The organism is Methylolobus aquaticus (genome assembly GCF_054172105.1).
In genome coordinates, this window is sequence record NZ_JBSYXP010000003.1 from 57672 (window position 1) to 173014 (window position 115343).

A 115343-nucleotide genomic window follows, 5' to 3' on the forward strand; every position below is an offset into this window, starting at 1 on the left:
CTGCTCCTTCTTCTCCATCAGGCAGGCCTTGATCCGTCCACCGCCCGGTTGGACACCTGGGCACAGCCGTTCGATATCAGCCTTGCAGTAGGTGCGAATTGCTTTCATCTCTTCCGGGTTCATCCCGGCCATCTGGGAGAAGGCCAGCATCGGAAAGGCCGAAAGGAGCAGGAATACGAATGGTCGAATGGTCATGGATTGATCTCCTCTAATTCAGGACGGTTGGGCAGTTGAACACGCGGCGCGTCGAGAATGCCCGCCGTGGCGGGGGGTGTCAACGAGCGTGTGTGCCGGCGGTCTGTTGCGGTAATTTAGCGGTACAGCAGAGTTTCGCAGGGAACCGGTTGGCTCCCTGCGGGCCCGCGTAGATGTCCCTAAGGGTTGAGCTTGATCAGTTTCATGGTGATAGCGACTGGTTTCCCGCGCAGCGGGGTATTGCCCTTGAAGGCCTGATTGGCCGGGATCCAGATCTGGCAGCGGGTGCCTACCGGAACCAGTTTCATCACCTCGGCCCAACCGGGGATCAGCGTGCTGACCCGGACGGCCTTCGGATTGGGACCGGACTGGTCGAAGATCGGGCCATGCTGGATCTTTGCCACATAGCTTACCAATGCGATGTCGTCAGCATCGGGCAAAGGGCCCTTGCCGAGCTTCAGTACGCGGTAGCGCACACCGCTCGGCAAGCGTTGCATCGGATTTGGATTGGCTGCCGTCGGCGCCGCTGTCGATGCGGCGGCGGTGGCAGGGTCGGTCGGTGCACCGGCCATCCGGTCCGCGTCGGGGATGACTTCGATCGGGGCTGCCGCTGGATCGGCGGGTGCCAGGGCCGGGTCCACTGCCTGCGCCGTGGCGATGATCGGCACTGCAGCAAGGGCCAGCAGGATCCCGAAGAGCGTGGGACGTGAAGAGTTCATGATGTTTCTCCAAAATTCATTCGGTCAGGGCGAGGGCCTGCCGGATACCGGCACCCGATTGGGCGCCGGTACCGGGAGGCGGCCGGGTTCTCAGGAGCCGGGGACGACCGGGACCGCCGGGGCGCTGCCGCCCGGGCTGGTGCACTGGCCGCTCTTCGAAGCCTGACCGGTCGTGGCGTCGATGCAGTAGGACACCATCATCTCGTTGTCCTCGTGTTCCACGATGTGGCAATGCCAGACATACAGTCCCTGCGTATCGAAGAAGGCCTTGACCCGCGTGATCTCGCCGGGGTAGCTGATCACGGTGTCCTTGAAGCCGATCTCATTCGGCAGCGCGGGGCGGTTCTGCTTCCTGCCCGCGAGCGAGAGCGGACGGGCCCCGATGATCGTTCCATTGAACGGATCCAGGATCTGCTGGGCCGGCTCCCGGTCCACCACCTGGAAACGCACCAGATGCAGGTGGATCGGGTGGGCGTCCACGGTGTTGTTGTAGATCTCCCACGTCTCGACCGAACCGGTCTTAGGCGCCTGGCGGATCGCGTCCATCCATTTCTGCGAGCTGGGGCGATAGTAGCCCGCAGCTGGTCCCACTTTGGCTGGCGCGAGCATGGTGCCCAGTTCGGCCGCCCGCGGCAGGTAAGGAACGCCGAACAGCGGGTTGCCGTCCGCATCGATCATCATGTTGCACAGGGTATGGATGTCGCCAAAGGGCTTGATGCCATCCGGGTACAGTTCCAGATCGTTCGGGTCGAGCACGATGCTGATCGCTGCCGTCAGCGCGTTGACCACCACGCACACGTTATCCGACGTGGACTCGTTGAGGCTGACCTGCCGGGTCTTGATCACCTTCTTGCCCGTCAACTGCGGATCGGTCGGCATGGTCAACTGGTTCGGCGGCGTGTCACCCCCGACCAGCGGGATCGCATGATTTACCTGGAACACCATGACTTGGGCGGTTGATCCGTCATCGGTCGGGATCAGCGGCGGGAAGCCGCCGAACGGACCGTCCGCCGCCTTGTTGGTCATGCGGACGTAGGTGCCGTCCGGCAGGGCGCTGAAATCGATCACGACGTCGGCGCGTTCGGCCGGCCCGAGCAGCAGGGCCTGCTCACAGCCCGGGTCCATCGGGTTGGGAACCGCCGCCCGCGGATTGCACCAGCCGGCGGGTACCGGGTTGGGACGGTTGCGGGTGTTGCCCGGCAAGACGGTCACTGCCGGAATGGCCTGGCCCTTGTTCAGCGACAGCGCGTAGCCGGTGCTGATCATCGCTACCTTCGGCAGATAACCCTGTTCCGATCCGACCTGGAAGAACGGGATCTCCTGTACGCCACCGGTCTGGTTTCTGGCGAAGTTGAACAGTTCCAGATTGGTGACCGAATGCGGCTTGCCCGGTTGCGGCGGGTAAGCGAATAAGGCCAGGTTGAGGAAGCGCGCGTCGGTGCCGTTCAGGATGCGGAAACGATAGCGCTCCGGCGCCACTTGCATGATGGGCCAGGTCTTGCCGTTGACCACCATCGAGTTGCCGAAGAACTCCGGGTTCCAGATCGGTGCGATGTCCGACATCGAGGAGTTGGTGACGCCAGACACCGGATCTCCGATGAACGGAATCATTACGTTCGGATCGACGATGTCGAAAAAGGCGCGGCTGGTCGGATAGAACAGGCTGCCGTCGGTGTTGAACGACCGGTCCTGGATGGCCAGCGGGATGTCGCGGATCTGCTCGCGGCAGGCCGTGTCGAAGTTCGGATCGCAACCCGGCTGGGCCACGCCGTTGACGGTGTAGGTCTTGCTGGGGTGGGTGGGCCGACCGAACGGCGACTTACCGCCGGGCAATTGCGCCGAAATGTCGGTGATGGTCGCCTTGGAGACCGGATCGGTATAGTTGCCGCGCAGCATCCAGAAACCGGCGGGTCCGGCATAGACGTTGTTGTGGGTCATGCCCAGCGCGTGGTCGTGATACCAGACGATCGAAGCCGGCTGATTGTTCTCGTACTGATAGAACGCGGAGCCCGGCACCGCGTTGCTCTTGTCGAACTGGTCGTACTTGGAGCCACGCAGCGCGTAGGTCAGCGGATCGATGTCGGACGCATCCGGTAGCCACCAGGCTTCGGAGTAGCCGTCACTGATCGCGTTGACATGGGCGCCGTGCACGTGCACGACCATAGGGATCGGACCGGTGTAGGCTTCCTTGATCAGCGGATCGTTCAGGGCCGGGGTGCAGTCGACCGTGGCGCCGGCAAAATGCGCCGGATCGCAGGCGACATCCTGGTTCGGCTTGGCCCAGTGCAGGCTCTGGTCGACCGAGCCCTTCAGCACATGCGGCAGGAACTTGCGGTCACCATTTTTCACGACGCTGGGCTGCGTGCAATTCCAGACCAGATTGGTCAGGTCCGCGGTGCAACTGCCGGGCGTCACGATCTGGGCCGGGTAGGGCTTGCCCGTGTTCGGATCGATCTTCACCAGTTCATTGATCCAGCGCACACTGTGGACTTCGCCAGCGGTGTTCTCGATCGTGAAGGCCGGGTAGTTGTAAGAAGAGCCGGAGCTCAGCGGCTGCGGTGCCGGGCCATTCGGGATCGGATCCTCCGCGCGGCCGTAACTCCACACCGTGGTCGGGCGGAAGTTGCTCGGCAGGATCTGCTGCTGGAACTGGCGCTGGGCGATGTTGTAGTGCGCGTTTGGGACACCATTGGTGCCGCAGGTGTACGGTGCGGCCGGGATGTCCGCCGGCGGGTTGTTCGGGTCGATCGCCGGCAACTGCGTCATGTCGGTCACACACCCCGAGGGGTTTTCCGGCTGCACCGTGCTGTCCGGCATTTCCGGTGGGATGGGCAGGTCCGACACGTACTTCGGAATGCGGATCGGATTCAGCGACCCGCCTGGAATGGGAATCGCGCTGGCACCGCTGCTGCCGAGCAGCATCGCTATCGCCACCGATAGTGTGCTGACGGTCGCCGCATCGATGCGTGCGCACCGAGCCTCTGCCCCATCGTTCAGGGAGGGGGGAGAGGACAGTTCGTCGTGTTTGGTTTTCATATTGTTTTCACCTGATGATGCGATGAGCGCTCAAGGAGCGATCGATAAAGCTGTGCGGGGCGTCGGCGCTAGCCCGGGTGATGTCCGCTATGCGGGGCCTGCTCCTCCGTGCTCGGTTCCGCCGAACCCGGCTTGGCCGGACCTGCCGAAACCAGTTCCACCTCGAGCTTGATGGGGCGATCACGCAGCGGGGTATGTCCCTTGTAGCCCAGGCTCGCCGGGATGAAGACTTCCCACTTGGCACCCGGCTGCATCAGCAACATGGCTTCGCTCCAGCCCTTGATCAGCTTGTCGACCTCGTATTCCTTGGTCTTGTCGCCGGTCTGGTCGAACACGTAGCCGCCGAGAATCGACGCCTGATACTTCATCGTGACGACCTCGCCGGCCTTGGGCGGGGTGCCCTGACCGTCCTGAAGTACCCGGTATTGCACTCCGCTCGGCAGCTTCACGACGCTCGGGTCAGCCTTGTTCTTGGCGAACACTTCGTCTGCCGCCTGGAGGCGGGCCTTGGCTTCCTGTTTCTCGGTGAGGACCTGTGACTCCACCATCTTCTTTTTGAAGTCCGCCAGCACACGGGTCATTTCCACGCGGTTCGCCGTGGGCTGTTTACCGGACAATGCGTCCATCAAGCCTTGTGACAGGGCCTCGGGCTTGCCCGGCATACTCTGGCGTTTGAAGTCCTCGCCGATCTGATAGCCGACGCTGTAGTTGAGCAGTTCGTCATCGGCGGTGCGGGGTGCCGGGCTTTGGCCTGTTTCGGCTGCCAGGGGCGTCCCGGACAACACCATCAGAAGGGGCAACACGGTCTTGTTCATCTGAGTTCTCCGGTAATTTCTGTGATCCAGTGCAAACAATCGAAAAGATTGGGGAAAGACGGAGATTGGCCTGGGCTATTTCACTGTCTTTTGTAGGGCTTTTAGCAGTGGGCGTGCCAGCTGTTTTTGGCCTGTATTTTCAATGGCCTATTGTGAGTCATAAACCGAAGGAGCTAGTTCTGTAAGATCTCCTGACATGCTGGACGGCCGGGCGAGTGCTGGCTTCCGCTGACGTTTGGGGGAGTGAGCCGACGGTGCCGGCCTTGGTGTCGTCCACGGGCTACGGGTATGGCTCGTCGATTGCGATGGCGCCAGGGCCAGAACACGAGGAACCCGAGCGTGGAGAAGCCCGGAGAGACCTGTTTTATCGGGTCGTCCGGGTCGAGGGTTTAAACTTGGGAGAGAGATGCGCAATCGGATTGCCGACGCGTCTTACGGTCCGTGCCGGAACCGGACCGGATCGTCACGGGACCGCGTAACTGCAGGCGAAGTGCGGGTGGCGGGAGTTCGCTGCGTAACTGTTCACGCCCCCCTTTCGCGGGAGCGGGCCGGGAGTCCGAGACACGCCGTGAATCCGTCCCTGGAGGCTCGACTGCGGGTTCCCTCCCGCAGACGCTCTCTCCCTCACAGCCCGCTTCCACCGCCAAGCCAAGTTAGGGTGAATGGTTACGTTTGCTGCTGGGACGCGGCGGGGTTTGAATCCGGGTGGTCGCGTCGGAAAACGCCAAACTGCTGGTCGAGGGGAAAACCGTGAGGATGCAGTTTGCGATCCTGGCCCATGCGCACGCGGATGGGCGGGTCCCGCGGTTCAGCCGGAGGCGGACAACTCGAGTTCGATCGCCGCCATGGTGGGCACCGTGATACCAGAGCGCTGGGCGACCGCCAGTGCCCGCTGCAGCCGCTGGCGCGCCGTGCGGCCCGTACAGATATGGTCCGGGTCGCCGTCAAAGCCCTCGAGCATGCCTTGGAGCAGTCGGGGACGTGGCAGGGGGGCTCCGGCCAGCCGCTCCTGAATGTCGAGGGCTTCCGCAGCGACCGCCTCGGCCAGCGGACGATGATGCGCCCACAGTTGGCTGACGGTGCTGCCCGGTGGCAGCCGCAAGCCGGCGATGTTGATCGTCAGGATGTACAGATTCTTCCTGACCAGCTCAAATAGCAGTTCGGTGCGCGGGACCGGATAGCAGGGAATCTCCAACGCCTGCAGCGCCTCGAGTACCTGCTGCTTTTGCGGACCGCCGACAGCAGTCGGCAGTACCGCGACGAAAGGGCGGCCCTTCTTCTTGTCGAACCAGACCACGATGACGGTCGGGTCCACAATCCCGTGCCGCTCCCAGTCGCATGGCAGCAACTCGTTCTGCAACAGCGCCAGGCGCCCTTGCCAGTTCGGGGGGATCGACTCGAGCAGGGATGCGAGGTCATTCTCCCCGACGGTGGCGATGACAAGGCCCGGCTTCGGTACGCTCGCAGCCATATCCGTCAGGGAAGCACCTCTGAGCGCGGGGTATACGGGATGTCCGCGCTTCAGGAAACCGCGGGCGAACAGTTCGCCCATTTCACCCATACCGACAACGACAATCGGCTCTTGCATCTCCTGTTGTCCCCCTCACTCGACCCGCCAGCGGCCACGCCGAGCCGCATTTTCCCTCAGCCCGGCCACGCGAGTCGACCCATGACGGCCGTTCGCCGAGCGCATTGCCGATGGTCTGGGTCCGTCGATCCCGCTTCTCCCGACTCCGTTCGGTTTTCGGGTGGCATGAAGAGATCGGCGGCTCTGCGGCAAATGGTTCTCCGCAACGCGTGTCGATTGCGTTTCGCTTGACGCGCCTGTCGTCGCCGGATAAGTTTCCGAACAAGCGCCGGTAGCATTCAGCGCCTTTTCACCTAGGCTTCGAGAGCCCGGGAAACCGCCACCGGTCCGCCGCGTATCGTTTCAAATCGGCGCCTCCTTCCGCAGCGGACGCCCCGCTCCGAAAGCGCAGTGGAGAACTTAATGACCAAGACCCAGGTTTCGAAGTTTGGTGAACTGACCTATCCCGCGCCGCGCGGTACCGTGCTGCTGCTCAGTTGCATGGACCCGAGACTCTTGGACGATACGGTCACCTTCATGAATCACGACAATCTGCAGAATCGTTACGATCATGTGATTCTCGCGGGTGCAGCGCTGGGGGCCCTGGGCGGAGGCTCGAAGAAGTACAAGCATTGGAAGAAGGTGTTTTTCGATCATTTGGCTGCGGCCTGCAACCTGCACAGAATCGAAGACGTTTACATACTGGAGCACCGGCACTGCGGTGCTTATCACAGGGTTTTCAATGTTGCGCCGGAACTCGGCGATACCGAGGAAGAGATGGAACAGGAGGCTGCGTTGCACCGAAAGTATGCACGGCTGCTGGAAGGCGAAATCGCTGACTGGGCAGAGGAGCAGAAAGTGACTTTGCGAGTGACCTCTTTTCTGATGGGGATGCGCGGTGAGGTATCGTTGCTGTGACGATACCGGATACCGCTGAAGGCGCGCCCCGAAAGCCCTGCATGCTCCGGTTTCCTGGCCGTTTGGGAGATCAAGACCCGCATCGGGTCGCTTTTGTCGCTTGACGCACCGTTCTGTTTTCACCGCCACACGGCCGCGCGAGGGGTCGTGTCGACTGGTAATTGCCGAAGAGGCCTGTCTCGCCGCGAGACGGCGCTCGATCATTGACCTTATCGTTACCTGGGGGGGTAGCCGCCATGACCGAAAAAGACCACTCTGCACAAGAAGCGAAACTCGTCGAGGCTTATCGCGCCATTCGCGGGCGAGATCCATGGCTCGCCGACAGGGTTGTGGAAACGATTCTGGACGTTGCCGGGACATCTGTCGAAGGGGATGACGTTCGCCCCGCCGAGTCGGTCGCCCTGACGGCAGAATAGGCTCGCGAAGGAGTTCCAAACTGCCGCAGAACATTGTCGGTATCGGGTATCTCCGTTCGTCAGCAGGTCCACGAGTCTATCGGTTACCCGCCGGGCTTGGGCTCGCCAGCAGCCGGTATCAGGCAGGTTGCACGTTGACTTGCCGCGGTCAAAACCGCGCCTGATCCTTCTGAAACTCCGGATGGTAGGGCCCTGCCGGAATGCCGTTGGGCGGCAGGAATACCCGGGCGTTCGCCTGCTGCGCCAGGGGGCGGTAATCGGTCAGCAGCGCGTTGAGGGCCGCCGAGACGACCATCGCGATCGGATTGCCGCCGCCGGAGTTATAGACCACCGGTTGCCGCGATTCCCATAGCACCAGGCCGGTGCGGGTATCCTTCAGCACGTATGCCATGTCGACGACCACGGCGGACTGGACGACGAGATACTTGGTGCTCCAGTCCTTGATGGTGATCAGCAGCACGGCGTCGGCCCCGAACAGGTCGAGGAAGCGCTGCGGCGGCAGTTGATGCACATGACCGGCTTCGGTGAGCCCGAGATCCTGTAGCAGAATGCCCGTCAGGTAAACCGGGAACACATAATAGCCGCGCTCGGCCAGTGGTGCGGTGACGGTGCTCAGGAATACCGTCGGTGCGGAGATCTCGGTCGACTCGTTGACGACCGGCACCACCACGATGGAACGCGGACGGTGGGCGTAGAAGGCCGCCAGATCGTGCCGTTGAACGGCACAGCCGCACAGCGCTCCGAAAAGCGCCAGCAACACCGCCCGTGCCACCTGTTTCACGGGCCGCTTCCTCCCGCTGCGGGGGGCGTATTCAAGCTGATGCCCGATTTGCCTTCCGTTCTCTGCCGGACGCGATCGATCAGCCTGGTCATCAACAGCGAGGATTCCGGGTAGGTCGCCTTCTCCTTCTCGAAATACTGTATGGCGCGCGCGTAGTCGCCGCGCCGATACAGCAGAAATCCGTAGTCCGCGTACACGCCGGGCGGTACCCGCAACGGGTGCGCGGTGGTCGGCAAAGTGCCGGCAGCCTCGGTTTCGGCTTGAGTGAAGTCCTGAGCCGTGTACCGGAGATACAGGCTGTCCTCGTAGCCTCCCCAGTTGTAGAGCGTCTTCGGAGCGCAGCCGGTGTCGAACACGCTAGCGGCAAGCAGCCAGATGGCGCGCAAGGCCCGCTTCGCTCCGCGTTGCGCCGCAGGCCGATCCCGCTTGCTCATGTTCCCGGCCGTCTTCGCGCTGGCTAGCGGGTGGTGCGCCGCCGCGAATCCAGCGTCTGCACGACCTTGTTCATCATGTTCACGATGGCGGCGTCGATCGCCTTGCCTTCCAGGGTCGAGTCGAAGCCGCTCGTGCCGCCGAAACCCAGCGTGCTGGTCGAGGACAAGGTGGCATCGCCCGAGCCTTCCTGCGAATAGAAGACCTGCCCGGTTCTCGGATCGACCATCCGCAACACGACGCGTGCGCGGGCACGCTGGGTCCGTTCTTTGCCGATCACCCAGGATCCCCCGGTTTCATCCCTCCCCAACTCGGCGACCGAGCCCATGATCAGGGCGTCCACGCCCTGCAGGTGCTGTTTGAACTGGTCTTCCGAAAGCCCCATCAGCTCGGCTTCGGCTTTCAGCTTGCTGATGTCCTGACGCTCGACGACATTGAAGCGCTGCGTCTGCATCAGATGGCGTGCCAGCAGATCGGCGGCCTGCTTGCCGAGGCGATCGCCGGAGGCGTCCGTGAACAGGCCGCTGCCGTAGATCGACTCGTTGGTGAAGCGCGCGATCGTGATCGTCATGCGCTCCGAGGGGGGCAGCGGCCGACTGGCGTTGACTTGCGGTCCGCGGTCCGGAACGTTCTCCTGGATGTTGCGGCTGACGCAGGCGCTCAGTGCGAGTAGCGCGCAGGTCAGCGTGATCAGGTGTTGTGATTTCACCGGTAGACTCCATGCGGAAGAAGGCCGAGACCGCCAGGTTGGGAGGGATCGATAAGCCCTCCGGTACCTGTTTGCGAAGGTCATCATGATAATGAAGCCGCACTTCCGACACAGCCGCTTTATTGGAGAGTTCCGCAGGCAGCATCCTGGTCTGGAGTTCACTTGGCAATTCCAGCATCGCGGGAGTAGGCTCGACGACCGAACGATGACTCATGGGATTGCCGGATGACAAGCGCACGCGTCTTGGCCCTTTTGCTGGCGTCGACCTCCACCGATGTTCCTGGAGCCTGCCAGTGGCAGTGGATCTGCGATGGCAGTGGGCAATGCGAGCACGTGCCCCTGTGCGACTCCACGCTAAGCCTCCCGCCCCCCGAACCGCCCGCCATCGCGCCGATCGCGCCCCTGAGCATCCGGCCGATCCAGCCACCGACCATTCCGCCCATTGGCACCAGCCAGTGTCAGCCGTTCCAGGTAAAGAATGCCTCGGGAAAATGGAGTTGGGAGACGGTGTGCCGCTGAAACGGCGTCGGGATGCTTGTCAGCTCAAGGCCGGTCAGCGCGAGCCGGGCAGACCGTCAGCCGTTCTGCATCAAATAGGCCAGCTCCACCGCCCTGCGGCCGACCTGACTCGCCCAGCGGCTGTCGAGCATGTGTTTTGCGGCGGCGGAGTAATCGCCCTCCTGCGCCGCCGACAGCATGTCGTGAAAATCGAGCAGGCGCGACATGCCCAGATTGAAAACCATCGAGACCATGACTCGGCGTCGAGTCTCGGATAGGTCCCGCCACCAGGGCAGCTTTTCGTCCAGTTCGCGGGATGCGCGTTGGACGTCGTTATGCAGCAGATACAGTGCTTCCTGCTCGGTGATGCCGGTATCCGCGAGGTTTCGTCCGACGCCTATGGTCAGTTTGTTGGCCGAGTCGAGGTAGGGCTTAAGCCGTAAGCCCTCGTGGTGGATCAGCAGTTCTTCCAGGGAATAGGACTGCAGCACCGCAGGCGGAGGCGACGTGGGAGGCAGCGTGATCGGCGGTTGGCTGGCGCAGCCGACCAACCATGGCACGAGAACGACGAGCGAAATTCGGGCTCGCACCCGAAGGTAAGTGAGTGCCAAGAATGGATTCCGGAAACCAAGGGTCGATAGGGAGGCGTCTTCCCGGCTCGGCGCCGGCGGCTCCCTGGCCGTTCGGAGTATGCACCCGAGTACAGGCACAGGCCGAGGCCCTCTAGGTTAATGGTTCGACGGGCAATACCGCAACGGACGGGCCGTTTCTTCTGCTTTCGACGGGTTGACGGAGGCTACCGCGAATTCCGTATACTTCCGGCGGAATTCCCGCGGGACTGGTGCCCCGTACCAGTGGTTTACCGCAACGTGCGGACCGAGGCTCGCGATTCCTTCCGCCCCGCGTCTGTGCGGAGTCACCGGCGCGGCCAACGAGTCCCGTGCGATCGCACACCCCGGTTTGAGAACACTGACATGGAAGATTACTACGACCTCACCGCGAGCCTGTTTTCCGCGAAGGCCAACGAGGGGATGATCGCCTTCGCCGGTTTCCTGGCGGAGGACGGCCCGTTCGTCAGCGAGGGTGTGCTCAAGATCGCGGCGTTTCGGCGCCCTGATCACGACGGGTACCTGACCTTGACCTTCGTCATTGACCTGGAAACCGATTCAAGCCGCAAGGCGACTTGGGAGACGGCATTTTCCCGCGCCACGCAAAGCGCCCTGGCGGCGCGCCTGGGACCGGATTTCGAGATGCTGCTGGAGGTGCCCCTGAACCCGTTCGCCGAGTCCCCGCGTTTCTTCGTCGAGGAACTGAACCTGTATTTCCGAAGGCTGGTCGGGCGCGAGCGTCAGCTCCTGGAAGCGCACATCCTGCCGACATTGGCCGATCTGGTCGGTCTGCGCTTCGACGCGCTCGATTGGCTGGATGCCTCCGGCCAGGCCTCCCCGGAACCCGTTCAGCCGGGCAGCGCTTCCGGATCGCCCCTGCGGGAACACGTCAAGCGGCAACTCGACGAAGTCAGCCCGAGTTTGCCGGGCAACCAACACCGATACAAGGATCCTGAGTCATGAGCATCGTCACGAGCCGAGACGGCGGGGTGCTGATCGTGGTGCCGGGCCAGCGCCTGGACACGAACAGCGCGCCGGAAGCCGAGCAGCGAATCGCCAGTGAGATCGAGCAGGGCGAGACCCGGATCCTCGTGGATTTCGGGCTGACCGATTATGTGTCCAGTGCCGGTTTGCGGGTGCTGCTCAAGGCCACCAAACAACTCAAACATGTCGGCGGTGCCCTGGCGCTCTGCAACATCAACCCGCAGCTCCAGGAGATCCTGGACATCAGCGGCTTCGCCATGATCATGCCCTGCTACGCTACCGTCGAAGAGGGACTGCGGTCCTTGCGCGCCTGAAAGCTCGCAACTCCGTGAGAGTTCCGGGGCCGCGCCCGCTCGCGCTACACCCCCGGGGCCATGCACCGTCATTCCGGTGTATTCCGACGTCGAGCGCGTTTCTGCGCCGGGTCATCTGCCGCAGACGATGCGGTGTAGAGTCACTTAGGTATCGCGCGCGACTTGGTTCTCTCGGGCATAGGCCAACGGCCGCGCCGGCTACGGTGCCCTTTGTAATACGGCGGATCGCTCTCGCCTTCGTTTGCGAAAGCAGCGATCGTTCGGGGGCCACTGGGGCGTGCGGCAACGGATTGCGTCGCACCGTGGCAATGAGATTTTCAGACATCGCCATCCTTGGCGTAAGTCTTTGTTTGAATGGAGCCGATGATAGGATTTGAACCTACGACCCGCACATTACGAATGTGCTGCTCTACCAGCTGAGCTACATCGGCTTGGCCGCATATTATAAGGAAGTCGCTCCGTCCTGCACAAGCCGCGCATTCCGGCGAGGGGTTCAGTGAGCGGCATCGAGCGTATATGGGTCTGGGGGCAGCACCGTGGGCCGGTCGAGGAGCAGGTCGGCCAGCAGCTGGCACGAGGCGGGCGCCATCACGAAGCCGTTGCGAAAGTGTCCGGCGCACAGCACGAGATTGTGCAGTTGCGGATGGCGGCCGATGTAGGGAATGCCGCTGGGTGAGCCGGGGCGCAGCCCTGCCCAGTGGCGCAGGATTTTCGCATCGCGCAGCGGCGGCAGCAGGCGCTCGGCAAAACTGGTGAGTTGTTCGCGCGCGTCCTCGGTCGTCGTCTTGTCGAAGCCCACGGTTTCGACCGTGCTGCCGGCCAGGATCACGCCATCGCGACGCGGGATCAGGTAGCGGTCGCCGCTGACGACGATGCGTGACAGCAGGCCAGGTGCAGCGGCATAGGCCAGCATCTGGCCCTTGACCGGCGCGATCGGCAGAGTCGAGCCCAGTTCGGCCAACAGCTTCGCGGTCCACGCGCCCGCCGCGACGACGAAGCGCTCCGCCGCATGCCAACCTTTCTCGGTGCGAGCCGCCGTGACGCGGCCTTCGCTCGTCTCGAAACCGGTGACCTGTTGCAGCTCGACCAGGTCCACCTCCAGCTTGACCAGCGATGCGCGCAGGGCCTGCAAGAGACGCGGATTGCGAACCTGCGCGATGGCGGGCAGCCACAGTGACGCGGCGCCGGCCCGACTGAGGGCGGGCTCCAGGGCTTGCAGGTCATCCGGTGGCAGCAGGCGCGTCTCGACTGCCTGCTGCTCGCACCAGGCCAGGCCTTCGGCGATCTCGGCGGAGTCGACGAAAACGAGCCCGCTGCGCGTCCATTCCGGGTCGATGCGCGTCTCCTCGAACAGTTCCGCGGCCAACTGGGGGTACAGCGTCTGGCTCAGGCTGCACAGGGCCGTGACCGGTTCGGGGGCCCGCCATGGGCACAGCGGCGACAGAATCCCTCCGCCCGCCCACGAGGACTGGGTGCCGATGCTGCCGGCTTCGAGCAGTCTGACGCGCAGCCCCTGCAGTGCCAGAAGGCGTGCGCTCAGAAGTCCGATGATGCCGCCGCCGACGATGACAACGTCGGCAGGCCGGGAAGAGAAACTGTTCATGGGTCGTGAAGTAGAGATGCAGCGCGCCCGCGCCGTGGGTCGATCCCCGCGGCCGAGGTCGGCGCTGGAGGGGCGGCTGACTATCCGCCTCCGGTGGCTGCACTCTATGATACCTGTTGAGACGCCCCGTCGTGCGATGTCCGGGAGGCTATCGGGCGAAACAGTCCCGCTCCTGGGCGGGGTGCCCCCTGCTGCGAGCCGGGATGCGCGCCGCGTCGGTGACGGACCGCGACAGGCCGACACGACGTTGGTGTGGGTGTTCGATCTGCGCGCCGGATCCGCCTGTCAGGGGCAGGTCGTCAGGTTTTGCCCATCATCCCGCTTCTTTCCTTACGCCCTGCCAGCGATGCCTGAATTACCCGAAGTTGAGACCACACGGCGCGGGATCGCGCCTTTCGTGTTGCAGCAGACCGTCGCCGATCTGGTCGTCCGGCAGCCGGCCCTCCGCTGGCCGGTTCCGGCAGAGTTGCCCGCGCTGGTCCGGGGACAACGCGTGAACGCGCTGGAGCGGCGCGGAAAATATCTGTTGCTGCGACTGGAGACGGGGACGCTGATCGTGCACCTGGGCATGTCGGGCAGCTTGCGCGTCTGCGATCCGCGCCAGCCTCCGCGCAAACACGATCACTTCGACCTGATCCTTGCGCCTGCTCTCGCGCTGCGATTTCACGATCCGCGGCGCTTCGGGTGCCTGTTGTGGACGGACTCGGACCCGCACGATCACCCGCTGCTCGCGGAGCTCGGGGTCGAGCCGCTGGCGCCGGAGTTTACCGGGGCCTACCTGTACGCCGCGACGCGCGGTCGTGCTGCGGCGGTGAAGCTGTGCCTGATGGACCACAAGCTGGTCGTTGGCGTGGGCAACATCTACGCCAGCGAATCGCTGTTTCGGGCGGGGATCGATCCGCGGCGTGCTGCGCGTCGCGTCGGTGAGGCGCGATACGAACGGCTCGCCGGGGCGGTACGCGAGGTTTTGGAGCTGGCCCTTGCCGCGGGTGGCACGACCTTGCGGGATTTCGTCAACGAACGGGGTAACCCGGGCTATTTCAAGCAAACACTGGCGGTCTACGATCGTGCCGGTGAGCCCTGTCGGGTGTGCGGGACCGCGATTCGAACCGTCAGGACCGGCCAGCGCTCGACGTTTTTCTGTCCGCAGTGCCAGCATTGAGCACTCTGGCCCGGGTGTCGGCCAAGGCGTGCTGGCTCCGCACGTTTTTCAGTCCGCGACGCCAGGGGATGAGGTCGCGGAGCGTCCGCCGATCGGCGCCAGATTCCCCTGAAACTGGGCAGCGCAGTTTTCCCAACTGTAGCCTTGCGCATAGCGGCGACAGGCGGCCGGGTCCAATGTCAGCGCCGTCATGGCTGCCTCCTTCAAATCCTCGTTCAGGCAGCCGACGGCCGGGTCGGTGATTACGTCGTTCGGCCCCGTAACCGGATAGGCTGCCACCGGAACGCCACAAGCCAGCGCTTCGAGCAGCACCAGCCCGAAGGTGTCCGTGCGGCTGGGGAACACGAACACATCCGCTGCCGCGAAATGTGCGGCAAGTTCCTCGCCGTACTTGCAGCCGACGAACCGTGCCGCGGGATATCTCGCCTCCAGCATCTCCCGGTCCGGCCCATCGCCGACGATGACCTTCGTCCCCGGCAGATCGAGGTTCAAGAAGTCTTCGATGCTTTTCTCCACCGCGACACGCCCGCCATACAGAAAAATCGGGCGGGGGTCGGGCAGTAGGTGCTTGTCGCCGGGCTTGAACAGCGACGCGTCGACACCGCGCGACCACAGCACCAGGTTGCGGAAGCCCCGCCCGGCCAGTTCATCGCGCAGCGTGGGCGTCGCGACCATCACGCGCGTGCTGCCGCTGTGGAACCAGCGCAGCAAGGCGTAGCCCCAGGTCAGCGGAAACTTGAAACGCAGGTTCGCGTACTCGGCAAACCGCGTGTGAAACGACGTGGTGTATGGCAGCCTGCGGCGCAGGCAATAACGCCGCGCCGCCATGCCGAGCGGGCCTTCCGTTGCGATATGGATCGCGTCCGGCTGCATGGCATCGAGCCAGCGCGCGAGCTGGCGTCCGCAGCCCAGCGCGAGCCGGATTTCGGGATAGGTGGGACAGGGAACATTCCAGAACCGGTCGGGCGTGAAGGCCTCGACTTGGTGTCCGAGACGTTCCAGCGTCTCGCAGGTTTTCGTCAGCGTCGTGACGACGCCGTTAACCTGCGGTCGCCAGGCGTCGCTTATCAGCGCTAGTTTCAACATCCGGCTCCGTCAACAGGAATGCGCTCTCCTCGGCCCAGCGCAGGATCGACAGCTTGCCTTCGGGGCTTTCGACGAGCGCGGTGCAGCTTTCGACCCAGTCCCCGGTATTGCAATAGGTGATGCCGTCCACCTCGCGGATGGCTGCGTGATGGATGTGGCCGCAGATCACGCCGTCGACGCCGCGCTGTTCAGCCGCGTGCACCAGCGCCGCTTCGAAGCTGCTGATGAAGCTGACGGCGTTCTTAATGCTGTGCTTCAGATAGGCCGACAACGACCAGTACGGGAAGCCGAGGCGTCGCCGCAGCGCATTGAACCAGCGATTGAGCAGCAGCGAAAAGTCGTAGGCCTCGCTGCCCAACACGGCCAGCCAACGGCTGTTGCACACCACCGCATCGAACTCGTCGCCATGCATGACCAGGAAGCGGCGCCCATCAGCCGTCCGATGGATCAGCTCGTTGCGGATCTCGATCCCCGCCATGAGGCTATCGACATAGCCGCGGAACAATTCGTCATGGTTGCCGGGAACATAAATCACGCGCTTGCCTTGCTTCGCCAGCGCCATCAGGTGCTGAACGATTTCGGAATGCATGGGTGGCCAGTACCAACCGTTCTTCATCTTCCATAGGTCGATGATGTCCCCGACGAGTACGAGTTGCTCGCAGTCGATGTGCTTCAGGAAATCGAGCAGGAACTCGGCCTTGCAGCCGCGGGTTCCCAGATGCACATCCGATATCCAGACGGTTCGGTAATTCAGCTTCACCGGCACAACCTCTTTCTCGTTAGTGTTGTGGCGGCCAAGGTAGGCGGCAATTGTTACAGCAGCATCATCGCGGTGTGACAGTTTTGATGCGCAGATACAACTGTCATCGTTTTTTCACAACCCCGTAATCTGTCTGTCATACAACAACTTTATCGTTTGTGGCGAATAAGTCTTTCCGCGTAGTGGTGTTGGCAACAGCCCCGCCGGCGACTTTTAACCCTCCAACCGATAACAAGGGGTCTGTTCCATGAAAGCGAGCCGTGTCGCGATGGCGGTATCGGCGCTGATGGGTGGTGTGTGCGTCACACCGGCCGAGGCGCTGGACCTGTACGTCGATGTCAAAACGAACCAGGTGTACACGGTGCCAGGGCCGCACCGCGTAAAGCTCGGTGCCTTTAAGCAGGTCGACGAAGTGGCTGGCGAGATGGCCGCAGAAGCGCCGGCGCAAGTCGCCAGTGTCGATGACGTGAAAAAGGTCGAATCGAAGCTGAACCAGAAGATCGACGCGATCGCCAACAAGCCGAAGAAGCCTAACGAATCCAAAGGCACGATCGACGGCAAGGGCATCCGCTGGGAAACCAACGACGGCAAGTTCAAGTTCAGCATCAACGGACGTTTGCATACCGACGCCAACCTGAACTCGGGCGGCGACATTATCACCTACAACGATGTGAGCGGTACGGGTTCATTTCAGCCCGGTGATCCCATCACGACAAACAGACTGACCGACGGTACCGAAATCCGCCGCTTCCGTATGGAGTTCGCGGGTCAGTTCTACGACGACTTCATCTGGAAGATGCAGCCGGAAATCGCGAATGCGGGTGGCGACGGTACGATCGGTATCCGCGACGCCTTCATTCAGTACACCGGTTTCGATTGGGGCAAGTGGACATTGGGCCAGAGCAAGCAGCCGTTTAGCTACCAGCAGATGATGTCGTCGAACGACATGCCGTTCATGGAACGTTCGCTCGAATACGAATTCACGAACCGCTCGGTCAACCGAGCCGTTGGTATCCGCTACGACATCAGCGGCGAGCAATGGGGCTTCGCGGTCGGTTGGTACGGCGACACTGCCACCCGCCAGGCCTCGGGTACGACCGCCGCGGACGACGAAGGCTGGGGTGCGGCGGCGCGTCTGACCGCGGCACCAATTTATACGCCCGACACGCTGCTGCATGTCGGTACCTCCGTGGCCTATCGAGCGCCGCGCTCGGGTGACCCCAACATTCGCTATCGTATCGCGCCCAGTGCCATCGACCATGTGAACTACCTCGATACCGGCAACCTGAAGGGTTACGAGAACAGCCAGTTCTTCAATGCCGAAGCGACGGGTGCCTGGGGACCGCTGTCGTTCGAGGGCGAATACAACGCGACCTGGCTAAATCGTGACAGCGGGTACGATGACGGGTTCCTGAGCGGTTACCACTTCGACCTGATCTACAGCCTCACCGGAGAGTCGCGAGCAGCGTTCTACAACGCCGAGCAAGGCATCATCCGGAAGCTCCGACCGAACCAGAATTTCGATCTGGCGGGTGGCTGGGGTGCCTGGGAACTCAAGGGTCGTATCATGTACGTCGACATGAACAACGTCGGCGATCCCGGCAACACGGGTGGTCGCGAATTGGCCTCGACCTTCGGTGTCAACTGGCACTGGAACGACTGGGCCCGGTTGCTGGTCGACTGGACCCACGTCTGGGATCTCGACATCGGTGCTGCCGGCGCACGCCGCGCTCAGCTGTGCTGCGTCCCGGGTAACAACACGGGTGGGTGGGATCAGGTCTCGGCCCGCGTGTCGCTGGCGTACTAAAGGGCCAATCACGCCGGACCGTAGTCGGCTTCCCTCTGCGCAAAGCCCGCCTGTCGAAGGTGGGCTTTGGGCTCTGGCCTACGCGAATCCGGGTGTTGCTGGAGCGCGGGACGATGTCCGGACCGGCTTCCCCCAGCCACTGGAGGCCCCTATGATATGCGACGCTTCGCGATGCGTTGTGTCGGCGGACACCCAGGGGGCTGAGAGGCACGTCTGGTGGCCCAGTGATCTCAGGGTGAATTCAGTGACGATTGTCCGAAGCGTCGGGCGACGTTCCTCCGGAACCCGTAAGCAGTTCGGTGCCCCCGGGATGACTACCGCAAGAAACGTTAAAAGAAAGAGGAGTGTTTCGTGAATAAAGCTTTATTGATCGGCACTGCATTGGTTGCCACCGCGGCCGCGGGATCCACCTGGGCTGCCGGGCGCGATGCGCTCAGCATCGTCGGTTCATCGACGGTGTATCCGTTTTCCACCGTAGTTGCCGAGCAGTTCGGCAAAAGCGGGACCTTCAAGACGCCCAAAGTCGAGTCGACGGGAACCGGCGGCGGCATCAAGTTGTTTTGCGGAGGTGTGGGTGTGCAGTACCCCGATATCGCCAATGCATCCCGCAAAATGAAGCCGGCCGAATTCAAGAGTTGCCAAGCGGCGGGGGTCAAGGAAATCGTCGAAGTCAAGATCGGCTACGACGGCATCGTGATCGCCCAGTCGAAGAAGTCGGCATCGTTTCCGCTGACGCGCAAGGACATCTATCTGGCTCTGGCAAAGCAGGTGCCAGACCCGGAGTGCTCGGACTGCGGCAAGCTGATCGACAACCCCTACAAGACCTGGAGCGATGTCAACTCATCGCTTCCGAACCGCAAGATCGAAGTCATGGGTCCGCCGCCGACGTCGGGAACGCGGGATGCGTTCGTCGAACTGGCCATGGAAAAGGGTTGCGAGGAGTTCGAATGGATCAAGGACTGGAAGAAGAAGAAGGAGGCGGACTTCAAGAAGATGTGCCAGACGATGCGTGAGGACGGCGGGTTCATCGAGGCGGGAGAGAACGACAATCTGATTGTTCAAAAGCTGCTGTCGAACCCGAACTCGCTCGGCATTTTCGGCTACAGCTTCCTCGAAGAAAACACCGACAAGGTCGCAGCCCTGCCGGTGGAAGGCGTGACGCCGGACTACGACACCATCTCTTCCATGCAGTATTCGGTTTCCCGGCCGCTGTTCTTCTACGTCAAGAAGGCGCATGTCGGAACGGTGCCGGGCATACAGGAGTTTGTCACCGAGTTCACCAGCGAGAAGGCCTGGGGCGATGACGGCTACCTGACGAAGAAGGGCTTCATTCCGCTGCCGGAATACGAGCGGAAGTCTGTCGGCGAAGCGGCTCGCCAGATGAAGCCGTTTTCCCCGTAATCCGCTGTTCGGAAAGTTCTCCGCAGGCGTCGGGCTTCCGGCGCCTGCACGTCTTTACCAGCCTCCCAGCCTGCTCATCCCGCGCCCCGACCGTAAGCTGTCTCGGGGGCAAGGCCCGCAGGTACCGCGATTACCCTCCCGCCCCGCGGAAAGGAGGGCGTGCCACACCACTCCTTACCTCGCCGCCTTCCGGGTGCTGGTTGCACCGCGAGCACGGATTGGTCCGGGGCATTGACCGGCCGAGTCAGTAGCCGATCCAAAGCCCTCGAAAACTCTGCAGTTCCAAGGTCCGCCGAAGGCAGCGCGTACCATTGACCTCCTCGCCGCGGTCGTCGCTGAGCACCTGCTCCCGGTGTGCCAGATCGGGATAAAGTACCAGGGCCTCGGGATTGAGTCCCGCCAAGGGACCGGTGCTTACCGGTTTCGGTGGGTCGGCCGAGTGGCCGGTCCATTCGTATACCTGAAACGTTCCCTCGTCGTCGTGGGGACCGGCAACGATCAGGTATTGGCCGAGGGTGTCGGAGTAATCGATGCTGCGGATCCCGCGGCCACCCAAATCGAGCAGCAGCGGCGAGCCGAACCGCGCGGGCTGTGCCTGCATGACTTCCTCGGGGTTTTCGATTGGCACCAGCAGCGCTTTCCCGGACGGACGCGGGTTGCGAAATCCGATCATCAAGCCGCCCCGCGGGGTCTTGGACAGGCCCTCGATGTTCAGGCCGTCCGCACTTTCCGGCGGCAGGGTGGCCGCTTTGTCCAGGCCGAATTTCCCTAGTTCGGGATGCGCGGTGAGGTCCTCGATCAGAGTCCCGTAAGGCGTGCCGACGGCTTCGAGGTGGATGCTTTCCCCCTGGTAGTCCACACGCGTGGCGAAGAGCCGGCGCCGGGTTCCCGCATCACCGTTCGGATTCGCGGAGTGTGAAGTGATCCAGTAGATACGGTCGCCGATCCGGGCGGCGCCCTCGAGATCGGTTTCGGTGTCGGCCACGCCCAGGAATCCGGTGAAGTCCTCCTGGTAGAATGGCTGGCCGGGCTCGTCACGATCGTAGACCCGCAGCACGCTGTCCTTGTCGTTCGCGACGACGAAGTAGTGTTGCCCGATGGGTGCTGCAGCCGATGCATCGCACATGCCGCCATACCGCGAAAGCTCGGCGGAATGTGCGTTCGAAAGCGCTGCCATGGCAACGATGAGGCCGAACGAACAGGGTGACGTCGGGGGCTTCATGGGGACTCCGGAATTCGACACGTTCAGCCGTCCTGAAGCGCTGGATGGATCAATCCGTCCAGCCAAGCACGTTGTGGATGATCGACCAGCGCCGGGTATGTGACTTCGCTCCCTGGCCGAGAATCCAGAAATCGTAGGCTCGGTCGATGGTGCCGCGGGCCCGGTGGATCACGAGCCAGCTTTCGATGAACTCGAGCAGATCCTCATCCTCAGGGTGAACCATGTAACCCATGGGTATCTGTACTGAAGTCGGGCGCGGCACGACCACGGTGAAATGTGGATGGAGCAGGGTCCAGGCCGTGCCAACCTCGGCCGTTACCAGCATCGCGTCGACATTCGTCACTTTCTCCTCGAAGAAGTAACGCAAGGCCCGGACGAACTCGGTCTTGACCTCGACCGGGGCCAGATAATCGGTCAGAGCCGCCACGGGTAGCTGCAACTCGGTCGGAATGCCGATCGTCAGGTGATGTTGCTTGTGGATCGCCTCCAGGGTCGCAAACTTGGCGCGGTCCGGATCCCGCACGGCGAAGCCAAGCACGCCCTGGTAATAGGGGGTGGACAGACGCTTGGCCGGGATCAGCGAGGTGCTGTAGGGGACGCTCGGCACGACGTCGATCAGGCCGGCATCGATTTCCTGCGTCACGTTCTGCCAGGTGAACGGCACGAACTCGAGCTTAACGCCCAGTTCGTGCGCCAGGGCGCCGGCCAGGTCGACGTCGAAGCCCACCAGATCATGGTGGGCATTGAAAAATGTCAGGGGCAAGCGGTCGGCGTTGTAGCCCACGCGGAGGACGCCGTTCCGGCGAATGCGCTCCAGCGCACCGTTATGTTTCCGCGCGAGCGGTGCCCCGATCTCTTCCGGGGGTTCGTCGTCGACGATGATCTCGACCGGGCGTGTCGGCAGTTGCATGTTCATGAGCAACTGATCCTGATGATTCTCCGGATCGATGAACAGCGACAACAGGATCTTCGTGACGATGACCGCAGCTACGGTCACGCCTCCGGATATCGCCAGCGCCATCAGAATCCGGTGCCGGTCGAAACGCAGGTAGCCGGCCATGAAGCCGCCGGTGACCAGGCACGTCGCGAGCAGGCACATCGTGGCCAGCAGGCTGCTGAAGCGCCCCGTGACGAGGTCGCTGGCCAGATAGAGCTGGAAAAGATCCTGCGGGATGTCCAGCAGGTCCATCAGGAACGGGACGGCGGTGGAGGTCTTGGCGAAAAAGCTCAGCACGCCGGCACCGAACAGGACTGGATAATCGCTCCAGTCCAGCGCCTCGTCGGCCAGCCAGGCGGCGAACGGCAGGAACAGCAGCATCAGCAGCTTGCCCGCCATCGGGAAGTTGAATGCAATCGGGATGATCGCGTCGACGCTGTTCTCGGCCGCTTCACTGTGCAGGTCGTAGTCCTTGATCAACTCTTTCGCACGTTCGGCGAGCAGCGGCAGGACGATGAACAGGTTGTCGGCGACAAACGCCGTCAGCAGCGCGTCCTTCGCGACCGAGACCACGTGGCGGTAGCGGAACGGCGTCAGGGCCGTGACAAAGAATGGTACGACCAGGAACGTCAACAGCACGGCAGCCACGATGAACGTGACGAAATACACCTGCAGGCGTTCGAATTCGGTGATGCTCATGGTGCCGGCGGCGACCGCCCCGATCGCGAAAATTCCCAAAGGCGTCAACCCGGCGACGAACTTGGTGACACGTGATACCGCCTCGTTGAGCACCATGAAGGCGTCGAGCACGCGCTCCTTGTTGCGCGTCCCGATCAGCGCCAGACCCATGGCGACGCAAAACAGGACGACCGCCGGAACGGCGCTATTGGCCAGCGACGCGAACGGATTGTCAGGGATGAAAACTTCCGCGACATTGAACGGCCGCGGCGGCTGGACCAGGGCCGTACTGAAGAACGAGCCGCTTTGCAGGTCCGGAAAGGCCAGCGTCATCGCGACGATCAGCAGTGCCGTGACGACCCACATCGCGACGATGGATAGGCCCCCACCCTGCGCGAGGAGGCGCGCGTCGCTGCGTGACAGGCGTCCGAGCGAAGCCATCAGCCCAAGGACCAGGTAGGGGATGACGGTCATCTGCATCAGCCGGATATAGGCATCTACTGCCGTCTGCAGCACGGCGGCACCTTCGCCGAAGAACAAGCCGACCGCGACGCCCAGCACGAAGCCGACCACCACGCGGGTGCCGAAGCTCATGTCAGAGATGAACTTCAGTCGTTTGGGACGGACGACGTCGGGTTCACTGGGTGGCATAGCCTTGCTGCCTGTGGTCATCAATACTACTCCGGGACGTGAAGCATGCGGGGTGATAAGGGAGACGGATATGCCCTGTGAGCCCGCCCCGGTAACGACCAAGCTTATGCAGAGCCAGCCCGGCTCCGGCTGTGATGCTGCACCTCGGCCATGCCTCAGGGGCGCTCAAAGCAATGCCTCACGCAGCTACGGCCGCGTCGATGTGCCGACGCCGAGTGGCGAGAGGCTACCCCAAGGAAAATCTGAACAAAAGGCATGCTCGCTTCGTACGGAGTCGGTGACGCGAGAGGCGGTTTTGCCCTACCTGAAGAAATCAGAGTGTCCGTGACCCGGCGCGGGGCATTGATCCATCGGCATCGTCGTCGCGTGGTCAGGGTTCTCGGGGCGGCTCAGGCTTTCCTTGACGCCGCTGGGCCGCCCCTGAGTCAGTTCGAGCCCAGGCGCGTCAGTTTCGTGTGGGCAGCGTGTGAGCCCCGCTCCTTGCCGTGCGCCGGCTGCCCGGAGGCTACGCGGTTGAGGGGGGTGGAACAGGCGTGGTTCGGTCCGGCGCCTGCTCGGGGGAGCGGCTGATAACGGGGAAGATCACCCGGATCGACCGCAAAGGCCAGGAAGCGGCTGGCGCGCTCGCGCTCGAAGTCGTTGTCCGCGGAAGCGATCAGCAGATGGCGCCCGTCAGCGAGATCCGGCCCGAAGGTCAGTCCTTCGACCTTTTCGGGCATGTCCGGGATGCCGGCGCGCAACAGATCGACGAACAATGTTTTTGCGACCGGGGTAACCTGATTCGTACCGCCGCCGTCGCTCACCGTAGTGCCGGTCGACGGCAAGGCCGCGATGGACCGGACGTCGGTTGCGCCGTTGAGATCGACGCGAAAGATGCTCTTGAAGGTGGTCTCGGCCGCCGGCTTGGAGTCGTGTTCTATGATCAGGAACTCATGATCGTTGATCGCAAGGATCTCGCTGAGGCCGTTCGCGGGACGTTCCATCACGTACATGTACTCGCGCACGGCGCCGTTTTGCAGATCGACTTCCAAGATACGGCAGTTCACCCCGACAGGCTTACGGTCGGTGCCCAGAGCGCCGTCCTGCAGCAGCGGTTGTTGGATTACGGCCAGCAGGCGTGCTCCATCGGGCGTGATCGCGAGCCCCTCGAAGCCTCGGTTCGGCTGACGTCCCGTCAGGTTCTTGTTCTTCTCGTCGTCGGGGTTGGCGGAAGGAAAATCGACGAGGAATTTTCGTGGCACGGGAAGGTTGCGGATGCGCTTGCCGGACTTCAGGTCCACTTCGTAGATGTGCGGGCCGTATTCATCGCAGATCAGCGCGGTGTGGCCGCACCCGCTGACGCGCAGGCCTTCGGGGTCGAGGCGCAGACCGTCGGGCGAATTGATCGCATCGAACGTGCCGGCATGTCCGGTGAATTGCCTTCCGTCCTCGGTTCTGAGCAGCAAGGTGCTCGTCAGCACTGGCTCCACCGTATACCGGTTCTCGGCAACTTTGGCGAGCTTGATGTCGATCCGGTACAAGCGGTTGAAATACGATGTCTTACCGCCCGCCGGTCCGCGATCCGGCAACGCGAGATAGGAGTTTCCGTTACCGCTGTACGTGATCGCCGAACCCAGCCCCCCGACACGGTTGTGGGGTGACGCGCCGTCTTCCAGTGTGCGGTCGAGCTTCGACTGGTCGACTGCATCGCCGGGAATCGAGCCTTCGCCGATGAATGTGACCGCAGCTTGCGCGGACATGAGGGGCGTTACGGTGACTGCCGCAACAAGCAGCAGTGCCGATATCGTTTTCATCGATGGTTTATCCGAACTTCGTAAGAGCGCTATAAGGGAGGACCGATATCCATTTGGTGCTCACCCGGCTTAAGAGACCTCAATGTAGACGGGCGGCATATGCCCATGACGGGCATCCCAGCCACATCCTGTCAAGAATGTGTTACAGGATTGTGAATGCGGCGGGTCGAAGCCGATTGTTGCGGGGTTTTTCAGTGCTGCGAAGTCATGCGGTCGGGCCCGCACCGCGTGACGTCCCTAGGTGTCGCCGGCCGACGTCCAGTGTCGCGCGAAGTGGTGGGAAGCCTGGAGACGTTGCGACAGGAACAGAAAACTCATCGATATCGCGTAGCCGTAGGCGGCGCCGACCGCGCCGAGGTAATGGCCCAGTGTCGCCGTCAGCCCCAGGTTCATCACCAGCGCCACGGCGCTCGTGTAGAACACCTGACGCTCCCGCTTCATGAATTGCAGGTAATAAGGTGAGTCCGAGAACATCGCATTCACCGATGCCCCGACTGCCAGCACGCAGAGCGCAGGGTAACCGTCGCGAAATTTCGGGCCGAACCACGCGAGGATGTCCTCCCCGAGTAGGACGACCACCGACAGGAAGAGCAGCGACAATCCGGACATCACACCAATCCGGTGGGCCAGTAACCGCCGCATCGAGGCCTTGTCGCGCCGCTCTAGATAGAGCGACATCAGTGGCAGATAGAAGCGATTCGTCGTGTTTGCGAGCAGTACGATGAAGGTCCCCGTTTGTGCCGCGATCGCAAAGGTTCCAACCACGGATTCGGAGGTGAACAGGAGTTCCAGGATGATGACGCCCGAGCTGGCCATCAGGCTGAGCATTGAGCTGTTGATCAGGAACGGTGCGGCCCGCCGCAGCCATTTCCGGCGCAGGAAATGCGGTTGGGCGTGCCAGAAATCCTCAGGCATCGAGTGCTTGACCAGATAGTGGATGGCCATCAGGGCGATCAGCCAGGCCAGCCCGTAGCAGATGCCCACGCCGATTGCGGTCGTTCCCAGCTCAAAAAGATTGCCGAGACTGATGAGCACGAAGAAGCTGGCCGGCAGCAGGAAACGGTAGATCACGACGGCCTGGATCTGGGCGCCGGCTGCCGTCGCGACCTCGACCAGGAACAGGACCGCGGTGACCGCGGGCAGGAAGGCGACCAGTACCAGCATGGCCGCGTGCGAGTCCGCATGCCGGCTATAAAGGATCACCTCCAACGATGACGCGAGCAGCAATACCAGGCCGACACTCAGTCCGACGGTAGCCCCCAGTGAGAAACGCCAGAAACCCCTGGCATGACCCCAGTCGCCGCGCTCGCGGTAGACGGGGATGCAGCGCAAGGCGTACTTCTCGAGCCCGAGCGTCGCGAAGGTGCTCAATACCGTAACCAGAGACAGGGCCACGCTGTAGTCATCGAAATCGGCGGCGGAGAGCTGGCGGGCCAGGGCGATGTTGGCCACGTAAAGCAGGAGGTAATTGCCGATGGCCAGCGCGGCCAGGCTCAGCGGACGGGAATAGTTGCTCTTCGCGAGAAACCCGGTCGTCGTCAATTCGTTTTTGACGGCCGGGCGGATGTTCTCCGCGACGTGTGAGGGGCCAGGCTTGGGGCTACTCGATATCGTCAACTTGGGGGTGTCCCACGAAATCAGTTTAATCCGCTTTGCCATCGGAGTCGCTAAGCTGGCAACCTTTTGGCCAGTGACGCCGCAGCGACGCGGTTCTCAACGAATCCCCCCGATGGAACGACCATCGCGCATCGGTAGACGTTTGCGCCATCAACGGGCTCGTATGTTCCTATGGACCTGCAGCCCCATGAACGCGCGCTGCTGGCCGGGTCGCAGTTCGGTCCAGGCCCGGCTAGCGGCTCAGCCAGACCTCGACGCGTCGATTCTTCTCGCGGCCTTCCGGGGTGCTGTCCGCCGCAACCGGCAGGGCCGGGCCAAAGTCCGCGACCTTGACGTTTTGTAAGCCCTTCCTTTCCAACTCGGCCTTAAGTTCGGCGATCGCGGCGTCCTGCACATGGGCCTGGTCTGCACCGGGCACGGTGTCTCGATTGCGAAAGGCCGCTAGGACGACTTCCCGATTGCGGTACTGGGGGGTCAGCAGGACCTGAACGAGTCGGGGCAAGTCATTCCAGGCCTTGCTGTCGGGCTCGGTGCTGCCGGGTTTGAAGCGGATGGAAACCGGCAGTGGGTCGGCGGTCTGCGCCAATTCGGTGTACGCCTTCGGGGCCTGTTTCGGAAGCGGATGCGGGTCTTCTGCGCTATCCAGCGGTTCGAGCGTTCGACCGACGAAACCGGTGGCATCCACCAATTTCTGTCCGGCCGGCGACTGCGCAAACTCCAGAAACTCTCCCACGCGTCGATTGGACGGGTTTGGCGGCGCATACAGGTAAAGGCGGCGCGACAATGGATAGTCTTCGCGGTAAACCAGCGTCCGTGTTGCGGGAAAGCCTGGACCGGCCGTTGCGGCCACTCTGACGGCCTTGGCTTTGCCGATGTAGGGCAGGGCGATGAAACCGATGCCGTCGGGATCCCCCGCTACCGTGTCCGACACGTCACTGCTCTCGACGATGTAGGTGATGTCCGGTGACAGCGCGCTGCGGTCCAGGTTCACCATGCCGACGAAGGATGCGAAGGTGCCCGATTCACGGTTTCGGGAGTACCGGTGTATCGGACGTTTCGCACCGCCAAGCGTCGACCACTGCTTTATGCGCCCGTTGAAGATGCGCTTGATCTGGTCCAGGGTGAGCACCGTGACCGGGTTGGACGGATGGACCACGACCGCCAGGCCATCGAGACCCAGAACCTGTTCGGACTTGCGGTCCCGCATGTTGCCGAGCGATGCGAGTTGCTCTTCCTCGGCAGCGGTGATCGTTCGCGATGACATGCCGATGTCGGCGACGCCGTTCTTGAGTGCTTCGAACGCGAAGCCTGATCCGGTCGCGAGGATCTGAATCGAACTGGGCGCCGTTGCTCCGGGGAGGTAGCCCTCCACAACAGTCCTGTGCTCTTTCGGTTCGCGGCGCACTTCCACGCGCACGGCACCCAACACATCGTTCATGTAGGCTTTGGCGAGCGTCGGCGCCAGATCGCTACCGATGGTATTGGAGCCTACCAGACTCAGCAGCACAGGCTGTGCAGTCGCTGGATCCATAGAGGATCCGGTACTGGCTGACGGCGAGTCGTAGGGGGTCGGCGCCTGGACCAGTGCCACAGCGGCGGCCAGTCCGGCGAGCGCAAGCACAGCGGTGAACAACAGCGCGGGGTTGATGGCTCCGGTCTGTCGTGCTGCGCGCTGGACGGACCGCGGGGCGACACACCCGGTACCGTTGGTTGCCGTGCCCGGAAATGAAACTCGGTCTTTCGTGATCGATGGCCGGTCACGGAGTTTGCCGGAAGTTGACAGCCCGGATCGTTCGCAGGTCCGTGTAGTCATGTTCAAGTCTCGAAACGCCTTATGCGCTCGTCATCACAATGCGTTGGCGACACCCGCTTGTCAACCCGGACCCGGCGTGCAGTTGACGGCTCTGCCGATCAGGCGGCCGCGCCCCCATGCGGCGACGAGGTGATGCGGTTCACGAACATCCGGTAGGATGCAGGCGTGTCCGATGCCGTGCCTACCGCGCTCGCGGCTGCACTCGCAAGTCGCAGCAGGGCGTTATCGGCACGCTTGTGAAGACCTTCAACAGCCGGCGATGGTTCGAACGCTGACCCTGATTGCGCTGATTCTGACGCTCCTGACCATTGCGCTGGGAGCCTACGTCCGGAGTTGGGATACGGAGCCGGGTTGTTCGCAGTGGCCCGGTTGTTTCGGCCGTTCACTTACGCGCCCGGACGGAAATCTCCAGCCTCGCTTTGCCGACGACAGGCCGGTCGACATGGCACAGGTGCGGCTCGACATCAGGACACACCGGTATTTCGCGGGTGCGGTGGGCGTCACTGTGCTGATCCTGGCGGCGCTGGTCTGGACGCTACCGGAAAATCGCATGCGGGCCACGTTCTGGGTGATGGCTGCTCTTTGCATGGTGGTCATGCAGACGGCCCTGGGCCTATGGACACTCGAGCACCAACTGCTGCCCCTGTCAGTGACCGCTCATCTGCTGTTGGGCTACGCGATCCTCGTCGTCATCTTTCTGTCACACCTCGCAGCCAGTCCCGATGATGGCGGGCGGAGGCTGGTGCCTGCAGGAATGCCCATCCGGTGGCTGGCACGGATCTGTCTCATCATTCTGATCAGCCAACTGATGCTCGGAGGGTGGACCAGCACTCATCAGGCCGGCCTGTCCTGTCCGGATTTTCCGACGTGCCTGGGGCGGGCGTGGCCCGACGCCGACTATGCCCGAGCCTTCGGCCTGAGTCAGGGAGACTGGCTCGAGGGCGACAACGGCAGGCTACCCGAGGCCGCCCGTGCGGCAATCCACTGGGTCCACCGTGTTGGCGGTATCCTGCTGTATGTGGTCGTGACGGTCTTGGCGCTCGTCATTACGGGCAGTAATCGCTGCCAGAGCTTGCGGCCAGCTGGTATCGTGATGAGCATGCTGGTGCTTACGGGCACCGGGACCGGCATCGCCGCCGTCATGATGCGGCTACCGACCCTAATGGTGGTTGCGCATACCGTTTTGGCCGGTCTGCTGACCTTGAACGTCATTTACGTGAATTTGCGCCTGAGGGGGCGTTTCTAACGGTTCGTTCCGCCGTTGCCGCGACAGGAAATACGCCCCATATTCCGCTGAGTCGGGCGAAGCCGCATACCGAACTGTTTTCGTGGTGTTTCGGGAGGTAAATCTGAAAAGGATGGTCGCGATATCTGTTGTCCGACTTGTCGTCGGCGCTTGGTTGTGCGCTCTGGTCGTGGAACCCGGAGTGGCAGCGGAACGGAAGCTGCACCTGATGGGCTCCGGGGCGAGTTTCCCTGCCCCGCTTTACTACGAGTGGTTCAAGAGTTTCTCCAAGAGCCATAAAGGTGTCCTCATTGCCTATCATGCCAAGGGCAGTGGCGCAGGGATTCACGATTTCCTCGATAGGGTGGTCGATTTCGCCGCGAGCGATTCGGCGATGAAGCCCGAGGATATCGCCAAAGTGCCGGGTGGCGTCCAACTCCTGCCCATGACGGCGGGTGAGATCGTGCTGGCTTACAACCTGCCCGGCATGACAGCTGAACTGAAGTTGCCGCGCAGCGTGTACCCCGCATTCTTCCTGGGGGAAATCCGTCGCTGGAACGACGAGCGAATCGTTCGTGCCAACCCGGGGGTGACCCTGCCCGACCTGCCGATCACCGTGGTCCGGCGAGCCGACAGCAGCGGCACGACGTTCGTCTTTACCAATCATCTCAGCGCGGTCAGCCCGAAATGGAAGGACGGGCCCGGCGCCGGCAACACCGTTGAATGGCCACACTTCGACCATTTCGTGGCAGCACCGAAAAACGACGGCGTCATGGAAGTCATCAAGCGCACGCCAGGAGCGATCGGGTATGTGGATTACGTTCAGGCCAAGGGAGCGGGCGTGGCTGTAGCCACTTTGCAGAACAAAGCCGGCACTTACGTCAAGCCAGGCATCGACGGTGGCGAGGCGACACTGGCGGACGCGCGCCTTGCGGACGATCTGATCGCGTGGGTCCTCGATCCGGAAGCCGCGACCGCTTATCCCATCGCGACGTTCTCCTGGATGATTTTCTACAAGGACAACGGCGATGCCGACAAAGCCCGCGTGCTGCGAGAACTGGTCGAGTTCGGTCTGACCGAGGGACAGAAGCGGTCTGCGGAGATGGGATACCTTCCGCTCCCCGAGGCGGTCGTGCAGCGGGTGCGAAGCGCGGCCGGCAACATACGATGAAGCGATGGGACTAGCGGGCATCCCGGGATAGGACCGGCATAAGGTCCCGGTGACGGTGTGCGCGGACTCGCCGTGGCGCCCGATAGGTAGCGCTGCGCCCGTTGTCGCGACACTTCGAACTCTTTCGCGGAGAGGCAGTCATAGGGTTACGTGTCTGGAACGACGCAGACTACTCATCTCCTCCCTTATGAGTAGTTTCAATCCCGGCTTCCCCAAGTCGGGGATTTGCTCCGAGGCGCTGCCCCTTTGCGCTTCGGAGCCTTTTTATGCGGCGAGCCGCATGAGTGCTCCCAAACACTCACACCCTAGCCATACCCGAGTACATCGTCCAGGGCGGCGTGCGCCTGATCAAGGCCGGTGCGATCCAGCGACGAGAACAGTTGAACCGTCGTCCGCACATCGTTCCCTTCGCGCAGGGCACGCTCCGTCTGTAGCAGCGTGGCCTTGGCCGCCCCGCGTCCCAGTTTGTCCGCCTTCGTCAGCAAAATATGGGCGCGCAGACCGAGCTCCCCGCACCAGTTGATCATCAGGCAGTCGAAATCGGTGAGCGGATGGCGGATGTCCATCGCCAGGAAGATGCCCGCGAGGCTCTGGCGTTCGGCCAGATAGGCTTCCACGACGCGATGCCAGGTGCCACGTTGTTTGGCGCTGACCTTCGCGTAGCCATAGCCGGGAAGGTCGACGAGCCGATGTTCGGGATCGACCTCGAAGAAATTCAGCAATTGCGTGCGCCCGGGCGTCTTGCTGGTCCGCGCCAGATTCTTCTGCATCACGATCGTATTGATGGCGCTGGACTTTCCGGCGTTCGATCGTCCGGCGAAAGCCACTTCGGCGCCTTCGTCTGGCGGGGCGTCCTTGACGGCTGGAGCGCTGGTGAGGAAGTGACTGCGGTGATATCGGGATTGGGTCACGGCGGGGAGGGCGCGGCTGGGGTTGCGTTGGGCCTCAAAGTTTACCTATATTTCCGCAGCCATCGTAAAATCGCGACGCTCGGGAAGACAGACCTTCCCCGGGGCGTGGCTTTCACACCTCTGATCGACGAGGCATTCCATGACACGAATTCTCTGGGTCCTGCTCAGCGCGGCGGCCGCGTTAGCGGCACCGGTCGCACTCGGTGCCGGAGACCCGACCGAAGGCAAGCAAAAGGCAGAGAGCTGTGGCGGTTGCCACGGCCCTGACGGAAACGGGGCCGCGCCCATCTTTCCGAAGCTCGCCGGGCAGCACGCGAGCTACCTGACGAAACAGTTGCACGATTTCAAGACCGAGAAGCGCCCGGAACCGACCATGACCGCGATGGCCCTCGCCCTGAGCGATGACGACATGGCCGACATTGGCGCGTTTTATGCCGCTCAGGCCGTTCAGGTGGAGGCGGCCCAGGAGAATGAGTTGGGTCGGACGATCTACCGGGCCGGCGATCCCCAGCGCGGCGTACCGGCTTGCACCGGTTGTCACGGACCTGAAGCCAAGGGCAACGAGCCGGCCGGTTACCCGGCGCTGCGGGGGCAGTATGCGGCCTACCTCAGCAAGACCCTGCACGACTTCAAGGGCAAGGCCCGTTACAACGACACCAACGAGATGATGCGTGTGGTGGCGGCTCACTTGACCGACGAGGAAATCACGGGGCTTTCGGAATACATCGCGGGTTTGCGTTGAGTCGCCCCGAGGCGCCGCGCGGTGTCGTCCGCGAGGGCGGCGGTTTTGTTTGATCTACGAGGCTGCGAGACATCGACAACATCATGAAGACACACTTCCCAAGGACGTTCGCACGGACCGCTGTTTCGCTCTGGCTGGCGTTGGGCGCGCTGATTGCTTCACCGTCGCTGTACGCGACCGACCACAGCCCGCGGCCCGACCTCGGCTACGAGATGGTCGAGCCGCCACAGCCCACCGCCGACCCGTCGAAGGTCGAGGTGCTGGAGTTCTTCTGGTACGGATGTCCGCATTGCTACCATCTCGAGCCCGACCTGAATGCGTGGCTCAAGAAGAAGCCGGACAACGTCGAATTCATTCGTCAGCCGGCCATATTCAACGAGCGCTGGGGCGCTCACGCGAAGGCCTTCTTCACAGCCGAAGCGCTGGGCGTTCTCGACAAGATGCACTCCGACTTCTACGAGGCCATCCAGAACCAGAACCGCAAGCTCGAGACCGAGGACGAGTTGGCCCCGTTCTTCAAGGAGCACGGCATCGCGGAGGCGGACTTCCGAAAGGCCTACAAGTCGTTCGCGGTGGACACGAAAATGCGTCAGGCGGCGACCATGGCCCAGAGATACGGTATCACCGGCACGCCGGCAGTCGTGATCAATGGTAAGTACCGCACCAGCGGGTCGTTGGCCAAATCATTTCCGCGCATGATCGAGATCATGAATCAGCTGATCGCTCAGGAGAGCGCTGCGCTGAAGCCGGCAAAGAAGTGAGCGCCGCCACCACGAGCCCCCTACCCGTCGCTTTGCGCGGGCAGTGACCCTGAAGGAAGGGGATGCCTCGTTCCTGGTCGAGCCGCCGTCCAGTGGCTATCCCGGCTACGCGTCTCTGGCGCACGTGAGCGGCAGTTCCCGGCCGCGGGTGCTGCAGGTCGCCAGCTTCAATATCCAGACCGGCATCAGCACCAGCAGTTATCGCGATTACATCACGGGTAGCTGGCGCCACATCTGGCCGTCGACCAAGCGGCTGCCGAACCTGAACCGGATCGCCCAAATCCTGAAGCCTTTCGATATCGTTGGGCTGCAGGAAGTCGACGGGGGCGGTGCGCGCAGCCACCATATCGTCCAGACGCAGTACCTGGCCGAACATGGCGGGTTCGCGCACTGGCACAATCAGGTTAACCGCCGTTTCGGAAACATCGCGCTGCACAGCAATGGCCTGTTGAGCCGCCTGCGTCCCGACGAGGTCCACGACTACAAGCTGCCCGGGCTGCCGGGTCGCGGCGCCGTGGTCGCGCGCTTCGGCAAGCCTTCCAAGCAGGCGCTCTATGTCTGCGTGCTGCATCTCGCGCTGAGCCGTCGGGCGCGATTGCGGCAGGTCCGCTTCGTCAGTGAGCTGATCAGCCACTTTCCGAACGTGATCCTGATGGGCGATCTGAACTGCGAGCCCGGTTCGCCCGAACTGCGCCTGCTGGCCGAGTCCACGCATCTGTGCGATCCGATGTGTGACCTGAAAACCTTCCCGAGCTGGCATCCGGACAAGATGCTCGATCACATCCTGGTCACGCCGAGCCTGCGGACCGAACATGTCCGGGTGCTCAATTTCCCGTGTTCCGACCATCTTCCGATCGCGATGGACGTGCGGTTGCCCGATGGCCTAGCGCTCAACGTCTGAAGGCCGCCGCCGTCCGGCCGCGGATGACCTCTTTATGGTTCGGTGGGGGCGGATGGGTCTGGCCGGGCGGCTCGCGGAGCGGGCAGCGCCTCTGTTTCAAGGGTTCTCTCCCCTGGTGGAAGGCTTGCCGTGCGGGTTCTCGCGGTTCCGGGCGCGGCGGGGAATTCTTCCCGCCCGGGTTCCGGCGAAGCTCCCGAAGGTCCCGATTGTCGGCGCCGCGGATATATTCCTTTTACCAGAACGAGCCCTTATACTGCCCGCGGTGCCGGCCAGTACGGCCTATTGATGGGCTGTGCCCTAATCCAACTATTCCGACCGAGAGGGGAACGAAGTGCAAAACAAGAACTTAATAGCCAGTTTGCTTGCAGCCTCCGCTTTGGGGAGCACCATGGCGGGCGCCACGACCTATCCTCCTGGTTTCGAGCCGGAGGTGATCTATCAGGACAGCGACTACATCGAGAAGTCCGGAGGCGCCACGAAGGCAGCGCCGGCTCCCGCCCCGGCTGCAGCAGCACCGGCAGCGAAGGCAGACAGCACGAAGTATCCGGCTGGTTTCGAGCCGGAGGTGCTCTACCGTGATGCCGAGGCGATCAAGAAGGCGACGGGTCCGGCCACGGTTTCAAGCGCGTCCTCGTCCGCAAGCACCTCGTCTGCGGCGGCGGCAAAGTCGGCACCCGCGACTGAAAAGGCTGGCAATCCCCTGTCGGAGAACGCCCCTCTGATCGGTATCGGCGTGCTCGCGCTGGCCGGGCTGTTCTTCTGGAAAAAGCGCTCGGGCGCAGGGGAAGGTGCTCCGGCGGCGTCCGCCCCCGCGGCAGTGGCTCCCGCTGGACGACTGGCGGGTGAAACCGGCGTGGCAAGTTACTTGCGCAGCACCTTGGGTGTGACCGTTGAAACCGGTGTCAGCAAATACCTGAAGGGCATCCAGGGTGCCGCATCCGCCGCTGCGGAAACCGGCGTTGCCAAGTATCTGAAGAGCCTACCCGCGTCCTCGTCTTCCGCGGGCGCTGCGGAGACCGGAGTTGCGAAGTATCTGAAGAAGGTGGGATAGTTCGCTTCCCCAAGACGTTGCGCACGATGCCCGGCTCGATGCCGTTCAATGAGCTTGCGGCCACTTTGTTCGCAGTCGGCCGCTACGCTGAGCCGCCAGGTCTTCCTAAGGTGTGTTCCGCAGATCGAGCCGAGCGGCGTGCGTTGACAGCTTTGTTCTTTGTTCTGTACAGTTGAGAAACAGTGCATTTAGCCACTGCTTGCACTCGCAGCAACCGGCCACCCCATTAACCAACGATAAAACATCGGAGAAAATACAATGGCACGACCACTGATTCAATTGGCGCTGGATTCCCTGGATGTCAACCAAACGCTGAAGCTGGCTCAGCTCGCAGCCCCGTACGTTGACATCTTCGAAATCGGCACGCCTTGCATCAAGCACAATGGGGTCCCGCTCGTCAAGGAATTGAAGCGCCGCTTCCCGAACAAGCTGCTGCTGGTCGACCTCAAGACGATGGATGCCGGCGAATACGAAGCTACCCCGTTCTATGCCGCTGGCGCAGACATCTGCACCGTGCTGGGCGTCTCGGGTCTGCCGACGATCGCTGGTGTGATCAAGGCGGCCAACGCTCATGGCGCTGAAGTTCAGGTCGACCTGATCAATGTTCCCGACAAGGTTGGCTGCGCACGCGAGTCCGCCAAGATGGGCGCACAGATCATCGGCGTTCACACCGGTCTCGACGCTCAGGCTGCTGGCCAGACGCCGTTCGCCGATCTCCAGGCGATCACGAAGCTGGGTCTGCCGGTTCGCGTCTCGGTTGCCGGCGGCATCAAGCAGTCGACGGTTCAGCAGGTTGCCAAGGCGGGTGCCAACATCGTCGTGGTCGGTGCGGCCATCTACGGTGCGCCGTCCCCGGCCGACGCTGCCCGCGAGATCTTCGAACTCGCCAGCGCTGTTTAATCTCTACCAGGACTTCATATGCATCAGCAACTTATCATAGATAAGATTTCCGGTATCCTTGAGGCTACCGATTCGACCTATGATGAAAAGCTTACGGAACTGCTGGACAAAGCGTCCCGCATCTTCGTTGCCGGTGCCGGCCGGTCTGGGTTGATCGCGAAATTCTTTGCCATGCGACTGATGCATGGCGGGTACGACGTCTACGTCGTTGGGGAAATCGTGACGCCCAGCCTGCGCAAGGGTGATCTGCTGATCGTGATTTCGGGCTCGGGCGAGACCGAAACGATGATCGCCTTCACGAAGCGGGCCAAGGAACTGGGAGCCTACATCGGGCTGATCTCGACCAAGACCAGTTCGACGATCGGCGACATGGCCGACATGGTGATCCGCATCGGTTCGCCGGAGCAGTACGGGAAGGTTGTGGGCATGCCCATGGGCACGACGTTCGAACTGTCGACGTTGATGTTCCTGGAGGCGACCATCGCCCACATCATCCACGAGAAGGGCATTCCGGAAGAAGAGATGAGGACCCGTCACGCCAATCTGGAGTAATCGTATCCGGGGTATGCCCCGATCCAGTTGGTGGCGGCCGAGTTCGATACCCCAGGGTCTCGACTCGGCCGCCAGTGACCTAAGGCCCTTCCCGGGCGGTAACACGGTTGCCGACGGGAAGGGCCTTAGCCGTTCAAGTGTATGAAGGAAGTGGCTTTCTTTTGCGCGTCCATGGGCCAATACAGAGTCCGGTCGGAATCCCGCAGCGCCTCGCAGATTGCCCGACCTTATGATTCACCCAAGAAACACTGACTGTTCGACGCCCCCGTTTCCCGCTATAACGTTGCGCTCGCGGAGGGACGCTCAGTACGTCGGCCTCCCGGCCTCGGCAAGCGCGTGACTTTGGCTGTCGGGCTGATGATAATAAAGCGATTTTTGTTCATCAAACAACTAAGGAGAAGAACATGCCTTCGCGCCGAGAACTAGCCAACGCCATCCGCGCCCTGAGCATGGATGCGGTCCAGAAAGCGAACTCCGGTCATCCGGGCGCTCCGATGGGAATGGCGGACATCGCCGAGGTGTTGTGGAACGATTACCTGCGCCACAACCCCGCCAACCCGAAGTGGCCGGATCGCGACCGGTTCGTGCTGTCGAACGGCCATGGCTCGATGTTGCTGTACTCCTTGTTGCACCTGACCGGCTACGCCTTGCCGGTTGAAGAACTCGCCAACTTCCGTCAGCTGCATTCCAAGACTCCGGGTCATCCGGAGTACGGTTACGCGCCCGGCGTCGAGACCACCACCGGTCCGCTGGGTCAGGGCATCACGAATGCTGTCGGATTCGCCATCGCGGAGCGCACTCTGGCCGGGCAGTTCAACCGTCCCGGACACAAGATCGTCGACCATTACACCTATGCGTTCCTGGGTGATGGCTGCCTGATGGAAGGCATCTCCCATGAAGCGTGTTCGCTGGCCGGTTCGATGAAGCTCGGCAAGCTGATCGCCTTCTACGACGATAACAACATCTCGATCGACGGTGAGGTTCGTGGCCATGGCGGGACGCCGGGCTGGTTCATGGACGACACGCCGAAGCGCTTTGCGGCCTACGGCTGGCATGTGATTCCGAAGGTTGACGGTCACGATCCCGAAGCCGTCAAGAAGGCTATCGAAGAGGCTCGCTCGGTCACCGACCGCCCGTCGATCATCTGCTGCCAGACGATCATCGGCTGGGGTTCCCCGAACAAGCAGGGCAAGGAAGAATGCCACGGCGCGGCGCTGGGCAACGACGAAGTGGCGTTGGTCCGCGAAACCATCGGCTGGCCGCATGCCCCGTTCGTGATTCCGGAAGAAATCTACGAAGGCTGGGATGCGAAGGAGTGCGGTGCCAAGGCCGAAGGCGACTGGAACGACCGTTTCGAGAACTATCGCAGCGCGTTCCCGGAGCTGGCTGCCGAGTTCGAGCGCCGCATGGCCGGCGAATTGCCGAGCGACTGGGCCGAGAAGTCCGCTGCGTTCATCGCCAAGGTCAACGAAAAGGCCGAGACCATCGCCAGCCGCAAGGCCTCCCAGAACACCCTGAATGGCTATGGCCCGTTGTTGCCGGAATTGTTGGGCGGTTCGGCTGACCTGGCGGGTTCCAACCTTACCTTGTGGTCGGGATGCAAGGACGTGAACGCCGAAGGCCACAACGGCAACTACGTCTACTACGGCGTGCGTGAGTTCGGCATGTCGGCCATCATGAATGGCATTACGCTGCACGGCGGCTTCAAGCCGTATGGCGCGACCTTCCTGATGTTCTCCGAGTATGCCCGTAACGCCCTGCGCATGGCGGCCCTGATGAAGGCGCCGACGCTCTTCGTCTATACCCATGACTCGATCGGTCTGGGCGAAGACGGCCCGACGCATCAGCCGGTGGAACAGACCGCGACCCTGCGCATGATCCCCAACATGCACGTCTGGCGTCCGTGCGATGCGGTCGAGTCCGCCGTCTGCTGGAAGGAAGGCATCGAGCGCACTGAAGGTCCGTCGACGCTGATCTTCTCGCGGCAGAACCTGCCTCACATGAGCCGCACCCCCGAGCAGATCAAGGCAATCTCGCGCGGTGGCTACGTGCTCCGTGACTGCGCCGGCACGCCGGATGCGATCATCATCGCGACTGGTTCGGAAGTCGAAATCGCTGTCAAGGCGGCCGAGGAACTGAGCGGCAAAGGCAAGAAGATCCGCGTCGTTTCGATGCCGTCGACCAACGTCTTCGACGCTCAGGATCAGGCCTATCGCGATTCCGTGCTGCCGCCGTCCGTTACGAAGCGCGTGGCAGTCGAGGCGGGTGTCACCGACGGCTGGTGGAAGTATGTCGGCAGCGCCGGCAAGGTCCTCGGTCTGGACCGCTTCGGCGAGTCGGCGCCGGCGGGCCTGCTGTTCAAGGAGTTTGGGTTCACTGCGGAGAACGTGGTCAAGCACGTCGAAGCGGTACTCTAAGGAACTCCGAACACAAGCCGTACTGGCTTGGTTTTGGCGATATTTCCCTGCATCGCGGGAAGCCCTGAATAAACCAGGGCTTTCCTGAAGGGAGACTTCCCGGCTGGGGAACGGGGCTCCGTCTCGTCCCCTCGGCACCCCGGTCGCACATGGCCGGGTAATCGCGCGCGGCCCTGCACCTGCGGCCGCCACGAAGGAGTGGCCCGGTCCTCAGCCTGCCGCCTTGCGGCAGGGTTGAGCCCCGGTCCTCGTTTCGGTAATCGCTAACCTCAGCGAGGTGCAGTTCGACCGTTCCGTGCGAGCGCAGTCCCGCACGTTGCGATTTCTCCTCTGGCAACTTTGGGTGTGCGTTAGGCATGCCGCAACAGGATGAGTGATATGGCACAGAAAATCTCAGACATCGTTAAGCCTGGCGTCGTTACCGGTGAGGACGTACAGAAAGTCTTCGCAGCCTGCAAGGCCAACAAGATGGCCCTGCCGGCAGTTAACGTCATCAGCACCGATTCGATCAATGCGGTGCTGGAGGCGGCGGCGAAGGTCAAGTCGCCCGTCATCATCCAGTTTTCCAACGGCGGCGCGCAGTTCGTTGCCGGCAAGGGTCTGAAGCTCGACGGTCAGCAGTCCAACATCCTCGGCGCGATCTCGGGCGCACGTCACGTGCATCTGATGGCCGAGCACTATGGTGTGCCCGTCATCGTTCATACCGATCATGCCGCGAAGAAGCTGTTGCCGTGGATCGACGGCCTGCTGGATGCCGGCGAGGAGCACTATGAGCGCACTGGCAAGCCGCTGTTCAGCTCGCATATGCTCGATCTCTCGGAAGAGAGCCTGAAGGAAAACATCGAGATCTGCGGCAAGTACCTGGAGCGCATGTCGAAGATGGGCATGACGCTGGAGATCGAACTCGGTGTGACCGGCGGTGAGGAAGACGGTGTCGACAACAGCGGTCTGGACCACTCGATGCTGTACACCCAGCCGGAAGACGTGGCCTACGCCTACACCCACCTGAGCAAGATCAGCCACCGCTTCACGATCGCCGCGTCGTTCGGCAACGTGCACGGTGTCTACAAGCCGGGCAACGTGAAGCTGACCCCGACCATCCTGCGCGACTCCCAGGCCTATGTGTCCGAGAAGTTCAGCGTGCCGGCGAACACCCTGAACTTCGTGTTCCACGGCGGCTCCGGCTCCAGCCCTGAGGAAATCGCGGAGTCCATCAGCTACGGTGTCATCAAGATGAACATCGACACCGACACGCAGTGGGCGTACTGGGACGGCATCCGTCAGTTCTACATCAAGAACGAGGGCTATCTGCAGGGTCAGATCGGTAACCCGGAAGGGGACGACAAGCCGAACAAGAAATTCTACGACCCGCGCGTGTGGGTCCGCGCCGCCCAGGTCAGCATGGTCACCCGCCTGGAACAGGCCTTTGCCGATCTGAACGCGACGAACTCGCTCTAGGGCTGAGCTTTCGTCTCCGGAGAGGCCGATGCACTCGCATCGGCCTTTTCGTTTGCGCGGGCGGTCCGAACCCGTGTACGGCGCCATCGAAAGCGGAGTTATGGGGTGGTCCCCGGCTTCGCACTGCGCCGCAAGCCACTGTTTGGTGGTGCGGAATCAGTTTTGGCCGAGCGGTATTTGCAACGGCGCGGGGATCCCGTTCGGGCATCTCCCATCGGCGAAAAAGTTGCGGTAGAATCCCGAGGCTGCCAACCGATCGGCTCGCTGCGAGCCGGATCGAATCGGTCTACGACGACCATCCGCAGGATCATCATCCAATCGAGGTAACACACTATGGCGAACTTACTGGAACAACTGCGCAAGATGACGGTAGTGGTAGCCGATACCGGCGACCTGGCGTCCATTGAAAAATTCAAGCCCCAGGACACCACGACCAACCCCAGCCTGATCACCGCGGCGGCCCAGATGCCGGAATACCAGGTCATCGTCGACGAGACGCTGCTGCAGGCCAAGAAAGATGCCGGCGAGTCCGCTTCGAAGGCTGCGATCCTGTCACTGGCATTTGATCGTCTGGCCGTCTCCTTCGGCAAGAAGATCCTGGACATCGTCCCGGGCCGTGTCTCGACCGAAGTCGATGCGCGCCTGTCCTATGACACCGAAGGCACCGTCAAGAAGGCACACTTCCTGATCTCGGAGTACGAGAAGGCGGGGATTGACCGCAAGCGCGTCCTGATCAAGATCGCGGCCACCTGGGAAGGTATTCGTGCCGCCGAGATCCTCGAGAAGGAAGGCATCCATTGCAATCTGACGCTGCTGTTCGGTCTGCATCAGGCCATCGCCTGCGCCGAGGCCGGCATCACGCTGATCTCGCCGTTCGTCGGCCGCATCCTGGACTGGTACAAGAAGGACACCGGCAAGGACTACGCGCCGGCCGAAGATCCGGGCGTGCTGTCGGTGACGACCATTTACAACTACTACAAGAAGTTCGGCTACAAGACCGAAGTCATGGGCGCGAGCTTCCGTAACATCGGTGAAATCACCGAACTGGCCGGCAGCGACCTGCTGACCATTTCGCCGGGCCTGTTGAAGGAACTCGAAGCAACCGAGGGCACCTTGGTGCGCAAGCTCGATCCGGCCAATGCGGCAACGATGGACATCACGAAGATCACGGTCGACAAGGCAACCTTCGACGCGATGCACGCGGCCGACCGGATGGCGACCGACAAGCTCAGCGAAGGCATCGACGGTTTCGCGAAGGCCCTCGAAACACTCGAGGCGCTGCTGGCCAACCGTCTGGCTCAGCTCGAAAGCGGTGTAGCGGTCGGCGCGGCCGCCTGATAAGACCCGCCTAGCGCAGGACCGCTCGAAACAGGCTTCGTTCGCGAAGCCTGTTTCGTTTCCGGCGACGAGAAATTTCGCAGGTCGGTGGGTTCGTCCCCGACCCCGCCGTACAGATGTTCTGCCGTCGCCGCGACGGTCCTATTTTTCCGATTCGCCAAACTTCTCAAGGATAGCCAATATGACAGTCAAGTTTCCGATCGATCCCGCCGCATTCAAGCCCCTGGAACTGGATCCGGCCAACCCGAAGCTGAGCGCCGCGCAGCGCGAAACGCTCGCGAACAACATTCAGTTCTGCCGCGATGCGATCGTCTTCTTCACCGCAACCGGCGCCGCGCGCGGCGTGGGCGGACACACTGGCGGACCGTATGACACGGTGCCGGAAGTGATGATCATGGATGCCTTCTTCCGCGGTAGCCCGAACAAGTTCGTGCCGATCTTCTTCGACGAAGCCGGCCACCGCGTGGCGACGCAATACCTGATGTCTGCGCTCTACGGGCACATGCCGTTCGAGCATCTGACCAACTACCGCGCCGCGCACTCCAAACTGCCTGGCCATCCGGAACTCGGCCTGACGCCTGGCGTCATGTTCAGCTCGGGCCGGCTCGGCCACATGTGGCCGCACGTCAACGGCGTGGCCATGGCCAACCCGGACAAGATCGTGTTCTGCCTGGGTTCCGACGGCTCGCAGCAGGAGGGCAACGACGCCGAAGCCGCCCGTATCGCGGTCGCCCGTCGCCTGAACGTCAAGCTCATCATCGACGATAACGACGTCACGATCGCCGGCCATCCGTCGCATTATCTGCAAGGCTACAACGTAACCGCGACGCTGGCCGCTCACGGCCTGACGGTCACGGAAGGCGATGGCGAAGACCTCGAATCGCTTTACTGGCGGATGTGCGAAGCGGCAGTGGCCCCCGGCCCGTTCGCCGTCGTCAACAAGCGGAAGATGTGCGCCGGTATCGACGGACTCGAAGGCTCGACCCACGGTCACGACGTGATCTCGGTCGAAAAGGCCATCGCTTACCTCGAGAAGCGCGGACATACCGATGCCGTGAACTTCCTGAAGAACATCGAGAAGCCCAAGGACACCTACGTCTACCAGGGCTCCGGCAAGAATTCCGATGCCAACCGCAACGTCTTCGGCGACGCGGTCGTGTCGGTGCTGGGCAAGATGAGCGAAGCCGAGCGCAAGGAAAAGGTCGTCGTCATCGACAGCGACCTGGAAGGTTCCTGCGGTCTGAAGAAGATCCACGATGCCTATCCGGACATCTTCGTGCCGTCCGGCATCATGGAACGCGCCAATTTCGCCGCGGCCGCCGGCTTCGGCATGGAGCCGGGCAAGCAGGGCATCTTCGGCACCTTCAGCGCGTTCCTGGAGATGATCATCTCCGAGATCACGATGGCGCGCCTGAACAAGTGCAACGTGTTGTGCCACTTCTCGCATTCCGGCATCGACGACATGGCGGACAACACCTGCCATTTCGGGATCAACAACATGTTCGCCGACAATGGGCTGGAAGACGGCTACGACACCAAGCTGTACTTCCCGGCCGATGCCGCGCAGATGAAGGCCGTCGTCGAATCGGTGTTCCATAACCCGGGTCTGCGTTTCATCTTCTCGACCCGTTCGAAGACGCCGAACATCCTGGACGAAAAGGGCAACGACTTCTACGGCGCCGGCTACAAATTCGTGCCGGGGAAGGACGAGGTCATCCGCGAGGGCACGGCCGGCTACATCGTCAGCTATGGCGAGTCGCTATACCGTGCGCTGGATGCGGTCGAGCGCCTGAAGGCCGAAGGCATCGATGTCGGCCTGATCGCGAAGCCGACGCTGAATGTCATCGATGAGGATATGCTCGCGAAGGTCGGCAAGGCTCCGTTCGTGATGGTCGTCGAGGCCTTCAACCGCAAGACCGGCCTGGGCAGCCGTTTCGGTTCCTGGCTGCTGGAGCGCGGTTTGACGCCGAAGTTCGCCTACCTCGGCACGCATGAGGAAGGCTGCGGCGGTCTGTGGGAACAGTTCCCGCACCAGGGTATCGACCCTGTTGGCATCATGAAGAAAGTGAAGTCGCTGGTCGCTTAACGACCCTAGGCCGCGGGGCGCTTGCCAGCGTCTCGCGGCCCCTGTTTTCGGGGTGACGCCGAGTGCGGCGGGCCCCTTTCCCTCCGGTGCCGCTGCCGTGCGGCCAGCGCTCCGATTCACCGCGAACACGCCAGGAGCGAGCATGACCGATCAAGCCAAACTCCGTTGGGGCATCCTCGGCGCCGCGCGCGTCAACGAGCGCCTGTTACCGGCTATTGTCGAGGCATCCAACGCCGAACTCGTCGCGATCGCCAGCCGGCGTCCCGGCGCTTCAGCTGACACGCTTGCGAAATACGCACCGCAGCAGTCCGGTGTCGCGACCTACGATGCACTGGAGCCGCTGCTGGACGATGCACGGGTCCAGGCCGTCTACCTGCCGATGGCGAATCACGAGCATGCCGAATGGGCGTTGAAGGCCATCGCACGCGGGAAGCACGTATTGTGCGAGAAACCGATGGCGCTGACGGTCGCTGACATCGACGCGATCGAAGCGGCCGCGCAGAAGCAAAAGGTCACGGTCATGGAAGGCTTCATGTACCGTTTCCATCCGCAACATGCGCGGGTGCTGGAAATCCTGGCCTCCGGTCGGATCGGCGAGGTGCGAACGGTGCGGGCGACCTATTCGTTCACGATGCGGCCGGCACGTATGTACCGCCTCGTCGAGCCCGTGGCGCGCGGGGGCGGCGCGATGTGGGACATCGGTTGCTACGCGATCCACTCGGGTCGGCTGTTTTTCGACGGCGCTCCGAAGGCTGCGACGGCCATCGCCCGCTATGTCGAGAGCGGTGCTGACATCACGACCAGCGGTGTTCTGGATTACGGCCACGGCCGCCATCTGCTGTTCGATTTCAGCTTCGAACGGGCGCGCCGGTCGGAATACGAGGTGATCGGCACCAAGGGCGGCCTCAAATGCCACACGGTCTGGCAGCTCCCCGGCGATGTGCCGGTGATTTCCTGGTGGACCGAGGACGGTTGGGAGGTGACCGAGCAAATGCCGCCGGCGAATCATTTCCGGCTGGAGATCGAACACTTCAGCGACTGCGTGTTAAACGGTAAGCCGCCGGCGCTGTCGCTCGCCGATGCCAAGCTGAACTGTGCGGCGATCAATGCGGCGATGCGCTCCGCCGCCGAGAAGCGGACGGTCGAACTCGCCTGACCGGATTCGTGAGAACGTGAGAACGGGGCGGCGCCAGGCCGCCCCGGTCGATTCAGACTTGCGCCAACACGGTCTCGGCGTTCGAGACTTCGAACTTGCCGGGGGCTTCCACGCCGACGTAGGTGACGACACCGTCCTTGGCGACCAGCGCGAAACGCTGGCAGCGCATGCCCATGCCCTTTTCGGTCAGATCAAGCTCCACCCCGAGTGCCTTCGCGTAGTGGGCGCTGCCGTCAGCCATCATGCGTACCTTGCCGTCGGCCTTTTGCTCCCGTCCCCAGGACGCCATCACGAAGCCGTCGTTGACGGCCATGCACCAGATCTCATCGACGCCCTTGGCCTTGAACTGATCGGAAAGGGCGATGAAGCCCGGCAGGTGCTGGGCCGAGCACAGCGGTGTAAAGGCACCCGGCACGCCGAACAGCACGATGGTCTTACCCTTGACCAGATCCCCGACGGCGAGGGCCTGCGGTTTCATCGGGCAGTGGGTGGTCGAATCGAACTCGGTCGATTCGCTGAGGGTGCCTTCGGGCAGGTTGTCGCCAACTTTGATGGTCATGAGAACTCCTGTCGGTCGTTTAGGTGATCATCCGGCCGGGCTTGACCGGCAACTGGCCGATAACCATGCGTCGCGCTCAGGAAATTGTCAAGCGCTTGCGAACGCTGGTGGCCGCGCGACGGCACCGGGCCGCCGCGCGGGGATCCGGCGCTACGCTTCCTCTGTCGTTTCCTTTGGAGTTTCGGACGGGACTCCGGTCCACATCGTCGGCCACAGGTCTCGCGGTGCCCACATCTGCGCGAACGATGTGAAGATCATGATCGTCGAGGCCAGCGAGTAGCCGATACCGCCGAGCATCGTCAGCCAGGCGAAGACCGGGTGGTATTTCGTCAGCCACCACGACAGCACGTCGACGACCAGGAACGCGAACGGCGTCGAGATCAGCACGAGCTTCCACTTCAGCGGGAACTCGGCGAGCCCGAAGATCCAGCCGACGAACAGGAAGATGAAGGCGATACCGAACAGGTGGATGTGTGACACGCGGGTCAGTGAACCGATGCTGGCGCCCTCGTCGACCGCGGCCACTTTTTTGACTGCCGCCAGCTCGGTGAAGTTGGGTAGGCCGGACTCGGCGTTGTGGCAGGAGAGGCAGTGCTTCTGGAACAGAGGCTGAATCTTCGAGTTCCACTCGTCTGCTGGCGCTTCGTCACGGGCCCACTGGATAATCTCGAATCGGACTTCATCCGGCGCCATGGCCTTCATCTGCCCATTCAGCATGCTTTCGAGTTTCGATCCCGAGCGGTTGCCGTGATAGCTGTAGACGATATCGTTGAGCGACAGGCCCGGCTTGCCGTCCGCCATACCATGGGTCAGCATGATCTGCGCACCAGCCATCATTAGCCCCACGCCGATGACCAAAAGAAATCCGGTGAACAGCACCTTGTAGGCTTGCGGCAGTCTTGCCAGGGTCGTGACTTGTATCATGCGATCGAACTCCTGAGGCTAGTGAAGGTATTCGGTGGTTGAGTCATCCTCGCCGGATCCCTGCGGCAGGCGTGAAGTCGTGATGTTGTCCGACATCGTCTGCGGGCCAGCCCGTGCCCGTGCCCAATCGACGGGCGTGTTCAGTGCGGCTGTTGAACGACGCGGGTGCGCAGATGCTCGCCCAGACGCCGCATCGCCGGCGACGGATCGTCCGGCGCCAGACGCACGTTGATCACGCTCGGCCCGCTGCGGTCGGAGGCCGCGCTCATCAACGCGCTTTCGAATTCATCCTCGGACCCGGCATCATACCCATGCAGCGGCCCGAAAACTTCGCTCAGCCGATGGAAAGCCCACTCGGCGATGTCGTTGAACGGCCCGTCGAGGATATAGCGCTCGGTGCTGTAGCCGCGATTGTTGAAGACGATGATAATCGTGTCCTGTTTCAGCCGCGCGATCGTCGACAATTCCGTGCCGGTCATCTGGAAGGCGCCGTCGCCGACCAGCACCAGAACCCGCGATTCGGGCCGCGCCACTTTCGCGCCGAGTGCAGCCGGCATCGCATAACCCATGGTCGTGTAATAAGCCGAAGCGAGAAACGCCGCGCTGTCGTGCACGCGCAAGTCCAGCGCCGCGAACAGACAGTCGCCGGTATCCGAGACCACAGTGGTCTCCGGTGTCAGGAAATCGTTCAGCCGCGCGATCAGGCGCGCGACCGTCATGGCTGCGCCGGACTTGGGGAAATCCGGTAGCGGGCGGTCGCCCCGGTTCGCCAGCCTGGCCGGAGGACGCGGTGCCAGCCGATCCGCAAGTCCGGCGGCAAAGTCGCCGAGCGCGACGCCCGGGTAGCGATGGTGCCGGATCACGACCTCGTCCTGACTGGCGCGGATCATCCGCTGCGGGTCCAGCCGCGCACTGAAGATGCCGAGATCGATATCGTTCATCGTCATGCCGAGGATCAGTTGCACGTCGGCCTGCTCGACCGTCTGCCGTGTGGCTTCGGCACCCATCGCACCTTCGTAGACGCCCAGGTAGAGGGGATGACGCTCGCCGATCACGGATTTCCCGGTCAGCGTTGCCGCCACAGGCAATTGCGCCCGCTCGACTAGCCGCATCAGGATCGGCTGCAGCCCGCGGCGATGCAGCTCGACTCCGGCAATCAGCACGGGCGACCCGGCTGCCTCCAGCAACGTCACGGCCTCTTCAACCGCTTCGCGCAGGGAACCGGCATCGCCGGTCGTCTGTTCGGGCGTGTCGGACGCCGGCATCGGGTAACCCGGCGTGTCGACCCTGTCGCGAGGCAGTTCGATGTACACCGGCTGACAATAATGCAGGGCGGCCGCCAACGTGCGGTCGATCTGCCGGAACGCGATCATCGGATCGTCCAGCACCGCCGTGGCGCACGTGATGCGCTCAAAGATCTCACGCTGGAAGTTGAACGGACCGAAGCGGTGGTGGATCAGCGGGTCCTTCTGTTGCTCGACCACGCCGGGTGCACCGCTGATCACGACGACCGGCGACGACTCGGCATGTGCGCCGGCGATCGCATTGACGACACTCAGCGCTCCAACGCCATAGGTCACGGCCAGCGCGCCGGCCCCGCGGCAGCGCGCGTAGCCATCGGCGGCAAAGGCGGCGGTGTCCTCCCGCGTCGTCCCGACGAGCTCGAGCGGGCTTGCGTCGAGTTGCTGATAGAAGCGGAGGATGTAATCTCCCGGAACGCCGAACACATGGCGAATGCCTACGCGGAGCAAGCCCTGCAGCAGGTAGTCGCCTAGCGTGACGACTTCGGACATGACATGAGTGCCCCAGCGATCATGTTGTCCATTATCGCGTGCCGACGGGGTCAGGGCCAGCGGCCCGGCGCCCGGCTTGGGGAATGCGGTGTTCGCTGGGAGGCGATAGATGCGATGGGGTGCCGTGCTCGACGGGCTACGCAGTCAACGCGAGGCCATCCCCGACTTGGCTCGTGTATTCAGCGCCTACCGCATCGAACCGATTCCGAATCAGGCGCCGAACACCCGCCTGCGACAATATCCGTCGGCGGAGGTGGTCGATCTGTGGATAAACGCAGACGAGGGCTTGCGCGAGGCCCAATCGCTTCCAGGGGTCAACGCGCGGGCACTGCCGCGCGCGCTGGCTCAGACACCGTTCTTTTTCAGAAATACCCGGCAGGCGGAACTGACCGTGTAGTTCCCGGCCCAACGGCCCCTGATTTCCTGCACCACCTGAATGAACGGTTCGGGGTTGGCAGAGTACTGCAGGAAGTTGATCGCCAGCAGCACGAGGCTCCCGTTCGTGCTTCGCAGATAGTTCATCAAGGCGTCACGGGCAAGGTCGTTCTGGAAGTTGTGATAGCTGACCGCTGCCGCCGCAATAGCGGCCGGCGGATATGAGTCAGTCGACGCCTTCGACAACTGCGTCTGATAATTCGACAAATCGGCCGTTGATTGCGATCGCAGGCCTACAGCGGCCCAATAGCGAACGATCTTGTTGCTGCTCGACAGCCAGCCGATCTGCTGCTGTGTGTAACGGGCGCTCCGCCTGCCGGAAATCTTGGCCGCCGCCTGGATCGCGCCAATCGGGAACTTGGTGTTGTCGAGCCGATAATCGTAGGGAGCGGTCAGGCGCGCGATCTGTCCCAACTCATACTCCGGAAGCAACAGGACATCCCGCGAGCTGACGAGGTTGCTGTTGACCGCATCCCTCAGACGGGTCACGACTGCGGAGTGCGAACCACTGAATGCCAGATTGTTAAGTTCCCAGGGATCGTTCGCAAGATCGAACAGGAATTCCGCGGGACGGGTCTGCAGGGCGCGCGCCTGCACCGGTGTCAGCAGACCGCTCGCGAAGTCGCCCCTGATCAGTTTCATGATGTCGCTGTTTTCGACCGAATCCACGGTGTACCGGAGTTCGGGTATGAACGGCATGAAATTGCGCGAATAGAGGTAACGGCCATCGGTCGCGCTCCTGACGAAGTCGATGCCACTGTCCGCTCGGTCGCTCGAGAGGAACAGCACATCCTTCGGCGCAGTGCGGTCGGTGCCCAGGAACGGTCTTCCCTTCAGATGGCCGGGGCGGGGCACACCGGCCAGGCTCAGTACCGTCGGGGCGAGATCCTCGAAGCTGATCAGTTCGTTGGTAACGGCCGGAATCGGGCCCCAGGGCGATAGCGCCTGATACTGCGCTGGAAACCAGATGGCGAAGGGAACGCGATAGCCCAGGCCGATGCCGTTTGTCTTTCCCCTCGGCATCGCCTCGCCATGATCCGCGAAGAAAAAGATGATCGTGCTGTCGAGCAGATTATCGGTCCGAAGGCGCTCCAATAACTGACCGATGCGCTTGTCGACCAACGACAAGGCGTTGTAGACACGGGCGAAACTCCGACGCATCGCAGCGGAGTCACGATAGAAGGGCGGCATTGCGAAGCCACGGTCGTCGATGGTCTCGCCCGGACCAAGTTGCGCCAGGACATCCGAGACGTACTGATCGTACGGCCAGACCATCGTGCGGAATTGGTGGGAGTCCTCATAGTTGAAGACCGAGAAAAACGGCTGTCCCGGCCGACGTCCCCACCACCCGGCCTCGCTCGAATTCGCGTTCCAGGCCTCCTTGTTGAAGGCCGCTCCGTTCGCAATGTTGTAGTCGGTCTTGCTGTTGTTGCTGGTGTAATATCCGGCTTGGCGGAGATAGTAGGGAAACCCCTTGATATTCGCCGGGATCGGAAACTGGCTACGGTGATGCCCCGTACCGAGCTCATAGGTTCGGACACCCGTGATGATTGTCGAGCGGCTCGGGGAGCAAACGGTGCCAGTCGAGAACGCATTCGTAAACCGAACCCCTTCCTGAGCCAACCGATCGATATTCGGGGTATGGGCGTCGCTGTTCCCATAAGCTCCAATGAACTGTGGGGAGGTATCCTCTATTGTGATCCACAGAATGTTCGGCTGTGGAGCCGCTCTGACTAGCCCGAAATTGAGGGTGGCCAGTAGTATTAATATCAAGTAAAGGAGATGCGCACGGCGCATAGGGATCCTCCGATAAAAGCGGCATTACTACTTTCTTTAGGTCAAAAGATTAAGGTTGATGGGAGCTCTCAACAATAGGTATGAATACCTATTACGTATTTGATAGACGAGCTTTTATGTCAGAATATGTCTCGGTTGGCGGGCTACGGGAGAAGAGGGGTGATCGTCGGGCCTTATGCATCATCTGGAGGCGATGTTTGCAGCCGTTAGCGGGTGTGTCGGATATTTCGATTATCGTGTCGGAATGGTCCCCTTGATGCCCTTTCGGCATGAAGAAATTGCGCCGGCCCGAGTATTTTCCGGGTGTCGGCGCCAACGCCAAATGGTCGCGATACAGGTAGCAGGAAGCGAATGCTGGTCGAGCGGCATTCTTAGCTATAGAGAGTGCCACTCGACGTGATCAAGGCATTTACGCTGGGCGATTTATCCGGAAGTCACTTCAGCTCCGCGTCATCGAGGTATAAAGTGCCCCCCGCGCCGCTGTCCATCCAGACGTCCAAGCTGATCGTCTCACCCGTTTTCACTGGGATATCGGGGATTTCGGCTCGTGTCCAGGCACCGGTCGTGGGCATGCCTGCGGTCCGTGTGAGAGAGACGGTGCCGTTTGCCTGGTTCAGCACCCTGACGCGGAGACGAGCCCATCTGATGCCATCCTGCCGCTTGTACCAGATCGAGGCGGTGTAGCTACCTGCCTGCAAGCCGGTGGCCGTCTGCTGAATGGAGTTAGTGAAGGCGGCCGGGCTCGAGAACACCGCGGCCCTAGCGCCGCCATGGACTTCCGCGGTCGTGACCTCGCCCAAGCGCCAGCCTGTCCAGGCTGACAGGCCATTCTCGAACCCTCCATTGACGAGAAGACTGTACGAGTAGACGCGAATCCGGTCGTTGTGCGAATCCGCAACGAATACCTCATCTGTCGGGCTGACCGTGATCCCTGCCGGGTCGCGCAGATCCTGGATAGTGGCCGCCAGCGTGCCGCTGTCGTCCATGACCAGCACTTGGCTTCGGCGGCTGTCGGCTACATAGATATGCCCGTGGTGGTCGATTGCAAGGTCCCCGAATTCCCCATTCAATGACGATTGACTGATGGTGCGCAGCCACCGAAACGCGCCCCCTTCGAACTGCAGTTCGACGAGTCGCGCGTTGCCGCTGTCAGCGACCATCACCGTGCCCTTGACCGGATGAACCGTAATGCCTGATGGCAGCCGGAACTGATTGATGCCTCTGCCCACGGAGCCGAATGTGCTTAGTGGCTGACGGTTGGCGACATCGTAGGCGACGATCCGGTGGTTATCGCGGTCGGCAATGAAAGCTGTCCGATCCGTGGGACGTATTGCGATGGCGACGGGTCTGAAGGCTGTGAACCCGGGCGTCGCATCAAGTCTGATTGTGGCGAGCCTCCCGCAGTCGGGACGCAGGATGTCCACATGGTTGGAGTAGGCTTGCAGAAACCAGATTTCATCCGGCACCGTGTCGACCGCCAGACCCAGCGGGCGCGACGTCGGAGCTCGATGTGGGTCGGAGCAGGCGTTGATCACGCGTCCGTCCTGGGTGAAGTGCACGATACGGGCGTTCATATAGTCCGCCGCGTAGACCGTGCCGTCTGACCCAAAGGCAATACCGTTCACGGTATTGAACATCGCGTCATCAGCCAATGGTTTCGGTGCCAGCGAGGTCGGAGGCGAATCAGACGGTATCGTCTGCGCTTCGACCCAACCGCGCGCGGTGCGGTCGAAGCGCTTGACTCGATTGGCACTCTCATCCGCAACCCAGATATCCCCATCTGGCGCCACATCCATGAACCATGGTTCAACGAGGAATGCTGACGGGCTGATGCCGCCCACAGAGCTGCCGTCGAGTCGATAAACACGGACTAGCGGTGCCGAGGATGTGGACGCTTCGTACAACAACTCTTGCCTGAGTACGGGATCGTGTGCGACACGAAGCGAAATCGCTCGGTGGCCGTTGCTGCTTAGCCTCCGCATGCAGGTGCCGTCCGCACCCAGTATGAACACGCCATTCGCGGATTTGTCGGTGACATATATGTTTCCGGCCGCATCGGCATCGACGTCCGACAGACTGGCGCCGAATGTGCAAATGCCATTCGGCCGAACAAGCAGCTCCTGAGCCGAGAAGTCCTGGTTCCAGACTTGCACACTTCCTCGTTCCGGATCGGTTATATAGACCTTGCCGCCCTTTGCCGAGATCCCCATGGCATTGATGGGCAGCGATCCGAGCCAGGTGTAGTCGCGTCGCAACTTGACGACGCGCCTGTTTTTTCTGTCGGAGAAGTAGATGTTGCCGTCGTCGTCCATGGCGATATCTCGCGGGTAGGACAACTGTCCCACGCCGTGCCCGTAAGCTCCGAAGGTGCGAATCGGGGTTCCATCTGCCGAGTATTCCCTGAGGCGGTCGTTACCGGTGTCGGCCGCGATTAGGTTTCCGCCCTGCGGATCCACCGCGATCCCGGATGGGTACATCTCCATCAGGGCCGGGCCACCGATCGTGCGGATCAAGCGCAACTCCAGCGCGTTGACACCCGATCCGGCGGTGACGAAAGAAAGACACACAAGCCAGGGTAATAAAAGCTTCCGAAATGCGCTCATCTGAGTGTCCTGCCAAGTCCCATCATTGTCCTGGATGAACCAAACAGCCACTGGCCACAATCCCGTGCGTTCGTCTTAAGGTCGGAGGCTCTGGATACGTATCGATTGCATGATCTCTAATCCGGCCTCATCCCAAAATGTTGTACGCTCTAGGCCATAGAATGATGCTGGCGATCCTGCCGAATAATTGGCTCCGTCATCTGCACGGCAATTACGAAAAAGCGTTACAAAAGCATGGCAAAATTGCGGCTCTCACGGCAAACAGCTGTGCAACATATCGTTTCACAGGAGGCAACGACCAATCTCTACCTGTCCTCCAATTTAGCGTTGGCTCATCAGTCGTGACGCGCTGCGGATAGTCTTGCCCTGCAACCCTTGCAGGTGTCATTTGCAGACTGAGTGGCCACACGGAAGTGGGAGAGCCACTTAACCGTAGTTTCGGATCCACTTATGTCATCTATTCCTGCCTGACCGCGCCTTTGGTCTTCCGATGGATAAGCTTATACGCTGAACGATAGGGAAATCCTATACGTAGAAATACCCATATCTCGGTCCGAAATGTGGGTCGTCGCCGTTTAGAGAGACTCGAGAGCGGTGATCCAAGTGACCTGGGGCGGGCTGATCCGTTGCCGCACCATGATCCGGTTCAGCTTGCGGCGTCTTCGGAAGAGAGCGCATCGCCGGACAGGCGTCCCGATAAGGGAAGCAGTTCGCGCAGCCTCTTAAGCTGCGGCTCACGTGCTCCGCTACCTCGCCAGCGGGATGTTGATCGGTACTCGTTGCGTCAGTGACTTCAGGCGCGCACGGATCTGTTTAACGGCCTGACTCGACAGCGGGGTGTCGGGGTACCGCAGGCTCGTTTTCGTCTCCGACTAGACTGCAGCGCGAAACACAGAAAATCAGAACCCGCAACACTGGTATCCACGATCCGGGCCTTGGTCTCGTTGAGACTGAGGCCCAAGCGTGCCAGCCCGTCGCCGAGCACCTGCGGAGCCGATTCAACGAAAGGCGCCTGCTGCGTTGATTAGTTTCGACTGGCACTGGCTTCGAGAAGGCGTTGCGTCGCGGTGTCTGGTTGACCTTCGTAGAACACGTTCAGGGCAGTTCGGAAGCAGGGTTCATTCGGTGCCACCTCGATGAACAGCGTCAGGCAGGATCGAAACTTCATCGCGTCGATGTCGCCGAGGATGTCGACGGCGCTCCGGTCTGCATGGGTCAGGATTGCGTTGACGCATTCGACCAGCCTTGGACCGAGCACCGGATGGCGTGCGTAGGCAGTGGCCTCTTCTCGATTGGCAAGCCCGTAAACCTGTGCCATGTGGCTGTGGCCCAAACCGCGCAGCTGCGGCAGCACATACCAGATCCAATGCGTCCTCTTGAAGCCAGCTCGAAGTTCCCCGAGTGCGGTTGCGTAGGCCTGCGCCTGTGCGCGCACGAAGCGGTCGAGGGAGTCGGGTTCAGGGGTAGGCATGGTGGTAGCGGGCTGGCGCGTAGATCACGGCGATTAACGATCCGCTTCAAAGCCACGCGCACCCGAACCGAGTTCGAAAACCAGCACAAACCTTGTGGTGCTCGCTCTCATGAGGGCCATTTCGAGCATTCTTCACTCAAGCAGCAACGGTATCGTGTGGCCCTTCTTCGGAAATGCGCGATCCAATAGGCGGATGAAGTCGTCCCAGCAGGTGGATGCGCGCATAAAGCCGATGACCGCATGAATGTGTTGCGCCAAGGCCGGGTGCCCAATATCTTCGGAGAGCCATTGATGGTGCCTGGTACGCCGGTGTCCTCTGTCATTCTTTGGGTTGATTCTCTCCAATTCTTCGACAATGCCCGGAGCAAGCCTTTCATAGACAACATCCGTGGTATAGCGGCCAACTACGCCAGGACGCGCAACGGAAAGCGGGTTGTAACCCCATCCCTTCAGTCGGAACATTTCCTTGTAGAACTCGTCGGGAAACCTCTTTGCCCAGGCTGCAAATTCGGTGCGCAGGAATTTATCCAGGATTGCCTGGAGTGCCAGCCGGTCACGAACCTCTTGGTAGCCTGTAGCTTCGTCTACCAAGGCGACGATGCCGACGTGGGCCAAACCGCGCATCAGTAGGTCTGCTTGTTGGGCCTTTTCAATCTGTTGCGCTTGCAAGACCCCAGCATCTCTTGCTTTCAGCCAAATTTCGCAGGCCGCAGGAAGAACCGTCGCGTCATATCCCGTCACCGTTCTTGCCCCGTCAAGGTACTGAACAGGAGCTAGGGGTCCGGCCATTACTTCCTTAGAGATAAACGGCTTCAGCCTGTCAGGGGCCAAAAACAGAGGAACAGGTGCTCCTGCTTCAAGTTGTGATTTTTTCAGTCTTTTCGAGGCGCCGCTACGCGATCGAAGTAGCGCATTGGTAATGCCGTTTTCAGTCAAAACTCGGCTGCCGTTATCGAGCACAGCGCAGGGGATGCGGGTATCCCCGATCACGATTTCACCGCGGTGCGTCGCCCTTGGGATGCCCCAACGGGCCGCCGCCGCCGTCTGGGCGATCTGCGACCGTTCTTGGGGCGACAATTTCTCGGCGCGTGCAACGCCGCCGGCAGAGTTCGGGCTCTTTTCAGACATGCTTGCGGGCTCCTTGTTGAATGCTTGCGATTGCAAGCATACCACGAACGGTACGCAAGCATAGATGTTCGGTTTCGTGGTCCAGCGCTACGCATTACCGGCAGCGAAATCAGGTCCAGGAAGGCGGAGCGGTTTTTGCGGTCCTGGTTCATGCGATCGCCAGGCACGCGGGACCACATGACAAAAATTAGCTTCCCTTGCCGCCAGCGGCAGTACCGTTATGCAGGGCGAGAGCCCCATCGCCACGGGCTCATGAGTTAGCAGAGGCCGCCCGAACCTGAAGTGTCGCATTCGTTCGACACGGGGTGAAAGCACCCCGCTGCATTCGTTCCGGCAAGGAACTCGCTCGGCGTCGCATGGGGGAACGGTGGAGACAGGAATCTCCTTGTCGTCCCAGAGTTAAGCCGCTTCCCACGGGCTCGCAGGCTGTCCGTCCGGGCGCCGCCGCAAGAGCTCACCCCGCGCGCCCGGAGCGCCCGCCGACAACCGCACTGGTCCGTCATCCCGAGGTTTCGGGATAGAATCCCAACGTTTGAGCAATAAATAATACGGACGGGGGCGGAATGAAGCGGAGTTTTGGGTTTGCCGTTGCGGCGGTACTGCTGGCCGGTCTGGTCGGATGTACGGAACAGAAGCCGCTGCCGCTTGATGGCGCAGCGGAGTCGGCCAAGACGCAAGCGCTGGCCGAGGCCGACGCCAAGGAAAAGGCCGCGCTGGCGGCCGGCACTGAGGCGGTCGTCTACGGCCTGCCGCTGGTGATCATGGACCTCACGCAGCGGAAGTCGACCAATGTGTCGAGGCCGGAGGCCTTCTCAGCGCCGGTCAATCAGTTCGCCCACGTCCGCGTTTTTCCGGACGCCTCGTTCAAGGATGTGGTCCGCGCGAACGTCGACACCCTCTACTCCGTCGCCTGGCTCGATGTGTCCAGGGAACCGATGGTGCTTTCGGTTCCCGACACGAAGGGACGTTACTACCTGATGCCGATGCTCGATGCCTGGACGAACGTGTTCGCATCGCCTGGCAAGCGCACGACGGGCACCAAGCCCGGCCGGTTCGCCATCACCGGTCCCGGATGGGCCGGACCCCTGCCCAAGGGCGTGCAGCAGATCAAGGCGCCGACCGCGATGGTCTGGATCATCGGCCGCACGCAGACCAACGGACCGAAGGACTATCCGGCGGTGCACGCGATCCAGAACGGCTACCGGCTGGTGCCGCTGTCGGCGTTCGGGAACGGGCGCTACAGGGCGCCGGATGCCCCCGTGAATGCGGCGGTCGACATGAAGACGCCGCCGGTGGATCAGCTCAAGGCGATGAGCTCGGCCGCATTCTTCGACCGCCTGGCGGCGCTGCTCAAGGCCAACCCGCCGCCGACGTCCGAAACCGGGATGCTGGCCAAGCTTGCGGCCATCGGGATTGTTCCGGGCGAAAAATTCGATCCCGGCAAGCTCGATCCGGCGGTGGCGAAAGGGCTGGAACAGGCTCTGCCCGCGACGCTCGCCAAGCTGGAGGCTGCGGCCAAGGAGACCGGCGCGCCGGTCAATGGTTGGCGGGTGACGCCGATGAATGTCGGCAATTTCGGCAGCGATTACGGTACACGTGCCGTCATCGCGTTGATGGGTCTCGGCGCCAATCTGCCGCAGGACGCGATCTATCCCTCGGCGTTCACCGATGGCGCAGGCGCGCCGCTAACCGGCGCGAACCGCTACGTGATCCATTTCGCCAACGGGGCGACGCCGCCGGTCGATGCGTTCTGGTCGCTGACGCTATATGACGCCCAGTCCTTCTTCGTTCCCAACCCGATCAACCGCTACGCGATCAGCAGCTGGATGCCGCTGAAGAAGAATAATGACGGCTCCATCGACATCCATGTCCAGCACCAATCGCCGGGCAAGGACAAGGAGAGCAACTGGCTTCCTGCGGCAGCCGGTCCCTTCAACGTGACGCTGCGGATGTACTGGCCCAGCACGAAGGCGCCGTCGATGCTCGATCGAAGCTGGACGCCGCCGGCCATCACACCGATGCCTTGACGGCCGCGCGTGCCACTTGCACGGGCTGATCGCTGCGCGGACGCCACCCAGCCCTCCGACCACCGGCTGGGGATCCGAGCGCACGGCGTCTTTCCAAACGCCTTCGCTAATCCGCGCGCGAGAGTCGGGCGCGCGTTCTGTCAGGAGAACCGGAAATGGGTCAGCAGTACACCGAGCTTTCCGATCGGCACATCGAGTTCATCCGCGAGCAGAAGATCTTCTTTGTTGGGACGGCGACGGCGGATAGCCGGGTCAATATCTCCCCGAAGGGGATGGACTCGTTCCGTGTGCTCGGGAGCCGGCGCGTCGCGTGGCTGAATGTGACCGGCAGCGGCAATGAGACCGCCGCGCATGTGCAGGTCGCTCCGCGCATGACGATCATGTTCTGCGCCTTCGAGGGACAACCCGTGATTTTGCGCCTTTACGGAGTCGCGAAGGTCGTCCACCAGACCGATCCCGAATGGGCGTCCTTATTCTCATCGTTCCAGCCTTTGCCCGGTGCGCGGCAGATCTTCGATGTCACGCTCGATCTCGTGCAAACGTCATGCGGCATGGCGGTCCCTTTCCTCCACTACGAAGGCGAGCGCGAACAACTCTCGGACTGGGCCGAAACGCAGGGGCAGAGCGGGTTGCGGGACTATTGGGAGCGCAAGAACCAACTCAGCATCGACGGCATACCGACGCACATCGCGTCGAAGAACCTGTTGCCGGATGCTTGACCCCGCGTTGCGGAGCGCTTCGGCGAGCGGCTCGAAGCGCCTTGGCCGATGTTGCAGAGCACTACGCGCGAAGCACTGGGGACCGTCAGCTCATTGCCTTCGCGCGGTCCATCGACGACCGGAAGCTCAGGAAGCCCTCCTGATTTCCAGGCCTGCCCAGTGTCTCGATCATGACAATCGACCCTGAGGCCGGTCCCCTGTCTGCGGCAGCCGATTAGCGTCCGCGGTTGATCGGAACCCGATCGGTGGTGTGGCGCGCCGTGCCTTCAGTCCGAACCATGAGCGCTCGTCGCGGCGCTTGTTCCGGCCCGGGCTGAAGTCGTCGTATGATGCACGAAGTCGTCGCCAGCTTGACGCGGCAGTGCGGGGCTGGTGCCGCGACCCTATCATGAGATGCCCTTCAAGGCACAGTCGCCATGCCTGAAATCGATGCTGTGAGGTCGGATCTGTGGCGCGCGCTGTCGTCGCCGGGATCGCAAAGCCTCCGTAAGCGTTGTCTCCTCTACGTTCTTGCCCTAGTGCTGCCGCTGGCGGTCCTATGGTTCCGCGCCCACTGGCCGGTTCCTCTCGATCAGCATCGGATGCTGATCCTGTTCGTCCCCTTCCTGCTTCTGGAGGCGCTGCTCGGCGGCCTGGGTCCGGCCCTGGTCGCGACCGGGTTCACGGCACTGATCACGTGCTGGTTTGTGTTGCCACCGGTCGGCCAATGGGCGATAGAGTCCTCGCGCGACGTCTTGCAATGGACGGCCCTTGTCTTGAGCGGCGCCATTGCCGGCGGGCTCGGCGAGTTGGCGCGGCGCTTCCGTTGCCGGGCGGCCGACCATCGGCGCGCGGCGGAGGCGGCGAACCAGGCGCTACGCCGCAACGACCGCCAGCTACGGATGGCGGAGCTTGGCGCTTGGCTCGGCTTCTGGGAGTTCGACGTCGCGAGCGGCGCGCTCTGGATGTCCCCGGCGTGTGAAGCACTTTATGGCGTCGCCCCGGGCACCCTGCGGGACCAGGCGCAATGGCGGGCATGTATACATCCCGACGACTATGGGTTGGTCGACACGCAACTGGCGGGGGCATTGGCGGGCGCGTTGATCGACGCCGAATTCCGGGTGTGCTGGCCCGATGGCAGCGTCCACTGGTTGTACGCCCGCGGCAGCGCGGAACGCGATGCCGACGGCGAGGTGGTAAAACTCACCGGGATTGACCAGGACATCACGGGCCGCAAACGGGCCGAGGCGGAGATAAGGAGAAGTGAGCAGCGTCTGATATTGGCGCAGGAAGGCGCCCAAATCGGAATGTGGGAACTGGACCTGGTCACGGGGCAACTGCACTGGTCCCGGCAATGCGAGCGGCTTTACGGCGTCCCGCCCGACAGCATCCGCAACAACGAAGACTGGCTGCAATTGGTCCATCAGGACGACCTGCCCTCGATCGAGGCGCAGTGGGGAACGGTCCGACGCGGCGAACCGTTCGAGGTCGCGTTCCGAATCCGGCGTCCGTCGGGGGAAACCCGCTGGATCGTCAGCAAGGGCCGGGCGAGCTACGACGATGCCGGCAACGCGCTGCGTCTGTACGGCATCAATCAGGACGTCACCGACAGAAAGCTTGCGGATGCCCGGCTGCAGGAGCGAGAGCAGATGCTCGCCGAATCGCAGCGCATCGCCCGGATCGGGAGTTGGCGCTGGGAGTTACAGGGCCCGATCGTCTGGACGGAGGAGACCTACCGGATCTACGGGGTGGATCGGGACCGCTTCGTACCCACGGTCGAAGCCCTTCTGGAATTGGCGCATCCGGACGATCGTCAGATCCTGAGCGACTGGATCAACGACTGCGCCGCAGGGAAGCCCGCGCCTGATTTCGATTTCCGCGCCATACATCCCGACGGCAACGTACGCTTTCTGAACGCCCGCGGCGAACTGCTCCGGAACGCCGACGGTACACCGCTGCGCATGGTCGGCACGGTCCAGGACATCACCGACCGGGTTCGGCTACAGGATGCCATCAGCGCCAGCGCAAAAGAGTTTCGGCAACTTGCCGAAGCGATGCCGCAAATCGTCTGGGTCACCCGTACCGACGGCTGGAATACCTACCTCAACCGCCAATGGGTCGACTATACGGGCCTGTCGTTCGAGGAGAGCCGCGGGCACGCCTGGATCACTCCGTTCCATCCCGACGACAAGCAGCGGGCGTGGGACGCTTGGCGGAACGCCATCGAACACAACGCCGAGTATGCGCTGGAATGCCGCTTGCGCCGGCTCGACGGGGTCTACCGCTGGTGGTTGATCCGGGGTGTGCCGGTCGTCGATGCCGGGGGAACGATCCTGAAATGGTTCGGCACCTGCACCGACATCGAGGACCTGAAACAGCGCGAAGCGGCGGTCCTGGCATCCGAAGCCCGTCGTCAGTTCGCGCTCGAAACCCTGGGCGCCGGCGAATGGGAGCTGAACCTGACCACGCAGGCTGCCGTCCGTTCGCTCCGGCACGATCAGATCTTCGGTTACGACCATCTGCTGCCGGACTGGACCTATGACCGGTTCCTGTCGCATGTCGTGCCCGAGGATCGCGAACGGGTGGATCAACTGTTCCGCCAAGCCGTGCAGGATCGAACCCGATGGGAGTTCGAATGCCGGATTCGCTGGCCGGACGGCGAAATGCGCTGGATCCACGCGTGTGGTTCGCCGCGCACCAGTATGTCGGGTGAGCCGACCCTGGTCGGTATCGTTCGGGATATCACCGTGGAAAAGCTCGCGGCAGCCGAACTGGATCGCATGCGGTTGCTGATGGCGGAAGGCGAGCGTATCGCACGATTCGGTTCCTGGGAGTTCTTCGTCGCCAGCGAGACGATCAACTGGTCGGATGAGGAGTTCCGGATCTACGGCATGGATCCGGCGGGTCCCTGTCCGGTCTATCAGGCCATGCTGCGCGAGCGCATTCATCCGGACGATGCGGAACGACTCGACCTGGAGTTTCGTCAGGCCCTGGCACTATCCGCTCCAGTCGAGTTGGAACACCGGATCGTGCGACCGGACGGCACGGTGCGCGAGGTTCAGGATCTGGCCAGACCCTACTTCGACGAGGCCGGGATGCTCGTCAAGTACGTCGGTGTGACCCTCGACGTCACCGAGCGGAAACACCAGGACCAGCAGTTGCGGGATCGTGAGCTGCGCCTGCGCGCCGTGCTCGATGGGGCGCGGGACGGCATCTTGATGGCGGACGCCGCCACGCGCCGCTTTGTGGACGCCAATCCCGCGATCTGCGCCATGCTGGGGTATCAGTGCGAAGATTTATTGACGATGACGCCGGCTGATATCCATCCCGTGGACGCCCTCCCGCAGGTGCTGGACATCTTCGACCGTATGGCACGTGGTGAACTGATAGCCGGCGAGGACGTGCCCGTGCTGCGCAAGGACGGGACAGTGTTTTCCGCCGACATCAGCGCCACCGTGTTGGAAATCGAGGGAGAACATTATCTGGCCGGGTTCTTTCGAGACATCACCGCACGCAAGCAGGCGGAACAAGAACTCGAGGCGCATCGCCACCACCTGGAAGAGTTGGTCGCCCAGCGCACCGAAGCGCTGCAGCGGGCCAATGAGGAAATCGAGCAGGCCAGGGAGCGGGCCGAGGCCGCAACCCGTGCGAAGAGCGCGTTCCTGGCCAACATGAGCCACGAGATCCGCACGCCGATGAATGCGATCCTGGGCCTGACCCATCTAATCCGGCGCGACCAGACGGATCCGGATCAGCGGGCCCGCCTGGGGAAAATCGAAGGGGCGGGACGGCATCTGTTGTCGATCATCAACGACATCCTGGACATCTCGAAGATCGAGGCAGGCCGTCTGGAGCTGGAAGAAGTCAATTTCCCGCTCGGCGCCGTTCTGGACCACGTCCGCTCGCTGGTCATGGAACAGGCGCGGGACAAGAACCTCGTGGTCGAATTGGATCGCGATCACGTACCGCTGTGGCTGCGGGGCGATCCGACCCGGCTGCGCCAGGCCCTGCTGAACTATGCCAGCAACGCGGTGAAATTTACCGAGCGCGGCGTTGTCACCATCCGTGCCTTGCTGTTGGAGGACGACGGCGAGAGTCTGCTGATACGCTTCGAGGTCGAGGACACCGGGGCGGGAATCCCGCCCGACAAACTGGACAGGTTGTTCCAGGAGTTCGAACAGGCTGACGCGTCAACGACGCGCAGGCACGGAGGCACGGGGCTTGGGCTCGCGATTACCCGCCGGCTGGCGGACCTGATGGGCGGACACGCGGGTGTCGAGAGCTCACCCGGTCAAGGCAGCACGTTCTGGTTCGTCGTGCGACTGCAGCGAGGACAGGCCGGCGCTCCGTTGTCTGAAGGCATCGTGAGCGCGAGCGACCAGGCTACGCTGCAGGCGCGCCACGCGGGGGCGCGGGTGCTCCTGGCCGAGGATGATGCCATCAACCAGGAGGTCGCCTTGGAACTGCTGCGGACCGCGGCGCTGGTCGTGGAGGTCGCGGAGAACGGGCAGCAGGCGGTGGACAAGGTTCTTGCCCAGGCCTACGACCTGATCCTGATGGATGTTCAGATGCCGGTCATGGACGGCCTTGAGGCGACGAGGATCATTCGTTCCTTCCCGGACCGGGCGACCATCCCGATTCTCGCGATGACGGCCAACGCGTTCGAAGAGGACCGCCGGGACTGTCTCGATGCGGGCATGGATGATTTCGTCGCCAAGCCGGTGGACCCGGAGATCCTGTACGCGGTTCTGCTCAAATGGTTGCCGCCCGCATCGGGGACGGACTCGATCGAACGGGCGGCTGCGCCCATCGAGCCTCAAGTGGCCGATACGCTGCGGGCGCTCAGGGAGATTCCCGGCCTTGACGCGGAGCGCGGTATGCAAGCCGTATGCGGCAAACAGGCCACTTACCTCAGACTCCTCGGTCTGCTGGTCGAGAAGCACGGGCACGACGCGGACCATCTGCTGGCCGCCTCGCGGAACGGCGATTTCGCCGAGGTTGGGCGCCTTGCCCACGCGCTGAAGGGCGCGGCGGGCAACCTGGGGGCGCTCAGGGTCATGGAACTGGCCGAAAGCGTGAACGCGGGAACGAGGCAGGGCTTGTCGGCGGCGGAGATGGGCGATCGGTGCCTTGAGCTTGCCGCAGCGCTGTCCCAGCTCATCGCTGGACTCCGACAGGTATTGGTGAAGCCGGCGGGGCGGACACCCTGAGTGCCTGAGCCGGGCTTTCTCGGAGCGATTGCGCTGCGAGTGCCCGCCGACTTACGCCGCGGTGGCAACAAAGGCTCTTGATCCAACGATGTGCCCCGAAGCGCGCCCTTGCCTTTCGGGCGAGCCGACCAGGGTATGCTCGTGTTCACCGTAGTCGTTCTGAATGAGCCGTGGCTCTTCCCTCCGTAGGCGGGTCGCCGGCGACCCTCGTGTCGCCTGGAGCCGGGAACGACCCAAGCGGACCGGCGCCGGTCCGCATCTGTCGGCTTATCGGTGATGGTCGGGCCAGCGCGATCGCGCGGGCGACGGAACTGATTCCGGCATCGATCGCGACCACGCACGCGCTGGACTGTACCAAGCTCGATCTCCAGTCATCATGAGTCGATATGATGCCGGTGGCGGGTCCAAGCCTGATCCTCTCGATTTCAGCTGGCCGGCTCGATTGCCCGGACGGGTACCTGCCGGACGCGGTGCCGCCCCCTGTTTCGCTGAAAGATGTGGAGTATTGAGCCGATGACCGAACTGCAAGCCCTGTTCGCCGCACTGTCCGCGATCGTGCTGTTCCTTTACGGGCTGCAGGGTTTCAGCCGGGAACTCCGGGTCACCGGGGGCACCGCGCTGCAGAACTGGCTGGCGAGCGTGACCGCGAGCCGCTGGCTCGGCTTCACCGTCGGGGCTGTCGCGACGGCCATCGTGCAATCGAGCAGTGCCGTGACGGCGTTGACCGCGGCCTTGGTCGACGGGGCCGTCATCTCGTTCAGGGCCAGCCTCGGCGTGCTGCTCGGTTCAAACGTCGGCACGACGGCCACGGCCTGGCTGGTGTCCATGAAGCTGACCGGGATCGGTCCGGCTTTCATCGTGTTGGGTGCCTGCCTGTCGGCGCTGCCATGGCGCGTGGGCATCGCCGGCAAGGCGATCTTCTATTTCGGGCTGATTTTCTTCGCTCTCGATCTGATCGGCACCGAACTCCGGCCGCTGCGCGAGCAGCCGGCGTTCGTCGCGTGGCTGGAACTCGCGCAGGCGCCCTGGTTGGGGATCCTGGTCGGTATGGTCTTCACGGCGCTGATCCAATCCAGCAGCGTGACGACGGGCGTGTCCATATTGCTGGTCCAGCAGGGCACGTTGCCCGCGGAGGCCGCGATACCGATCGTGATCGGGGCCAACGTCGGTTCGACCTCGACGGCGCTGGTCGCCAGTCTCGGCATGGGGGCCGTCGCGCGAGCCACGGCGACGGCGAACCTGCTCTTCAACGCCGCCGGTGCGCTGATCTTCTTCCCGTTCATCCATGCCTTTGCGGGTGCCGTCGTCGACTCTGCCGGCGACCCGAGCCGTGCCGTCGCCTGGGCGCATCTGCTGTTCAACGTCACGATCGGCCTGGTCTTCCTGGTCGCGCTCGATGCGATCGAGCCGCGCCTGAGCCGTTGGTTCCTGGGTCCAATGGCCGCGCGATCGGCGGCTCGGCACTAAGACCCGAGTCCCGGGCCACGTCAGCCGGCCGCTCGGGTCAGACCGGCCACGCAATCAGCTGCGGGAACTGCCGCTGGTGCCAATAGGGGTAAGGGGGTGTGACATGGCTGGCGGCATCCAGCTTCGCCATCTGTTCCGCAGTCAACTGCCAGCCTACCGCGCCGAGATTGTCCTTGAGCTGTGCCTCGTCGCGGGCGCCGATGATCACAGTGCTTACGGTCGGGCGCTGCAGCAGCCAGTTGATCGCGATCTGGGGCAGCGTCTTGCCGGTTTCTTCCGCGACCTCGTCGAGCGCATCCACGACCTTGAACAGATGGTCGTCGGCTATCGGCGGCCCGGCTTCGGCCGTGACGTGCAGGCGACTCCGGGCATGCAGCGCCAGTCCGCGCCGTAGCTTTCCCGTCAGCCGGCCCCAGCCCAGCGGGCTCCACACCACCGTCCCGACCCCCTGGTCGATGGCGAGCGGCATCAGTTCCCACTCGTAGTCGCGCCCCACCAGCGAGTAGTACGCCTGATGGGCCACGTAGCGCGTCCAGCCATACTTTTCGGCGATCGCCTGGGACTTCATCAGATGCCAGCCGGAAAAGTTGGAGCAAGCCAGATAGCGCACCTTGCCGGCTTGAATCAGGTCGTCCAGCGTGCGTAGGGTTTCCTCGATGGGCGTGCGGGCGTCGAAACCGTGCAGCGTGTAGATGTCGATGTGGTCCGTTCCGAGCCGCCGGAGGCTGGCCTCGCAGGCACGGGTGAGGTGATGGCGGGATGAACCGTAGTCGTTGGGGCCGGGCCCCATCGGAAAGACCGCCTTCGTCGAGATCAATACCTGGTCGCGCCGTCCGGCGATGGCTTGGCCGAGGATTTCTTCCGACAGCCCCTGGGAGTAGAAATCGGCGGTGTCGAACAGGTTGACGCCGGCATCGATGCACAGGTCGACCAGTCGGGTCGCTTCGGTGACGCCGCTGGTGCCGAAGGCCTCGAAAAAGGCGTTGCCGCCGCCGAAGGTTGCGGCGCCGAAGCTCAAGATCGGTACGTTCAGGCCGGAGCGGCCGAGAAGTCGATGTTCCATGAATTCCTCTCGAAGTGGGAGTCGTGTCGGAGGCCGTGCTGCACGGCCGGGCTGGCGTCATGCCATGGGCCGGTCGACGCTGGCGTTTCCGGTATCGCGTCGTTCTAGGTCTTGCTCTTGGCTGAGTCCTGCCTCGCCGCCGCGCGCGCTGAGGCCTTCGTTGCGCTGGACGGTGTCTGTGTGGCCGCGGCGGCGCTTTCCTCGGCCTGCTCGATATCCAGTTCGGCCAGCACCAGCCGGTAGGCGTCGAGGTAGGCTTTGGTCGGCGCGAGAAAGCAGACCCGATCGAGTGCGGTCACCTTGGCGCGGGCCTGAAGATAACGGATCGCCGCGCGCAACTGCTTCCGGGCCGGGTCCATCAGGTTCGAAGACCCGGTCCCCGTGGTCAGCAGCGGGAACAGGATCGAGGTGTAGGGCACGGCATCGCCTTTCCGTTGCCTGTCCCGCTCGGATTCGCGGTCGGCCAGCGCCAGCGCGGCCGTGATGCAGTGTTCCACGTTTGCGATGGGGAAGTAGCCGCCGCCGATCGTGCCGTAGACCGAGGCGGCATGATAGATGCGCCGGACCTTGTGCGACTCCAGCAGTGCGCCGCTGCCGGTGGCGACGACGGTGCCGGGGTTGACCTGCTGCCGCCCGCGCATCAGGTCGCGCAGCTCGTCCGCGATGGCATCCTCGACGATGTCGCCGGTTTCGTCCTTGCGCGATCCGAGATACCGCACCAGACCGGACACCGATTTTTCGAAGACCCGCGCCATCTGCATGTTGATGTTCTCGGAGCTGACCCAGATGTCGATGGGCCTTTCTTCGAGATACGGGTTCACGTTCACATGGCGCAGGTCGCCCGTTACCAGCCACAGCTCCTTCACCTTATCGGCAGGCTGTGTCTGCAAGCGGTAACGGTAGACGTCGCAGTCGCTCAGCGACCCTAACCCCGCCGTCACCTCCAGTCCCGGGATATTGGCGTAGACCAGACTGTCCCGGTTGCTGGACAAAAGGCCGTTACGGATGAAGCTGGCGATACCCTGCCGCGAACGCTGCTTGTGCGCCTCGTCGGATACGTCGTATTCGATGACGTTCATGCCGCCGATGTTGAACGGGATTTTCGTCCCCGCGCGGCGGATCAGTACGGTCACCCGGTCGCGCAGCGTGTGTCGTACACCGAGTTCGTAGAAGACGTTCGGGTTCTGCGTCGTGATGTCCACGACGGCGACGTCGGCTTTAAGGATATGTTGCAGCATCCGTTCGTGGATCAGCCCAGCCGACTCGATTTCGTCGCAGCGCAGGCAGCGGACGATCAGCTTCTCGCCCCCTTCCTTCAGATCCTCCTCCACCGCCTTCTTGATGATGTCCTCGTAGATCCGGTCGAAATCGACGAGTTCGCTGTTGCCGCTGCCGTCATCGAATGGTTTCTCGCCGAAGGGCATGATCACGAAACATTCGCGGGCCAGATCGTCGTCGGTCATATCGGTTCCCCCTGGAGCTGGTCGGCTGTCGAGCGCGGACATGGCCGGGCTGGCCAGAGCGTTGGTGCCGAAGCGGCAGAGTTCCATGCGGGTGTCCGGTCGTCGGAACTCAGCGCGCCCATCGTACGACTCGCTGCCCGCCGTGAACAGGTGCTGTTGCCGCTAGCCTCTCGCGACGGGTTGGCGTGTCGGGCGCCCGGACAGTTCGATGTTTCGGGCAGAGGCTTCGCGGTTCGTGCGGTACGGCCCTCCTGGTGTTACCCGATGGTAGTATTGGGGCTCCACCGCAACCTCCCCCAATTCGACCGCCCCAACCATGGACAGCGATCCCCGTTTCAAGCCCCACGAGGTTCTTGCCCCGCATTATTCGGCGCCCGAAGACAAGCAGCCCTTCCTGAGGCGCGTATTCGACGATTCGGCCCCCTACTACGAGCGGATTGCGAGCTGGGGCTTTTTCGGTACCGGGAACTGGTATCGCCGCTGGGCGCTGCAGCGCGCGGGATTGCAGCCGGGTATGACGGTGGTGGATGTCGCGGCCGGGACCGGCATTACCGCTCGAGCGGCGGCCGCGATCGTCGGGGCGCCGGGCCTGATCACCTGTGTGGAACCGAGCCTCGGGATGCTGCGCGAGTCGGAGCGGCAGCTGCCCGAGGCGCGTCACCTGCAGGCGGGAGCAGATGCGCTGCCCTTGCCCGATGCCGCATGCGACTTTCTGAGCATGGGCTTCGCCTTGCGGCATGTAGAGAACCTCGAGACGGCCTTCCGCGAGTTTCGGCGCGTGTTGAAGCCCGGTGGACGGCTGCTGATCATGGATATCACCAAACCCGACGGGCGTGTCGCGAACACGGTGGTCAAGTTCTACTTTCGCGACTTCATGCCGCGCTTCACGCGCCTGATCACCGGCAGCCGCGAAGCCACCTATCTGATGGAATACTACTGGGAGACGCTGGACCACATGGTCGATCCGACGCGGGTGCTCGAAGCCCTGGCGGCGGCGGGTCTTGAAGGGCCCCGGCGGCATGTCGAGGCCGGTATCTTCAGCGAGTACACCGCGCGCCGGTCGTGACGGCGCCTCCGGCTGAATTCGTCCGTGATCTGCGGGTCGCGGTGCTGCCGTGGATGCTTTACGGGATTGCTGCTGCCCTGGAGCAGCCCCTGGCCGGTGCAATGGCGGCGGGTGTGGCGCTCATCGTCCTGCGGCTGCGACGGTGGCGCGAGGTCAAGCTTCCCGATCTGGCGATTCTGGCGTTTTTCGTCGCCGTGGCTGTCGATGAGTGCTGCCAAGCCTTGAGCGAATGGAGGGCGTTGCGGTCTGCGTGGTTGCCGTCGCTGCTGGCGGTCCTCGCGCTGGGCTCCAGTCTGGTCGGCCGACCCTTTACCTTGCAGTACGCGCGGCAGGCCGTCGGCCCCGATTGGTGGCATGACCGTCATTTCCTGCGGGTGAACCAGGTCATCACAGGGGTGTGGGGAGCCGGCTTCGCGGCGACCGCCGCGCTGCACGCCCTGACCGCCGCCGGCTCCCTGAGCCAACGGATGTTTTCCGGTGCGGCCGGTGTGGCGTTGCTCGTAACGGCGCTTTGCTTCACCCGCGCGTACCCGCGCTGGTATCGGCTGCATCGCTATCTGCCGCTCGTTCGGGCCGGGATCGAACCTTACCGGCGCGCGCCGCGGCGGTTCTGAGGGCTTGCGTCTCTCAGTCGGCCGCGGTTGGCATGAACCCGGCAATGATCGGCGCGGTCAGGTTGATCGTCCGGGCATTGTCGGCAATATCCTTGCGGCCGCAGGGCAGACCCTTGTCGGTGCACGCGACGGCCGGATTCGCGAACTTGCCGACCAGGGGCGCGACATCGAACAGATAGCTCATGATCGTCGCGAACTTGCCGGGCACGGCCCAGGCGTAGGAAAACGGAAAGATGCCGGGTGGGGACAAGTCCGCATCATGAACGTTGCCGAAGGCGTGCCCGAGTTCATGCGCGAAGGTGTACTCATGGCAGAAGTAGCGGTCGTCGAAGCCGTCCGAGACGACCGCGAACCCTGCGGCCGGGGTCAGTGGCAAGCCGTTGGAGCCGCCGATCCAGCTGACGCCGCAGCTGCCCTGCGCCGACGAGTGGAAAGGGCGCAGCAAAACCACTATGTCCGCGCCGTAACGTGAGCGCAGGGCGTGGACGTCCGTGCCGATGCGGTTGCGGGTCAGATCCTGCAGGGCGGCAAAGTTCGCGTTGTTGTCGGTGTAGTCGACGCGCTCCGTGCGCACCAGCCTCAGGTTCACGAAGGCACCGCTATCCGTGAACGCCTGCTGCGTGACCGCGGTGAGGTGACTGGCCCGCATCACGGGGTGAGGTCCGGGTTCGTGCGTGTACAGCACCATAAGGTCGACGGTCGCACGCGACTGTGCCGTCGCCGGCCGGCCGTCGGCGACGGCGGCGGTGGCTTTTCCCCCGCCGGTGGGAAAGCTGCGCTGATCCTCGTCGAGGCTACCGGCCCCGAGACCCGAGGCCTTGATATCGATGACCCAGGTTTTCTCGTCGAACTGGATGATCTGAAACAGGCCTCGGGCGGTATTGATCTGCCCGGTCAGCGCACCGTCGGCGCGGTAGGTCAGAACCGCTCGGAACGCTGTCCCGTCCTGCTCGACGTAGGCGATCCAGCTCGTGTCGCCGGTATCGTGACGCTGGGCGTGGTCATGCACGAGCTTGTAGGCGCGATCGCCGAGCCGAACCGACAGGGTGTCGCCCGGCTTCATGCTTGCGAGGCGCTCGACCGACAATTTGATCGGCGTGATGGCATGCGGGGTGAGACTGGCCAGCGCTTTGGGCACGGGCTTGTTCAATGCGCTCGCATCGACTTCGAACAAGGCCGCGCCGGTTCCCATGGGCGGCTTAACGGCTGCCTGCGGCCGCGCGTTGGGGTTCTGCCGAGCCTGGATCACGATGCGCTCGAGCCTGCCAGCCGGCGAGCGCACGGCGATGTAGTTGTAATCACCCAGCAGATCGGCGAGACCGTCCGCCCAGCTGGCAGCTCGGACATCGCGTTTGAGGACATCGCGCTTCAGCGCCGCGGGGACAGTGATGGCGATGCCCCCCAGCTGTTGCGCATCCCGCGCCAGATCGGCGAGCGTCGCATCCTGATACCGAAGGTCCAGCGCGCCGTCGGCTTCGGACTTGGGCGGTGGTGCCGGGCGTTGGGCGTGGGCTACCGGAATCAGCGCGACCAGCACGCCGGCCAGCAGCAGGCTGCGGTTCGCGCCGGTTCTGCGGCGGCCGGATCGAACAGAGTGTCGGTAAGCGCTGTCGTGCATGGCGATCACGTTTGTGCGGATTGTCCCGGATCATAGCGCCATTCCGCCAGGGACACATCCCGGGCACCGATTCCCCCACGGCGGGGGGAGTGTCCGCCCCGAGGGTGTGGCAGGACGCCTATACTTCCGCTTCGTTTCAACGAAACCCTGGCCAGGCGAAATGAACTTCAGACGATCGCACCGCTTCGCAGCGCTGGTATTGCTGCTGCTGCCGCTGACGGCCTCGCCGACGGTCGCCAGCACCCTGCTGCAGGGGCGGGTCGTTGCGGTACATGACGGCGATACGCTGACGGTGCTCGACCGGTACCGCCGCGAGTACCGCATCCGGTTGCACCTTATCGATGCACCGGAGAAGAACCAGGACTACGGCTCGCGTTCAAAGCAGTCGCTGTCCCAACTTGTCTACAAGCGTGACGTTTCGGTCGAGGTCACAACGGTCGATCGCTATCACCGCCTGGTCGGCAAGGTCTTGTGGGGCGGTTACGACATCAATCTGGAGCAGGTGGCTCGCGGTATGGCCTGGGTCTACCGCAGATACGGCAAGGATGAACGCTATTTGGCCGCCGAGGCTGCAGCGCGACGGGCCCGGCTCGGCCTGTGGGCAAAAGCCCGTCCGGTGCCGCCGTGGGAGTTTCGCAAGGACGAGCGGGACGATGGCCACTGGTACGACCCGCGGCAATGGTTCCGGCGCTGACGAGGGCCGGGCGCCGCGCTCGGGCGCACCATCGCTTGGCCCTTCGGGACTGCCCGCACTGCGCTTGGCAATGGGCCTGGTAGCCCGGTCAATACTTGGCGAGTATGGTGCGAAATGTGCCGTCCGCCTGCATCTCGCGGATTTCGGCGTCGAAGGCCTTGATGATTTCGCGCGCCTTCGGGTGCTGGCGGTTCATCGCGAAGCACAGTCCACGGCGGGAGAAGGGCTCGGGCAGGATCTCGAATGCATCGCGGCTGTTCGACATGTACTGGTTGATCTCGTAGCGCAGCACGCGCTCATCGTCCAGCGTCACATCCACCTGTCCCTGCATCATCAGCAACAGGTTCTCGAGCACATGGTTGTTGACGAAGCGGGTCAGGCCGCGCGCCTGATCGAAGCGGTCGTCGTAAGCGTAGTCCTTGACGATGCCGACGACCCGTCCCCGCAAATCGTCGATGCTGCGGAACTGGAACGGGTCGCCGCGGCGCTTGATGAACTTGATTTCGTTGATCAGGTACGGCTGACTGAACAGGAAGTTGCCGGCGCGCTGGGCGTTATACCAGGCGGCGGCCAAGGCATCATAGACGCCGATCGAAGCGCCCTCGAGCGTGCGCGACCAGGGTTCGTCGGCCAGCGCCATGTCGTAACCGATCCGGTCCAGCGCGGTCCGGACGATCTCGATGGCGAGGCCCTGGCTCGGGGCGGTGGTCTCGACATAGGGCGGCCAGTCGCTGATCGCCATCCGCAGGGTTTCGTCGGCATGTGCCTGACGGGGGGTTACCAGTGCCACTGCGAGCACCGCCATTAGGGCGAGGAGGATGGGAAATCTGCAGTGGAAATGCATTGGGGGGCTCCTCGTCAATCGGGTGGCGACCTGGGCCGGCTGACCGCGGCCTAGTCTGACAGCGAACGGGACAGTACCAGCGCATCCTCGCGCCCGTCCCGAGCAGGATAATAGTCGCGGCGGGTGCCGATCTCGTTGAAGCCCATGTTTCGGTACAGCCGCAGCGCAACCCGGTTGGTCGGGCGCACCTCGAGCATGATGGTCTCGGCGCGGTAGCCGCGCGCGACCTCCATCAGCTTTTCGAGTATCCGGCGGCCAACGCCCTGGCCCTGCGCATGCGGCGCGACGCAAACGTTCAGGACGTGCGATTCTCCCGCTCCCACCGAGACGATCCCGTAGCCCATGATCTCGCCGGCTTTCTCGGCAATCCAGCAGTTGTAGCCGACGGTCAGGCAGTCGCGGAACGCGAGCGGTTCCCAGGGAAACTCATAAGCGGCTTCCTCGATCGCCGAAACCACCGACACGTCCGCTCGGCGCATCGGCCGGAATCGCAGTTCGGCCTGTTCGATCAGGCTGGGGAAGTGCTTGTAGTAAAAGTCGATCTCGGCGTCGTAGGACATCCAGCGTCTTACCCGATCGAGCCATTCGAACATGACGAAACGACGTTTCCCTTTTGCTGTTGTTGTTCGCGGAACGTTTTGACGGCCAGCTGCAGGTCGTCCCAGGCGCGCCGCTTTTCCCCAGGGCTGCGCAGCAGGTAGGCCGGATGGTAGGTGACCACCAGCGGAATGCCCTGATAACGATGGACGGTGCCGCGTAGTTTACCGATCGGCGTCGCGGTTTTTAACAGGTTCTGCGCGGCGATGCGGCCGACCGCAACGATGATGTCGGGCGCAATCAGCGCCACCTGGCGGTGGAGGAACGGCTCGCAGGAGCCGGCCTCGGCCGGAGACGGATCCCGGTTCCGCGGTGGGCGGCATTTGAGCACATTGGCGATATAGACGGTGTCGCGCGACAGCCCGATCGCGCGCAGCATTTCATTCAGCAGTTGTCCGGCCCGGCCCACGAAGGGCTCGCCCTTCAGATCCTCCTGTTCGCCCGGCGCCTCTCCGATGATCAGCCAGCGCGCGGTGCGATCACCGACACCGAAGACGGTCTGCGTCCGGGTGGCATGCAGCTCACAGGCCTTGCATTTGGCCACACGGAACTCGAGTTCGTCCCAGTCGAGGTGACCGATTGCATCCACCCCGGCGGTCTGGACGGGTTCGCTGGGCTGGGCGGGGGCGGCGAACGGGATCTCCAGCGCAGCGGGAGGGCTCGGCGGCGCGGTCAGCGGCGCCTGGAGCTCCTCGGCGGCTTCGTTGTCCGAAACCGCCGAGGCGGTTTCGATGGCGCCCGCACCGGCGGCACGGCGCGGCACCCAGGCCTCTATCCCCATCGCCGCGAGATACTCCAGACGCAGGGCCTCACGTTCCACTGCGGCGATCCTAGACGTCGCCGACCTGCGGGTGCATGCGCTGTTTGCTCGTCCGCAGCTTGTTGACCGCGTTGACGTAGGCTTTCGCCGAGGCGATCACGATGTCGGTATCGGCACCCTGTCCGTTCACGATGCGCCCGCCCTTCTCGAGACGCACGGTGACCTCGCCTTGCGAATCGGTGCCGCTGGTGATCGCGTTGACCGAATAGAGCTGCAGGTTGGCTTCGGCATGCACCAGCGACTCGATCGCCTTGAGGCTGGCGTCGACCGCGCCGCCGCCCACGGCCGTCCCGGTCAACTCCTCGTTGTCGACCTTCACTGTCACGCGGGCGTTGGGTACCTCACCGGTCTCGGAGCAGACGTGCAGGTAGACCAGACGCACGCACTCGTCTTCTGCCTCGACTCCGGCCTCGGTGATCAGGGCCTGCAGATCCTCATCGAAGATGTCGTGCTTCTTGTCGGCCAGTTCCTTGAACCGCTGGAAAGCGGCGTTCAGATCCTGTTCGGAAGCGAAATCGATGCCGAGTTCCTGCATCCGGGTGCGGAACGCATTGCGGCCGGAGTGCTTGCCCAGCACCATCCGGTTGGCGGTCCAGCCCACTTCCTCGGCTGACATGATCTCGTAGGTTTCGCGGCTCTTCAGGACGCCGTCCTGGTGGATGCCCGACTCATGGGCAAAGGCATTGGCTCCGACGATGGCCTTGTTCGGTTGCACCGGAAAGCCGGTGATGTTCGAAACCAGCTTCGAGCACGCGACGATCTCCCGCGTGTCGATGTCGGTGTGGCACGGGAAGAAATCGCGGCGCGTCCTGACGGCCATGACGATCTCCTCCAATGCAGCATTGCCGGCCCGTTCGCCGAGGCCATTGATCGTGCATTCGACCTGACGGGCGCCGTGCATCACGGCGGACAGCGAATTCGCGACGGCCAGGCCCAAATCATTGTGGCAATGGACCGAAAAGATCGCCTTGTCCGAATTGGGGATCCGTTCGATCAGTCGGCCGATCATCCCTCCGAACTGATCCGGCATGGCGTAGCCGACCGTATCCGGAATGTTCAGTGTCCGCGCGCCGGCATCGATGACGGCTTCGAGTATGCGGCACAGGAAATCCTCTTCGGAGCGGCCCGCGTCCTCGGGCGAAAACTCGACGTCGTCCGCGTACTGCCGTGCGCGCCGCACGGCCTTGACCGCGTGTTCCACGACCTGATCCGGCGTCATGTTCAGCTTGCGCTGCATGTGGATCGGCGAGGTGGCGATGAACGTGTGGATGCGCGGCCGCTGCGCGTCCTTCAGGGCTTCGCCGGCCCGGTCGATGTCGCGGTCCAGCGCGCGGGCCAGGCCGCAGACTGAGCTGTCGCGGACGGCGCGGGCAACCGCCTGCACCGATTCGAAGTCACCGGGGCTCGCGGCCGGAAACCCGGCCTCGATGACGTCCACGCGCAGTCTTTCCAGCGCCCGGGCTATGCGGACCTTCTCGTCGCGAGTCATCGAGGCGCCGGGGCTTTGTTCGCCGTCGCGCAGCGTGGTATCGAAAATGATCAGTTTGTCGCTCATGGCGATGCTCCAAAATCCATCGATTGCAGTGGCGCCGGTTCAACGGCGGCAGACGAAATGCAGGGGGTATGGGAGTTTGGTGTGTCTGCCCCTCAGGGCAGCAGCAGCGCCGGCAGGCGGATCGAACGCAAGCTGCCGCGCGCTGCCGCTGTCGGCATCGTCACGGAAAGGCGGTTCAGCGTTCGATTGGAGGAAAGGCAGTTCATCGCAGGTATTTTTTCAGGGGCAACAGGACTATACCGCCCGCGTCTCGTTCTGCCAAGAACCGTGGTCAGGATCGGTCAGGTCCGTCGCTCACGCCGGCGTTTGCGCAGCAGCACCGTCAGTACCGGCCCCGATATCGCATAGGCCGTGAACAAGGCGAACAGCATCAGCGGCGGATTGGTGAAGATCACGCCGAAGGCCAGCATCATGACGATCACCCGCACGAAGGGAATGCGCCCGCGCAGATCCACGTCCTTGAAGCTGTAGTAGCGGAAATTGCTGACCATCAGCAAGCCGGTCATCATCGCCAGCGCCAGCGCAATGTGGCGCAGGGTTTCGCCCTCGAAGCCGTGCTCGATACCGAACCAGATGAAACCCGCCAGGATGGCCGCCGCCGACGGGCTGGGCAGACCCTGAAAATAGCGCTTGTCGGCGGTGGCGATCTGGGTGTTGAAGCGCGCCAGCCGCAGCGCCGCCCCCGCCGCATGCACGAAGGCCGCGACCCAGCCGAGCTTGCCGAGGTAGTGCAGCGACCAGATATACAGCACCACCGCGGGCGCGATCCCGAACGAGGTCAGGTCGGCCATGCTGTCGTACTCGGCGCCAAAGGCGCTCTGCGTATTCGTCAGCCGCGCCACCCGCCCGTCCAGACCGTCGAGCACCATCGCGATGAAGATCGCGACGGCAGCGTGCTCGAAGTTCTGGCCCAGGGCCGCCGTGATCGCGTAGAAGCCCGCGAACAACGCTGCCGTCGTGAACAGGTTCGGCAGCAAATAGATGCCGCGGCCGCGCTTGCGCGGAACGACGGGTTCGTCCATCGATAAGGCTCCCGGTGCGGGCGGAGTGGCTGTCAGGCGCTGGGCGAGCGGCTAGTTCTTCGACTTGTCGACGATTTTGTTCGCCTTGATCCACGGCATCATGTCGCGGAGGCGTGCGCCGACTTCCTCGATCGGGTGTTCGCGGCCCAGTCGGCGCTTGGCCTTGAGCGTTGCGCAACCAGCCTGATTCTCGAGGATGAACTCGCGCGCGAACTCACCGCGCTGGATCTCGCCGAGGATCTTCTTCATCTCGGCCTTGGTCTGGTCGGTGATCACGCGCGGGCCGCGGGTCAGGTCACCGTACTCGGCCGTGTTCGAGATCGAGTAACGCATGTTGGCGATGCCACCCTCGTACATCAGGTCGACGATCAGCTTCAGTTCGTGCAGGCATTCGAAGTACGCCATCTCCGGCGCATAGCCCGCTTCGACCAGCGTCTCGAAACCGGCCTGCACCAATGCCGTCGCGCCGCCGCACAACACGGCCTGTTCGCCGAACAGATCCGTTTCGGTCTCCTCGCGGAACGAGGTCTCGATGATGCCGGCGCGGCCACCGCCGTTCGCCGAAGCGTACGACAGCGCCAATTCCTTCGCACGCCCGCTGGCGTTCTGGAATACCGCGATCAGGCTCGGCACGCCGCCGCCCTGGGTGTAGGTCGAGCGCACCAGGTGGCCCGGACCCTTGGGTGCGACCATGATGACGTCCAGATCGGCGCGCGGCTGGATCTGTTCGAAATGGATGTTGAAGCCGTGTGCGAACGCGAGTGCGGCGCCCTGCTTGATGTTCGGCTCGATCTCCTCGGCGTAGAGCTTGGCCTGGTGTTCGTCCGGCGCCAGCACCATGACGACATCCGCTTCCTTGACGGCATCGGTCAAGGGCAGCACGGTCAGGCCGGCGGCCTCGGCTTTCGCGGCCGATGCCGAGCCGGGACGCAGCGCCACCATGACATGCACGCCCGATTCCTTGAGGTTGTTGGCATGGGCGTGGCCCTGTGAGCCGTAACCGATGATCGCGACCTTTTTGCCGCGGATGATCGACAGGTCGGCGTCTTTGTCGTAGTAGACGTGCATGGGGATTCCTCTGTTTTCTATTGGTTTCTGGCCGAATTCATGAAAAGGGATGGTCGGGCGCGAGCCTACAGCGTCAGGCCCCGATCGCCGCGGGATATGCCGGATGCGCCGGTGCGCACGACTTCGATGATCGAGTCCTCGGCGAGCGCGCTCAGGAAGGCATCCACCTTCGATTTCTCGCCGGTGATCTCGATTACGAAGGTGCCGGGGGTCACGTCGATGATCTTGCCGCGGAAGATGTCGGCCAGGCGCTTGATTTCCTCGCGCGCACCGTTCACCGCGCGCACCTTGACCATCATCAGCTCGCGCTCGATGTGGGACGACTCCGACAGGTCGATCAGCTTGACGACGTCGATCAGCTTGTTGAGCTGCTTGGTGATCTGCTCGATGATCTCGTCGCTGCCCGAGGTCACCAGTGTCATGCGCGACAGGCTCGGATCCTGGGTCGGCGCGACCGTCAGGGATTCGATGTTGTAGCCGCGGGCGGAAAACAACCCGGAGACCCGCGACAGCGCGCCGGCTTCGTTCTCGATCAGTATCGAAATGATGTGGCGCATGGTCAGGCCAGCTCCCTCGCGTCGATCATGCCCGGGGACAAACGCATGTCGTTGTGGGCCTTGCCGGCTTCGATCATCGGATAGACGTTCTCGGTCGGATCGGTCAGGAAGTCCATGAACACCGTGCGATCCTTGAGCCTCAAGGCTTCCTCCAGCGCCGGCCGCACGTCGGCGGCCTTCTCGATACGCATGCCGACATGGCCGTAGGCCTCGGCCAGCTTGACGAAGTCCGGGATGGTCTCCAGGTACGAATGCGAGTAGCGGCTTTCGTAGCTGAACTCCTGCCACTGGCGCACCATGCCCATGTACCCATTGTTCAGGTTCACGATCTTGATCGGAGTCCGGTATTGCAGCGCCGTCGCCAGTTCCTGGATGCACATCTGGATGCTGGCTTCGCCGGTGATGCAGCAGACCTCGGAGTCCGGATGCGCGAGCTTGACGCCGATGGCAGCGGGCAAGCCGAAGCCCATGGTGCCCAGGCCGCCGGAGTTGATCCAGCGTCGGGGTTTGTCGAACTTGTAGAACTGGGCCGCCCACATCTGGTGCTGGCCGACGTCCGACGTGACGAAGGCTTCTCCATGAGTGGCTTCATACAACTGTTCGACCACGTACTGCGGCTTGATGACCGTGCCGCTGCGGTCGAACCGCAGGCAGTCGACCTTTTGCCAGTGGGAGATGCGGTCCCACCAGGCCGCCAGGGCTTCGCGGTCGGGGCGGCGTTCACCGGCCTGGATCATGTCGCAGAGGTCGGTCAACACCGACGCTACCTCGCCGACGATGGGCACATCCACACGCACCGTCTTCGAAATCGATGCCGGGTCGACATCGATGTGGACGATTTTGGCATACGGGCAGAACTCGGCGATCTTGCCGGTCACGCGGTCGTCGAACCGCGCACCGACGGCGAGCAGCACGTCGCAATCGTGCATCGCCATGTTGGCTTCATAGGTGCCGTGCATCCCGAGCATGCCGACGAAGTGCTGCGCCGTGGCCGGATAGGCTCCGAGGCCCATCAGCGTGTTGGTGATCGGAAAGCCGAGCAGGTCGACCAGCCGGGTCAGTTCGTCCGCGGCATTGCCGAGTACGACGCCGCCGCCGCTGTAGACCATCGGCCGCTTGGCGGACAACAGCAGTTCGACCGCCTTCTTGATCTGCCAGCGGTGGCCCTTCGTCGACGGATGGTAGGAACGCAGGCTCACGCTGCGCGGGTACTCGTAAGGAATCTTGACCCGCGGGTCGGTGATGTCCTTAGGGATGTCGACGACGACGGGCCCCGGCCGGCCGGTCGTGGCGATGTAGAACGCCTTCTTGATCGTTTCGGCGATCTTGTGGACGTCCTTGACCAGGAAGTTGTGTTTGACGCAGGGGCGCGTGATACCGACCGTGTCGCATTCCTGGAATGCATCGCTGCCGATGACCGGCAGCGGGACCTGGCCGCTCAGCACGACCATCGGGATCGAGTCCATGTAGGCCGTCGCGATGCCGGTGACGGCGTTCGTCGCGCCGGGGCCCGAGGTCACCAGCACGACGCCGGGTTTGCCGGTCGACCGGGCGTAGCCGTCAGCGGCATGCGTCGCGCCTTGCTCGTGGCGAACCAGGATGTGCTTGACGTCCTCCTGCCTGAACAGCGCGTCGTAGATATGCAGGACCGCGCCGCCCGGGTAACCGAAGATGTACTCGACACCCTCGTCCTTCAGACACTGGATAACGATTTCCGCGCCGCTCAGCTCCACGATCGACAACCCTCAAAAAGACACGGGGCGCTTGAGGGCGCCCGGCGAAGTATGGTAAGCAAAAGGCAAATGGTCGGCCAAAATACTCGGTAAAGCCTGATCCGTCAAGGCGGACAGCTCGCTCCGGAGCTCTCTCATCAGGCGATCCGGTCGCCGGGCCGGGCGTGCTCATACCACGCAACGTAGCGGGCCGCGTCGGGCGCACCTTCCGCGGGCGCCCAGGCCGCAAAGTCCTTGTCGCTGACGGCGCAGTAGGGGCCCGGCTTGACCTCGAACATGACTGTGCCGGGTGCCATCACGACGACCGCATGCCAGGTATTCGCAGGGATTTCGGCCGCAGCCGCCTGCCCAGCTCCGAGATCGACGCGTTCGAGTACCCTGCCCTCGTCATCGAAGGTCAGAATGGAGAAAGCGCCCCGCGCGGCCATCATCAGTTCCCAGCCTCGTTCCCGCGCATGCCGATGCGGCCGCACGTAGGTGCCGGGTTCCATGGCGTTGAATAGCCGCTGGATCGGGTCTTCGAGCACGGGATGCAGATTCAGATTCTGGCGTCTCCGGGGCGATGCGGCTGCGGTATCGCTCAACTGTCCGATCCGTTGCGAGCTGATCACGGTCAATCGATTCGTCATGAAGTCCTCCGTTCAGGCCCGCCCTGACTGCACGCACGGGTTCCGGGTGCCGCTCAGGGCAAAGGTTTCGATCGTTCGCCAGTCGCGATAATCGGGCGCGCCCTCGACGAGTTGCAGACGATCGACGATGCAATGCGTCGGCGGCCCGCACTGCGCCGCAGCGACCAACTGCCGCCGGGTGGCGGGGTCGAACGCGCCGTAGACCAGCGAGAGGTGCGGAAAGAACGGCGTCGAGTTCGGCTCACAGCCGAAGGTCCGCTCCGCGTCGGCGCGCGCCGCGATCAGCGCCGCGTCCAGCGCTGTGGCGAAATAAACGCACCGAAAATAGGTGTCGCTGTGATCCGCGTGTTCGACGGCGATTCGGAACGGTGCGGTGCGCTCGGCCAGGCCACGGGCCCGTTCGATCGTGTTGGCAGCCTCCGAGCAGAGGCTGCCCAGTAAGGTGACATGCGGTTCGAAGGGGGCCGCGCCGACGCGGGCCGACAGGTCTCCGATGAGACGGCCAAATCGCGCGTTGCTGGCCGCGTCGGGCAGCAACCACAGGAAATGAGGCGTGTGCCCGAGGATCATGGCGAGTCGGCGCACCGGGCGATCAGGCTCGTGATGACGGCGCGTGTATACGCATAGGCCTGGGGCCGGGTACTGGCGCGAGGGCCCGCGACATTCAGAACGCCGATGCGCCGCTCCTCGACGAACCGGCGGAGCAGGCGGATCGCACGGTCGACGGCAACTTCGTCGCCATCGATCAACTGGTAGGGACGACCGTGCTGGATGCACAGGTAAACGGTCAGTTCGGTTCCGCCCGCCAGTTGGCCGAAGTAGATCACGGCCGTGCCGTCGGCTTCGAGCAGGTTCCTGCGGGTGCGTTCAGCGTAACCGCCGCCGTCCAAGTGGGTCAGCGGGTAGCGCTCCGGCAGCTTGCCATCTTCCGCCTGCCGGCCTGCGGGACACCACCCGCCGCAGGGAAAAAAAGAAGCCATTGCCGCGTCGAGGGCTGCCCGGTCCACGCCGGTCTGTCCCCCGGAGATAATCTTGCTCAGCATGGCATTCGGCTGCCGTAACCCTTGAAGCGATCGAGGTGCCGGCCTCCGGGCCTCGCTTGACAAGCGCGGGCACGGGGCGTCTAGTGGCGAAAGTTTCATTTTACGCCTGCTCCGGGGCCTCGCTATGAGCGCACGCGCAAAATGCCTTGCCGCCTTGACGGTGCTGGCTCTGCTGGGCATCGGTCCGATACCGACGACGACGTTGCTCGGATTCTATGTGGTCCTGCGTCGGCCACGGTGGTTTCGGGATCTGATTGCCGATTTGTATGCCGAGGCGGAAAAACCGCGGTCGGCTGAAGGCACCCGATGAATGTGCTGCCCGACAAAGAGGGCCCGGATCCGGTCGGAGCGGTGCCCGAGAACGGGACCGGACGGCCAAGGCCGGTCGGCGTCGGTGCATCGCACGCCCGCGGGTGGAAGGCAGCCGTCCTGTTGGCGGCCAGCTTGAATTGCCTGTTCCCGTCGGCGGTGTCGGCGTTCGAGGTCAGCAGTTACGCGTTCGTCAACGACGACGGCACGCTCCGGATCAGGAACCGGACCTTCCGGCTGTTTGGCATCTATGTCCCGCGCATGGCTTACACCTGCCAGCGGTTCACGCTCCCGGTCACCTGCGCCTCGCAGCCGCGGCTTGCCCTCGAATTCAAGATCGACTCGAAATTCGTGCATTGCATTGGTGACGGCCAGTATGCTGACGGTACGCATCCCGCGTACTGCGACGTCGACGGCTATGACCTGGGGGTTTACCTCCTGGAACAGGGTTTCGCGATGGCGCTCCCCGACGCGCCCCTGGAGTACATGCTGATCGAACGGATCGCCCGCAGTCGAGGTACGGGGGTCTGGGCCATACCGGGTCAGGACCTGTATCGCTTCCCGCCGTAGCGCTCCGCAGGGGCGCCGTTGCCTGTGAGGGCGCCTCAATGCGCCTCGTCCCAGTTCCGGCCCACACCGACGTCGACGACCAGTGGCACCGCGAGTTCCGCAACCCCGACCATGTGGTCGCGGATCGCGGCGCACGCCGTGTCGACGTGAGCATCCGCGACCTCGAATACCAGTTCGTCATGGACTTGCATGATCATCCGGACCGGCAGGCGGCTGGTTTCAATCCAGGCATCGACCGCGATCATGGCCCGTTTGATGATGTCGGCGGCCGTGCCCTGCATCGGCGCGTTGATTGCCGTGCGTTCGGCATACTGCCGCCGCTGGCCGTTGCGCGACTGAATGTCCTCGACATGCAGCCGCCGGCCGAACAGGGTTTCGACGTAGCCTTGCGCCCGCGCCGCCTCGCGGGTCTGCTCCATATACGCCTTGACCCCCGGATAGCGCGCGAAGTAGAGGTCGATGTAGAGTTGGGCTTCCTTCTGCGGGATCTTCAGCTGTTTGGCGAGACCGAAGGCAGACATGCCGTAGATCAGCCCGAAATTGATGGCCTTGGCCGAGCGGCGCTGGTCGGCCGTGACCGCGTCGAGGGCGAGACCGAAGACTTCCGCAGCGGTGGCACGATGGACGTCGGCTTCCGCGGCAAAGGCGGCCGTAAGGCTGGCGTCGCCCGAAAGGTGGGCCATGATGCGGAGTTCGATCTGAGAGTAGTCGGCGGCGATGATGCGATGGCCCGGCGGTGCGATGAAGGCCTGGCGAATGCGCCTTCCCTCCTGCGTCCGGACCGGAATGTTCTGGAGATTGGGGTCGGATGATGACAGTCGGCCGGTGGCCGCGACAGCCTGATGGTACGAGGTATGGACCCGGCCGGTGCGGGCGTTCACCTGTTCGCCCAGGCGATCCGTGTACGTCGACTTCAGCTTGCTCATCGAGCGATAGTCCAGGATCAACTGGGGCAGTTCGTAGTGCTCGGCCAGGTCCTGCAGCACCGATTCGTCGGTCGAAGGTTGCCCGGTGGGTGTCTTCTTGAGGACCGGCAGCTTCAACTCGTCGTACAGGATGCTCTGAATCTGCTTCGGGGAGCCGAGGTTGAAGCGGTGTCCGGCGACGGCGCAGGCCGCCTGTTCGATTTCGAACATCCGGGTGGCCAGTTCGCCGCCCTGGACCGCGAGCAACTCCACGTCCACCAGCACTCCGGTGCGCTCGATGCGCGACAGCACGGGCACCAGTGGTATCTCGATGTCCCGGTAGAGTGCTTCCAGCCGTGGGGCGGCCGTGAGCTGCGGCCACAGCGTCCGATGCAGCAATAAGGTGACGTCGGCGTCTTCCGCCGCGTACTCCGTGGCTCGCTCGACCGAGACCTCCGAAAACGGTATCTGCTTGGCGCCTTTCCCCGCCACGTCCTCGTAATGAATGGTCTGCCGCTGCAAATAGCGCGAGGCCAGCGAGTCCATGTCGTGCCGGGTCGCGGTGCTGTTCAGTACGTAGGACTCAAGCATCGTGTCGTGGGCGATGCCGCGCAGCGCGATGCCATGATTGGCGAGCACATTCGCGTCGTATTTCAAGTGCTGACCCAGCTTGGCGCGGTCGGGGTCTTCCAGCAGTGGCCGCAAGCGCTCCAGCACGGCCTCGCGCGACAACTGCGGCGGGGCGCCCGGATAGTCGTGCCGTAGCGGGACATAGGCGGCCTGTCCCGGCTCGATCGCGAACGATACGCCGATGATCTCGGCGTCCATGTAATTGAGGCTGCTGGTCTCCGTGTCGAACGCGAACAGCTCGGCCCGTTCGAGTTCGGCCAGCCACGCGTGGAGTGCGCTTTCGGTGACGACCATCTCGTATTCGCGGCTGGGTTCTTCAGGCGCCGTCGTGGCCGCCATCGGCGCTGGGCTGCCTGTGCCGTTCAGTTGTTTGAGCCAGGACGAAAACTCGAGCTCGGCCGCGATTTCCCGCAGGACGTCTGTCTGCACCGCTTGGCGTCGCAGACTGTCCGAGGACAGGTGCAGGGGCAGATCGCAGGCGATCGTGGCCAGTTGCTTTGACAGTGGGATCTGGTCGAGACAGCCGCGGAGATTCTCGCCGATCTTTCCGCCGATCTCGTCGGCGCGCGCGATCAACTCATTCAGGTCACCGAATTCGTTGAGCCACTTGGCCGCGGTCTTGGGGCCGACCTTGGGCACGCCGGGGATGTTGTCGGCCGTGTCTCCGGTCAGCGCGAGAAAGTCGACGATACGCTCGGGGGGCACGCCGAATTTGGCGATGACTCCCGCGCGGTCGAGGCGGCTGTCGAACATCGTGTTTTCCAACGTGACTCGCTCGTCGACGAGTTGCGCCATGTCCTTATCTCCGGTCGAGACAACTACGGGGCGACCCGCCGCCGCGGCCCGTCTGGCCAGGGTTCCGATGACATCGTCGGCTTCGACGCCTGCTTCGATCAGCAGCGGCAGGCCCATGGCGCGAATCAAGCGCTGCAACGGTTCCAACTGGCAGCGCAAGTCGTCCGGCATGGGCGGGCGCTGCGCCTTGTACTCGGCGAACAGGTCGTCCCGGAAGGTCTTGCCGGGCGCGTCGAACACGACGACGACGTCGGCGTCGGGATACTCGGCCATCAGCTTGCGCAGCATGTTCGCCACCCCGTAGACCGCGCCAGTCGGCATGTTCTTGGAATTGGTCAGCGGCGGCAGGGCGTGGTAGGCGCGGTAAAGGAACGAAGAGCCGTCCACCAGCACCAGCAGCGATTCCATGGGGTCAGTCATGAGTCGGGCATCTCGTCCGTTTGCAGGGTGGGGGCGCTCGGTGCGGCGGAGCATGGGCGACGTCGTCCCCAAATCCGCGAGGGCGTGCGGTGTGTGGGACCGTCTCCCATGCGCTGAGTGATTTTAACGAACCCGGCCGCGATCTGTACTCTCGGTAGTGGGCGGCGCTCGGCCGCGCTGCAGGGCAAGTCCATTCCAATTGCGTGCCTTAGCCATTATGATCTTGCTGCCGCTCCGTCAGCCGGGAAGCTCAGTCCCGGTCCAGTCCGCCTGCGGGGAACTGGAACGACTCTCGGGACCGCGTCATTAATACGGATCGGGGTTGAGGAATAATCACAAATATGCAGCTGGAATCCATTCTGAAATCCTACGAGCGCTATGCGCCCGTCTACGATCAGACCTTCGGTTGGCTGTTGAGCTATCGCGGTCGCACCATGGCAGCAGGGGTCACGAATCACCGGCCGGGCCGGGTGCTTGAGGTGGGTGTCGGCACCGGCATCAGCCTGAGCTACTATCGCCGCGAACATCAGGTGCATGGCATCGACATTTCGCCCCACATGCTGGAGCGGGCCCGCCGGCGCGTGTCGCGGATGCGCTTGGCACACGTCAGCCACCTGGAAATCATGGACGCTCGGGAAATGCAGTACCCCGACAACAGTTTCGACGCCGTTGTCGCGGCGTACGTGATGTCGGTCGTCCCCGAGCCGGAGCGGGTTATCAGCGAGATCGAGCGGGTGTGCAAGCCGGGCGGGGATGTGATCATCGTGAATCACTTTGCCGCGCGCAAAGGTATGCGCCGGAATCTCGAGAGCCTGCTGGCCCCGCTGTCGAACAAGCTGGGGTGGCGGCCCGATATGCCGGTCGAGGAGATCCTGCAAAATACCTCATTGCGTGAAGTCAAGCGTCATCGACTGCCCCCGCTCGGCCTGTTCACCATGCTCCATTTACAAAAGGGGCACTGAGAGTTCCCTGCGCCGGGCTTTGGCCCGTGCCGGTTGTCGAGCGTGTTCCCGCGCGGTGCCTCTCCACTGTCGCGCGGGCGCGGGTATATAAGGCGCTTGGAACGGGTGCCGTGGAATTCGGGCAAAGCGCCTGGCTGTCACGTCACGCGCCCGCGCCCGCCGAAAAACCCCGAGTGCCGTTTTGCTGCTTGTAAGTGATAGAATTGACGAAAAAATTTCCACTGGAAGCCGCACCCTCTCGCGCAATGCCCCCGCAAGCCACAGACCCTTCCGCTTCCGTTGCCCTCGAGATCAAGTCGGGTTCGGTCAATCTGCTGACGCTGAAACTCGCCGACGGCGATCTCGACCGGGTTGCCAAGCAGTTGACCGAAAAAGTGCAAAACGCGCCGGAATTCTTCAGGAATGCGCCGGTGGTCATCGAACTCGGTGCGCTGAATACGCGGCAGTCCACTCTGGATTTCGAGCGTCTGAGCGCCCTGCTCCGCTCGCTGGGCCTGAGTCCGGTGGGTGTACGTGGCGGGCACGGCGCACTCAATCAGGGGGCTGAGTCTGCCGGCTTGGCGGTGTTGGCGGAGCGGGTGGAGACGCCTGCCCGAGAAGCGCCAAAGGCGGCGGTACCGAAGGCGGAAGCGACCTTGACCACACTTGGCGGGGGGTCGCGCGTCATTGATCAGCCGGTTCGCTCTGGCCAGCGCCTCTATGCGGCCGGGGGCGATCTCATCGTGCTTGCACCCGTCAGTGCCGGTGCCGAGTTGCTGGCCGACGGCAACATTCATATTTACAGCTCGCTGCGCGGCCGGGCGCTGGCCGGCGTGCAGGGCAACCTCAGCAGCCGCATCTTCTGTCTGGATCTGCAGGCGGAACTCATCGCGATCGGCGGGCACTATCAGATTAGTGAAAACCTCGAGGAATCGATCCGCGGCAAGCCGGTTCAGGTTTTTCTGCGTGACGGCGCTCTGATCATCGAGGATTTGTAGAGCGCTGCCGAATTCTGGGTTCTCGGGAGGAAACACGTGTCAAGAATCATTGTGGTGACATCGGGTAAAGGCGGGGTCGGAAAGACCACGACGAGCGCTGCGTTTGCCATGGGTCTGGCCATGAAGGGCTATAAGACGGCGGTCATCGATTTCGATGTGGGCCTGCGCAACCTCGACCTGATCATGGGGTGCGAACGGCGCGTCGTTTACGATTTCGTCAATGTCATTAACGGCGAAGCTACCCTGAATCAGGCGCTCATCCGCGATAAGCGGCGTGATAACCTATCGATCCTGCCCGCGTCGCAGACGCGCGACAAGGAGTCTCTGACGCAGGAGGGCGTCGAACGGGTTTTGAACGAGTTGTCCGAAACGTTCGAATACATCGTTTGCGACTCCCCGGCGGGTATCGAGCGCGGTGCGACGCTTGCGATGTACTTTGCCGATGATGCGGTTGTCGTCACCAATCCGGAGGTTTCCTCGGTGCGGGATTCGGACCGGATGCTCGGCATTCTCGCCAGCAAGTCACGGCGTGCCGAGCAGGGTCTCGAGCCGATCAAGGAGTACCTGTTGCTGACACGGTATTCGCCGGAGCGGGTGCGCCTTGGCGAGATGCTGAGCGTGGCCGACGTCCAGGATATTCTTTCGCTCCATCTGCTCGGAGTGATACCCGAATCCAAGTCGGTATTGAGTGCCTCGAACTCCGGCACTCCCGTTACGCTGGACGAGAAGAGCGACGCCGGCCAGGCGTACCGGGATGTCGTCCGCCGATACCTCGGGGAACGCGTGCCGCACCGGTTCGTCGAAGAGGAAAAGAAAGGTTTGTTCAGCCGGCTCTTCGGAGGCTAATCCCATGGGGCTCTTGGACTATTTCCGTTCCCGCACCCCGAACACGTCCAGCGCTTCGGTCGCCAAGGAGCGTTTGCAGATTCTCGTCGCACACGAGCGCTCCGAGCGCAATAAGCCCGATTACCTGCCGCGGCTGCAGCGCGATCTACTCGAAGTGGTGCGGCGCTATGTGCACGTCGACGATAACGCGATCACCGTCACGATGGAGGAAGACGGCAATCACGAGGTGCTGGAACTGAACATCGTGCTGCCCGAGGAGGCTGCCGCAGCGCCGAAGCCGAAACCCCGGCAGCGATCTCATCCGCGGCGGTGAGCGGAACCGCGCTGCGAGGATCACGTTTACGCTGGCAATCCTTATTGAATCAGACCTACAGAGAGGCCGAGACATGAGTGATGATTTCCACGAGAGCATTGGCGCGGCGGCGGGCAAGGTGTGGACGTTTCTGTCGGAGAGTGGGCCGGCAAGCGCCACGAAGCTGGCTGACAGCATCGGGCTCGAGCGCACCGACGTCCAACGCGCCATCGGATGGCTGGCCCGGGAGGGCAAGGTGAGCGTGGAACGCAAGGGAAAGAACGAGTTCTTCAGCCTGTCCTGACGATCGTGCGTCGGATTTCTGCAATGAGCGGCGGAGGGTTCTAGTCTCCCGACGACCGGTGTTGCTTGGGGTAGTCGAAAAATTTCAGGCGCCCGGCCGCTGGACTGACAGCGGCCCACGTATCGACGGCAAACTCGATAGCGGCGACCCCACACGTCGGAACGTTGCTTATCCCCGTTTCGGTTAGGGTGTTGACCAACTCGGTGAAGCCGGGATTGTGTCCGAACAGGATCGTTTGATTCGAGTCGTCCGGCAGGCCTTGGATTAGGGCCAAAAGGGTTGTCGCCTCGGCGAGATAAATCCGGTCGTCGACCGCGATCTGCGATAACGGGAAGCCGATTTGCGCGGCGATCAGCTTGGCGGTCTTCAACGCACGTCGGGCCGGGCTGGAGATGATGGAGTCGGGCGACAGGCCGCGTTTCCTCAGGACCGCGCCCATCAGCGGCGCATCCCGTTTGCCGCGGCCGTTCAACGGGCGATCGCGATCGTCAAGTTCCGGGTCTTCCCAACTCGATTTGGCGTGCCTGATCAGAACCAGATTCTTCATAGGGTTTCGCGTGTCGTTGGCGTGTGCGTCGCGCCGTCATTCCGCCATCAGTGTTTGTGGGCCCGGCCCGGATGGCGTGCGAGCGATCGGCTCGTTTCCGGGAGCCTCAGCCTCTCTTCGGCGATTGCGGCGCTAGATCGGAAGATGCTGTATTGATGGTCGTGCCGGTATACTATATCGATTCCCGGAGCGATGCAGGGGATACTCTGAGGCATACGGAAGCAGCGGTCGGCTTGGCACGCCGACGCTGCAGTGAAGGATTGATCCGACGCGGCTACGCTTGCGCGGTTGGGCTTACCGGTGGCTTGCGGGACCGGGACCTCCAGCCCCGTCGCGCTGTCGCCACACGTCGAGCCGCACGCGCTAAGTTCCGCGCCTGACCTGCCGTCCCCCGGCCCATCGCAGGGTTTGCGATGATCGTCATACTCCAATCCCGCAATCCTTGAGTTTCTGCTTCCGACCCATTCGCCCGTGAACACATCTCATAGTGACCACTCCCGTGTCGTCAAAACCCTCCTGGTGGGGTTCGTGCTGCTGTTCGTGCATCCAGCGCACGCGGAGCCGGCCTCGCCCGTTCCCTTCGACTTCGCGGCCGTCGCATCGAAAGCGCGGGCCCTGGCAGCAAAACCCTACGTGCGTGACGATGGCGGTTTGCCGGAGCAGTTCGCCAAACTCGACTACGACGCGTATCAGGAGATTCGCTTCAAATCCGACCGTGCCTTATGGCGTGGTGAAGGCCTGCCGTTCCAGTTGCAACTATTTCATCGGGGCAACATGTTTCGCGACCGGGTCGCAATCAACATCGTCGATCAAGGGACTCCGACGCGCATTGCTTACTCGCCGGAGCTGTTCGATTTCGGCGCAGCCAAGCCGCCGGCCCCGCTGCCGCCCGATCTCGGGTTCGCCGGAGTGAAGATTGATTACCCGCTGCGACGCGACGGCAGCTTCGAAGATGTCGCCATCTTCCTGGGCGCGAGCTACTTCCGCGCCGCCGGACTGGGCCAGATTTATGGGCTGTCCGCTCGCGCACTGGCCGTCGACACCGGCTTGCCGAAGGCGGAGGAGTTTCCGATCTTTCGCGAGTTCTGGATCGCCAAGCCGGCCAAGGACGCCGGTGTGCTCACGATTTATGCGCTACTCGACAGCCCCAGTGTTTCAGGGGCCTACCGCTTTGATCTGAAGCCGGGGTACCAGCTCACCGTCGACGTGCAGAGCCGTTTGTTTTTCCGTAAGCCGGTAGACCGGCTCGGGATGTCTCCGCTGACGAGCATGTTCTTTCACGGTGAGAACACGGATCGATTCATGGACGATTTTCGTCCGGAGGTGCATGACTCGGATGGGCTCCTGATGGCGCGTAGCAACGGCGAATGGCTGTGGCGCCCGCTCAACAACCCCCGGCAGCTTCGCATCAGTGTCTTCCGCGAGGAGAATCCGGTTGGGTTCGGCCTGCTCAAGCGTGATCGTAACCCGGATCACTACCAGGATTTCGGAGCCAGTTACCAGCTTCGTCCCAGTGTCTGGGTCGAAGCGCGCGGTGAATGGGGACGGGGAGCCGTCTACCTGATCGAGATCCCCAGCGATGCCGAGAAGTACGACAACATCGTCGCTTTTTGGGTGCCGGACGCACCGATCAAGGAAGGGTCGGAACTGGCCTTCGATTACCGTCTTCACTTTCTGCTCGACGAGAGCATGGCGCCTCAGAACGGGCGCGTCGTGGCGACGCGGGTTTCTGCCAGTCCCGGCAAGTCGGACCGACCGCGGCGCCATTTCGTCGTCGATTTCGCCGGTGAGGCGCTCGGCCGGTTGAGCCCCCAGGCGCGGTTGGTAGCGGATGTCGGAAGCTCGTCGGGGCAAATCGGAAAGCTCTCGGTCGAAAAGAATGATGCGCTTGGTATCTGGCGGGTGAGCTTCGATCTGGAGCGGGAAGAGGACCAGGATCCAGTGGAACTGCGCGCCGTCCTGAAGGCCGGTGCGGACGTCTTGTCGGAAACATGGATTTACCAGTGGAGCGCTCGTTGACAGGTTCGGCTATCGATTCCGACGTGCCGGTAGCCGCCTCTTCGGAGGAGGTGTCTCCCGTGCCGCAACCCCTGTGGGATTATCTTGATCGCGTGGGCATCCGTAATGAGGCGCTGCGCGCTTCGCTCGCCCGGCAATGCCTAATTCACGCTCGGAAAGGCGCAGGCCCGCAGGTCGCGGAGCAGCTGGCCGCGGAGGCGATCGAAGAGGTACAGCGGCGTCTCGACCGAGCGCTCTCGCAGGGTCTGGGGTTGCATCCCGTGCGGGACGCGGCGAAGCTCGCAGGCTTGCGCGCTGCGCTCGCCATGGGCCAGCCGGATTTGTCTGCCGATTTCCTGTTCGAGGGGCGTGATGCTGACAAACGGGAGGAACAGCTGGCCCGCTTGATCGCGCGACTGCCGATCGCAACTCCTCCCGAAGCCCATTTGCCGATGCCGGCGCAGCCGTTCCACTTCGTGTTCTTCAAGTCTTCCTGACGTTCTATTGCTCCGGTGATTGACTCCATGCCTGCCGCCACCGTCTTTCCGCGACGCATCCGCGTTTTGCGCCGCGTCGTGTTCTTCTCCCTGGTGGTTCTGACGACGGTTGCGGCGCTGGCCATGATCGCCAGTGCCTTCCAGCAAAACGGTATAACGCCCCAGGAACTGCTGTTGCTCTTCCTCTACATGTTGCTGATTCTCTGGGTCAGCACGTCGTTCTGGCAGGCCACGATCGGCTTCTGGCTGCTGCTGTGGGGTGGGGACCGGCAGTCGATCTCTCGTCTGCCGCCGCGCGCGGGCGGCCGGACGGATCAGGCTCCGCCGAAAACCGCCCTCGTGATGCCCATTTATCATGAAGATCCCGAGCGCGTGTTCGCCGGGTTGCGGGCGATCTACCAATCCTTGCGGGATACCGGGCGAGCCGACGAATTTGAGCTGTTCGTACTGAGCGATTCACGGAATCCAGATGTCTGGCTGGAAGAGGAAGTCCAATGGTATCGAATGTGCTGTGACTTCGATGCGCACGGCAAGATTTTCTATCGCAACCGGGAAAAGAACATTGCCCGGAAGAGCGGCAATCTGGAGGAGTTCTGCCACCGTTGGGGGGCGCGCTACCGCTACATGATCGTGCTCGATGCGGACAGCCTGATGTGCGGGTCCACGCTGACACGCATGGTCGACCTGATGGAAGCCCATCCCACCGTCGCGTTAATCCAGTCTCCTCCGCTTCCGGTCAACCACAAGTCGCTGTTCGCGCGTATCCTCCAGTTTGCCAGTAGTCTGTACGGGGAGATTTTCGCCGCGGGAGCCTCTTACTGGCAGCTCTCGGACAGCAACTATTGGGGCCATAACGCGATCATTCGCGTGAAGCCCTTCGCCGAGCATTGCGGGCTGCCTAAGCTGCCCGGCAAGGAACCGTTTGGGGGAGAAATCTTCAGCCACGACTTTGTCGAGGCCGCGTTGTTGCGCAAGGCGGGTTGGGAAGTCTGGCTGGCTTACGATCTCAAAGGCAGCTACGAAGAGTTGCCACCGACCCTGATCGACTACGCAAAGCGCGACCGTCGCTGGTGCCAGGGCAACCTGCAACACGTCAGGATGGTGTTCGCACGCGGTTTCTCGCCGCTCAGCCGCCTGCATTTCCTGATGGGCATCATGTCCTATCTGTCGTCGCCGCTGTGGTTTCTGTTTCTGCTCGTCACGGGCTTCGAGGCCTATGTACAAAGCCAGACCATGCCGGTCTATTTCTTCGGCGACAACGTGTTCCCGGTCTGGCCCGAGTCGTATGCGGTCGAGATGACGACGGTATTGCTCGTGACGCTGGCGATGCTATTCCTGCCCAAAGTCTGGAGCCTGCTGCTGTTGCTGGTGCGCAGCGAGGACCGAAAGGCGTATGGCGGCATTGTCCGGATCACGCTCAGCGTGCTGTTCGAAAGCATCTTTTCAGTGCTGACCGCCCCGATCCTGATGTTGTACCAGACCAATTTCGTATTGGCGATTTTGTCGCGTCGCAGCACAGCCTGGTTGGCCCAACAGCGTTCGGACCACCGGCTCAGTGTGAAGGAGGCGTTTCTGGCCCATTGGGGACAGACATTCGTCGGTATTCTCGCCGGCTACGTCAGCTACCGTTACGTGCCGAGCTTCTTCTGGTGGTTCCTGCCGGTGCTGGCGGGGTTGGCCTTTGCGATTCCGTTGTCGATGCTGTCGAGCAGCACGGCCCTCGGACTGCTCGCGAAGCGTCTCGGCTTGTTTTTGACTCCGGAGGAATCCGCGCCCCCTGCCGTCTTGAGCTACCTGAAGGACAATCTGGCGCAGGCGACCGCCGCGCGGCTCGCCGTGGACGATTCACTGGAAAGCAAGATCGGCGACCCCGCCGTCTGCTCGCTGCACATCGCGTTGTTGCCTCACCGCCTGGTCAAGCGGCGTCAACGTCACCAGTTGCGCGCGCTGACCTATCAGGTGATCGAGGAGGGCCCCGGTTCGCTTTCGGTACCGGAGAAGAGGGCACTCGCTGCCGATCCCGATTCGCTGACCCGGCTGCACATCCTGTCCTGGGCACAACGCGGCACTGGGACCACGAGTTCCTAAAGCGCCCCTTCGTTGTCGAAACAGTTGTACACACGGTACGCGGTGCCTGAACGCGTCGCGGGCCTTGATCATCGACCCGGTGGTTGTTCCCGGATGATGGATGTAAGACACTGGTTTTATTGAATGCCAATGGACTGGAAAAATCCCGGTCAAGGTGACGAATCCCCCCGTATCACGCTGCGTTCCGGCCATTGCCCAGGCCTGTTCCACAACTTTATCCACAGGTTCTGTGGGTATCTCGGTCGCGGGGCCGGCGATCGGCACGGAGCGGCGGAGACACGATGACGAACAGACCTTCCGTCCCTGAGAATTGGGATCCCATGGGCACCGTGAACGTTCTGGTCAGTCCCGAGCGCAGCATGGAGGTCCTGTCGCGGCTCGAGGTCAACCGCCTGCTCGATACCAGCGAGAGCGGGTTGCACGAGTTGTTTCGGCGCTGTTCCCTGGCGGTACTGAACTGCGGGAGCACGGAGGACAATAGCAAAGCCATCTTTGAGCGGTTCCGGACTTTCGACATCCGCGTACTGCAGCAGGAACGCGGCATCCAGCTGGAACTGGTCAACGCGCCTGCCGGCGCGTTCGTCGACGGGGCCATGATCAAGGGGATCAGGGAACATCTTTTCTCGGTCCTGCGCGACGTCGTCTACACGCAATTCGAGATCGTCGAAAATCCCGCGTTCGACCTATTGTCGCCGGCGAACATCACCAACGCGATTTTTCACATCCTGCGGAATGCCGGCAGTCTGAGCCCGCAGCGGGATCCGAATCTCGTCGTTTGCTGGGGCGGCCACTCGATAAGCCGCGAGGAATACGACTACACCAAGGAAGTCGGGCACGAACTGGGTCTGCGCGGCCTGGATGTCTGCACGGGTTGCGGGCCGGGCGCCATGAAGGGTCCCATGAAGGGCGCCAGCATCGGACACGTCAAACAGCGTCTGACCGGCGCGCGCTACGTCGGCATCACCGAACCCGGAATCATTGCCGCCGAACCGCCCAACCCCATCGTCAATGAACTTATGATCATGCCGGACATCGAAAAGCGCCTCGAGGCGTTCGTTCGCGTTGCACATGCGATCATCGTTTTTCCGGGCGGTGCCGGTACGGCCGAGGAGATCCTCTACCTGCTCGGCATTCTATTGACGCCGGATAACAAATACATACCGCTGCCGGTGATCTTCACCGGTCCCAGGGAGAGTGCGGAGTATTTCGCCATGATCGATGCGTTCATCGCAGCCACCTTGGGGCCGGATGCACAGAAGCGCTACCGCATCATCCTGGACGATCCGGCGCGCGTGGCCCGCGAGGTGCGGAGCGGCATGGCGCTGGTCGAGAACTTTCGCGCTCAGCACAATGATGCGTTCTATTTCAACTGGTTGCTGAGAGTCGATCAGGATTTTCAGACGCCATTCGTGCCGACCCACGAAAACATGGCGGGACTCGAGCTGCAGCGCGGTCAAGCGGGACACCGGCTGGCGGCAAGTCTTCGCCGCGCTTTTTCCGGGATTGTTGCCGGCAACGTCAAGGCCGAGGGCATCCGGCGCGTCGAGGAAGGCGGGCCATTCAGGATTAGCGGAGAGGCTGAGGTGATGGCACCCCTCGACCGACTGCTGTCCGCCTTCGTCGATCAAGGTCGGATGAAACTGCCTGGCACGAAATACGAGCCCTGTTACCGTCTGGCTGACTGAGGGAGGGATCGGGCCGAAGCTGCTCGTGCGATCCCGGCGGCACGCTTACTTGACGGACTTGCTCTGTTGCAGGACGCTGTCGATGCGGTGTTTGCGAAGCTGCGCCCGGACCTTTTCGGCTTCCGCCAGCGTGCTGAACGGGCCCAGTTTCACTCGATACCAAGTGGCCTTATCGATCAGCACCTTCTCCATCTTGCCTTTCACCTTGGCTTCGCTGAGTCGCGCCCGCGTTTTCTCGGCATCTTCCAGCTTCGAGTAGGCACCGACCTGGATCACGAAGCCACCCGGAGCCGTCGGTTTCCCGGCCTTCTCGTCTCGCTTGAGGCTGGCGATATCCCGCTCCGAAACGATCACTTCCTTTTCCGGCAATATCTTGTAGAAGGTGAAACGCGGCTCGGGAAGTTCGATATCCGGCGGTGCCTCAGGCTTGCCGGCCTTTTTGCCTTTGGCGCGTTCCGGTTTCTTGGGGTTTTCCCGTGACGCCGTCGTGGCATTCGGGTCAGGCTTCTCTTCGCTTACCGCCGTCTGCGCCGAGGCCGCCTCCTCATTCGTTGCCGCGTTGTTCTGATGCGTGATCAGCGCGAAAGTGCCGGCGCCGCCGATTAAGACCAGTACCGGCAACAACCAGACCCACACCGGCTTCCGCCGGCGCCGAGGGCCTCGCCATGAATTGGGGACTCGGTCTTTGTAATCCTTGGGCATGCTACATCGCTTCCGGTGCCGAGAGGCCAAGCAAATCGAGGCCGTTGGCGATAACCTGCCGCACGGCGTCGATCAGATTCAGACGGGCGTCGCGCAGCTCGTGGTCATCGATGAGGAACGGGCACGCATTGTAATAGGTGTGAAAGTCGCTCGCGAGCTGCCGCAGGTACTGTACCAGCTGATGGGGTTCATGGCTCAAAGCGGCGCTTTCTACGACTTCAGGGTACCGGGACAGACTCGACAGGACGGCCGCCTCATGGGGTTCGCCCAGCCGCTTGAGGTGATCCATGCCCTGCTGGAGATTCCTCGCCCAGCCTTTTTCATCGAGTTGGCGAAACACGCTGCAGATCCGGGCATGGGCATACTGCACATAGTACACCGGGTTCTCGTTGCTCTTTGAGGTCGCCAGTTTCAGGTCGAAATCCATGTGCTGGTCGGAGCGGCGCATGACGTAGAAGAACCGGGCGGCATCCCGGCCGACCTCGCCCCGCAACTGGCGCAGCGTGATGAACTCGCCGGATCGCGTGGACATCTGGACCTTCTCGTCACCGCGGTACAACACGGCGAACTGGACCAGCAACACATGCAGCCGGCTGGCATCGCCCCCCAAGGCCTGGATCGCGCCTTTTACGCGCGGCACATACCCGTGATGATCGGCGCCCCAGACGTTGATAATCTGGTCATAGCCACGCTGCAGCTTGTGCCAGTGGTAGGCGATGTCCGAGGCGAAGTAGGTGATCTGGCCGTTCTCGCGCACGACCACGCGATCCTTCTCGTCACCGAAACGGGTCGATGCGAACCAGATTGCCCCGTCCTGCTGATACAGCAAGCCCGCCTCCCTGAGTACGCCGAGCGCATCCTCTACGGCGCCGCTGTCGGCGAGTCGGCGTTCGGAGAACCATTCCTCGTAGGTGACCCCGAACTCGTCGAGGTCGTCGCGGATATCCTGCAGGATGCTCGTCAGTCCGGCATCGAACACGAGCCGGTAGTCGTTGCCCAGCAATGACTTTGCACGGTCGATCATCGCGTCGATGTACAGTTCCTTGTCGCCCCCGTCCGGCTCGTCGGACGGTAGCCCCTGGAGCACGTCCGTCGCCGGCCGCCGGTAGCGATCGCCCGCGGTATGGTGCAAGTCCCAGGCGATCGTGCGTATGTATTCGCCGCGATAGCCGTTGCTCGGAAACGGCAGTACGTCGCCGCACTCCTCCAGATAACGCAGCCAGATGCTGGTCGCCAGGATGTCCATCTGTCGACCGGCGTCGTTGACGTAGTATTCCCGGTGAACTTCAAAGCCGCAGGCCTGCAGCAAGCTCGCCACCACCGATCCATAAACCGCGCCCCGCCCATGGCCTACATGCAGGGGTCCGGTCGGGTTAGCGGAGACGAATTCAATCTGCACCTTCTGGCCGGCACCGATCCGGCTCCGGCCGAACAGCGGCCCTTCCTCGTGTATGGTGCGGACGACGGCGGTGTGCGCATCGGGTGCGAGGAAAAAATTGATGAACCCCGGCCCGGCGACTTCGACCTTGACCACCAGCGGGTCGCCGGGCAGCTGTTGGATGATGCGCTCGGCGAGTTGTCTGGGAGGACACTTCGCGGCTTTGGCGAAGCTCAGCGCGATGCTGGAAGCGAAGTCGCCGTGCTGCGCGTCACGCGCCCTCTCGATGCCGGGGCGAAGCGTCGAATCGGAGGGCAGGTCGCCCGAGGCCTGCAGCGCAGCAATGGCGTGTTCGAGCAGACGGATCAGTCGGTTCTTGATCATGTAAACGGGAAGGTACCTTGCGGCGTTACGTCACGTAGCCGGATGTCGGTCGTGCCACCGACGGTTCTGAATGGCTGAATGCGGGTCGGGCCGACTTCCGGAACGGATCCGGCTTGATCCAGGGCCATTCCCCGGAAATCATCAGCCGGCTCGAGAGGACCGCGCCCATTACTTCAAGCTTATTATCCTAAATTCCTGAAGCGTTACACAATGCGGGGGGGCGGGCACCGCCTTTCATGCGCCCACGGCCCGGTCTACCATGATCCGTTATTCTCCCTTCCGCTCCGAGACGAAAATGACCTCCACCGAAATCGTCCACCGTCTGCGCGTCGGCTTTGCCCTGGTTGTCGGCGTGTTGGCCGGAAAGTTCGCCGCACAGATGATGCAACACCATGCGTCCGAGTTTTTCATCGGCGCCTTCATGCTAGGGGTCATGGCGACCCATGGGTGCTACTGGCTGTTCGATCGGGTACGCCGGCCGGATTCATCCTGACCGCGCGTCGTCGTTGCCGCGAAATGGCTCCCGGTTGCGGCCGGGGCGATGAGCATTGCAGCGCATCGCCCCGCCTGTCGTGTTCGAGCGTCCCTCTCAGCTCTGGATCTGCGGTCGCCCGGGTACTGGCCAGTCGATGTGGAAGAACACCCCGCGGGGCTGGTCCGTGCGCTCGTAAGTGTGGGCCCCGAAGTAGTCGCGCTGCGCCTGCAGCAGGCTGGCCGGCAGCCGTTCGCTGCGATATCCGTCATAGTAGGCGAGGGCCGAGTAGAAGGTCGGAGCGGGGACACCGTTGGTGGCGGCGGCTCCCACGACCTCCCGCCAGTGACCCTGGCAGCGATCGAGTTCGCCCTTGAAATAGGGATCCAGCAGGAGGTTGGTCAGATTCGGGTCGCGCAGATAGGCCTCGGTGATCTTTTGCAGGAAGCGGGCCCGTATGATGCACCCCCCGCGCCAGATTTTAGCAATGTCGCCGAAGGGTAATTGCCAGCCGTATTCCGTCTGGGCGTGGCGCATCAGCTGAAAGCCTTGCGCGTAGGCGCAGATCTTCGAGCAATACAGGGCGTCGTGAATGGCGTCGATGAAGTGCTGCCGATCGCCCGAAAAGCTCGCCTTGGGTCCGCTCAGGATTTTTGCCGCGGCCGTTCGTTCGTCCTTGACCGCGCTGAGAAAGCGCGCGAATACGGCTTCGGCGACCGTCGGTGCGGGGACACCCATGTCGAGTGCGTTGACCGAGGTCCATTTGCCCGTGCCCTTCTGGCCAGCGGTGTCGAGCACGACATCGACAAAAGGCTGGCCGGTCACGGGATCACGCTGTTGCAGGATGTCCGCCGTGATCTCGATCAGAAAGGAATCCAGCAGCCCGCTATTCCAGGTCGAGAAGACCGCCGCGATCTCGGGTGGCGTCATCCCGAGCAGGTTCCGCATCAGGGCGTACGCTTCGCAGATCATCTGCATGTCGCCGTACTCGATGCCGTTGTGAACCATCTTGACGTAATGTCCCGCCCCGTTGGGGCCGATGTACGTCGTGCAGGGTACCCCGCCTGTCACCGGTTGCCCCGGGGCCGCACCGTCCAGCGGCTTCCCGGAGTTCGGGTCGACCTTCGCGGCGATCGCAGCCCAGATCGGCTCGATTTCGCGATAGGCTGCCGGGTCGCCGCCCGGCATCAGCGACGGTCCGAAGCGGGCTCCTTCCTCGCCGCCCGATACTCCGGACCCGATGAAACGCAGCCCCTGGTCCGCCAGCGTTTTCTCGCGCCGGATCGTGTCCAGCCACTGGGCATTGCCGCCGTCGATGACGATATCCCCCCGCTCCAGCAGTGGTGCAAGGCCGTCGATCACGGCGTCGGTCGCCGCGCCGGCCTTGACGAGGATCACAATTTTGCGCGGTCGCTTCAGGGCCTGAACGAAGCCGGCCAGCGTCGCCTCGCCCTGCAGTCCGCCGGGTGTGTCCGGATGGTCGGCAACGAACTTCTCGGTCGTCGCCGTCGTACGATTGTAGACCGCGATGCGAAAGCCGTGATCCGCGACGTTCAATGCCAGATTCTGGCCCATCACGGCCAGGCCGATCAGACCGATATCGCAGGAGGGGGTAGACATGGTTGCGGGCGCTCCGTGGTGTGCCAACCGAACCCTTATATTCTACGTCCCTGGAGCGGGCGCGACACAGGAATCCGCATTCGGCCTAGTTTGGGCCGCTGCGATCCGGCGGTCCTGAGTCGCGCGAGACGCGGGTTCGGTGCCGGTCCGGCCGTTGGCGGCTCGCCGTACCGAGGACTCGCGCGCGCCGCTTAGCGGTTGGGATCGTAGACGAGTTCGCCGTGGTGACCGGTCTCGTCGTCGTAAATCGCGATGATGTCGTCGGGCAATGCGGCCAGGTCGGTGGCGCGGAGATAGTCCCGGATCGTCGAGCCGGTACAGCGCTCGTCGGTCCATGGTGCCCCGGCCCTGTCTGCCAGATCGCCGCGGTGGACGGTGCGAAAATCGATGCTGAAGCGCGTCTTGCCGGAGGTGTTCGGAACACTTGAATGCATCTGTGCAGCGGAGAAGAGCACGATGCTTCCGACTTGCCCGATTAGCCGGATCTGCGGGTCCAGTTCCAGCGCGTCGGTTGGCTTGGGCAGAGGCCTCGGGTCTTCCCGCAAATATTGCGTCACGCTGGCGCCGCGATGCAGCTTGTTCCATTCGTAGTAGTTGTAGCCGTCCGAACTGTTCTTGACCGGCTTTCCCCAGTACTGTGGGTGGAAAGCCATGCCGTTCTCGGGTGACAGCTCGTAAATCGGAATCCACCAGTTTATCTGCGACGCGGGTGCCGAGTACCAGGTATCGCGGTGGGGATGCCATGCGTACGCGATTCCGGTGGTTAGGTAATTGTCGCTGGTCGAGCTGCGCAACTTCGGTACGTCGAAGTACGTCTCCCCGAGATCGCAGCCAAACTCGTCCAGGATGTTCCTCAGGTGTCGTTTGGATTCCGGGTGATGGATGAACGCGGGCTTGAGCTCGCCAAGGATCCGAGCATACTCCTCGACCGGCAGGTGATACTGTGCCGTCTCGGGATCAAGGCTTTGGAACGCATCGGCAATCAACTCGCGGGCGAAATCGCAGAAGGCCAAGGTATTGGCGGTCGGCGAGTAAACGAACAGCTGGCCTGCATAAAGCTGCTTGCGGCGAGTCTCGTCGTCGCAGCGGGCATCGAAATAAATGGTGTTGTTCATGGTCTACTCCCTCGCCAAGCGCAGAGAATTTTAACTTCGACTTTGGCGATCGCTGGGTCGGCGGCGCACCCCTTCGCCGGAGGTGTGCTCTTGGGCCCGAGGGTGCGAGCGGGACTTCCGGTAGCGGTCGGCACGTATGCCTCGCGCGTCGCCGTCTGGGCCCAGGCCTTAGCGTCAGATTCTAGTTCACGCCGCAGTGTACCGCCGGAAAACGTCGCTTGGTGCGCCTGGACACGCCGGGTATGAGATTCGGCGTGAGCGAAAGTTGATACCATGTAGTGCGCCGAATCAAGCGCGGCGTTCGTGGCGAGCGGGGTGTCGGTAGCGCGATGGCCTAGGTCCTCCACCACCCGTTCGCGCCGCCGATGTGTCGCGACCACCGGGGCGCGGTGAACGTCCCGCGAAGAACAACTAGAACCAGGGATAATTCAAGCATGAACCGTCCTGCAGACGTCCGCGAAAATCTTCCAGCGTCTCTCGAAAACGCTTGTGGCCTGTCGATCCAGTGCAACGCCAACGGGTCTGTCCGGCGAATCGCGTGTGGCGACATCACCTTCAACCTGTTTCCCGGCGATGAAGTCGAAGGGGGACTGGCGAACATCTATTTGCGCCGGCGCGGTGCGACCACTGCTTGCGTTCCCTTGCTTGGCCCCTCCAGCCCGAGCGTCATCGGCTGCGATGGGCGTCAACTGACGGCAACCGGAGAATGGCAAGGTATCCGTTATCGCCTGACTCTCGTGTTGGCCGAGACGGCTACGGCCTGGTTCTGGCACCTCGGACTTCAGAACGTGGGCCCGCGCTCGGCGCTGATCGATCTGGTCCATGTCCAGGATACCGCGCTGGCGCATTATGGCGCCATACGGCTGAATGAATACTACGTCAGTCAATACGTGGACCATACGCCACTGACCCATCCCGACCAGGGTGCCCTGCTTGCCGTGCGGCAGAATCTTCCGATGAGTGGACGCCAGCCCTGGGCGCTGATCGGTTCGCTCAGGGAAGGCGTCGGCTTTGCTACCGATGCGTTGCAGCTCTACGGTCGGGCTCACCGCGCGGGAGCGTTGCCGATCGGGCTGACGGTACCGGCTCTGCCGGGTGTCCGTCACCAGCACGAGCACTCCTTGGCCGCGATCCAGGATCGGCCGATCTTCCTCGTTCCCGGGGCACAGGCAAGCAGCGGGTTCTTCACCTGGTTCGAAGCAGATCATCCGGGGGCCAGCAGCAATGCCGACCTGGTGTTCGTCGAGCGCGCGTTGGCGCTGCCCGAGGCCGTGGCGCCATCGCCGTCCGGGAACCCCGTGACTGTGCGCACTGTACCAACGCTTTTCAGCGCACCAAAGCCGTTGCCGACCCTGGACCTGACGATGGCCGAGCTGGATGAGCTCTTTGGAGAGGAGCGTCGGGCGCCGGAAGAGGAGGCCGGCAATCTGTTGTCCTTCTTCACCGGGGCCAACGGGCATGTCGTGCTGAAGACGAAGGAACTTCAGGTGTTGCGCCCGCATGGTCACCTGCTGCGAACCGGACAGCACCTGACCCCGGACGAGTCCTCGCTGACGTCGACGCTGTGGATGAAAGGAGTGTTCAACTCCCTGCTCACACAAGGACATGTGAGCATCAACCGCCTGCTGTCCACGACCCGGAGCTACCTGAACCTGTTCCTTTCGGGCGGTCAGCGCATCTTCGTCGAGCAGCGCGGTTCCTTCCATCTGCTGGAAACCCCGTCAGCCTTTGAAATCACGCCGGAAGGCGCGCGCTGGCTTTACAAGCATCCGGCGGGGCTGATCGAGATCACCTGCACGGCCGGTACCGAAGATCCGGTGCTGTCGCTGTCCATCGATGTACTGGCCGGCGCGGCCTGCCGCTTTCTGCTCTCCCACCGGGTCGCGTTGAACGGGGACGACGGGGCCGATCCGGTGCCGGTACGATACCGTCGGGATGGTGACGGGGTCGTACTCGAAGCCATCCCGGAGTCGGATGTAGGAAGGCGGTTTCCCGACGGATTTTTCCGGGTGGACGCCGGTCCGGGAACCCACGTTGAGCAGATCGGCGGCGACGAATTGTTGTTTGCGGACGGCGAGACACGCCATCAACCATTCCTCGTCGTCATAACGGGCCCGACCGCATCGGCCGATTTCCACCTCAGCGGACACCTGGTGGCACCCCAATCCGGTAAGGGCGCCGGCCTCGCGCGAGGCGTCGACGGACAGTCTCTCGACGAGACGGCGCCCTTGCTGATCGCCCGCATCCGGCCGGGCGCCGGTTCCAGCGACCGGCATGCGGCTGGCATCCTGTGTCTCGAAGAGATTCTGCCCTGGTTCGCTCACAACGCCATGGTGCATTACCTGGCACCCCGCGGACTCGAACAGTTCTCGGGCGGCGGCTGGGGGACACGTGACATCAGCCAGGGTCCGGTCGAGCTGCTGCTCGGCTTCGGCCTGACCGCGCCGGTGCGCGATTTGCTGTGTCGTGTGTTTCGCGCCCAGAACCCCGATGGCGACTGGCCGCAGTGGTTCACGTTTTTTGATCGCGACCGCGGCATTCGCGCCGGCGATTCGCATGGGGATATCGTGTTCTGGCCCCTGCTGGCGCTGGCGCAGTACCTGGTGGCCGCGGCCGATGCCTCGATCCTGGATCAGGAACTCCCGTACTTTCACCCGGACGGGGACGAGAGTGCGGAGCGGGCGACGGTTTGGGGGCATGTCGAGCGTGCGCTGGCCGTGATCGACGGCCGAGTCATTCCCGGTACGGCGCTGGCCGCCTATGGCCATGGTGACTGGAATGATTCGTTGCAGCCCGCCGACCCGTCCATGCGGGAGCGACTGTGCAGCGCCTGGACGGTGACCCTGCATCACCAGATGTTGGCGACGCTGGCGCAGGGGCTGCGGACGGTCGGCCGCGAAGCGCTGGCCGCTCCCATCGAGTCCCGCCTGCCCCGCATCCTCGCCGACTTTCAGCAACACCTGCTGCCCGATGGCGTTCTGACCGGTTTCGCCTATTTTCCGGAAACCGGCCCAACCCGTTATCTGGTTCATCCCCGCGACGCGCAGACCGGGATGCATTACGGCCTGCTGGCAATGATCCACGCCTTGGCCAACGATCTTTTTTCGCCGGATCAGGCGCGTGCGCACATCGCGCTGATCCAGGCGCACTTGTTGGCGCCTGATGGTGCCCGTCTGTTCGACCGGCCACCGCCCTACCATGGCGGTCCACAAACTTATTTTCAGCGGGCCGAGAGCAGTTCATTCTTCGGACGGGAGATCGGCGTGATGTACATGCATGCCCATCTTCGCTACGCGGAGGCCATGGCCCGGCACGGCGATGCCGAAGCGTTTTTCGATGCGCTGTGCCGCGCGAACCCGATCGCCATCCGCACACTCGTGCCGCATGCCGCCTTGCGACAGGCCAACTGCTACTACTCCAGCTCCGATGCGGCGTTCTTCGACCGCTATGAGGCCTCGGCTCGCTATGGCGAAGTCAATGCCGGCACGGTTTCGCTGGAAGGCGGTTGGCGCGTTTATTCGAGCGGTGCCGGCATTGCGACCCGGCTGATCCATCAGCGCCTGCTGGGTTTCGAACTCCGCGATGCGGCGCTGCTGCTGGATCCCGTACTGCCGTGCGCATTGGATGGCCTGGAGGTCGAGATCGTGTTGTGGGAGCGTCCGGTCACAGTGGTCTATCGTCTCGGCGAAACCGGCAACGGGCCACTTGAGATCGTGTTGAACGGGACGCCGCTCGACTTCACCCGGCAGCCAAACCCCTACCGCACGGGTGGCGCGCTGTTGGGCCGTGCGCAGTTTGCGGAGCATTTCGACATTTGCGACAACCGGCTCGAGGTACAGCTCGGATGATCACGTGGGTTACCCGATGAAGCGAGCGTTCTCGCGGGGGCTGTTCGTAACCGGCACTGATACCGGTGTCGGCAAGACCCAAGTCGGCGCGGCCGTTGCCAGCCTGCTGCGCGAGCGGGGGATCGTCGTGCAGCCCCGCAAGCCCGTGGAGTCGGGCTGCAAGCGGATCGATGACCGGCTGCTTCCGCTCGATGCGCTGACGCTTCGGACCGCGGCTGGCCTCGATCTTCCGTTGGAAACCATTTGCCCGCATGCGTTCGAGCCCGCGCTTTCGCCCGAGCGGGCCGCGATGCTATCAAGAGCGGGACTGACCCTGCAGGATCTGGTGCAGGCATGTCGAACCGGGGTCGGCGCCGACGACTTTCTGCTGGTCGAAGGAGCGGGCGGGTTTTTCAGTCCGATCGCCGCCGGGGCGCTCAACGCCGACCTCGCCTCGGCCCTGGGCTTGCCGGTGCTGCTCGTCGCGGCCGATCGACTCGGGGTGATCAACCATACGCTGCTGACCGTCGAAGCCATCGAACGCCACGGCCTGACGCTGGCCGCAATCGTCCTTAACCGCGCCGAGCCGTTGAGCGACCCGGAGTTGGACAACGCGGCCGATCTGAGCCGCTGGCTGGGGCGGCCGCCGATTGTCACGGAACATGGGACCTCGGGCGCTACCGGCGATGGCTGGCGCGCCCTGCGGCCGGCGCTTACCGCATTCGCTGCCAGCTTGTAGTAGAACCTATCCGAAGTCGCGTCGAGCCAGGCCCGATGTAGTGAAGCTTTTTCCTCCATGATTCCAGGAGCTACGATCGATGACTTCCGCTCGCGCCCGATCTTTCCGCGGCCATCGACTGTGCCTCGGCCTGCTGATCCTGCTGGCGGCGGGCATGACCATCGCCGGTGACCCGGGCAGGACCGCATCGGAGGCGGATCCGGCCGCCGTTCGGGCGTATTTCGCCGGTAGAGAGCTGCGCGTGTTGACGTTTCTCGGTTATTCGGGTGCCGGGTACGAGGACCCGACCGCGATGCTGGATCACGCCCGTCGGGTTCTCGAGCGCTACGATCCGAAGTCCACGATCGTCAACGGCGGCGCGACCGCTGAGGGGATCGGCGCCGTGTATGCACTGGCGAAGGACAGGGGGTTTCCGACCACCGGGATCGTGTCGACCAAGGCGCTCATCGAACGCGTGCCGCTTTCCCCCCATGTCGACCGGGTGTTCTTCGTCCCGGACCCCACCTGGGGCGGTTTCCTCAAAGGGACTGCGCTCCTGTCGCCGACCTCGCAGGCGATGGTCGAGAACAGCGATGTTCTCGTCGCGATCGGTGGCGGTGATGTCGCCCGCGATGAGATGATCGCCGCGCAGCGCTCGGGCAAACCGGTCGAGTTCATTCCGGCCGACTTTAATCACCGCCAGGCCCTCGATAAGGCGCGGCGGGAATCCCTGCCGGCGCCCACCGACTTCGGCGGTACGGCTGCCACGGTGCCCTCGCGTCCGCGCTGAGTGCTCAGGTCGCCGAGGTTCCGGCCGTCGGTTGGCCGTTTTCGGCCGCTTCTGCTTTGTCGCGGTCAAGACCCTCGATGATCGACGCGGCAACGGTGCTGTACGTCTGCGCAACCGCGTCGATGAGCTCGTCCAGCCGCGGTTGAGGCTCTCCATCGTGCAGCGCCGCTTCGAGCCTGGCGGCCACCGTCGCGACCGTCGTTGCACCCAGGGTCGCCGCCGTTCCCTTGATGGTATGCGCGATACGGCGTGCCGTGCCGTCACCGCGTTCCGCGAGGGCCGCGCGCAGCGCCTGCAGGTCGCGGGGTGCCCGTTCCGCGAACAGGCGCAGCATGCGGCGATAGCTGGAGAGATTGCCTCCGAGGTGATCGAGCCCGCGCTCGATATCCAGACCCGCAATAGGTCCGAAATCCGGGGTGGTCTCCGGATGCCGGGCCGCTGGCGTTTGCGCGGCGGGCGCAGCGGCCGGGGCAGGGGGGCGCGGCGATAGCCACCGCAGCAGCGCCGCGTACAGCGTTGCGGGGATGATCGGTTTGGAGAGGTGTTCATTCATGCCCGCTGCCAGGCAGGCGTCGCGGTCGGTGTCGAACGCATTCGCGGTCATGGCGAGAATCGGCGTCCGTTCCCGTCCAGGGATGCCTCGGATCCGCCTGGTGGCTTCGATACCGTCCAGCACCGGCATCTGCAAGTCCATCAGCACGGCGTGGTAATCCGTCGTCCGCGCCATCGCAACGGCTTGCAGCCCGTTCTCGGCGGTATCTATCGTCAGCCCACAGTCGGCCAGCAACTCGAGCGCAACCTCCCGACTGAGCCGATTATCCTCGACCAGCAGCAGGTGCGCTCCGCTATGAAGCCGGGCGACGGCTTCCGCGGTGTACTCAGCGTCAGCGGTTGGGGCGGGTTTCGGTGCGGCGCCTACAGCGGCACCGAAGTGCGCCGTGAACCAGAAGACGCTGCCCCGGTCAAGTTCACTATCGACACCGATGTGTCCGCCCATCAGTTCGGCAAGACGCTTGCAGATGGCCAGCCCCAGGCCGGTGCCGCCATAGTTGCGGGTGATCGAGTTGTCGCTTTGTTCAAACGCGTTGAACAGCCGCCCCTGTTGTTCCCGCGCGATGCCGATGCCGGTATCCGCGACCTCGAAGCGCACGGTGACACCGTCGTGAGCGTTACCCACTTGCTCTGCGCGTAGCCGGATCGAGCCTCGTTCAGTGAATTTCAGGGCATTGCTGACGAGGTTCAACAGGATCTGGCGCAGGCGGAACCCATCGCCGCGGAGCGGCCCGTTGACCTCCGGTTCGATCAGTGCTTCCCAGGTTAGCCCCTTGTCGCGCGCTTTTTCGGCGATCAGCGCGCTGACGTAATCGAAGGCTTCCTGCAGGCGAAAGTCGTTCTCCTCCAACTGGAGCTTGTCCGCCTCGATCTTCGAGATGTCGAGGATGTCGTTGATGATCGACAGCAGGTGCTGGGCCGCCTCGGCAATCCTGCCCAATCGCCCCTGTTCTTCCGGGCGAGTGCTCTTGCTGAGCATCAGATGTGTCAGGCCGAGTATCGCGTTCATCGGAGTCCGGATCTCGTGACTCATGTTGGCGAGGAACGTGCTTTTGGCGCGGCTCGCCGCTTCGAGTCGGGCGTTTGCGCTATGCAGTTGCGCCGTGCGCTCTGCGACCCGCGTTTCAAGGTGATGACGATACCGTTCGAGTTCGGCTTCGCTGCGCACGCGCTCGGTGATATCGCGCGAGAGTCTCAGGATCAGTCGCTGTCCGCCCAGATCGCAGGCGCTGAGCCGGATCTCGACCGGGAACGCGGAACCATCACTGCGCCGCTGCCGGGATCGCACCGTTATCGATTGGCCGGGCTGCAGCGCTTCCCAGTGCGGACGGTCTTCGAGGGCGCCGCCTTCCTCGAAGAGTTCCGGGATACGTTGCGCAAGCAGTTGGTCGCGGCGGTAACCGGCGGAGTCGCAGGCGGCCTGATTGACCTCGACCAGGGTGCCGTCCAGGTCATGCGCGAAGAACGCATCCGAGGCCCCCTCGATCAGCGCCCGGAAGCGCGCCTCGCTTTCGCGCAGGGCACGCTGGTCGGCGTCCCGCTCGATGGCGATGCCCGCGAGCCTCGCGGCGTGAGTGATCAGTTCGACGTCGTCGGGCTGGGGTGTGCCCGGGTCCCGATGGTAGATCGCAAAGCTGCCGAGCACCTGATCCTTGCGGCCGCAGATCGGTTCCGACCAGCATGAGGCGAGCCCGGCCCGTGAGGCCACGGCACGGAACCCAACCCAATTGGGGTGTTCCGCGATGTTCTCGACCACCACTCGTTGCCGCAGGAACGCTGCGGCGCCGCAGGAGCCGACATGCGCGCCGATGGCAACGCCGTCGACGGCTTCGTTGTAGAACGTGGGCAGGCTTGGGGCGGAGGCTAAGCGCAGGCGGGTTCCGGTGTCGTCTCGCAGCAAGATCGAACACAGCGTGCCCGTGGATTCCTGCTCGACGTCCCGGGCGAGTGCCTCGAGGATCTCGGCGAGCGTTCCGCCGCTGGCGATCCGCTCCAGAATCGCGGTTCGCATCCGTTCGCGGCGTGCCACTCGGGCTCTTTCCGTCACGTCCCGCCCGACGGCGATCACCGCCGGCTCGCTGCGATAGTTCGAGCGAACCAGATTGAGTTCGAGCTGGAAGGGCTGCCCAGCGATGTCCAAGCCCCAGAAATCCGCACGCTGGGGAGTGCCTACCAGTGACTCTCGGAGGCGCCCCAGCAGACTCTCGAAATCATTGCGGCCCGGAGCGGCTACAGCACTCAGTGGGCGTCCGGCAAGCCATTCCTGCGAGCGTCCGTACAGGCGGGCCGCGGCGGGATTGACGGCCAGTAGACGGGCGTCGGACGAGCAGATGTGGACGGCTTCCTGAACATTGTCGAACAGCCGGCGGTAGCTTTCGGCGCTGTCCCAGGCGCGCTGCCGGTTACGGAGATACGCGTTCAGCATCGCCGCAAACGCGGCCGTCAGGAGCGTCGCCACGGCTGTACCGAGGGCGATGCGCGTACCGCTGTACCAGCCGCGCGCGGGCGTCAGTCCAAGCATCCACTGTCCGTTCGGGACGTCCACCGCGGTCGTTACCGGCGGCCCGACGAGCGGGCTTCGAGAGTTCACGATGATTTGCCGGTGGCCGCTATCGGGGTTTGCACGCCACAGTTCGTAGTTGTAGCCCGCCTCCTCCAGCCGTTCGAACTGAGCGGCGGCAAGGATGCGCGGCAACCGGATCAGCACGATCGTAAAGCCCCAGAACCGATCCTGGCCCGTAGCGTCGGTCAGGAACACCGGAAGACGTCCGATGATGGCGTCACCGCCCTGGCGTAGCTGGAACGGACCGGCCAGGGTCAGTTGACGGGTCTCCAGAGCCAGCCTGGCCTCCCGGTTGCCGATGTCCGGCTTCAGCAGGTCGTGCCCCAGGGCCGCCTCATGGCCTGCCAGCGGCACGACCTCGCGTATGATCCCGCCGGGAGCCAGTTGGATCGCGTCGATTCCCGGATAGAGCTTGAGTACCTCGAGCGCGAGTGACTGGAAGTCGCGCACCGTGCCCTTGCCCTGATGAACTACCGCGGACAGTGCATACGTCGCGGATAGCGCGTTCGAGAACTGTTCCTTGAGATGCTCGGCGAACTGGTAGCCGATCTCGGCGGCGGAGCGCCGCTCTTGCGCTTGTTGGGTGATTTCCAGCAACGCGACGATGGTCAGTCCCATGCCGAACATGGCGGCCGCCGACAGGATCAAGACATGCCGGCCCGGACGCAGCGTCACGGTGACCCTGCCCGGCACGGAGCGCCGCCGTCGTTGCATGGCTTCGATCGGAGGTGCTGCGGCTCCATGTGCGCGGCGGGGCCGATCCTGGACTGTGCTGTATCCGTTGTTGCGGAATGACGGATTAAATCCATTGCCGGCTTCCTGCGCTGTCGGGCTTCCATGGCCTCACCGGACGTCAATCGGTTCGTGCGAGAGCCGACCGCGACCGCTCGGGTCCTCGGGGGCCTCAGGGCAAAGGCCGGACATCCCGTATCTCATCGTGTCCGATGTGCCGAAGCGAATGTCGTCCTGCTACCGGACAAGTTCCTCCAGGAAAGGAAGCGCCCGATCGCGCGGGGAAAGGAACGGATCGGGCATCGGCCAGTCGATTGCCAGCGTCGGATCGTCCCAGCGAACGCCGCGCGCGAGGTCCGCGAAATAGAACTCCGACATCTGGTAGAACACTTCCGAGTGCTCGGCAAGGCACTGGAACCCATGGGCGTAACCGCCTGGCACGTACAGCGTCCGGCCGTTGGCCCCGGTCAGTTCAAAGGACTGCCAGCGTCCGAAGGTCGGTGAGTCGGGTCGCACGTCGACGAGCACGTCATGAATCGCTCCGACGGCACAGCGGATCAGCTTGATCTCTGGATGCGGCTCCGCCTGAAAATGCAGGCCGCGCAGCATTCCCGGTCGCAGCGTCCGCGACAGGTTGGTCTGCGGCCAATGCGTGTTCAGGCCGTGCGCCGCGAACTCCTCCGCGCAATAGGTCCGCGCGAAAAAGCCGCGGTCGTCTTCGATCGGCTCGAGATCTATGATCCACACGCCGGGCAACTCAGTCTCGGTGAATTTCATCTGGGGTTTCCTGAATGGGGGAAGCCGCTGCGTTGTAACCGTTCAGACTCCTGCTGTTCCGGGAGGGGCCGGGGAGACGAGACACGCCGTGAAGACGTCCCTGTCGGCTCGTCTGCGGGTTCCCTCCCGCAGACGGTCCCTCTCCAAGGGGGTGTGAATGGTTACGCTGCGTTGGTCCGTTCCTCGGCTGGCCAAGAACTGGGCACCTATAGCCATCCACGGCGCCGAAACATATACAACATCCCGCCGACGAGTACGAAACAGAAGCCCCAGAACAGCGGGTAGCTCCATTCGGACTCGTTCTCCGGGATCGGCATGTTCATGCCATAGACGCCGGCGAAAAAGGTCAGCGGCACGAAGATGGTGCTGATGATGGTCAGCGTCTTGACGATGTCGTTCAAGCGCTGCGATACGGTGGACAGGTGGGTCTCCGTCAGGCTCGTCAGGAATTCCCGGTAGGTTTCCAGCAGATCGAGGATCTGGATCAGATTGTCATAGACGTCGCGCATGTAGGTGCGCGTCGTCTCGGACAGGCCCTCGTGGTGGTCCCGATGCAGTTGGCTTACCAGTTCGCGCATCGGCCATGCCGTGCGCCGCAGCAGCACGAGGTCGTGTTTGGCGCGATGGATGTCCCTCAGCACCTCCGGTTTGCCGCCCACCAGCACGGTTTCCTCGAGCTCCTCGAGGCGTGCGGAGAAGCCCTCCAGCACCGGGAAAAACTGATCGACGATCGCGTCGAGCAAGGCATGCAGCAGGAAACTGGCATCGTGGCGGCGCAAACGCGAATCCCGGCTGCGGAGCCGATGGTCGATCTGATCGAACAGGTCTTCTTCACGCGGGTGGAAGCTGATCAGTGTTCGGCGTCCGAGGAAGAAACTCATTTGTTCGGTCCGCAGCACACCGCCGACCCAGCGCACCAACTGCGCGACGATGAACATCCGGCCCGGGTGCTCGGGCGACGCAGGGTAGTCTTCCACCTTCGGGCGCTGTCCCAGATGCAGCAAATCTTCGATGGCCAGCGGGTGCAGGGCATACTTTTCGGCAATCGCGCGAATCACACCCATGTCCGTGAGGCCGCTGACCCGAATCCAGCGGACCGCGCTCCATTCCGGCCGATGGCCTGCCACGAACGCGTTGACATCGTCGATGGCCTGGAACGCGCAGTCATCGAGACCATAGTCCACACAGGATACCCGGACATCGCTCGGGCCCGATCCGATCAGGCTCAGTTCGTGCGTTTCGATGCCGGGCGCAGCACCGGTGCGCGACGTGTCGGGCCAAAGCGCTGCGAGGCCGACGGATTCCTCGTCGGAGCTCGGCGGTGGTGGCGGTTCCGACGGCGGCGCTTCCATGGTTGCGCATGCTAACCGTCAGTCACGACCGGGCACAAGCCGTGGCGCTGCCGGAAGCTTGGTCCAGGGGGTAGCGCCGTGATCGCGGTCTTCGCCCGGTCGACCGTTCGGATAAAATGCGGGGATTACTATCCAAAGCATCGGAGACTGAGATGGCGCAAGTAAAAACCAAGGCCGCCAAGGCCCCGGCTTCTCCCGCTGCCGAGGTCGCCGGGGACAACAGACCGGCGACGCGAGTGGCGGAAGGCACGGCCACGGTTGCCCCGGAGCCCTCCGGCGCCGGGCCCGACGCGGCGCCACCGAACCCCGTTGCAGCTGCCGAGATCGAAGCGGTAAGCCAGGCACCGACCGCCCATCTGGTGGCCACGGCCCCTCATGGTAGTGACGAGGATAGCGACCTTGCCGAATTACCGCCCGGCTATCCCTATGCGGAACGGATGCGGCGGCGAGAGTACGAGAGGCTCAAGAAGGAACTGCAGATCGAGTTGCTGAAGGTACAGAGCTGGGTCAAGGAGTCGGGGCAGCGCATCATCGTGCTGTTCGAGGGGCGGGATGCGGCCGGGAAGGGCGGCACGATCAAGCGCTTCATGGAACATCTGAATCCGCGCGGAGCGCGTGTCGTGGCGCTCGAAAAGCCGACGGAAATGGAACGCGGCCAATGGTATTTTCAACGCTACGTCGCTCATTTTCCGACCCACGGGGAGATGGTCTTCATGGACCGTTCCTGGTACAACCGCGCGGGTGTCGAGCGGGTCATGGGGTTCTGCAAGCCACTGGAGTATCTTGAATTTCTGCGACAGACGCCGCAGTTGGAGCGCATGCTGGTCAACAGCGGCATCCTGCTGTTCAAATACTGGTTTTCGGTCAGCCGGGCGGAACAGCTACGCCGCTTCATCTCCCGTCGTGACGATCCGCTGAAGCACTGGAAACTGAGCCCGATCGACATCCGCTCGCTCGATCGCTGGGACGATTACACCGAGGCCAAGAAGGCGATGTTCTTTCATACGGACACTGCCGATGCGCCGTGGACCGTGATCAAGTCCGACGACAAGAAGCGGGCACGCATCAATTGCATGCGGCACTTCCTGCACGCCCTGCCCTATCCGGACAAAAACACCAAGGTCGCCTGCGCGCCCGACGCGTTGCTGGTCGGTTCGGCGACGCGGGTGCTGGAAGAGGACGAAGCGGTCGGGAGCAGCTTCTGAGTGACTGACGGTGTGCGTGTCGAGCCGGGAAAGACGCCGGGGGCAGCCAGTCAATCAGCACCCGTTGGATGTCGAGGACAGCGTCGTAGCAAGGTCGCAGCCGTGCTGCGCGCTTATCGCACCAGTCGGTGCAGCACTTCGGCCAGTGGGATTGGATGCCGGACGTTGCACCGCGGACCCGGGTGTCCGCGGTGCTGACGCAATGTCTTAACTGTTCACGTCCCCCTCGCGGGAGCGGTCGGGGATGCCGAGACACGCCGTGAATCCGTCTCTGGAGGCTCGACTGCGGGTTCCCTCCCGCAGACAGTATCGCCCTCCCGGCCCGCTCCCACTACCCAACACGGCAGCGGAGTGAATGGTTACCGCAATGTCGCGGGGGTCAGCCGATTTTCGGTGGGTAACGCCAATGGCTGGATGCCCCGGGAGCCTGCCCGATCACCCCGCCATCCGTTGCCCGTTGTGGTTTACGCTTCGCTTGGCCGCGTCATTGATAACGGCGAGCGTCGACCTCCCTTTCCGCTTCAAGCCAGTCCTCGCGTTCATGCCCAGGTGCGAATCCTCGGTCGAGCGCCTTGAAATAAGCCAGCTGGGCGATCTGCTGGCGGCGTTCTTCTTCGGAGTGGGTGTCAGCCAAGCCACCGGGTGGCGCACTGACAAATCGCATGTGCTGCAAGGCCTTGGTCAGGCTGGTCATGTCGACCTCCGGGCACGGTGTGCCCCAGATTGCGGGTCGTGAGAGAACGCGATACGGTAGGCAGCGAATCGGCCCCCGTACCATCCGGTTTGGCTGGGTCGTAGAGGCTGCGCGGTGCCTCGCCGTTACGGAGGCCTTAGCGTGCCACCCATCTGCGACCAGCCAGCTCCATATCATAGCGCCTACTGAGCCGTTTCGGCATTAACTCATCAAGCCGGGATGCGGACGCGTGGCACGTCCGTTCGCGGCGTTCAGTCGGGGCTCCAGCCGAACGTGCCGGTGACTGCCTTGCGCCAGTTGGCGCACAGCTCGCCGCGGGCTGCGGCTTTCATGCGCGGCAGCCAGTGCCGGTCCCGTTGCCACAGTGCGTCCAATTCATCGAGCCCGCTCCAGAAACCCACGGCGAGTCCAGCCGCATAAGCTGCGCCCAGTGCTGTCGTTTCGGTCACCGCGGGACGAACCACCGGCACGTTCAGGATGTCGGCCTGGAATTGCATCAGGATCTCATTGACCACCATTCCGCCGTCGACCCGCAGTTCGGTCAGCTCGATGCCGGTGTCGCGCCGCATCGCCTCCAGCACGTCGTGGGTTTGAAACGCGGTAGCCTCGAGTGCTGCGCGGGCCAGATGGCCCTTGCCCGCGTAACCCGTCAGACCGAAGATCGCGCCACGCGCGTCGCTGCGCCAGTAGGGTGCGAACAGCCCCGAGAAGGCGGGGACGATGACGACCCCACCGTTGTCGGCCACGCTGCCGGCGAGCGACTCGATCTCCGCTGCCGAGCCGATCAGGCCGAGCTGGTCGCGCAACCACTGCACGAGTGCGCCCGCAATCGCGACGGAACCCTCCAGCGCGTACACCGGGCGGGAGCCCACGAGTTGCCATGCGGCGGTCGTCAGCAAGCCGTGCTGGGAGGGTCGCATCTCCTCCCCCGTGTTGAGCAGCAAAAAG

General features: G+C 63.1%; 95 protein-coding genes and 1 tRNA gene (2 of these 96 cut by a window edge). 45 read left to right on the top strand and 51 right to left on the bottom strand.

Going from position 1 to position 115343, the window contains the following annotated elements; all coding sequences use genetic code 11:
• The 5 genes from ACW73L_RS04690 to ACW73L_RS04710 form a co-directional block, all read right to left on the bottom strand.
• Positions 1 to 195, bottom strand: the 5' portion of a protein-coding gene (locus tag ACW73L_RS04690) for a cysteine rich repeat-containing protein (protein WP_498920303.1). Its footprint begins 54 nt before the window's first position; 195 of the gene's 249 nt are visible here — the first part of the coding sequence; it begins with the start codon at positions 193 to 195; the stop codon falls past the left edge of the window.
• 179 nt (positions 196 to 374) lie between these two features.
• Positions 375 to 914 (bottom strand): FKBP-type peptidyl-prolyl cis-trans isomerase, encoded by a 540-nt coding sequence (locus tag ACW73L_RS04695; protein WP_498920305.1) that lies wholly within the window; start codon positions 912 to 914, stop codon positions 375 to 377.
• Positions 915 to 1004: 90 nt separating this feature from the next.
• Complete coding sequence (locus ACW73L_RS04700) at positions 1005 to 3950, bottom strand: multicopper oxidase domain-containing protein (RefSeq protein ID WP_498920307.1); 2946 nt, start codon at positions 3948 to 3950, stop codon at positions 1005 to 1007.
• 68 nt (positions 3951 to 4018) lie between these two features.
• A complete protein-coding gene (locus ACW73L_RS04705; RefSeq protein ID WP_498920309.1) occupies positions 4019 to 4765 on the bottom strand; it encodes an FKBP-type peptidyl-prolyl cis-trans isomerase N-terminal domain-containing protein in 747 nt (248 codons plus the stop codon).
• A gap of 808 nt (positions 4766 to 5573) precedes the next feature.
• Positions 5574 to 6353: a hypothetical protein gene (locus ACW73L_RS04710; protein ID WP_498920311.1), complete on the bottom strand. Its 780-nt coding sequence runs from the start codon at positions 6351 to 6353 to the stop codon at positions 5574 to 5576.
• A 402-nt stretch (positions 6354 to 6755) separates the two neighbouring features.
• Here ACW73L_RS04710 and ACW73L_RS04715 point away from each other — a divergent pair, with 402 nt between their 5' ends.
• Positions 6756 to 7250, top strand: a complete 495-nt coding sequence (locus tag ACW73L_RS04715; RefSeq protein ID WP_129884347.1) for a hypothetical protein — start codon at positions 6756 to 6758, stop codon at positions 7248 to 7250.
• Positions 7251 to 7486: 236 nt separating this feature from the next.
• Positions 7487 to 7666, top strand: coding sequence for a hypothetical protein (locus ACW73L_RS04720; RefSeq protein ID WP_498920313.1), 180 nt, complete (start codon positions 7487 to 7489; stop codon positions 7664 to 7666).
• Positions 7667 to 7814: 148 nt separating this feature from the next.
• On the opposite strand, the gene ACW73L_RS04725 is transcribed toward ACW73L_RS04720, so the two are convergent.
• Genes ACW73L_RS04725 through ACW73L_RS04735 form a run of 3 tightly spaced genes read right to left on the bottom strand, consistent with a single transcriptional unit; the run spans position 7815 to position 9588 of the window.
• A complete protein-coding gene (locus ACW73L_RS04725; protein ID WP_498920314.1) occupies positions 7815 to 8447 on the bottom strand; it encodes a DUF799 domain-containing protein in 633 nt (210 codons plus the stop codon).
• Positions 8444 to 8881, bottom strand: a complete 438-nt coding sequence (locus ACW73L_RS04730; RefSeq protein WP_498920316.1) for a DUF4810 domain-containing protein — start codon at positions 8879 to 8881, stop codon at positions 8444 to 8446. Before ACW73L_RS04730 ends, ACW73L_RS04725 begins: the two co-directional genes overlap by 4 nt.
• 23 nt (positions 8882 to 8904) lie before the next feature.
• Positions 8905 to 9588, bottom strand: coding sequence for a CsgG/HfaB family protein (locus ACW73L_RS04735; RefSeq protein ID WP_498920318.1), 684 nt, complete (start codon positions 9586 to 9588; stop codon positions 8905 to 8907).
• 225 nt (positions 9589 to 9813) lie between these two features.
• Between ACW73L_RS04735 and ACW73L_RS04740 the strand changes: the two genes are divergently transcribed.
• Positions 9814 to 10107: a hypothetical protein gene (locus ACW73L_RS04740; RefSeq protein WP_498920320.1), complete on the top strand. Its 294-nt coding sequence runs from the start codon at positions 9814 to 9816 to the stop codon at positions 10105 to 10107.
• A 56-nt stretch (positions 10108 to 10163) separates the two neighbouring features.
• Here ACW73L_RS04740 and ACW73L_RS04745 read toward each other — a convergent pair whose 3' ends face one another.
• Positions 10164 to 10697, bottom strand: a complete 534-nt coding sequence (locus ACW73L_RS04745) for a glycoside hydrolase family protein (protein ID WP_498920322.1) — start codon at positions 10695 to 10697, stop codon at positions 10164 to 10166.
• Between the two features lie 363 nt (positions 10698 to 11060).
• Between ACW73L_RS04745 and ACW73L_RS04750 the strand changes: the two genes are divergently transcribed.
• Both ACW73L_RS04750 and ACW73L_RS04755 read left to right on the top strand, forming a co-directional pair.
• Positions 11061 to 11657, top strand: coding sequence for a hypothetical protein (locus ACW73L_RS04750; protein ID WP_498920324.1), 597 nt, complete (start codon positions 11061 to 11063; stop codon positions 11655 to 11657).
• The gene (locus ACW73L_RS04755) at positions 11654 to 11992 is read left to right on the top strand and encodes an STAS domain-containing protein (RefSeq protein ID WP_498920326.1); all 339 of its coding nucleotides are present in this window, start codon (positions 11654 to 11656) and stop codon (positions 11990 to 11992) included. The genes ACW73L_RS04750 and ACW73L_RS04755 overlap by 4 nt, the downstream gene beginning before the upstream one ends.
• 355 nt (positions 11993 to 12347) lie before the next feature.
• On the opposite strand, the gene ACW73L_RS04760 is transcribed toward ACW73L_RS04755, so the two are convergent.
• Together ACW73L_RS04760 and thiO are read right to left on the bottom strand one after the other, a co-directional pair.
• Positions 12348 to 12423, bottom strand: a tRNA-Thr gene (locus tag ACW73L_RS04760).
• 62 nt (positions 12424 to 12485) lie between these two features.
• On the bottom strand, positions 12486 to 13595 hold the full coding sequence (thiO, locus tag ACW73L_RS04765) for a glycine oxidase ThiO (protein WP_498920327.1): 1110 nt from the start codon (positions 13593 to 13595) through the stop codon (positions 12486 to 12488).
• A gap of 346 nt (positions 13596 to 13941) precedes the next feature.
• Here thiO and mutM point away from each other — a divergent pair, with 346 nt between their 5' ends.
• On the top strand, positions 13942 to 14757 hold the full coding sequence (gene mutM, locus ACW73L_RS04770; protein ID WP_498920329.1) for a bifunctional DNA-formamidopyrimidine glycosylase/DNA-(apurinic or apyrimidinic site) lyase: 816 nt from the start codon (positions 13942 to 13944) through the stop codon (positions 14755 to 14757).
• A 48-nt stretch (positions 14758 to 14805) separates the two neighbouring features.
• Here the strand turns inward: mutM and ACW73L_RS04775 are convergent, their stop codons facing one another.
• Positions 14806 to 15840 carry a glycosyltransferase family 4 protein gene (locus ACW73L_RS04775; RefSeq protein ID WP_498920331.1) on the bottom strand — a complete coding sequence of 345 codons (1035 nt, stop codon included), beginning with the start codon at positions 15838 to 15840 and terminating at the stop codon, positions 14806 to 14808.
• Entirely contained in the window at positions 15797 to 16603 is an 807-nt protein-coding gene (locus ACW73L_RS04780) for a UDP-2,3-diacylglucosamine diphosphatase (protein WP_498920333.1), read from the bottom strand. Before ACW73L_RS04780 ends, ACW73L_RS04775 begins: the two co-directional genes overlap by 44 nt.
• Positions 16604 to 16850: 247 nt before the next feature.
• Between ACW73L_RS04780 and ACW73L_RS04785 the strand changes: the two genes are divergently transcribed.
• A complete protein-coding gene (locus tag ACW73L_RS04785) occupies positions 16851 to 18410 on the top strand; it encodes an OprO/OprP family phosphate-selective porin (RefSeq protein ID WP_498920334.1) in 1560 nt (519 codons plus the stop codon).
• Positions 18411 to 18761: 351 nt separating this feature from the next.
• Positions 18762 to 19811 carry a PstS family phosphate ABC transporter substrate-binding protein gene (locus tag ACW73L_RS04790; protein WP_498920336.1) on the top strand — a complete coding sequence of 350 codons (1050 nt, stop codon included), beginning with the start codon at positions 18762 to 18764 and terminating at the stop codon, positions 19809 to 19811.
• Positions 19812 to 20055: 244 nt separating this feature from the next.
• Here the strand turns inward: ACW73L_RS04790 and ACW73L_RS04795 are convergent, their stop codons facing one another.
• The 5 genes from ACW73L_RS04795 to ACW73L_RS04815 form a co-directional block, all read right to left on the bottom strand.
• Positions 20056 to 21033 carry a DUF3616 domain-containing protein gene (locus ACW73L_RS04795; protein WP_498920338.1) on the bottom strand — a complete coding sequence of 326 codons (978 nt, stop codon included), beginning with the start codon at positions 21031 to 21033 and terminating at the stop codon, positions 20056 to 20058.
• Between the two features lie 49 nt (positions 21034 to 21082).
• Positions 21083 to 23320 carry a cation:dicarboxylate symporter family transporter gene (locus ACW73L_RS04800; protein ID WP_498920339.1) on the bottom strand — a complete coding sequence of 746 codons (2238 nt, stop codon included), beginning with the start codon at positions 23318 to 23320 and terminating at the stop codon, positions 21083 to 21085.
• 404 nt (positions 23321 to 23724) lie between these two features.
• On the bottom strand, positions 23725 to 25092 hold the full coding sequence (locus ACW73L_RS04805) for an esterase-like activity of phytase family protein (protein ID WP_498920341.1): 1368 nt from the start codon (positions 25090 to 25092) through the stop codon (positions 23725 to 23727).
• 237 nt (positions 25093 to 25329) lie between these two features.
• The gene (locus ACW73L_RS04810; RefSeq protein ID WP_498920343.1) at positions 25330 to 26751 is read right to left on the bottom strand and encodes a lipopolysaccharide biosynthesis protein; all 1422 of its coding nucleotides are present in this window, start codon (positions 26749 to 26751) and stop codon (positions 25330 to 25332) included.
• 190 nt (positions 26752 to 26941) lie between these two features.
• Positions 26942 to 28522 (bottom strand): substrate-binding domain-containing protein, encoded by a 1581-nt coding sequence (locus tag ACW73L_RS04815; protein WP_498920345.1) that lies wholly within the window; start codon positions 28520 to 28522, stop codon positions 26942 to 26944.
• Positions 28523 to 28781: 259 nt separating this feature from the next.
• Between ACW73L_RS04815 and ACW73L_RS04820 the strand changes: the two genes are divergently transcribed.
• Positions 28782 to 29768: a COX15/CtaA family protein gene (locus tag ACW73L_RS04820; RefSeq protein WP_498920347.1), complete on the top strand. Its 987-nt coding sequence runs from the start codon at positions 28782 to 28784 to the stop codon at positions 29766 to 29768.
• Between the two features lie 181 nt (positions 29769 to 29949).
• Positions 29950 to 30918, top strand: a complete 969-nt coding sequence (gene pstS, locus ACW73L_RS04825) for a phosphate ABC transporter substrate-binding protein PstS (protein WP_498920349.1) — start codon at positions 29950 to 29952, stop codon at positions 30916 to 30918.
• A gap of 305 nt (positions 30919 to 31223) precedes the next feature.
• On the opposite strand, the gene yihA is transcribed toward pstS, so the two are convergent.
• Positions 31224 to 31829, bottom strand: a complete 606-nt coding sequence (gene yihA / locus ACW73L_RS04830; RefSeq protein WP_498920350.1) for a ribosome biogenesis GTP-binding protein YihA/YsxC — start codon at positions 31827 to 31829, stop codon at positions 31224 to 31226.
• 139 nt (positions 31830 to 31968) lie between these two features.
• Here yihA and ACW73L_RS04835 point away from each other — a divergent pair, with 139 nt between their 5' ends.
• From ACW73L_RS04835 to ACW73L_RS04885, 11 genes are all read left to right on the top strand, one after another.
• Entirely contained in the window at positions 31969 to 32571 is a 603-nt protein-coding gene (locus ACW73L_RS04835) for a c-type cytochrome (RefSeq protein WP_139556109.1), read from the top strand.
• Positions 32572 to 32654: 83 nt separating this feature from the next.
• A complete protein-coding gene (locus tag ACW73L_RS04840) occupies positions 32655 to 33332 on the top strand; it encodes a thiol:disulfide interchange protein DsbA/DsbL (RefSeq protein ID WP_498920352.1) in 678 nt (225 codons plus the stop codon).
• Between the two features lie 43 nt (positions 33333 to 33375).
• The gene (locus ACW73L_RS04845) at positions 33376 to 34233 is read left to right on the top strand and encodes an endonuclease/exonuclease/phosphatase family protein (protein ID WP_498920353.1); all 858 of its coding nucleotides are present in this window, start codon (positions 33376 to 33378) and stop codon (positions 34231 to 34233) included.
• Positions 34234 to 34564: 331 nt separating this feature from the next.
• Positions 34565 to 35284, top strand: a complete 720-nt coding sequence (locus tag ACW73L_RS04850) for a hypothetical protein (protein ID WP_498920354.1) — start codon at positions 34565 to 34567, stop codon at positions 35282 to 35284.
• Between the two features lie 258 nt (positions 35285 to 35542).
• Positions 35543 to 36184 (top strand): 3-hexulose-6-phosphate synthase, encoded by a 642-nt coding sequence (gene hxlA / locus ACW73L_RS04855; protein ID WP_129884376.1) that lies wholly within the window; start codon positions 35543 to 35545, stop codon positions 36182 to 36184.
• 18 nt (positions 36185 to 36202) lie between these two features.
• Entirely contained in the window at positions 36203 to 36736 is a 534-nt protein-coding gene (gene hxlB / locus ACW73L_RS04860) for a 6-phospho-3-hexuloisomerase (RefSeq protein WP_129884377.1), read from the top strand.
• 404 nt (positions 36737 to 37140) lie between these two features.
• Positions 37141 to 39153 carry a transketolase gene (gene tkt / locus ACW73L_RS04865; protein WP_498920356.1) on the top strand — a complete coding sequence of 671 codons (2013 nt, stop codon included), beginning with the start codon at positions 37141 to 37143 and terminating at the stop codon, positions 39151 to 39153.
• Positions 39154 to 39531: 378 nt separating this feature from the next.
• Positions 39532 to 40611 (top strand): class II fructose-bisphosphate aldolase, encoded by a 1080-nt coding sequence (gene fbaA, locus ACW73L_RS04870; protein ID WP_139556105.1) that lies wholly within the window; start codon positions 39532 to 39534, stop codon positions 40609 to 40611.
• A gap of 333 nt (positions 40612 to 40944) precedes the next feature.
• Positions 40945 to 41949, top strand: coding sequence for a transaldolase (locus tag ACW73L_RS04875; RefSeq protein WP_129884380.1), 1005 nt, complete (start codon positions 40945 to 40947; stop codon positions 41947 to 41949).
• Positions 41950 to 42130: 181 nt separating this feature from the next.
• Positions 42131 to 44035 (top strand): thiamine pyrophosphate-binding protein, encoded by a 1905-nt coding sequence (locus tag ACW73L_RS04880; protein WP_498920359.1) that lies wholly within the window; start codon positions 42131 to 42133, stop codon positions 44033 to 44035.
• A 142-nt stretch (positions 44036 to 44177) separates the two neighbouring features.
• A complete protein-coding gene (locus ACW73L_RS04885) occupies positions 44178 to 45191 on the top strand; it encodes a Gfo/Idh/MocA family protein (RefSeq protein WP_498920361.1) in 1014 nt (337 codons plus the stop codon).
• A gap of 52 nt (positions 45192 to 45243) precedes the next feature.
• Here the strand turns inward: ACW73L_RS04885 and ACW73L_RS04890 are convergent, their stop codons facing one another.
• From ACW73L_RS04890 to ACW73L_RS04900, 3 genes are all read right to left on the bottom strand, one after another.
• Positions 45244 to 45750, bottom strand: a complete 507-nt coding sequence (locus tag ACW73L_RS04890) for a peroxiredoxin (RefSeq protein WP_498920363.1) — start codon at positions 45748 to 45750, stop codon at positions 45244 to 45246.
• Positions 45751 to 45900: 150 nt separating this feature from the next.
• Entirely contained in the window at positions 45901 to 46674 is a 774-nt protein-coding gene (locus ACW73L_RS04895) for an Aq_1264-related membrane protein (RefSeq protein ID WP_498920365.1), read from the bottom strand.
• A gap of 140 nt (positions 46675 to 46814) precedes the next feature.
• Positions 46815 to 48467 carry an alpha-keto acid decarboxylase family protein gene (locus tag ACW73L_RS04900; protein WP_498920367.1) on the bottom strand — a complete coding sequence of 551 codons (1653 nt, stop codon included), beginning with the start codon at positions 48465 to 48467 and terminating at the stop codon, positions 46815 to 46817.
• Between the two features lie 109 nt (positions 48468 to 48576).
• Here ACW73L_RS04900 and ACW73L_RS04905 point away from each other — a divergent pair, with 109 nt between their 5' ends.
• Positions 48577 to 48864 carry a hypothetical protein gene (locus ACW73L_RS04905; RefSeq protein ID WP_498920369.1) on the top strand — a complete coding sequence of 96 codons (288 nt, stop codon included), beginning with the start codon at positions 48577 to 48579 and terminating at the stop codon, positions 48862 to 48864.
• Here the strand turns inward: ACW73L_RS04905 and ACW73L_RS04910 are convergent.
• The 4 genes from ACW73L_RS04910 to ACW73L_RS04925 form a co-directional block, all read right to left on the bottom strand.
• Entirely contained in the window at positions 48813 to 50699 is a 1887-nt protein-coding gene (locus tag ACW73L_RS04910; RefSeq protein WP_498920371.1) for a sulfatase family protein, read from the bottom strand. The genes ACW73L_RS04905 and ACW73L_RS04910 overlap by 52 nt on opposite strands.
• A 434-nt stretch (positions 50700 to 51133) precedes the next feature.
• Positions 51134 to 53302 (bottom strand): NHL repeat-containing protein, encoded by a 2169-nt coding sequence (locus ACW73L_RS04915; RefSeq protein ID WP_498920372.1) that lies wholly within the window; start codon positions 53300 to 53302, stop codon positions 51134 to 51136.
• Between the two features lie 1024 nt (positions 53303 to 54326).
• A complete protein-coding gene (locus ACW73L_RS04920) occupies positions 54327 to 54773 on the bottom strand; it encodes a DUF1810 domain-containing protein (protein WP_498920374.1) in 447 nt (148 codons plus the stop codon).
• A gap of 132 nt (positions 54774 to 54905) precedes the next feature.
• Positions 54906 to 55901 carry a P63C domain-containing protein gene (locus ACW73L_RS04925; protein WP_498920376.1) on the bottom strand — a complete coding sequence of 332 codons (996 nt, stop codon included), beginning with the start codon at positions 55899 to 55901 and terminating at the stop codon, positions 54906 to 54908.
• A gap of 563 nt (positions 55902 to 56464) precedes the next feature.
• Here ACW73L_RS04925 and ACW73L_RS04930 point away from each other — a divergent pair.
• The 4 genes from ACW73L_RS04930 to ACW73L_RS04945 all read left to right on the top strand — a co-directional run bounded on the left by ACW73L_RS04930 (position 56465) and on the right by ACW73L_RS04945 (position 65303).
• On the top strand, positions 56465 to 57928 hold the full coding sequence (locus ACW73L_RS04930) for a DUF1254 domain-containing protein (RefSeq protein WP_498920378.1): 1464 nt from the start codon (positions 56465 to 56467) through the stop codon (positions 57926 to 57928).
• Between the two features lie 155 nt (positions 57929 to 58083).
• Positions 58084 to 58647, top strand: coding sequence for a pyridoxamine 5'-phosphate oxidase family protein (locus ACW73L_RS04935; protein ID WP_498920379.1), 564 nt, complete (start codon positions 58084 to 58086; stop codon positions 58645 to 58647).
• Positions 58648 to 59063: 416 nt separating this feature from the next.
• On the top strand, positions 59064 to 63836 hold the full coding sequence (locus ACW73L_RS04940) for a PAS domain-containing protein (protein ID WP_498920380.1): 4773 nt from the start codon (positions 59064 to 59066) through the stop codon (positions 63834 to 63836).
• A 513-nt stretch (positions 63837 to 64349) separates the two neighbouring features.
• Positions 64350 to 65303, top strand: a complete 954-nt coding sequence (locus tag ACW73L_RS04945) for a Na/Pi cotransporter family protein (protein ID WP_498920382.1) — start codon at positions 64350 to 64352, stop codon at positions 65301 to 65303.
• 37 nt (positions 65304 to 65340) lie between these two features.
• Here ACW73L_RS04945 and ACW73L_RS04950 read toward each other — a convergent pair whose 3' ends face one another.
• Positions 65341 to 66366 (bottom strand): aldo/keto reductase, encoded by a 1026-nt coding sequence (locus ACW73L_RS04950; protein WP_498920384.1) that lies wholly within the window; start codon positions 66364 to 66366, stop codon positions 65341 to 65343.
• A 104-nt stretch (positions 66367 to 66470) separates the two neighbouring features.
• On the bottom strand, positions 66471 to 67916 hold the full coding sequence (locus ACW73L_RS04955; RefSeq protein WP_498920385.1) for a macro domain-containing protein: 1446 nt from the start codon (positions 67914 to 67916) through the stop codon (positions 66471 to 66473).
• Between the two features lie 229 nt (positions 67917 to 68145).
• On the opposite strand from ACW73L_RS04955, the gene ACW73L_RS04960 reads away from it, so the two are divergent.
• Together ACW73L_RS04960 and ACW73L_RS04965 are read left to right on the top strand one after the other, a co-directional pair.
• The gene (locus ACW73L_RS04960; RefSeq protein ID WP_498920387.1) at positions 68146 to 68895 is read left to right on the top strand and encodes a class I SAM-dependent methyltransferase; all 750 of its coding nucleotides are present in this window, start codon (positions 68146 to 68148) and stop codon (positions 68893 to 68895) included.
• On the top strand, positions 68892 to 69509 hold the full coding sequence (locus tag ACW73L_RS04965) for a DUF3159 domain-containing protein (protein WP_498920389.1): 618 nt from the start codon (positions 68892 to 68894) through the stop codon (positions 69507 to 69509). Before ACW73L_RS04960 ends, ACW73L_RS04965 begins: the two co-directional genes overlap by 4 nt.
• Before the next feature lie 13 nt (positions 69510 to 69522).
• On the opposite strand, the gene ACW73L_RS04970 is transcribed toward ACW73L_RS04965, so the two are convergent.
• Complete coding sequence (locus ACW73L_RS04970; protein WP_498920391.1) at positions 69523 to 71127, bottom strand: reprolysin-like metallopeptidase; 1605 nt, start codon at positions 71125 to 71127, stop codon at positions 69523 to 69525.
• Positions 71128 to 71287: 160 nt separating this feature from the next.
• On the opposite strand from ACW73L_RS04970, the gene ACW73L_RS04975 reads away from it, so the two are divergent.
• Positions 71288 to 71821 (top strand): thermonuclease family protein, encoded by a 534-nt coding sequence (locus ACW73L_RS04975; protein ID WP_498920393.1) that lies wholly within the window; start codon positions 71288 to 71290, stop codon positions 71819 to 71821.
• Between the two features lie 88 nt (positions 71822 to 71909).
• Here the strand turns inward: ACW73L_RS04975 and ACW73L_RS04980 are convergent, their stop codons facing one another.
• The 11 genes from ACW73L_RS04980 to ACW73L_RS05030 form a co-directional block, all read right to left on the bottom strand.
• The gene (locus ACW73L_RS04980) at positions 71910 to 72665 is read right to left on the bottom strand and encodes a substrate-binding periplasmic protein (protein ID WP_498920395.1); all 756 of its coding nucleotides are present in this window, start codon (positions 72663 to 72665) and stop codon (positions 71910 to 71912) included.
• 50 nt (positions 72666 to 72715) lie between these two features.
• Positions 72716 to 73258 (bottom strand): ribosomal protein S18-alanine N-acetyltransferase, encoded by a 543-nt coding sequence (rimI, locus tag ACW73L_RS04985; protein WP_498920397.1) that lies wholly within the window; start codon positions 73256 to 73258, stop codon positions 72716 to 72718.
• Entirely contained in the window at positions 73234 to 74082 is an 849-nt protein-coding gene (locus ACW73L_RS04990) for a uracil-DNA glycosylase (RefSeq protein WP_498920399.1), read from the bottom strand. The genes rimI and ACW73L_RS04990 overlap by 25 nt, the downstream gene beginning before the upstream one ends.
• Positions 74083 to 74092: 10 nt before the next feature.
• A complete protein-coding gene (locus ACW73L_RS04995) occupies positions 74093 to 75637 on the bottom strand; it encodes a 2-isopropylmalate synthase (RefSeq protein WP_139556080.1) in 1545 nt (514 codons plus the stop codon).
• 281 nt (positions 75638 to 75918) lie between these two features.
• Positions 75919 to 76659, bottom strand: a complete 741-nt coding sequence (pssA, locus tag ACW73L_RS05000) for a CDP-diacylglycerol--serine O-phosphatidyltransferase (protein ID WP_129884277.1) — start codon at positions 76657 to 76659, stop codon at positions 75919 to 75921.
• A gap of 51 nt (positions 76660 to 76710) precedes the next feature.
• A complete protein-coding gene (gene ilvC / locus ACW73L_RS05005; RefSeq protein WP_498920403.1) occupies positions 76711 to 77727 on the bottom strand; it encodes a ketol-acid reductoisomerase in 1017 nt (338 codons plus the stop codon).
• 65 nt (positions 77728 to 77792) lie between these two features.
• Entirely contained in the window at positions 77793 to 78284 is a 492-nt protein-coding gene (gene ilvN / locus ACW73L_RS05010; RefSeq protein ID WP_129884275.1) for an acetolactate synthase small subunit, read from the bottom strand.
• Between the two features lie 2 nt (positions 78285 to 78286).
• Positions 78287 to 80017: an acetolactate synthase 3 large subunit gene (locus ACW73L_RS05015; protein ID WP_129884274.1), complete on the bottom strand. Its 1731-nt coding sequence runs from the start codon at positions 80015 to 80017 to the stop codon at positions 78287 to 78289.
• Positions 80018 to 80154: 137 nt separating this feature from the next.
• A complete protein-coding gene (locus ACW73L_RS05020) occupies positions 80155 to 80646 on the bottom strand; it encodes a WbuC family cupin fold metalloprotein (protein ID WP_498920406.1) in 492 nt (163 codons plus the stop codon).
• Positions 80647 to 80658: 12 nt separating this feature from the next.
• Positions 80659 to 81231 (bottom strand): 2'-5' RNA ligase family protein, encoded by a 573-nt coding sequence (locus tag ACW73L_RS05025; RefSeq protein ID WP_498920408.1) that lies wholly within the window; start codon positions 81229 to 81231, stop codon positions 80659 to 80661.
• On the bottom strand, positions 81213 to 81689 hold the full coding sequence (locus ACW73L_RS05030) for a putative molybdenum carrier protein (RefSeq protein WP_498920410.1): 477 nt from the start codon (positions 81687 to 81689) through the stop codon (positions 81213 to 81215). Before ACW73L_RS05030 ends, ACW73L_RS05025 begins: the two co-directional genes overlap by 19 nt.
• A gap of 124 nt (positions 81690 to 81813) precedes the next feature.
• Here ACW73L_RS05030 and ACW73L_RS05035 point away from each other — a divergent pair, with 124 nt between their 5' ends.
• Both ACW73L_RS05035 and ACW73L_RS05040 read left to right on the top strand, forming a co-directional pair.
• A complete protein-coding gene (locus ACW73L_RS05035; protein ID WP_129884270.1) occupies positions 81814 to 81999 on the top strand; it encodes a hypothetical protein in 186 nt (61 codons plus the stop codon).
• A complete protein-coding gene (locus ACW73L_RS05040) occupies positions 81996 to 82568 on the top strand; it encodes a thermonuclease family protein (protein ID WP_129884269.1) in 573 nt (190 codons plus the stop codon). The genes ACW73L_RS05035 and ACW73L_RS05040 overlap by 4 nt, the downstream gene beginning before the upstream one ends.
• Positions 82569 to 82603: 35 nt before the next feature.
• Here the strand turns inward: ACW73L_RS05040 and polA are convergent, their stop codons facing one another.
• Positions 82604 to 85318 (bottom strand): DNA polymerase I, encoded by a 2715-nt coding sequence (polA, locus tag ACW73L_RS05045; RefSeq protein ID WP_498920412.1) that lies wholly within the window; start codon positions 85316 to 85318, stop codon positions 82604 to 82606.
• A 341-nt stretch (positions 85319 to 85659) separates the two neighbouring features.
• Here polA and ACW73L_RS05050 point away from each other — a divergent pair, with 341 nt between their 5' ends.
• The 5 genes from ACW73L_RS05050 (at position 85660) to ACW73L_RS05070 (ending at position 88699) form a co-directional block, all read left to right on the top strand.
• Positions 85660 to 86280 carry a class I SAM-dependent methyltransferase gene (locus ACW73L_RS05050; protein WP_139556071.1) on the top strand — a complete coding sequence of 207 codons (621 nt, stop codon included), beginning with the start codon at positions 85660 to 85662 and terminating at the stop codon, positions 86278 to 86280.
• A gap of 245 nt (positions 86281 to 86525) precedes the next feature.
• Positions 86526 to 87257 (top strand): septum site-determining protein MinC, encoded by a 732-nt coding sequence (gene minC / locus ACW73L_RS05055; protein ID WP_129884266.1) that lies wholly within the window; start codon positions 86526 to 86528, stop codon positions 87255 to 87257.
• Positions 87258 to 87293: 36 nt separating this feature from the next.
• Entirely contained in the window at positions 87294 to 88103 is an 810-nt protein-coding gene (minD, locus tag ACW73L_RS05060; RefSeq protein WP_129884265.1) for a septum site-determining protein MinD, read from the top strand.
• 4 nt (positions 88104 to 88107) lie between these two features.
• Positions 88108 to 88416: a cell division topological specificity factor MinE gene (minE, locus tag ACW73L_RS05065; protein WP_129884264.1), complete on the top strand. Its 309-nt coding sequence runs from the start codon at positions 88108 to 88110 to the stop codon at positions 88414 to 88416.
• 73 nt (positions 88417 to 88489) lie between these two features.
• Positions 88490 to 88699, top strand: a complete 210-nt coding sequence (locus tag ACW73L_RS05070; protein ID WP_129884263.1) for a winged helix-turn-helix domain-containing protein — start codon at positions 88490 to 88492, stop codon at positions 88697 to 88699.
• Positions 88700 to 88739: 40 nt separating this feature from the next.
• On the opposite strand, the gene ACW73L_RS05075 is transcribed toward ACW73L_RS05070, so the two are convergent.
• On the bottom strand, positions 88740 to 89246 hold the full coding sequence (locus ACW73L_RS05075) for a SixA phosphatase family protein (RefSeq protein ID WP_498920415.1): 507 nt from the start codon (positions 89244 to 89246) through the stop codon (positions 88740 to 88742).
• Positions 89247 to 89717: 471 nt separating this feature from the next.
• Here ACW73L_RS05075 and ACW73L_RS05080 point away from each other — a divergent pair, with 471 nt between their 5' ends.
• The 4 genes from ACW73L_RS05080 to ppnN all read left to right on the top strand — a co-directional run bounded on the left by ACW73L_RS05080 (position 89718) and on the right by ppnN (position 95514).
• On the top strand, positions 89718 to 91265 hold the full coding sequence (locus ACW73L_RS05080; RefSeq protein WP_498920417.1) for an OpgD/OpgG family glucan biosynthesis protein: 1548 nt from the start codon (positions 89718 to 89720) through the stop codon (positions 91263 to 91265).
• 59 nt (positions 91266 to 91324) lie between these two features.
• Complete coding sequence (locus ACW73L_RS05085) at positions 91325 to 91741, top strand: hypothetical protein (protein WP_498920419.1); 417 nt, start codon at positions 91325 to 91327, stop codon at positions 91739 to 91741.
• A gap of 27 nt (positions 91742 to 91768) precedes the next feature.
• Positions 91769 to 93829: a glucans biosynthesis glucosyltransferase MdoH gene (gene mdoH, locus ACW73L_RS05090; RefSeq protein WP_498920421.1), complete on the top strand. Its 2061-nt coding sequence runs from the start codon at positions 91769 to 91771 to the stop codon at positions 93827 to 93829.
• A 281-nt stretch (positions 93830 to 94110) separates the two neighbouring features.
• The gene (ppnN, locus tag ACW73L_RS05095; protein WP_498920422.1) at positions 94111 to 95514 is read left to right on the top strand and encodes a nucleotide 5'-monophosphate nucleosidase PpnN; all 1404 of its coding nucleotides are present in this window, start codon (positions 94111 to 94113) and stop codon (positions 95512 to 95514) included.
• A gap of 45 nt (positions 95515 to 95559) precedes the next feature.
• On the opposite strand, the gene ACW73L_RS05100 is transcribed toward ppnN, so the two are convergent.
• Both ACW73L_RS05100 and argS read right to left on the bottom strand, forming a co-directional pair.
• Positions 95560 to 96150, bottom strand: a complete 591-nt coding sequence (locus ACW73L_RS05100) for an SPOR domain-containing protein (RefSeq protein ID WP_498920423.1) — start codon at positions 96148 to 96150, stop codon at positions 95560 to 95562.
• Between the two features lie 67 nt (positions 96151 to 96217).
• A complete protein-coding gene (argS, locus tag ACW73L_RS05105) occupies positions 96218 to 97975 on the bottom strand; it encodes an arginine--tRNA ligase (protein ID WP_498920705.1) in 1758 nt (585 codons plus the stop codon).
• 298 nt (positions 97976 to 98273) lie between these two features.
• Between argS and ACW73L_RS05110 the strand changes: the two genes are divergently transcribed.
• Positions 98274 to 98471, top strand: coding sequence for a hypothetical protein (locus ACW73L_RS05110; RefSeq protein WP_139556062.1), 198 nt, complete (start codon positions 98274 to 98276; stop codon positions 98469 to 98471).
• Positions 98472 to 98567: 96 nt separating this feature from the next.
• On the opposite strand, the gene gnd is transcribed toward ACW73L_RS05110, so the two are convergent.
• Both gnd and ACW73L_RS05120 read right to left on the bottom strand, forming a co-directional pair.
• Complete coding sequence (gnd, locus tag ACW73L_RS05115) at positions 98568 to 100070, bottom strand: NADP-dependent phosphogluconate dehydrogenase (protein ID WP_498920424.1); 1503 nt, start codon at positions 100068 to 100070, stop codon at positions 98568 to 98570.
• Between the two features lie 191 nt (positions 100071 to 100261).
• Positions 100262 to 101185 carry a phytanoyl-CoA dioxygenase family protein gene (locus ACW73L_RS05120; RefSeq protein WP_498920425.1) on the bottom strand — a complete coding sequence of 308 codons (924 nt, stop codon included), beginning with the start codon at positions 101183 to 101185 and terminating at the stop codon, positions 100262 to 100264.
• A 434-nt stretch (positions 101186 to 101619) separates the two neighbouring features.
• On the opposite strand from ACW73L_RS05120, the gene ACW73L_RS05125 reads away from it, so the two are divergent.
• From ACW73L_RS05125 to ACW73L_RS05135, 3 genes are all read left to right on the top strand, one after another.
• Positions 101620 to 105033, top strand: a complete 3414-nt coding sequence (locus ACW73L_RS05125) for a GH36-type glycosyl hydrolase domain-containing protein (RefSeq protein ID WP_498920427.1) — start codon at positions 101620 to 101622, stop codon at positions 105031 to 105033.
• A 16-nt stretch (positions 105034 to 105049) separates the two neighbouring features.
• Entirely contained in the window at positions 105050 to 105751 is a 702-nt protein-coding gene (gene bioD / locus ACW73L_RS05130; protein ID WP_498920429.1) for a dethiobiotin synthase, read from the top strand.
• A gap of 79 nt (positions 105752 to 105830) precedes the next feature.
• Positions 105831 to 106520, top strand: coding sequence for a hypothetical protein (locus ACW73L_RS05135; RefSeq protein WP_498920430.1), 690 nt, complete (start codon positions 105831 to 105833; stop codon positions 106518 to 106520).
• Between the two features lie 4 nt (positions 106521 to 106524).
• Here the strand turns inward: ACW73L_RS05135 and ACW73L_RS05140 are convergent, their stop codons facing one another.
• From ACW73L_RS05140 to corA, 3 genes are all read right to left on the bottom strand, one after another.
• On the bottom strand, positions 106525 to 110349 hold the full coding sequence (locus tag ACW73L_RS05140) for a PAS domain S-box protein (RefSeq protein WP_498920432.1): 3825 nt from the start codon (positions 110347 to 110349) through the stop codon (positions 106525 to 106527).
• Positions 110350 to 110604: 255 nt separating this feature from the next.
• Positions 110605 to 111144, bottom strand: a complete 540-nt coding sequence (rfbC, locus tag ACW73L_RS05145) for a dTDP-4-dehydrorhamnose 3,5-epimerase (RefSeq protein ID WP_498920433.1) — start codon at positions 111142 to 111144, stop codon at positions 110605 to 110607.
• A gap of 206 nt (positions 111145 to 111350) precedes the next feature.
• Positions 111351 to 112496 carry a magnesium/cobalt transporter CorA gene (gene corA / locus ACW73L_RS05150; protein WP_498920435.1) on the bottom strand — a complete coding sequence of 382 codons (1146 nt, stop codon included), beginning with the start codon at positions 112494 to 112496 and terminating at the stop codon, positions 111351 to 111353.
• A gap of 152 nt (positions 112497 to 112648) precedes the next feature.
• Here corA and ppk2 point away from each other — a divergent pair, with 152 nt between their 5' ends.
• A complete protein-coding gene (ppk2, locus tag ACW73L_RS05155; protein ID WP_498920436.1) occupies positions 112649 to 113701 on the top strand; it encodes a polyphosphate kinase 2 in 1053 nt (350 codons plus the stop codon).
• A gap of 484 nt (positions 113702 to 114185) precedes the next feature.
• Here the strand turns inward: ppk2 and ACW73L_RS05160 are convergent, their stop codons facing one another.
• Positions 114186 to 114395, bottom strand: a complete 210-nt coding sequence (locus ACW73L_RS05160; protein ID WP_236101823.1) for a DUF2934 domain-containing protein — start codon at positions 114393 to 114395, stop codon at positions 114186 to 114188.
• Between the two features lie 251 nt (positions 114396 to 114646).
• Positions 114647 to 115343: the end of a glycerol kinase GlpK gene (gene glpK / locus ACW73L_RS05165; protein ID WP_498920438.1), read on the bottom strand. The gene runs 803 nt beyond the window's last position; 697 of the gene's 1500 nt are visible here — the last part of the coding sequence; its start codon lies off the right edge, out of view; its stop codon occupies positions 114647 to 114649.

Coding starts and splice junctions, on each gene's coding strand:
- ACW73L_RS04730 (WP_498920316.1), bottom strand. CDS start 8,881: ATGAGCAAGCGGGATCGGCCTGCGGCGCAACGCGGAGCGAAGCGGGCC.
- polA (WP_498920412.1), bottom strand. CDS start 85,318: ATGACTGACCCCATGGAATCGCTGCTGGTGCTGGTGGACGGCTCTTCG.
- ACW73L_RS04795 (WP_498920338.1), bottom strand. CDS start 21,033: ATGAAGCCCCCGACGTCACCCTGTTCGTTCGGCCTCATCGTTGCCATG.
- mutM (WP_498920329.1), top strand. CDS start 13,942: ATGCCTGAATTACCCGAAGTTGAGACCACACGGCGCGGGATCGCGCCT.
- ACW73L_RS04955 (WP_498920385.1), bottom strand. CDS start 67,916: ATGGAACTCTGCCGCTTCGGCACCAACGCTCTGGCCAGCCCGGCCATG.
- ACW73L_RS04840 (WP_498920352.1), top strand. CDS start 32,655: ATGAAGACACACTTCCCAAGGACGTTCGCACGGACCGCTGTTTCGCTC.
- ACW73L_RS04700 (WP_498920307.1), bottom strand. CDS start 3,950: ATGAAAACCAAACACGACGAACTGTCCTCTCCCCCCTCCCTGAACGAT.
- ACW73L_RS04915 (WP_498920372.1), bottom strand. CDS start 53,302: ATGAGCGCATTTCGGAAGCTTTTATTACCCTGGCTTGTGTGTCTTTCT.
- ACW73L_RS05075 (WP_498920415.1), bottom strand. CDS start 89,246: ATGAAGAATCTGGTTCTGATCAGGCACGCCAAATCGAGTTGGGAAGAC.
- ACW73L_RS05070 (WP_129884263.1), top strand. CDS start 88,490: ATGAGTGATGATTTCCACGAGAGCATTGGCGCGGCGGCGGGCAAGGTG.
- ACW73L_RS04995 (WP_139556080.1), bottom strand. CDS start 75,637: ATGAGCGACAAACTGATCATTTTCGATACCACGCTGCGCGACGGCGAA.
- ACW73L_RS05140 (WP_498920432.1), bottom strand. CDS start 110,349: ATGCAACGACGGCGGCGCTCCGTGCCGGGCAGGGTCACCGTGACGCTG.
- ACW73L_RS04895 (WP_498920365.1), bottom strand. CDS start 46,674: ATGATACAAGTCACGACCCTGGCAAGACTGCCGCAAGCCTACAAGGTG.
- ACW73L_RS05135 (WP_498920430.1), top strand. CDS start 105,831: ATGACTTCCGCTCGCGCCCGATCTTTCCGCGGCCATCGACTGTGCCTC.
- ACW73L_RS04815 (WP_498920345.1), bottom strand. CDS start 28,522: ATGACTACACGGACCTGCGAACGATCCGGGCTGTCAACTTCCGGCAAA.
- fbaA (WP_139556105.1), top strand. CDS start 39,532: ATGGCACAGAAAATCTCAGACATCGTTAAGCCTGGCGTCGTTACCGGT.
- ACW73L_RS05020 (WP_498920406.1), bottom strand. CDS start 80,646: ATGACGAATCGATTGACCGTGATCAGCTCGCAACGGATCGGACAGTTG.
- ACW73L_RS04810 (WP_498920343.1), bottom strand. CDS start 26,751: ATGGCAAAGCGGATTAAACTGATTTCGTGGGACACCCCCAAGTTGACG.
- ACW73L_RS04945 (WP_498920382.1), top strand. CDS start 64,350: ATGACCGAACTGCAAGCCCTGTTCGCCGCACTGTCCGCGATCGTGCTG.
- ACW73L_RS04960 (WP_498920387.1), top strand. CDS start 68,146: ATGGACAGCGATCCCCGTTTCAAGCCCCACGAGGTTCTTGCCCCGCAT.
- ACW73L_RS04820 (WP_498920347.1), top strand. CDS start 28,782: ATGGTTCGAACGCTGACCCTGATTGCGCTGATTCTGACGCTCCTGACC.
- rimI (WP_498920397.1), bottom strand. CDS start 73,258: ATGTTCGAATGGCTCGATCGGGTAAGACGCTGGATGTCCTACGACGCC.
- ilvC (WP_498920403.1), bottom strand. CDS start 77,727: ATGCACGTCTACTACGACAAAGACGCCGACCTGTCGATCATCCGCGGC.
- pssA (WP_129884277.1), bottom strand. CDS start 76,659: ATGGACGAACCCGTCGTTCCGCGCAAGCGCGGCCGCGGCATCTATTTG.
- ACW73L_RS04805 (WP_498920341.1), bottom strand. CDS start 25,092: ATGAAAACGATATCGGCACTGCTGCTTGTTGCGGCAGTCACCGTAACG.
- ACW73L_RS04950 (WP_498920384.1), bottom strand. CDS start 66,366: ATGGAACATCGACTTCTCGGCCGCTCCGGCCTGAACGTACCGATCTTG.
- ACW73L_RS04750 (WP_498920324.1), top strand. CDS start 11,061: ATGGAAGATTACTACGACCTCACCGCGAGCCTGTTTTCCGCGAAGGCC.
- ACW73L_RS04785 (WP_498920334.1), top strand. CDS start 16,851: ATGAAAGCGAGCCGTGTCGCGATGGCGGTATCGGCGCTGATGGGTGGT.
- ACW73L_RS05110 (WP_139556062.1), top strand. CDS start 98,274: ATGACCTCCACCGAAATCGTCCACCGTCTGCGCGTCGGCTTTGCCCTG.
- ACW73L_RS04920 (WP_498920374.1), bottom strand. CDS start 54,773: ATGCCTACCCCTGAACCCGACTCCCTCGACCGCTTCGTGCGCGCACAG.
- ACW73L_RS04890 (WP_498920363.1), bottom strand. CDS start 45,750: ATGACCATCAAAGTTGGCGACAACCTGCCCGAAGGCACCCTCAGCGAA.
- ppnN (WP_498920422.1), top strand. CDS start 94,111: ATGACGAACAGACCTTCCGTCCCTGAGAATTGGGATCCCATGGGCACC.
- ACW73L_RS05040 (WP_129884269.1), top strand. CDS start 81,996: ATGAATGTGCTGCCCGACAAAGAGGGCCCGGATCCGGTCGGAGCGGTG.
- ACW73L_RS04970 (WP_498920391.1), bottom strand. CDS start 71,127: ATGCACGACAGCGCTTACCGACACTCTGTTCGATCCGGCCGCCGCAGA.
- ACW73L_RS04695 (WP_498920305.1), bottom strand. CDS start 914: ATGAACTCTTCACGTCCCACGCTCTTCGGGATCCTGCTGGCCCTTGCT.
- tkt (WP_498920356.1), top strand. CDS start 37,141: ATGCCTTCGCGCCGAGAACTAGCCAACGCCATCCGCGCCCTGAGCATG.
- ACW73L_RS04925 (WP_498920376.1), bottom strand. CDS start 55,901: ATGTCTGAAAAGAGCCCGAACTCTGCCGGCGGCGTTGCACGCGCCGAG.
- corA (WP_498920435.1), bottom strand. CDS start 112,496: ATGGAAGCGCCGCCGTCGGAACCGCCACCACCGCCGAGCTCCGACGAG.
- ACW73L_RS04935 (WP_498920379.1), top strand. CDS start 58,084: ATGGGTCAGCAGTACACCGAGCTTTCCGATCGGCACATCGAGTTCATC.
- mdoH (WP_498920421.1), top strand. CDS start 91,769: ATGCCTGCCGCCACCGTCTTTCCGCGACGCATCCGCGTTTTGCGCCGC.
- ACW73L_RS05160 (WP_236101823.1), bottom strand. CDS start 114,395: ATGACCAGCCTGACCAAGGCCTTGCAGCACATGCGATTTGTCAGTGCG.
- ACW73L_RS04940 (WP_498920380.1), top strand. CDS start 59,064: ATGCCTGAAATCGATGCTGTGAGGTCGGATCTGTGGCGCGCGCTGTCG.
- ACW73L_RS05030 (WP_498920410.1), bottom strand. CDS start 81,689: ATGCTGAGCAAGATTATCTCCGGGGGACAGACCGGCGTGGACCGGGCA.
- ACW73L_RS04720 (WP_498920313.1), top strand. CDS start 7,487: ATGACCGAAAAAGACCACTCTGCACAAGAAGCGAAACTCGTCGAGGCT.
- minC (WP_129884266.1), top strand. CDS start 86,526: ATGCCCCCGCAAGCCACAGACCCTTCCGCTTCCGTTGCCCTCGAGATC.
- ilvN (WP_129884275.1), bottom strand. CDS start 78,284: ATGCGCCACATCATTTCGATACTGATCGAGAACGAAGCCGGCGCGCTG.
- ACW73L_RS04835 (WP_139556109.1), top strand. CDS start 31,969: ATGACACGAATTCTCTGGGTCCTGCTCAGCGCGGCGGCCGCGTTAGCG.
- ACW73L_RS05125 (WP_498920427.1), top strand. CDS start 101,620: ATGAACCGTCCTGCAGACGTCCGCGAAAATCTTCCAGCGTCTCTCGAA.
- ACW73L_RS04910 (WP_498920371.1), bottom strand. CDS start 50,699: ATGCGCCGTGCGCATCTCCTTTACTTGATATTAATACTACTGGCCACC.
- ppk2 (WP_498920436.1), top strand. CDS start 112,649: ATGGCGCAAGTAAAAACCAAGGCCGCCAAGGCCCCGGCTTCTCCCGCT.
- hxlA (WP_129884376.1), top strand. CDS start 35,543: ATGGCACGACCACTGATTCAATTGGCGCTGGATTCCCTGGATGTCAAC.
- ACW73L_RS04880 (WP_498920359.1), top strand. CDS start 42,131: ATGACAGTCAAGTTTCCGATCGATCCCGCCGCATTCAAGCCCCTGGAA.
- ACW73L_RS04905 (WP_498920369.1), top strand. CDS start 48,577: ATGCGATGGGGTGCCGTGCTCGACGGGCTACGCAGTCAACGCGAGGCC.
- minE (WP_129884264.1), top strand. CDS start 88,108: ATGGGGCTCTTGGACTATTTCCGTTCCCGCACCCCGAACACGTCCAGC.
- ACW73L_RS05050 (WP_139556071.1), top strand. CDS start 85,660: ATGCAGCTGGAATCCATTCTGAAATCCTACGAGCGCTATGCGCCCGTC.
- ACW73L_RS05035 (WP_129884270.1), top strand. CDS start 81,814: ATGAGCGCACGCGCAAAATGCCTTGCCGCCTTGACGGTGCTGGCTCTG.
- gnd (WP_498920424.1), bottom strand. CDS start 100,070: ATGTCTACCCCCTCCTGCGATATCGGTCTGATCGGCCTGGCCGTGATG.
- bioD (WP_498920429.1), top strand. CDS start 105,050: ATGAAGCGAGCGTTCTCGCGGGGGCTGTTCGTAACCGGCACTGATACC.
- hxlB (WP_129884377.1), top strand. CDS start 36,203: ATGCATCAGCAACTTATCATAGATAAGATTTCCGGTATCCTTGAGGCT.
- ACW73L_RS04705 (WP_498920309.1), bottom strand. CDS start 4,765: ATGAACAAGACCGTGTTGCCCCTTCTGATGGTGTTGTCCGGGACGCCC.
- ACW73L_RS04800 (WP_498920339.1), bottom strand. CDS start 23,320: ATGACCACAGGCAGCAAGGCTATGCCACCCAGTGAACCCGACGTCGTC.
- ACW73L_RS04710 (WP_498920311.1), bottom strand. CDS start 6,353: ATGCAAGAGCCGATTGTCGTTGTCGGTATGGGTGAAATGGGCGAACTG.
- ACW73L_RS04885 (WP_498920361.1), top strand. CDS start 44,178: ATGACCGATCAAGCCAAACTCCGTTGGGGCATCCTCGGCGCCGCGCGC.
- ACW73L_RS04715 (WP_129884347.1), top strand. CDS start 6,756: ATGACCAAGACCCAGGTTTCGAAGTTTGGTGAACTGACCTATCCCGCG.
- ACW73L_RS04975 (WP_498920393.1), top strand. CDS start 71,288: ATGAACTTCAGACGATCGCACCGCTTCGCAGCGCTGGTATTGCTGCTG.
- ACW73L_RS04875 (WP_129884380.1), top strand. CDS start 40,945: ATGGCGAACTTACTGGAACAACTGCGCAAGATGACGGTAGTGGTAGCC.
- rfbC (WP_498920433.1), bottom strand. CDS start 111,144: ATGAAATTCACCGAGACTGAGTTGCCCGGCGTGTGGATCATAGATCTC.
- ACW73L_RS04900 (WP_498920367.1), bottom strand. CDS start 48,467: ATGTCCGAAGTCGTCACGCTAGGCGACTACCTGCTGCAGGGCTTGCTC.
- ACW73L_RS04980 (WP_498920395.1), bottom strand. CDS start 72,665: ATGCATTTCCACTGCAGATTTCCCATCCTCCTCGCCCTAATGGCGGTG.
- ACW73L_RS04740 (WP_498920320.1), top strand. CDS start 9,814: ATGACAAGCGCACGCGTCTTGGCCCTTTTGCTGGCGTCGACCTCCACC.
- ACW73L_RS04755 (WP_498920326.1), top strand. CDS start 11,654: ATGAGCATCGTCACGAGCCGAGACGGCGGGGTGCTGATCGTGGTGCCG.
- ACW73L_RS05120 (WP_498920425.1), bottom strand. CDS start 101,185: ATGAACAACACCATTTATTTCGATGCCCGCTGCGACGACGAGACTCGC.
- ACW73L_RS04930 (WP_498920378.1), top strand. CDS start 56,465: ATGAAGCGGAGTTTTGGGTTTGCCGTTGCGGCGGTACTGCTGGCCGGT.
- thiO (WP_498920327.1), bottom strand. CDS start 13,595: ATGAACAGTTTCTCTTCCCGGCCTGCCGACGTTGTCATCGTCGGCGGC.